Origin of the sequence: Vreelandella maris (assembly GCF_013371085.1) — a bacterium.
In the GTDB taxonomy this organism is placed as follows: Bacteria; Pseudomonadota; Gammaproteobacteria; order Pseudomonadales; family Halomonadaceae; genus Vreelandella; species Vreelandella maris.
On the sequence record NZ_JABWCV010000006.1, the window covers coordinates 114667 to 227193 of the forward strand.

Consider the following 112527-nt stretch of genomic DNA (forward strand, 5'->3'; position numbering starts at 1 on the left):
TCAACTCACCGTAGGCTTTACGTTGCCGCGCCAGGGTAAGCGTTAATGTTCGCCGTGCCCGGGTAATCCCCACATAGGCTAGCCGCCGTTCCTCTTCCACGGTGCCTACTTCAATGGCGTTGCGGTGGGGCAACAGGTCTTCCTCTAACCCCATCAAATACACATGCGGGAACTCAAGGCCTTTCGAGGCGTGCATGGTGAGTAGTTGAACTCGGTCAGAGTCATCCTCTTCTGCCTGCTGCTCCAGAATATCCCGCAGTACCAAGCGTGAAATAGCCGCTTCCACGCCGTCGGTTTCGGTATCGGTGGAGTCTGTATCGTCTTCGGGGTCGCGATTGAGCGACTTTTCCAGCTGGTCGATCAAAATCCACACGTTGGCCATACGGCGCTCGGCCACGGTAGGCGCGCTGGCGTTTTGATACAGCCACGCCTCGTAATCCATGTCCCGCAGCATGTCGCGAATAGCGGCAATCGCATCGCCTTGGTCCATGCGCTTACGTACGCCATCAATAAAGTGGGTAAAGCGACTTAAGCGCTCTGTCGCTCGGGTTGGCAGTACTTGTTCTAACCCTAACTCGTGACAGGCGGCAAACAGCGAAATTGAGCGCTCAGTAGCGTAGTTGGCAAGCTTCTCGACGGTGCCTGGGCCCACTTCACGGCGCGGCACGTTCACAATGCGCAAAAAAGCGTTATCGTCGGCGGGATTAATCAACAGGCGCAGGTAGGCCATGGCGTCTTTGATTTCGTTGCGGGAGAAAAACGACGTGCCGCCTGAGAGCTTGTAAGGGATCTGATAGTGCTGGAGCTTAAGCTCTAATAGCCGTGCCTGGAAATTGCCCCGATAAAGCACCGCAAAGTCGCGCCACTCGGCCTTCTCTTTGATCCTGCGCGTGAGCATTTCGCTGGCGACCCGCTCGGACTCCGCCTCTTCATGCCGATTCACGATGACCCGAATGGCCGCGCCATCGCCCATATCAGACCACAGTGTCTTCTCGTAAACGTGGGGGTTATTGGCGATCAGCGTATTGGCGGCGCGCAGTATCGTGGCGGTAGAGCGGTAGTTCTGCTCCAGCTTGATGACTTTCAGGCGCGGGAAATCTTCCCCCAGGGTAATCAGGTTTTCAGGGCGGGCACCGCGCCAGGCGTAGATCGATTGGTCATCGTCGCCCACCACGGTAAAGGTGGAGCGCTCCGCCATAAGGAGTTTCACCAACAGGTACTGGGAAACGTTGGTGTCCTGATACTCATCCACCAGCATGTAGTGGATTTTGCGCCGCCAGCGCTCGAGTGCTTCCAGATCGTTTTTGAGCAGTACCACCGGCAGCAGAATCAGGTCGTCGAAATCCACCGCGTTGTAGGCTTTTAAATGACGTACGTAGGCTTCATACACACGGGCGGCAAAGTGCTCATCGTCATCGGCGGCAAACGAGAGGGCATCGCTGGGTAGTACCAAGTCATTCTTCCAGGTGGAAATTTTGCTCTGCACGGCATTGATCTGCTCGGCATCCACCTGGGCGTCTTTGTTCATTAAATCGCGCAGCAGCGCCTTGGCGTCTTCCGGGTCAAATAGCGAAAAACCCGGCTTGTAGCCCAGCGTTTTCAGCTCGCCGCGGATAATATTCAGCCCCAGGGTGTGAAAAGTGGAAACCGTTAGCCCGTGGCCCTCTTTGCCGTGAAGCATCTGGCCGACGCGCTCTTTCATCTCCCGCGCAGCTTTGTTGGTAAAGGTCACCGCCGCGATTTTGCGCGCGCTCATCCCGCACTCTTGCACCAAATAGGCAATTTTGGTGGTGATCACGCTGGTTTTACCGGAACCAGCGCCCGCCAATACCAGGCAAGGGCCATCGATGTAGCGCACGGCTTCCTGCTGGCGCGGGTTTAGCCCTTTAATGCGGCTAAGAATGCTCTTGGGCGTGGCAGGCGTCATGGCGTCGGTCATCCTCTACGAGAGTTGCTAGTCGGCTTCAAGTACGGTTTCAAGTACAATCAGCCGCTTGGCGAAGGCATAATAAACAGGCAGGTGGAGATGTTTGAAGTAGCGCTTTTTGAACCGCGCATGGCGCCCAATACGGGCAATATCATGCGCTTGGTCGCCAACAATGGCTGCCGTTTACACCTGATTGAGCCGCTTGGCTTCGATCTGGAAGAGAAAAAGCTGCGCCGCGCTGGGTTGGATTACCGTGATATCGACAACGTGACCCGCCACGCGGATTTTAACGCTTTTCAGCAGGCCATGCAGGGGCGGCGCATCTGGGCGATCACCACTAAAGGCACGCGCACCTACAGCGATGCCGACTTTGCCCCGGGCGATGTACTGCTATTTGGTTCTGAAACCGCTGGGCTCTCGCCCCAGGTACACGAAGCGCTAACCGCTGAGCACAAACTGCGCCTGCCTATGCAGCCCAATAACCGTAGCCTGAACCTTTCCAACGCCGTGGCTATTGTGAGCTACGAAGCGTGGCGCCAGCAAGGTTTCACTGGCGCGCAGTCAGTCTAATCAGTTGGCAATACCGTAGCGGTCACGATAGGCCCTGATGGCTTCGGCGTAGGCAAGCATTTCGCCACCAGCGTGCTCTTCAAGGTAAGTGAGCACTTGCTCTAAAGTGACGATGCTGACGACCGGCATACCGTATTCGGCCTGAACTTCCTGAATCGCGCTCTGCTCGCCCTGGCCGCGCTCTTGGCGGTCTAGCGCAATGATGACGCCGGCGGCGTGAGCGCCACTCTGTTCGATCAGGCTCATTACCTCGCGAATGGCGGTACCGGCAGTGATGACGTCATCAATAATTAAAATACCGCCAGCGAGTTCGGCACCCACGATATTGCCGCCTTCGCCATGAGTTTTAGCCTCTTTGCGGTTGAACGCATAGGGCATGTCCCGGTCGTGATGGTCGGCCAGCGCTGCCGCCGTGACCGCTGCCAGCGGAATGCCCTTATACGCCGGGCCAAACAGCACATCAGCGTTTAAACCGCTATCGGCAATTGCCTGGGCATAAAAGCGCCCCAGCTTGGCCAGTGCGCGCCCGGTTTGAAACAGCCCAGCGTTGAAAAAATAGGGGCTAACACGGCCGGATTTAAGCGTAAACTCACCAAACTTAAGCACACCTTGCTCAATGGCAAAGGCAATGAAATCGCGCTGGTAGGGTTGTAGAGTGGTAGCCACGGCGTTCCTCACTAGGCGGTAGGTTTAAATCGGCACGAAAGCAACAATAAACGCGGGTAAATGGCAAGTTTTAGTCGCTGCCTTTACCCAAACGTCTAAACGTCGGGTATCATACAGCAGCGACGCAAAAGGGACGATTTATGAAAATTGCCAGCATCAATGTCAATGGTATTCGTGATGCCGTCGATCGTGGCTTCCTGGACTGGCTGGCTCAGCAGGATGTCGACGTGGTCTGCGTGCAGAACATCAAGGCAAAAAGTTTTGAACTGGGTGACCACATTCTGTATCCGGAAGGCTATGAAGGCTACTTCCTGGATGCCGAAGAGGATGGTTTCTCCGGTGTGGCACTCTATTGCCGCAAAATCCCCAAGGCGATTATGTATGGTCTTGGGTTTCCGCAGTGTGATCATGAAGGACGTTTTCTGCAGGCGGATTATGAACGCTTCAGTATCGTCTCCTTCCTGATGCCTGATGGAAGCGACCAGAAAGCCAAACAGGCGTTTATGGAGCAGTATCAAGAGTACCTCACCAAGATGTCGCGCAAACGCCGCGAATACATCCTCTGTGGTACTTGGCATGTTGCCCACAAAACGGTCGACTTGGCTAACTGGTCGGACAATCAACTGACCTCAGGCTTCCGCCCGGAAGAGCGCGCCTGGATGGATCAGGTGCTTGGACCCACCGGTTTTATCGACACCTTCCGCGAAATTAATCGCGATGCAGGTGAATATACCTGGTGGCCGAAGCTTGACCAAGACGTACCCCGTGAGCGCCAGGAAGGCTGGCGGATCGACTACCAGTTAGTTGGCCCCAACTTCCGCCGCCACGTGGTCGACGCGTGGATTGATTACGATGCGACCTTCTCCGAGTTCGCACCGCTGATCATTGAGTACGACCTGGCGCTCTAAGCGCTAGGCAACGAACTTTTCCCGCGTCGCCTCTCGTTCTTAGAAACAGCTCGTTCTTAGAAGCAGTGAGTGGTAATAAGCAACAAGCCGACCCTTGGGTCGGCTTGTTGCGTTGTGGCAGGCGCTAATCTTTAGCCACGAATACCCAGCGCTTCGCGCTGATGGTCGCGAAGCGCATCACCTGCTTTCTCGGCCAAATCGAGCATGCCGTTTAGCTCGGCACGGTTGAAGGCGCTGGCTTCGGCGGTGCCCTGTACTTCGATCAGCTCGCCGCTTTCGGTCATCACCACGTTCAGGTCGGTATCGGCTTTGCTGTCTTCCGGGTAGTCCAGATCCAGTACCGGCACGCCTTTATAAATGCCCACGGAAATAGCACTTACCAACTGCCTGAAAGGGTCGGCTTTGATCTTTTTCTCGCGCTGTAGATAACGGATCGCATCGATCAGCGCCACGCAGCCGCCGGTAATCGCTGCGGTACGGGTACCGCCATCCGCCTGGATCACATCGCAATCCACGGTAATGGTGAACTCACCCAGCTTCTTCAAATTGACCGCGGCGCGCAGGCTGCGGCCAATCAAACGCTGGATTTCCAGCGTGCGGCCGCCTTGCTTGCCGCGGGTCGCTTCACGGCCACTACGGGTGTGAGTGGCGCGGGGCAGCATGCCGTACTCAGCGGTGACCCAACCCTGATTCTTACCGCGCAGCCAGCGCGGTACACCGGCTTCGACGCTGGCATTACACAGCACTTTGGTATCGCCAAACTCCACCAGCACAGAGCCTTCCGCATGACGGGTGTAATCGCGGGTCAGGCGAATGTCACGGAGCTGGTCGGCTTCGCGACCGCTGGGACGCACAACATCAGGACGCTTAGCGCTGCTCACAAATAGTACCCCTCAATAAACGCACAACTGGAAAGCCCTCCATTGTACACGTCTGGGAGTGCGCTGATTGGCCTATCGGGTAGACTGTTGGCAATGCTTTTATACACCGTTGTTCTCTATCAGGATGAAACATGGCCACTTCCAGCCGCGTACACAGCATGACCGCCTTCGCCCGCACCGAGCAGGCCGCCCCGTTTGGCACCCTGCAGGTGGAAATTCGCTCGGTGAACCAGCGCTACTTAGAGCCCCATTTCCGCCTGCACGAAAGCTTGCGAGACTTAGAGCCGGTACTGCGCGAAGCGCTGCGCACCCGCTTGGCGCGTGGAAAAGTTGAATGCAGCGTAAGGTTCGAGAGCGCCGACACCGGACAAGCGCCTGCGGTGAACGCCCAGAGGTTAAAAGAGATTGCCGATGCCCTAGCCGCCATTCAGCAGCAAGTGCCCAGCGCCGTGCCGCCCACCACACTTGCGCTACTCAACCAGCCCGGCGTAATGGAAACCCAGCACCTCGACCAAGACGCCATCAAAGCCGCTGCAAAAAACCTGTTTGACCAAGCACTGGATGAGCTGATCGACTCCCGCGCCCGCGAAGGCGAAAAACTGGCTGAGATGATCATCACCCGCCTAGACGCGGTAAGCGAACAAGTGACCACCGTACGCAGCCTGCTGCCGCAGATTCTGGAGCGCCAGCGCGCCCAACTGCTAGAGCGTCTAGAAGTCGCCAAAACCGAACTCGACCCCCAACGCCTGGAAGCCGAGCTGGTGCTGGTGGCGCAAAAAGCTGATGTAGATGAAGAGCTAGACCGCCTCACTGCGCATATCGAAGAAGTGAGCCACCAGCTCGCCCAGAAAGGCCCCAAAGGCCGCCGTTTGGATTTCCTGATGCAAGAGCTTAACCGCGAAGCCAATACGCTCTCGTCTAAATCCGTTGTTGCTGAGACGACGCGTTGTGCGGTGGAGTTGAAGGTGCTGATCGAGCAGATGAGGGAGCAGATTCAGAATATTGAGTGATATTTCTGGCCAGCTCTTAACTTTTTAATCTGTCTCCATTGAGCTGCCGCCAGCAGTAGAGTGGGCTGGCGGCAAGCGGTTGATCGAGCTTTTAGATTAAAGTGAGGTCAAATAGGCTGAAGAAGGAAGCGAGTTTTGCCCAAATTATAAACAGTAATGTGCTTCGCGGTATTCTCGCTGGCTGCGAGCTGGGCAAGTCGACACAGCTTAGATATAGACCTTACCTTATGGGTTTGAGTGCTGTGTTGGCAGAGCCGTAGCTCCTTGATCGAGCAAACTCTTTCTGCGCGAGACAACAAGCCGTTTTTTAGGACTAGCTGTTCTTTTTCAGGAGAAACCAAGGCTATCAATTGTTTGATTTTGCCTATTTTCTCATGAAGGTGAGCTATTGCGTCCGCCTCAGACTGAACCCCGTAGCGTTTCCACACGGGTTCATGGTGAGAAACCCGGTTTCGAAACTCTCTAATAGTTTTTACCAAATCTCTCGAAGAGCTGAGCATACTGCTAGCCTTGGTGGTCGGCCACGCCCCACGAAAAACACTTCCCAAGTGTTGCGGCCATATTCGGTTTGGCCCGTTGAACTGGGAATCCAAAATGAATTCCCACGTTGAGAATTCTGTTTTAGCTATTATCTCATGGTGGGTCGGCGTCGCATTACTAACTCCGTAACGCCTCTTCTTATCTTTTATTACTTGCTTTGCAGCATTTGAAAAATTGTTTTTCAGCGCATTTACGGAATACGGCGGCGGTGCTCCCTGAGTAAAGGAGTTGTAGTGAAGCTTGGTTCCTTTCCACCAAAAGCTCCCTAAGTCACGAGTCAATGCGGTATTTATAGCATTTCTTAAGGTGACTTCTGCGGCAGTGAGCAAGGGGTACAAGGCAGAACAAACGTGAGTGTTCCAGAGATAGGCGCCGACAAGTTCAACATCGTCTGAATGCTGGAAGATGGGCGCGTAACTGTTTAAGCGCTCATTAGTGATAAGCTCATTTATCAAGGTCGGTCGGTAATTTATAGTTCTTGGCATCCAAAGCTTCTTTTTCAGAGTCGCAGTATGTTGACGAGGCCGTCAATAGAGCATAAAATTTACCACAAGGTTGGCGTGAGGCTCCAATGAGCTACTAGCTTACGACCTCTCGCAAAGACCTAAAGAACTCGCCCCGGCCTAGAGCCGGGGTTTTCCATTTCTAGGCTTTGAAAAAAGCTACACCTGGCTGAAAGGTGTCAGCATTGGTGACAGGCCCTTCGGAGGCTAGCCAAATCCTTCCCGCAGATCCCCGAAAGTACCGGCTTTTAAGCCGCTCACACTATAAGCAGTTTCAGGATATTGAGTGATGAGCATGAGTCGAGCGACAGCTTGGAGTGCAAGCGAGGTAGAGGCAACCGTTGCTACCTACCGGCAGATGTTGGTAGCAGAACTGAGTGGGCAAAGTTATAACAAACGCGCACTTAATCGAGCGCTGATGACACAGCTTGATGGCCGCTCGGCCAGCGCTATAGAGTTCAAGCACGCCAATATCAGCGCGGTGTTGCGAGATGCCAACTGCCCCTATGTTGATGGCTACAAGCCACGCAGCAACTATCAGCAAAGCTTGGTTGAGGCTGTCGAGGAACTGCTGCTGCGAAGCGAACTAGTTGATCGTGCGGCGCGCTTAGCCGCCGATCTCCCGGTAGTCGATACCACCGGCACTGTGGACGAGCGCATCATCGTCGAACCTCCTAGAACAACACCGCCGCAACAAGGCGTTCGGGAATTTCATGCCGACTATTCAGTGCGCCCGCCGCAAAAACGCGACTACTTGGCCATAGAAACCCGCAACCGCGAGCTGGGGCTTGCGGGTGAGCATCTGGTGATGCGTTTCGAGCAACACCGGCTGATCCAAGCTGGGTACGATAAGCTGGCGGAGCGGGTCGAGCATGTTGCGGTAACTCAGGGTGACGGGCTGGGATTCGATATCCGTTCCTTCGAGCTCGACGGTCGCGACCGGCTGATTGAGGTCAAGACCACCGCCTTTGCCAAGGAAAGTGCGTTTTTCATCACGCCTAACGAGCTTGACTGCTCGCGTGCCCATTCAGATCACTATCATCTGTTTCGGCTGTTCAATTTTCGCAAGAAACCGAAGCTCTTTTTCTTGAAAGGCGACCTACGCGAACAGCTTTGGCTGGAACCAGATAGCTACCGAGCAGGCGTGCGATGATGCCGTAAACCCAATAGCGTTTCTCCTTTCCCAGTCTTCCCGCGCTGCTGAAATCCTCGTGCGCGAGCTGGGGGGAGTACGACTTCCCCGAAGCCGGTTTTGCGTGAGGCGAGACCCATATCCAGCGGTTTGCTGAGCTCAATCCGTTCTCAAGAATTGGCAGCGGTTAAGTAGAGTTGATGGTCGGTTAGGATCAAAGCGCCTATTACACGTTAAAGGCCTCTTGCTTCATCGTTTGCTCTGCTCGGCTGAGGCCTAATCGCTGTGCAATCAATGGCCACTGCTTCACGGCATTTAAAACCTCATCGTAAATTTGCCTTGCCTCGGTTTGCGTCAGCCTGAAGAAATCTTGCACTTCAAAGGCTAGCTGGTAGTCGAGCGCGTTGTCTGTATCGGTAATATTCAGGTGAAGGCCTTGCTTTCCCACAATAGGGTTTAAATCGTAAGCAGGTGATAGCTTCCAGCCTTTATCGGTTAACAGAAAACCGTGATTACGCAAGTGGTCATCTGTGTTCGACACCGCAATGTTAAACACAACCCGTCGCCATAATTGGGCAAGGTCAGCTTTTGTTTGTGCCCCCTGATTAGAGAGAAATTCTGCGATTTCAAGATAACTAGCGCCGTGCGAATACTCACCATCATAGTACTGGAGCTGCGTCATTGCGGATGAAAAATGTAGGCGTTTGTCACCCATCCGATCAAAGCGCTTGGTCAAAAAGGTATGGTGCTGAGTCGAGAATTTTCGGATCTCGCTTGGAAACATCGCAATACCGGCCGCTAAAGCTAACTCATAACACACCATCTCCCACGCACCGACATCGCAGGTGTCATTTAAATTTGGGAATTTAGCTATCCAAAGGTGATTTTTCTCATCAGTAACACAGGCTTTTGGTCTTGCACCGCCCAAAGATGAGCCGGGAGAAATCAACATTTTCAACCACCGATAGTATTCATCACTGTCGATGTTATCGTCTTTTTCAATTTGGATGGCGGCATGCTCTAACTCGCGAAGCGCGGCCATGGGTGGGGCCGAAAATTCGGCATTGTTATCAAGAAAATGAGGGGAGTCGGGTCTTTTAAAGCGAATTCCGCCCATGCGGTAGGAATCATGTACCCCAAGCAAATAATCGAGTTCCGTTAATCGATTGCACGACCGGATACCTCTGCGATTTTCAATAACCGCCCTGCGCTGCATCAAAATACGCCCCCAGCGATCTGGCGATGAATCTAAAAATGCACGAAAGTTTTTATCGGCTTCATCATTGTGAAACTCACCGGCATGCAGAGTAAGCAAGGGATCAATTTGCAAACTGTAGGGGGATTTTAAAAAAGCGTTGTCATAGGCAAAACTAAATACACCGCCACGGCTTGAGTCACTATAAGCCAACCGACCAATTAATAGTGGTTGCTCAATGGGATACCAATCCGCATAAACCTCTACCAACTCACGGCTCATTTTGAACCTTCCAGAAGTTTGATGTTTTGCAGTTTGATACCTAATTCGTCATGTGCGGCCACTTCAGAGAAGTTACTTTCCATACCCAACACAGCCATGATTTTCAAATAGGTGCCAATTGCCACACCAGGATCCCCAGCAAACACCTTGTTCACGGTTTTATGATCAAAGCCTGTTCGTTCGCAGAGCATTTTTTTGGTCAACCCGCGTCGCTTCATTGCTAGCAACAAATCCTCACCAAAATGAGTGAGAATTTTGCGCTGCTTTGGAAACAGCACGTTGTGTAAGTTTCGCTTTGCCATACGATTACCATTAAAGGGACTATATTCCCATTTTTAAAAATATAGTGGGAATATAGTCCAACTTTAAAAATTTTCAAATCGTCGCACCTAGAAAAAGGACTATGTTCCCATCTTTTACATGATTATGGGAATATAGTCCTAGTTAGAGGAGATACAGTTCTGGTTAAGAGCTTCTTGCAATACAAACACGGAGTTGGGTATTTTTACCTGCAGTAGGGTGCGATAGTGCGATCAGCTTAATTCGGGAGACACTGTGTCTCGAATTGGAGAGGTTTGATAGAAGCGGTACATACCGACAGAGTATAAAGCTTACAGGGCTGTTAGTTCCCCGCCACTGATAGAGAATCCACCCTATGCCCACCCTGCGCCACCTCGCCTTAACCTTACTACTCACAGTGCTGGGTGCGCTTCCCATCGCTCAAGCAAACGACGCCACTTGGCAAGCACTCCAAGAAGGTGGTTTGGTAATCCTCATGCGCCACTCCCTGGCGCCTGGCATCGGCGATCCGCCGGGTTTTGAGATTTCCCGATGTGATACCCAGCGCAACCTTTCGGCCCAGGGTCGCGCCCATGCGCAAGCCGCGGGTCGTGAATTTCGTGCGCGAGATATTCCCATTATGGCCGTGTATTCATCGCGTTGGTGCCGGGCGCTGGATACCGCTGAGCTGATGGCGCTGGGGCCTGTAACGCCTACTCCCTGGCTGGATTCGTTCTTTCGTGAGCGCGGAGATCAGGCGTCCATCACCCAAACGGCTCAAGAGCAGATCACTGCCTGGCAGGGGCCGGGCAATTTGTTGCTAGTCACTCATCAGGTGAACATCACGGCGTTGGTGGGAGGCGGTGTTGGCTCGGGTGAGATGATCGTGGTGCGTCCAACGGATAATTCTTTTCGAGTAGTGGGGCGGTTGAGCGTTAGCGGTCAGTAATTTGCTTCCTGTCTGCGGGAGCCGTTATAAAGTAAAAAGATTCAGGTTAGGAATTCGTTATGAAAGCCGTTGTTTTTGAGCAATTTTCCGCCCCTCCCCGCATACAGCAGTTGCCTGACCCCACCCCTGAGCCGCATGGCGTGGTGGTGAACGTCAGGGCGACCGGCGTTTGCCGCAGTGACTGGCATGGCTGGGTGGGGCATGACACCGATATCCAGCTTCCCCATGTGCCGGGGCATGAGCTTGCTGGCGTTGTGGAAGCCGTGGGTAAAGACGTTAAAAAGTGGCGTATTGGTGACCGTGTCACGGTGCCCTTCGTTGGTGGGTGCGGTACTTGCCCTGAGTGTCACTCTGGCAATCATCAGGTGTGCGATAGTCAGTTTCAGCCCGGCTTTACCCACTGGGGCTCCTTTGCCGAGTATGTGGGCATTCACTACGCTGATGTGAATTTAGTCGCGCTGCCGGAAACACTAGATTTTGCCACGGCGGCGAGTTTGGGTTGTCGTTTCGTCACTTCATTTCGGGCAGTGGTGGATCAGGGCAAAACAGCGGCAGGCCAGTGGGTGGCGGTTCACGGATGTGGCGGTGTTGGGCTTTCTGCGGTGATGATTGCCAATGCGATTGGCGCTAACGTTGTCGCCGTCGATATTTCGGAAGAGGCGCTTAATCTGGCCCGTCAGTTAGGCGCCACTGCCACGGTGAATGCTGCCAAGGTAGCCAATGTGGTCGAAGCTGTGGCGGAAATCACCCGGGGAGGCGCTCACGTATCGCTGGATGCGCTGGGGCATCCAACGACCTGCTTTAACTCCATCAGCAATTTGCGTAAACGTGGTAAGCATATTCAGGTTGGGTTGATGTTGGCCGAGAACAGCACGCCCGCCATTCCCATGAGCAAGGTGATCGCCAACGAACTTGAGATATTGGGTAGCCATGGCATGCAGGCGCATCGCTATGACGCCATGCTGGCGATGATCGAGTCAGGAAAGCTGGCGCCGGAAAAGCTGATTGGTAAACGCATCACGCTTGAGCAGTCGATTGATGCGCTGATGAACATGGATAAGTTCGAAGGGGCTGGGGTGACGGTGGTGACCGAGTTCTGAGGAAACTGCAGAGTAGTTTAATAACAATTTCCTTCAATGAAACTGGGCAAATTATTCGCTCCTCATCGGCGCGTTGAGGTTTTACGCTGGTTCATATTGATAAGGAGTCACTTATGCCATTAGACACACCTCAGTCAGCGCGTCGCGTTATCGCACAGCATTCGGCCCAGCGTGACGATATTGGTGATCTGATTACTCGGCGGCCGCTACCGGGGCCACAGCTTGAACAGCTCGACCCGTTTCTGTTTTTGAATCACCACGGTCCGCAAACGTATCCGGCCAATAATCGTGGGTTGCCGTTTGGCCCGCACCCGCACCGGGGCTTTGAAACGGTTACCTTTATTTTGGAAGGCTCATTGGCCCACGCGGATAGCACTAAGCATCAGAGCGTGATCCATGCGGGCGGCGTGCAGTGGATGACCGCGGGCAGCGGCATTGTGCATGCGGAAATCTCGCCGCCCGAGTTTCTGCGCGAAGGTGGCCCGCTGGAAATTCTGCAGCTGTGGGTCAATCTGCCAGCGCATTTGAAAATGAGCGAGCCACGCTATGTGGGGCTGCAACAGGCGGACATACCTGCCATTGCGCTGCCCGGCGGCGGTGAGCTGAACCTGATGGCAGGTGAGTGGCAGGACCAGGCTGGCCCTATCGAAACGCTAACCGGCGTGTTTATGTCAACGCTACGGCTGCCTGCCGGTAGCCACGAACAGCTGTCCGTTGCCCCTGGGCGGCAGGTGTTCCTCTACGTGGTAGAGGGGGACGTTGAGGTGGGCGGTGAGCCGGTGCAGCCTCACCATCTGATCGAAGTAGACCGCGATGGCCATAGCGTTGCTATCGAAGCCAGCAGCGATGCGCGACTGCTGTTTGGTCACGGTGATGTAATCGACGAGACGGTCTACTCCCACGGGCCTTTCGTGATGAATACCCGCGAAGAGATCGTTCAGGCGGTCGACGACTACCAGAACGGCAAATTTGGCGGGTTGGATGCCTAGTGTTTAAAGCGGCTCGCCGCGATAGTAGTGCCATAGAAACAGCGAACCCACGCTTCGCCAGGGCGCCCAGTGTTCTACTAGCTGGCGCGCCTGTTTGGGCGTGGGTTTGTCGTCCATGCCTTTTAAGCGACCAAGCGCCACCCGCAGCGCTAGATCGTCGGCGGGGAAAATATCTGGCCGCTTGAGCGAAAACATCAGATAGATCTCCGCACTCCAGCGGCCAAAGCCACGCAGTTGAGTGATCGCAGTAATCACTTCCTCATCGCTCAGGTGCTCAAGCCCATCGGCGCTAAAGGTGCCGGCAAGTTCCGCTTCCGCGAGGCCTTTGGCGTACTCGATCTTGCGCCAGGAGAGCCCGGCATCGCGCAGTGCTTGGCCCTCCACGTCCATGACCGCTTTGGCGTGCAGCTCGGGCAGCAGCGTATTGACGCGGCCCATAATGGCGCGAGCCGCTTCGGTGGAAAGCTGCTGGCTAACGATAGTACTGAAAAACGTCGCAAAGCCTTGGTCGCGCTGGCGTGGGCCAGGAGGCCCGACCAATGGGTAGGCGCGGGCAATATCTGGGTCGGCTTGAGCTAACGCTTGCATGGCTTGTTCAATGGTTTCGGGCGTCATCATTGCCTCACGCGTTTAGTAAAAGCCTCACACTAGCAAAGCGAGCGTAGAAGTGGGAAACCGCGGCGTTTATCTTCTTTGCCCGCTAACTTTTTGAGCGCCGTGTGTTTCTACTTTCGTCTAATCCTGCGATCATTTAACGCTAACCGAGGTACCAACAAAGCGGTATCCCAAGGAGATAAGCATGCAGGACTCGACAGCATCGTCGTCTCAAGGGCTGGCGCGTAACCCGCGATTGGCCGAATTTGTGTTGGCGCTGGGTGGGTTTGGTATCGGCACCAGCGAGTTTGTCATCATGGGCTTGATGAACCGCGTGGCGGGCGATTTAGCCGTGACCGTTCCCCAGGTGGGTTACGCCATCAGTAGCTACGCCCTGGGTGTTGTTGTGGGCGCGCCGCTGATTTCAGCGCTGGCTGCGCGGGCGCCCAGAAGGCTGCTGTTGATTGTGCTGATGCTGGTATTTGCCGTGGGCAATATTGCCAGTGCCATGGCGCCGGGGTTTTGGTCATTTGTGGGCCTGCGTTTCCTGGCGGGCTTACCGCATGGGGCTTATTTTGGCATCGCGGCGCTGGTGGCGGCGGGGGCGGTGCCGGTCGACCAGCGGGCACGGGCTATTTCCCGGGTGATGATGGGCTTAACGGTGGCGATTCTGATCGGGGCGCCGCTGGGCACTTGGACCGGCAATCTGTTTGGCTGGCAAATCGCGTTTGTGGGGGTCGGGGGCATTGCGCTGCTAACGGCGCTATTGATCAGACTTTATGTGCCGATTCAGCCTGTGGATACGTTTGCGAGCCCACTGCGTGAACTCTCCGCATTATTAAAACAGCGTGTATTAGTCGCATTAGCCCTCGCCTGCATTGGCTGTGGCGGCATGTTTGCGATTTTTAGTTACGTGATGCCGACGTTGACCCAGCAGGCGGGCATGAGCGAAGCGCTGGGGCCGCTGGTGCTGGTGATTTTTGGTCTGGGTTCCATTGCCGGTAATTTAATCGGCGGGCGCATGGCGGATAAAAACCTGATGCGCGCTATTCCGCTCATCTTAGTGTGGTGTGCGGTGGTTCAGGGGCTGTTCTACTTTGCAGCCAATAACACCTGGACAGGGTTGCTGTTTGTCGGGTTGGTGGGCACCAGCATGGCGCTGGCACCGTCTTTACAAACCCGCTTGATGGATGTGGCGGAAGACGCGCAAACCATGGCGGCCTCACTCAATCATGCGGCCTTTAATGGGGCTAACGCTTTAGGGGCGTGGCTAGCGGGCCTGGCGATCAGTGCGGGATTTAGCTGGTCGAGCACCGGGTTGGTGGGCGCTGGATTGGCATTGTGCGGCTTAGTGATTTTTGCGGCTGGGCGCTGGCTGGAAAAGCGCACCTATGGGGCCGTGGCCCAGCGTGTCTAGCGTTGGCTAATTGTGCATAAACTTTGCATAGTTATCGAACAGTGATAATTAATGTGGCAAAGACGGCGAATCCTCTCTAAGGTGAAAAAGCAGCAACCCATAAGGAGATGAGTATGCACACTCAAGTATTTAAAACGACACGTTCAGTGACTCTAGGCGCAGTGGTAGCGTTGACTATCGGCTTGGCAGGCTGTGGTACCTCTACCGGCGAGCGGACTGCTAGTGGTGCTGGCGTAGGTGCGGCCGTGGGCGCTGGTGCAGCGGCAGCCACAGGCGGTAGCATGACGCAAGGCGCTGTCATTGGCGGTGGTATTGGCGCCGCCACCGGTGCAGCTACGGATGAAGACGATATCAACCTCGAATAAGGGCGGTTGATACGTTAGCGACACAGACGAAATCCGCGCATGCCCATATGAAAGTGATCGGCATGCGCGGCGTTGTAATCCGGCCCTAATATGTTGCCGAAGGTCTTGCAGGCACCATCCCGCGCGGCGCGTAAAAACTCCCCCGTTGCACCTTCATCATCCCAGTGGTTGATCAGCGAAATGCGCTGGCCATTCTCAAACTGAAACCCCACCACATCCAGCGCTTCGGCGGTGGCGTGTTCGCTGCGTCTGCCCGTTTCGCGGCCATACACGTTACGACAAGCAAAGCTGCCTACATGGTTAACCTGACTCACCCGGCTGCCTATAATTTCCTCGGCGGCAGGCTGTAACGCGTGGCGTTCATACATCACCCACGCCAGTGCCATGGGGCAGGACGCCACGAAGCTCCGATTAAATGCCACATCGCTTGATTGCATGCGCACGACATTGGAAAGCGGGCAGCTTGCCGTGGGGGTGTAATCGGCCAGCGGCGTGTAGCGCAGCTCGCCTTCGGGCACCGTATCTAACGCCGCTAAACAGCCGGCGCGGTCATTGGCCAAGCGGCTTAGCTTCAGTTGAGTGACCGGTGTGATGGGGTCGTCAACGTGTAGCGGTGCCCAGGGCGCCCAGTGGCGGGGAATCTCAATAATGCCTTTTTGCAGGGCTACGCCCAGCGCAATCAGGCCTAAAATAAATAGCGTACTGCGCATGCTTACCTCCCTGTATGTCGCTGCCAACGCTACAGTCGCAGCGATGGGTGTGCGATACTGCGCAGCCTTACTGCTCTGCTGCAGTCGCTTTACTGTTCTTTGCTACTTATTTTCGCTACTTATTTTGCCAACTGAGGGGAACGCGCTTCATGTCCCAAGGTACGCTTTTTATCGTTTCTGCTCCGTCGGGTGCTGGCAAGACTAGCTTGGTGCGCGAGCTAATTGAAAGTCTGGATGGGATTCAGGTGTCGGTCTCGCATACCACACGTGCCAAGCGCGAGGGTGAAGTGGATGGCGTGAATTATCATTTTATCGATGTGGCTGAGTTTGAAGCGATGATCGCGCGCGGCGAGTTCTTTGAGTATGCCAACGTCTTTGATAATTACTACGGTACTTCGCGGAAGGCGGTCGAGGTATTACTGGCAGCTGGGCAGGATGTTATTCTGGAGATCGATTGGCAGGGCGCCCAGCAAGTGCGTGAGCAAATGCCTGATGCGGTGTCGATTTTTATACTTCCCCCTTCACGCGAAGAGTTAGAGCGGCGCCTTGCTAGCCGTGGCACCGATGAGCATGCCGTGATTGCCCGGCGTATGCGCGATGCAATAAGCGAAATGTCCCATTACCACGAATATGATTACTTAGTAGTGAATGATGACTTCACCACGGCGCTGCAAGAGTTACAATCATTAGTCATCAGCCGACGTTTAAGCCGCCCGGTAATGTGTGAGCGCCATGCGCCACTGTTAGCTGCACTCTTGTCACAGGCGCCTACGGTCGAGTAATCTATCAGGTTCTACTACTTTCTATTGCGTTGCACTATTTTTGTCGCACCATTTTTTTCACTGGGTCGGCGCCGTTCTCTACGGTGTCGGCCCGGTTCCGTCATAACAGGAAGGCTCCCATGGCTCGCGTAACCGTTGAAGATTGTCTTGAAAATGTTGAAAACCGTTTCAAGCTGGTGATGATTTCCACCCAGCGCGCTCGTCAGCTGGCGCGTGGCTCCCGCGATGCTCTGCTGCCATGGGAAAATGACAAGCCCACGGTCATGGCGCTGCGTGAAATTGCCGCAGGCCTGGTGGATCACACGGTACTGGACGAGCCAGTTGAAGCCGCTGTGCGTCCGCGCCCAGCCATGGCGCCTACTCATATCGACGACTAACGTTGCAACGAACCGATAGAGGCGCGGTAGATGTTCACCATTGATGACCTGGCCGATCGACTCGGCGGCTATTTACCCCCGGATGAAATCCAGCAGGTCAAACGTGCCTTTTATTATGCTGAGCAGGCCCACGACGGCCAGCGGCGGCGTTCCGGCGAGCCTTACGTTACCCATCCGCTGGCGGTAGCGAATATTCTTGCCAATATGCACATGGACCATCAAAGCCTGATGGCCGCCATGCTGCATGACGTTATCGAAGATACCGGCGTTTCCAAAAAGGCCCTGGAGGCTCAGTTTGGCAAACCGGTAGCAGAACTGGTCGATGGGGTATCCAAACTTACCCAGATCACCTTTGAAGACAAAGCCGTCGCCCAGGCGGAAAATTTCCAGAAGATGGTGCTGGCGATGTCGCGGGATATCCGCGTCATTATCGTTAAGCTGGCCGACCGGCTGCATAACATGCGCACCCTGGGCGCCTTGCGCCCTGATAAAAAGCGCCGCATTGCCCGTGAAACACTGGAAATTTATGCCCGCATTGCCGGGCGGCTGGGTATCAACACTATTCGTGTTGAGCTTGAGGATCTCTCTTTTCAAGCGATCCACCCGATGCGCGCCGAGCGCATCAAGCGTGCAGTTGCCAAAGCGCGCGGGCATCGGCGCAGCGCGATGCGTGAAATCCAGTCATCGCTGCAAAAAAGCCTGGATGAAGATGGCCTGAACGGCACAGTGATTGGGCGGCAAAAACATCTACTGTCGATCTACAAGAAGATGCGCGACCAGCGTAAGCCCTTCGCCGAAATCATGGATGTGTTTGGATTTCGCATCATTACCGAAGATGTGGCCAGCTGCTACCGTATTTTAGGCGTGGTGCATAACCTCTATAAGCCGGTACCGGGGCGCTTTAAAGACTATATTGCGATTCCCAAAGCGAACGGCTACCAGAGCCTGCATACCACCTTGTTTGGCTCCCGCGGTATGCCTATTGAGGTGCAGATACGCACCCGTGAGATGGAAGCGATGGCCAATAACGGTATTGCTGCTCACTGGCTTTACAAGGCAGGGCAAACGTCACATCCGATTGCCGAAGGCAGCCACGCTCGTGCTCGCGCCTGGGTGAAAGGGTTGCTGGAAATGCAGCGCCACGCTGGCGATTCGCTAGAGTTTATCGAACACGTTAAAAACGACCTGTTCCCCGATGATATCTACGTGTTTACCCCCAAAGGCGACATCATGGAGTTGCCCCAGGGCGCGACCGTGATCGATTTCGCCTATACCGTACACACTGATATCGGCAATAACTGTATTGCTTGCCGGATTGACCGTCACTTGGCACCGCTCTCGACACGCTTAGAGAGCGGCCAGACGTTGGAAATTATTACCGCCCCTGGTGCTCGCCCGAATCTTGCCTGGCTTAACTTTGTGACCACCGCCAAGGCGCGCTCGGCGATTCGCCATGCGCTGAAACATCAGCAGCAGACCGAAGCTGTCATGCTGGGTCGACGCTTACTCAATAAAGCCCTGGCGCCGTTTGATACCAGCCTGGAAGAGCTGGATGAAAGCGCCATTAAACGCGCCTTTAAAGAGTTGGATGTCTCTTCTGAAGAGTCTCTGTTGGAATCGCTGGGGCTAGGCAATCGTATGACTCACGTGGTGGCACGGCGCTTGGTGGATGCCGCTCACGGCGATGAAACCTACGAACATCCTGCCGGTATCGAAGGCAGTAAAGCCGTCGTGATCAGCGGTAGTGAAGGCATGGTGACCAATTTTGCGCGCTGCTGCCACCCGCTACCGGGCGACCCAGTGGTGGGCCACCTTTCTACTGGCAAAGGGTTGGTGGTTCACCGCGCCGAATGTAAAAACGTTGCTGATAAAAGCGATCCCGATAAGCTCTTCGCGCTGGAATGGTCGGACACGATTGATGAGGACTTCCCGGTCGCACTGCGTATTGAAATTGAGAGCCGCCGAGGGCTGGTTGCAGAACTGGCCGGGCTGGTCACCGATGCCGATGCCAATATCGAACGTATCGGTATTGAAGAGCGCGATGCCCGCCTGTCCACCGTCAATTTGACGCTGTCAGTGAAAGGGCGCGTACATCTGGCACGCATTATTAAACGCATCCGAAATCTACCCAACGTTAGTAAAATTACCCGACTCGCCAACTAATACGCCTATAACGGCATGCTGATGGTATATCGGTAGTGTTCACTATTGGCTGAGTCGGCAGGGCCTAAATCGAATTATTTATTACCCACTGAAGGAGCGAGACATCGCATGAGCAATAAGGCTGTTATCAACACCAGCAAAGCCCCTGCTGCTATTGGCCCTTACTCCCAGGCTATTAAAGCGGGGAACACGGTGTATCTCTCAGGCCAGATTCCGCTGGACCCTACCACCATGACGATTGTCTCTGAGGATTTTGAAGCTCAGGCTCGTCAAGTCTTCACCAACCTGCAGGCGGTGTGTGAAGAAGCGGCGGGCTCGTTGAGCGATATTGTTAAATTGAATCTGTATTTGGTCGACTTGGATAACTTTGCGATTGTGAACCAAGTCATGGAAGAGTTCTTCACAGCGCCTTTCCCCGCCCGCGCCGCCGTCGGCGTGAAAGCGCTGCCCAAAGGCAGCCAGGTGGAAGCCGAAGCGGTCATGGTAATCGGCGATTAATCAGGTCGAGTTAGGCGCTGTTGACCTCTAGAAAGCCGCCTTCTTTCAGCACCTGTGCATACCCTTCGCGATAGCTGGGGAAGCGGAACTGATAACCAGTGCTAACAATGCGCTGGTTATCGCACCGTTTGCTGGCCCGACGGCGTAACGGTGACTGCATGGTTTCGCTGGCTTCAACTTTTAACTGAGTCGCCAGCCACATCATCACGTTATGCATCGTAACCGGCTCGCAGTCGCTGCCCAGGTAGATATCGGCCAGCGTTTCACCGCTCTCCTGATAGCGAATCAGGTGGGCGATAATGCCGGTGCAGTCGTCGCGGTGAATGCGATTGGAATAGATCACTGGAGTGATCGCCGCCACGCGGCCTTCAGCGACCTGATGAATTAGCCGGTCGCGGCCTGGGCCGTAAATGCCTGAGAAGCGAATGACCGTGCCGGGCAGCGGATGATTGATCAGCGCCTGTTCGGCTTCGCACATCAATGTGCCAGAGAAGCTGCTGGGGTCAGTGGGGCTCTCTTCATTGACTACTTCGCCTTCCTGCTGGCCATGTACGCTGGTTGAAGAGACGAAAAACACCCGGCGCGGCGGCGTCTTGTGCTGCTCCATCACACTTAGTACGCGCTTTAACCCTTCTGGGTAGGCGGTTTGATAGGCACTCTCTTCGAAACGGTCAGCGCTGACGGTATAAACCACATAGTCGGCGTGGGGAAGGCTTTTGGCATCGGCGTCTTCGAGCTCGTTTAAATCCAGCTTCAGCGGTTTAATACCGGTGTCTTTTAAGGCCTCGATGTTGCGCCGCATCCCAATCACTTGGTGTCCTTCCTCAAGCAACTCGCGCCCAAGGTTGATCCCAATATCGCCACAGCCGATAATCAGTACGGTTAGTTTCACCGTGCTCACTCCTCTTGATTAATATTCCCTATTAGATGCAAAGTCTCTACCAACATTGACCTTGAACTGTGTCATTGTCGGGTGAGAAAACCGTCGGCAGAGCTTGCTTGTCCTTTACCATCCCGCTGACTGCTATGATGCTAGGTTTTTCGTACAACACTATTTTCGTACAAACACTGTTTTCGTACATACCCTAGTCACAAGCTGCTACGAGAGGATGCCACTGGCACCGCTATGACTTTAACAGAACTTCGCTACATCGTAACCCTCGCCCAGGAGCGCCACTTTGGACGCGCGGCAGAACGCTGCCACGTTTCGCAGCCCACACTCTCCGTGGCGGTGAAAAAGCTAGAGGAGGAGCTTGAAACGCCGCTATTTGAGCGCTCCAAGTCCACTGTACAAGTTACCCCGCTGGGCGAAAAGATCGTTGCTCAGGCGCAGCGTGTGCTGGAACAGAGCACGCTGATTTTCGAGCTGGCCAGTAGCGGCAAAGACCAGTTGGCCAACCCGCTGCGCATTGGGGCGATTTATACGATCGGGCCCTACCTGTTTCCTCATCTGGTCCCTGCGTTGGCCAACGCGGCCCCGCAGATGCCGCTGTATATTGAAGAAGGCATGACCGGCACGCTGCGCGCCAAACTCAGAAGCGGTGAGCTGGATGTCATCATTGTGGCGCTGCCGTTTACAGAAACCGATGTAGTGACAAAGGCCATCTACGAGGAAGACTTTGAGGTATTGATGCCCGCCAATCACCCTTGGGTCTCGCGCGAAGCGATCAATAAAGAGGATTTACTCGAAGAGCGCCTACTACTGCTCGGTGAAGGTCACTGCTTCCGCGACCAGATTCTGGAAGCCTGCCCGGCGATTACCCAAAAGCTCAACAGCCCTAATAACACGCTGATTGCGGAAGGCGGCTCGCTGGAAACCATTCGCCATATGGTCGCTTCCCGGCTGGGGATTACCGTTCTACCGCAGTCGGCGCTGGGCAATAATCAGTATGAAAACGCCCTGCTGGTTAGCCGGCCGTTCGTAGCGCCAGCACCGTCGCGTACCGTGGCGATTGCCTGGCGGGCGAGCTTCCCACGCCCCAAAGCCATTGAGGCGCTGATTCAGGCGATCAGCCACTGCCAGCAGCCTACCCAGGCCGTGAAAAGCGCCCCATGAGCGATCTCTCCGCGCCCATCACCGCGCTGAAAGGCGTGGGCGAAGCGTTGTCGCTGAAACTTGGCCGGCTGGGGATTGAGCGGGTCAGCGATCTACTGTTTCACCTGCCGCTGCGCTATCAGGACCGTACGCGGCTGACGCCGATTGGCCTGCTGCGGGCAGGGCAGGAGGCGGTGATCGAAGGCGAAGTGACCGCCTGCGATGTGGTTAAAGGTCGCCGCCGCAGCCTGTTGGTACGCCTGCGTGATGCCAGCGGTATTCTGAGCCTGCGCTTTTTTCACTTTTCGCCTGCCCAGCAGCAACAGCTACGCCCTGGTGCGACGGTACGCGCCTTCGGTGAAGCGCGGGCCGGGGCAACCGGTTTAGAGATCTATCACCCCGAATACCGCCTCAGTGGTGGCAGTGAAACGCCAGTCGATGAGTATTTCACACCCATTTACCCCACCACGGAAGGCTTGAACCAACCCCGGCTGCGCGCTCTGGCTCAACAGGCACTCGGGCTTCTCGACAACGCACCCGAAGCGTTGCCCGATGTGATTCCCGAGACGCTGCTTCAGCGCTTTCAACTGCCGGGCTTGCACGCCAGCCTGCACTTGCTGCACCAACCGCCACCCGACGTGAATATAGAGCAGTTGACCAGCGGCCAACACCCGGCCACGCGGCGTTTAGCGCTGGAAGAGCTGCTTGCTCACCAGCTTAGCCTGCGCGAGGTTCGCTTGCGTATTCAGGCCGATGGCGCGCCCACGCTGCCCTCTGGGCGCAGCCTGCAGGCGCGCTTTTTGGCCCAATTACCGTTTGCGCTAACCGGCGCCCAGCGCCGCGTGCTGGAAGAGATCAGCCACGATTTAAGCCGCCCGGCGCCAATGCTACGGCTGATTCAGGGTGATGTGGGTTCGGGAAAAACCGTGGTCGCCGCCATGGCCGCGCTGAGCGCTTTGGCGGGCAATTGTCAGGCGGCGATTATGGCGCCGACTGAAATCCTCGCCGAGCAGCACTACCGCTCGTTTAAAGCCTGGTTTGAGCCGCTGGGTATTGAAGTGGCGTGGCTGGCGGGCAAGCTTAAAGGCAAAGCGCGGCTGGATGCCAAGGCAGCGATTGCCGATGGCCGTGCGCGTATGGTGGTGGGCACTCATGCACTGTTTCAGGGCGACGTGCACTTTGAGTGTTTGGGACTGGCAATTATTGATGAGCAGCACCGCTTTGGCGTGCATCAGCGCCTGGCGTTGCGCGAGAAAGGCGAAGCGGGCGGGCTTACTCCACACCAGCTGATCATGACTGCCACGCCGATTCCTCGCACTTTGGCCATGAGCGCCTACGCGGATCTCGATGTTTCGGTGATCGACGAGCTGCCTCCTGGGCGTACGCCAGTAAAAACCGTGGTAGTGCCCGATGAGCGACGCCCCGAAGTGGTGGAGCGCATTCGACTGGCCTGTAGCGAAGGTCGTCAGGCCTATTGGGTGTGCACGTTGATTGATGAGTCCGACGTGCTGCAGTGTCAGGCCGCCGAAGTTACCCGTGATGAACTAACGGAGGCGCTGCCTGAGTTGGCGGTGGGCTTGGTGCATGGACGGATGAAATCAAGCGAGAAAGCCGAGGTGATGACTGCCTTCAAAGCGGGGGAGCTGGATCTGCTAGTGGCTACCACGGTGATCGAGGTGGGGGTGGATGTACCCAATGCCAGCCTGATGATTATCGAAAACCCTGAACGCTTAGGGCTTTCTCAGCTTCACCAGCTGCGTGGCCGGGTAGGCCGCGGCAGCACGGAAAGCTTCTGTGTGCTGCTCTATCATCCGCCGCTGTCGAAAAGCTCCCGCCAGCGCTTGGCAGTGATGCGCGAAACCACCGATGGCTTCCGCATCGCCGAGAAAGACCTGGAAATCCGTGGTCCCGGCGAGGTGTTGGGCACCCGCCAAACCGGCTTGGCGCAGATGAAAATTGCCGACCTGGAGCGCGATGCCGACCTTCTGGAACGAGTGAGCACCATGGCCCAAACGCTACAGGGCAATCCTGAGATTACCGCCGTGCTGGTACGCCGTTGGTTAGGCGAAGCCGCAGGGCGCTATGGGCAGGTTTAAGCCGCTGTACGGCTGGCGGTGGGCGCTTCGCTTCCCACTAATCGATTTGCCGCCTCGCCTAGCGGGGCGAGCTGCTCTGTAATAAGACGGAGCTGGCTCTGAATAGGGCGATAAAGGGTGACGGCTTTTTCATCCGTAATAGCGGTATTCTGCCCTTCCAATTGGGCTAACAGTTCGGCGGTTTGATTCGCTAGCGCCTCTGTCGGCTGGCGTTTATTCAGCTGTTCTGCGATCTGGCCCAACAGCTCTCCAATGCGTTTTGCTACCGGCACCAGCGTGGCGTCGTCTTCATCGTCTGCCAACTGATGGCGGTGGGCGCCTAGCGCTGAAAGGTGGCTAAGCAGGGTGTTGGAGAGCACTAGAAAACGCAGCCCGTTATCCGCATCTAGCTTCCGGTAGTGCCCCGGCTCGTGGAGCATATTGGTGAGCAGGGTGGAGAGTGCCGCGTCAGCGTTATGAGCATTGCGCCGGGCTAGGCGATAGGCCAAGTCATCCTGCTTGCCTTCCTCGTACTGATGGATAATCTCTTCCAGGTAGCGGCGGTGGTTATTCAGCGCGTTGGCGGCCTCGCGGTAAAGCCTGCGTCCCTGCCAGTCGGGCAAAATAAAAAACACCGCTAAGCCTGCGATCAGCGAACCAATCAGGGTATCGAATAACCTGGGTAAGATTAGGTTATAGCCGTCGCCCACTTGGTTAAAGCTGCACAGTACCAGCAGGGTGATCGAGGCGGTGGCGACCACGTAGTGTTTTTCGCGGTTGGCGAAGAACGACACCCCAGCGGCCACGGCAATCATGCTCTGTACCAGCGGGTGCGGAAAGAGGCTGATCGACGCCCAGCCCACTACCAAGCCAAGTACCGTGCCCATTATCCGTTGGGACAAAAAACGCCGTGTGGTGGCAAAGTTAGGCCGGCAAACAAATAGGGTGGTGAGCAGAATCCAGAAACCCTGTTCGGGATCGATCCATTGCAGGACCCCGTAGCCAGTCATTAACGCAATCGAGAGCCGCACCGCATGGCGAAAGGTGGGCGAGCCAAGGGTAAAATTCAGGCGCACCCGCTTCCACGCTTCCAGCACGCTGGAGGGCGAGCGGTCATACAGTGAGCTATCGCGACGATCATCGCTGACACCCGGGTTATGGGCACTGGCGAGCTGGTTTTCCAACGTGGCCAGGTTCTCTGCTAGCGCACTTAATGGATAAAGCAGCGGGCGCCACTCGGGCTTACCTCGGTCGCGTAAATTCTCAATCGAAGCGTGTAAATCGGCCAGCGCCTCTTCGCTCTGCTGGTGGTCAAACGGCCGGTTGAGCAGCAGCGATTTCGCCAGTTGGCGGCAGGAGCGCCCCTGCTGATCCAGCAGCCTTTGGCAGCGAAACAGCACATCATGATGGAAGAACGCTTTGCTGAGCGCGCTGTAAGGATAGTGGGTAGAGCTGGCGCGCTCGTGAATATCCTGGGCAATAAAGTAAATACGCAGGTAGCGATTGAGCTTGCGATCGCCGCGCTGGCCTTCAAGCCGCCTAAAAATCATCTCTTTGGCTTGGTTGAGTGCATCGACCACTTTGCCGTTCTGGCGTGCCAGTGCTACCCGGCGGGCCTCCACGTCTACGCCCCGCACCGGTTCGAACAGCGCCGATTTCAGGATCAAAAACTCGCCCAGCGCTTTGTACACCCGCGCCATGCTTTGCTTCACCGGCTGGCGTGAAAACAGCGCGCACCACACCACCGAGATTAATCCGTACCAGACGGCCCCAGCCAACAACAGCAGTTGGCGTGCAGCCACGTCTTCATCTACCCCGCCGTGCTGCTCGATGTTGATCATCGAGTAGATCGAGAGTATCAGCGTGCCGGAGGCAATGGTGGCGTAACGCTGCCCAATGGCGCCGAGCATAATGAGGATAAACGTTGAAACGCCCAGGCCAACTACAAACAGCCACGGCCAGGGAAACAGCCACTGGACAATAAAAGACGCCGACGTAAAACACACCAGCGTGACCAGCAGGGCTTGAAAACGGCCTTGCCAGCTGTCGTCAGTTTCAGACAGCGCGCAGGCGATAATGCCCAGAAACAATGGAATAACTAGCGCTACATCGCCCATTAAACCGCTAAACAGCAGCGCACCGCTGAAGGCTATAAACACGCGCAGGCTGTAGGCGAATTTATCCAGCGTCCAAAGGCGCCGTAGCGGTAAAGAAATGGGCATAGAGGCTCTTATAAGGGATGTTAGACTTTAGTATAAATGCGTCAGGGCTAGATGTCGCTACCTCGTCTCTCAACGTTTGAGCATATAAAGTCGCTATTAAATTTTTATCAGTCGAGATGGTAGGGCTGATGCTGTTCCATTAAGGCAATAACTCACACAAGAGCGGCTATTGGCTGTTATGTTCGGCGACTCTTAGTGTTAGCGGGTGTGGCGGCGAGTTGGTTGGGCTGTGAGGCGGCATTTTTAGCGCTGGCAGGAGGGCCGGGGTAGCTGTGAACGTGCAGGTGGCGAGCAAAGACCCCAGCAGCAGCACTTTGCTGCGGGGGTCATCGCGCTACAAATACTTGAGCAGCTTCTGCAGCTTGTTCATGTCGGCGGAGTCGCCCACTAAACGCACGTTGCCACTCATCATGCCGTCAAGAAAGGCTTGCTGAGTTGGCTTTTTGAGCACTTTTAACGCGGTGGCTTGGTCTCGGAAACGCAGTTCAAGGTCTAAGTCGACGGGCAGCCCTTTACCGGTGCTGATGCCTTTCGGCGTCATCCGGTAGTGGCGGGCTATGCTTAGATCTTCCGTGGCGATTCCCCAGTCCAGGCCGCGCATGCGTTCTAACTGTTCACGAAAGCGCGGCTTGCGGCGCAGGGCACGTTTGAGCAATATGCCCAGTAGCCACAGCGTCAGCTTGAGCTTCATTAGGAAACGGCGTCCTTAAGTCCTTTGCCTGGCTTAAAGGCAACATTTTTGCTGGCCGGAATTTGTAGTGGGGCACCGGTTTGTGGGTTTTTACCGGTGCGTGCTGCGCGCTCACGTACCGTAAAGGTGCCGAAGCCGATCAGAGCGACATCTTCGCCCTTAGCAACGCTGTTAGTGATTTCATCCAAAATAACGTTCAGTACTTGGCCTGCTTTGTCTTTTGACAGGTCGGCACTTTCAGCGATGGCAGCAGCGAGTTCAGGTTTGCGCATAAGAAATCTCCCTTTAGTAAACAATCGAACTTTTGTTAAAGAATCGAGCGTAAAGCAAATGTAGGTTATTGGGCACGTCATCAGCACTAGGTTTGTTTCTCTAGCCTAGTCGTGAACGCAACGAAAATCAGCCTAGCAGCGTAGGTGCTGCTCTGGAAAGCTCCACTTTCCTTCTCACGCAGCCCCCTGTCAACGCAAAACCAATCAAACGTCCGTCTTTATTTTCGGCTAACGCACTGATATCACCACCTTCGCCTTCAATTCGCCAGCGTTCAGGTGGGGTGGTTGGCGGGTAGGCTACCACTGGCAGCAGAGGGGTTTTAACGACTATTGGCCAAGCGCCAAAGCTGACCGACGTGGGAGTGCCCGCAAGCGTTGCCGCCAATGCCTTGGCGCTCGCTTGCAACGGCTGCACGTACATTGCATTAACGCCATCGACGCAGGCCACATCGCCCAGAGCGTAAATATCGGGGTGTGAAGTGCGCAGTTGGCGGTCAACTTGTATGCCGCTCGGCGAGACGCTAAGACCCGCGGCTTCGGCAAGCGCCGTACGAGGCGTTATACCAGTTGCCATAAGTGCGAGATCGGCGCTGATAGCTTCGCCGTTATCCAACCGTAATACGATGTCGTCACCGCTGCTGGGTGCTAGTGAATCTATCGTGCAGCCTAAGCAGAGCCGGATGCCTGCCTCATTGAAGGCATCGCCCAGGGCGTTACCCAGTGGCGCGGGCAGCAGGCGGGGCAGTAGCGTAGCTTCAGGCGCTATGACGCTGACGTGATGACCTCCGGCGTGCAGATCATTTGTAAATTCACAGCCGACCAGCCCGGCGCCAACAATCGCCACCCTTGCTGGGCCTTGGCCTAACGCCTGATGAAAGCGTCGGTAGTCGTCTAAGTCATTAATGGTGAAGCAGCGTGGGGCTACGCTGGGGTCGATGCTGAACGGCATCCTGGGGGCAGCGCCGGTGGCTAATACCAGTGTGTCGTAGCTTAGTTTTTCAGAGCTAAGTTTTTCAGAGCTTAGTTTTTCATAGTTGGGCGCTTGTCCAGCGTCGAGAAGCAGTGTCCGGTTATCCACATCCAGTGCCGCCACGGGGGTGTGGGTAATGATGCGGGCGTTTAACTCATCGCCCAGCTCGGCAGCGTTTCGCTGGGCCAGTTTGTCGGGCGCTAGGCCTTTAGCGAAGCCGGTGGAGAGTAACGGTTTGCTGTAATCGTCACCGCTGTCAGCACTAATCAACGTGATTGACCGCTGGTCACCGAGACGGCGCAGTGCCCGGGCTAAGCCAATCCCGGCCATTCCCGTGCCAATAATGACCAGCGCAGCGTGGGATGAAGAGAGCTCTGGTTGTGAGGTGGGCATGCAGACACCAAAAAAGTCGCTGAAACAAAAGCCTGTTAGTGCTGCATGTTACACTAGCCGACCCGTTTATTGCCCTGGAGAACTTGGTGACGCCTGCAGCTTTTCGGCAAACTCCTCACTTTTCGCGCTGGCGGCCCGTTGATGCGGCGCGACCTGCCATGAGTACTTCCTGGTGGCAGTGGGTTGCCTCAACCGACTCATTAACCGCCCGCTTAATAGCCGCAGGAGGTGAAAAGCAGTTTCGCGTTCGACTGCTACGCCAGGGCGTAGGCTGGCCGCGAGCGGATGAGGCACGGGCGTTGGGCATTGCTCCCAAACGCTATGCATGGCTGCGTGAAGTCGCGCTGTGCTTGGATGAAACGCCGTGGGTGGTGGCGCGCTCCGTCGCCCCGCTTACTCAGTTAAAGGGCCAGCGTTTGGAAGGGTTAGGTGAACGCTCGCTAGGCAGTTGGTTATTTCGTCAGCCAGGTTTAATTCGCGGGCCGCTTGAGGCCACCTCCCATCCCCCCTTATTTGCTTGCATGAGCGGTATCGAAAGTGACTGTACCTGGGGCCGACGCTCGGTGTTTTATAACGGCGGGCTGTCGTTGTTGGTGCAGGAGTATTTTTTGCGTGCGATGGCGGATGACCTTGATCTGCCATCGCGCTAGGCTAGCGGCTGCATCTTATTTTTCGTGAGGTAAGCATGGATCGTTCACTGTTGCGGCCGAAGGGATGGGCTCGCGTGGCAGATTTTATACAGCTGATGCGTTTGGATCGACCCATTGGCACTTGGCTGTTGATGTGGCCGACGCTTTGGGCGCTGTGGATTGCCGCTGAAGGGGTACCCGGCCGTGATGTGCTGCTGATTTTTGTGGCCGGTGTTTACGTCATGCGCGCGGCTGGCTGCGTGGTGAACGATTATGCAGATCGCCATTTCGATGGCCATGTGAAACGCACTAAGCATCGCCCGCTCGCCACCGGCCGAATCAGCGAAACCGAGGCTCAATTGCTGTTTATTGGTTTGGTGGCCGCAGCGTTTATTCTGGTGCTACTGACTAATTGGTTTACGGTGCTGCTCTCGCTGGGCGGGGTATTTCTGGCAGTTATTTACCCGTTCATGAAGCGTTATACCCACTTTCCCCAGGTGGTGCTGGGGGCGGCATTCTCATGGGCAATTCCAATGGCCTTTGGCGCCGTGCTGGGCCATGTGCCGTTGGAAGCGTGGCTGCTTTTCTGTGCAAACGTGCTATGGACGGTGGCGTACGACACGCAATATGCCATGGTCGATCGCGACGATGATTTAAAAATTGGCATTAAATCGACAGCCGTGCTGTTTGGCGACGCGGATCGCCTGATAATCGGCCTACTCCAGGTAGCCACCCTGGGGTTGCTGGCATGGGTAGGCTGGCGGGTCGGGTTAGGTGGGTTCTTTTGGCTAGGGCTCGCTGCAATGGCGGCAACTTTCCTGCATCAGCAGCGCTTAATTCGTTATCAGGAGCGGGATCTTTGTTTCCAGGCGTTTCTGAATAATCACTGGTCGGGGCTGCTGATTTTTGCTGGTATTGCGCTAAGTTGGTGGCCTGCGGTGGGTCAGTAACTGCCATTGTCATGTAACTGTCATCAAGTCATGGTGTTATCGTCACTGACATGTCATTGAACTGTTTTCTTTGAACTGGCTTTTTTGCACACCGTGAGGCTCTGGTATGACCGCCAAAACCGTTCTGATTGTCGATGATGAATCGTCGATTCGCGAGATGATCGCGGTAGCGCTGGAAATGGCTGACTACCGTGTGCTCGAAGCAGATAACGCCCAGGATGCTCATGCCATGGTGGTTGACCACCAACCTGATTTATTGCTGCTTGACTGGATGATGCCTGGCACCAGCGGTATTGAACTGGCTAGGCGCTTGAAGCGCGAAGAAGCCACCGCCGAGATCCCCATTATTATGCTCACCGCAAAAGGCGAAGAGGATAATAAGATCCAAGGGCTTGAAGCCGGTGCCGATGACTATATCACCAAGCCCTTTTCGCCCCGCGAATTGGTGGCACGGTTAAAAGCAGTGCTGCGCCGCGCGACGCCGCGTGGCGTTGAAGATCCGATTGAGATTAATGGCCTGCTGCTTGATCCGGTAAGCCACCGGGTAAGCGCTCACGGCAAAGCGTTGGAAATGGGGCCGACCGAGTATCGTCTGCTGCAGTTTTTTATGACCCATCAAGAGCGCGCTTACACACGTAGCCAACTGCTTGACCAAGTATGGGGTGGTAATGTGTATGTCGAAGAGCGTACGGTCGATGTGCATATTCGCCGCTTACGAAAAGCGCTGGGCGATGTGCATCAAAACCTGATTCAAACGGTTCGGGGTACCGGATACCGTTTCTCTGCACGGGTGTAAATGTGCGCCTATGGAGCCGTGAACTGTGGCGTCTAGCGTGGCTGGCCACACTGGGTACTTGCTTAGGCTGGTTATTGGGCTCAGCAGGGCTAGGGCTTGCGGCAGGGCTTGCAGTATGTCTGTTTTATCACTTGCGGCAGCTACGCAAACTTTATTTATGGCTAACCCTACATCCTCACGATGAGCCGCCTGCCGCTCACGGTATGTGGGGTGAATTGTTTGATCGTTTATACCGCTATCAGAAAAGCCAGCGTATAACGCAAAGTCGGCTGCGCGCTACCTTGGCTCGTATTCAAGAGTCGTCTGAAGCGATGCGCGACAGTGTGGTCATGCTCGACCGCCACGGTGATCTGGAGTGGTGGAACAGCGCTGCAACGAACATGCTGGGGCTACAAACTGCCCATGATCGTGGTCAGCACATTACCAACCTACTGCGTGAGCCAAGCTTCATCCGCTACTTTAACGCGCGAGAGTATGGCGAGCCGCTAACGCTGACGTCGCCGATTGATGAGCGTCGAATCCTGCAGTATCAAATTACCCTGTACGGCGACGATGAACGGCTGGTAATGGCTCGGGATATCACGCGCTTGCACCGCCTGGAACAGATGCGGCGCGACTTTGTTGCCAACGTCTCTCACGAGCTGCGCACGCCGCTAACCGTCCTTTCCGGCTATCTGGAAACCTACAGCGATATTGCTGACCAGTTGCCTCCGCGTTTGGGTAAAAGCATCAACCAGATGCAGGAACAGACGCAGCGAATGCAAAATCTGGTCAATGATCTATTGCTGCTCTCCCGGTTGGAAATCGACCAGGGTGGGAAAGATCACCATCCGCTGTCGCTAGAGCCTTTGCTACAAAGCATTTGTGATGATGCGCTGGCGCTGTCGAATCAGCGCCATACCATTACTGTCGCGCTTGAAAGCGATGCACGCCTGCTGGGTAGTGAACAGGAAATTCGTAGCGCCATCTCTAACCTCGCCTTCAATGCCGTTCGCTATACGCCAGCAGGTAGCCACATCACCTTACGTTGGAAAGCTAGCGCGGCTGGCGGCGGCTGTATTGATGTGGAAGACAATGGTGAAGGTATCGATCCCGTCCATATTCCCCGACTAACCGAACGTTTTTACCGTGTCGATAAAGGCCGTAGCACCGCAACTGGCGGCACTGGCTTAGGCTTGGCGATCGTTAAGCACGTACTATTACGCCACGATGCGCAATTACAGATTGAATCCCACCCGGGTAAAGGGGCGCTTTTTCGCTGCTCATTTCCCGCTTCACGCCTTGTATAGGTCTCAGTAAGCGACCTCTCGCACCATACCTGTAAAGGTGTGCAATATTGGCATGTAAGGTTGGTAAGAGTTTACTCATGTGCCACTTTTATACAGCTTTTGAGCTTGGTATTTCTATTTGAACAGAGTGTTACAGCTTGCTTGGTTTTAATTAAATTATTGATTTTTAGGTTTTTAATTATATTGTTTTGGCTTTTGGCATGCCCGCTGCATTGTTAGAAATAAGGAAGACGACCGCAGGAAATGCTGGCTTTTATATAAGCCCTTCTTTCTTAACCAAGCGGTAACAAACAGCGATCGGAGGTGGAATATGATGTCCAAGGATTTACTCAAGAAAGCTGGCATTGTAGGTGTATCTTTTGGTTTGATGGCAAGCCCGTTAGCCTTTGCTCAAACAGATGAAAATTCAGCTATTGATGAAAATCAGGGGATTACAGCTGATGAGCAGCCAATGGAGCCGCAAAGTACTGACAGTTCAACGGTCAATAGTTCAGATGATGATCTAACCCAAGATGAAGGTGATGATGTTAGTGACATTGAATCTTCCTCAAGCAGCCATTCAGATAATGCAGAATTCGAAAAAGATGAGCTCGTAGAAAAAAATGACGGTACTAATTAATTAATTTTTGATATCGAAGAATGTCCTTTCAGCGGATGAAGGGGTGATTGACAGGATGTTACAAAGGTAAGGATGCTTTTCAGGTTCAAGGATGAATCACTAGGAAATCAAACGTTAGTCAGGGTTAATTCCAAGGTTGGAGTCCCGCACAAGGAGTGGAAGCTAACGTTAGTTATTACCTATAGCCTATTCTGATATCGGGCCCCGCTAGTCGGGGTCTAATTTTTTGCTGCCTGCTTTTTGTGGGTTTCTTATACTACATTTTCCTATTTTTACCTACCTACCTACCTACCTTTTTGTGGTCATGTCGTGAGCTATTCTCGCTCCATTCAATATGAGTAGACTACTACTCGATTACGTAGCACAGGCGCGATGAGGTTAGCTTTAAAAGTAATTCTGACTATTAGCTTTTGAGGACAAGTGTGCCATAAAGGCACAGACAATTTTGCGCATGTGCCATTTGTGCACATTTATTTTGCGCGCTTTTATTTTTATCAGCATAATATTGCGCGCAATAAATAATAAATAAGTTATTGTTTTAACTTAATTTTATTAAATTTAATAGAAGTTGGCATTGTAAATGCTCTATCAGGCCAGTGAGGTCACCGCAGAGAGAAGCGAGCCAGAAGGCCCTTCTTTCTTCACTTCAGCGGTATTAAGCAGTCATTTGGAGTAAATAACTATGTTTAACGTCCTTGTTAAAAAATCAGCTGTTGTAGGACTTGCATTCGGTTTGCTGGCTAGCCCAGTTGCATTTGCAAATTTTTCCATTAAAGCTAATCAAGGCCTAACGGTTGACGATGAGCCTATGCAGGTTCAATCACAACGCACAACCGAAAATGCTGATTTTAGCCCATCTGATTTGATGTACGACGAAGGTGATCGCCCTAATGTTATTAAGGCAGAATCCCATCGTACTAGTGCTCAAACAGAATATACCGCTAAAGATTTGACGCATGACGTAGGCGATGGAAACGTTTGGTAACAAAAGTTTGCAATTATGTTGAAATATATTACGATAGAGGTGTGAGCAAACACGCAGAAGCGTGTCACACCGATAGGGATGCAGGTCGATTCAAGGAATGAATCAAACGACAATCAAAACGCTGGTCAGGGTTAAATTCCAAGGCTGGAATCCCGCAAAAGGAAAGGAAGCTAGCGTTAATCATTGTCTAGATATTGTGTCCTTAGACCCCCATTATGCGGGGTCTAATTTTTTATAGGCAGCAACTTTTTTTAGTGATGGTGATGCCCATCCGCGGCTTCACTACCTTCCTGGGCGCTTTGTACCCAGACCTCAATATCCACATCACCTTGTTCAGCAAAGGTTAGCGTGATGGGAAATCGGTCACCTTCCGTTAACGGTTCGCTTAACCCAATCAGCATTAAGTGAAAGCCACCACCAGGACGCATGGTGTAGGTTTCCCCAGCCTCAATAAGAAGCTCGCCCACATGACGCATCTGCATCATGTCGCCATCCATTCGCATATCGTGCAGCTCGACATTGCTGCTTATCGGGCTGCTTGCGCCAATCAAAGTAACTGGGTCTGAAAAGGCGGTAATATCCACATAGGCGGCCCCATTGGTCGCGCCTGGAGGGGTCGGTATGGCAAAGGGGTGTGCGATACGCATCGTGTCTGTTTTTATATCGTGAGCAACCGCTACTGACGTCACCATAGAGAGAGTGCTGACTAACAACACACCCAGCCAAGCGATGGGTTTGAACATACGTTTATTCCTTATTGTTGATTGAATGCAGGAGAGCGATTTAAAACGTAAAAGTAGCAAAGTAGCCGAGCGCAGGTAATAAGCGCTACTGCGGCGCGATGCCACGGGCATCTCCATGCACGTCTCTGTAGTGATCATCCCAGAGCAGTACGGCACCTGCCACGGCGCCGGGAATAAGGAAGAGATTGGCCAGCGGAATCCAGGTGATGAGCGTGACTAACCCCCCAAAGCTTAAGCTTTGCCACCAGCGTTTCGAGAGCCGTTGGCGCATATCGGCAAACGTCACCTTATTGTTATCCATTGGGTAGTCTAGATAAGTAATGGCCATGATCCAGGCGGAGAATAACGCCCACAGCAGGGGTGCTATTAAGTTCAGCCCTGGGATCCAGCTAAGCACAAACAGACCGGCGGCACGGGGCAAAATATAGGCGAGCTTAACAAATTCGCGACCAATGGCATCAATGGCTGTTTTAGTAAGGTTGCGGTCATCAATCGGTTCACGGCCAGTCACTTGGGTTTCGACTTTAGCGGCCAAAAAACCGTAAAAAGGCGCGGCGATCAGGCTGGTCACCAGCGTGAAGGTAAAAAACACCACCACTAACAGGCTAATCACGAAAAGAGGCCAGATAAGCCAGGAGAGCCAATCAAGCCAGGTTGGCACCATGTTCATCCAATGATCTAGCCAACCACCGAAGCGGTTGAGCACGAAGCTGAACATGCTGACGTAAACAATCAGGTTGACTAAAATAGGCAGAAAAATATAGCGGCGCATACCTGACTGATACACGCAGCGTGTACCTCGGCTAAGCGCAGTGACAGCATCCAGCATGGTGGGGGAGACTCCTTGTGATTCAAACGTCCAGGCCGCTTAACAGCCTGGACGTATTGCAGGAGGAAACCCCTTTCAGGTCAAGACTTTTTTAGCACTTGCGGGTCAAGGTTATCGGGGTCGCTGTGGCGGATATCCAGCCCTTTGACAAGATAAACCACGTACTCAGCAAGATTGTCAGCGTGGTCGCCCACGCGCTCCAGGGCGCGCAATACCCACATGATGCTGAGTACGGAGGTAATCGAGCGTGAGTCTTCCATCATAAACGTCATTAGTGAACGCATTGCGCTGCTGTACTCATCGTCAACCAGCTCGTCTTCACGCACTACCTGCATCGCAAGGTCGGTGTCAAAACGGGCAAAGGCGGTGAGCGCATCGCGCAGCATTTTGCGCACATGCTCGCTGATGTGGCGCACTTCCACCAAGCCACGAATGGTGCTGGTACTTTCACTCAGCAGCAGGGCGTTACGGGCGATTTTGCTGGCCTCATCGCCGATTCGCTCAAGATCAGAGGTGGCTCGGATAACGGCGAGCACCAGGCGTAGGTCGGACGCTGCAGGCTGACGCCGCGCCAGTACCCGGGTGCATTCGTCGTCGATTTGCAGCTGCAGATCGTTGACCTGACGATCATTGTCGCGCACTTGTTCGGCTAGGCGGGTGTCGCCTTCCAGAAGCGCAAAGACGGCATCCTGCACTTGCTTCTCTACCAGACCGCCCATGGCCATCAGATGGGTTTTTAGCTCTTCCAGCTCCTGGTTGAACTGGCGAGAGATATGCTGGCTGTGAGAGTCGCTAGTAATATCCATGGAGCACTCCTGACGTTTCAGTCGCTAAGGCCTAGGTAATGCGGCCGGTGATGTAGTTTTCGGTGTGTTGCAAACGGGGGTTGGTGAAGACCTGATCGGTAGGTCCGTACTCAACCAGCTCACCTTGATGCAAAAAGGCGGTGTAGTCCGATACGCGCGCCGCTTGTTGCATATTGTGGGTGACCAGTACCAGCGTTAGCTCCGACTTTAGATTACGGATCAACTCCTCAATTTTGAGCGTTGAAATCGGGTCTAGCGCTGACGCGGGTTCATCAAGCAGCAGCACATCGGGCTGTACTGCTAAGGTGCGGGCGATGACTAGTCGCTGCTGCTGTCCACCGGAAAGCTGCCAGGCGGAGCGGTGCAGGCGGTCTTTCACTTCATCCCATAGCGCGGCGGAGGTTAATGCCCACTCAATAATATCGTCCCTTTTGCGCTTGGGAAGGCGCTGCTGCAACCGCAGGCCAAAGGCCACGTTTTCATAGATCGACATAGGGAAGGGATTGGGGGTTTGAAACACCATCCCTACTCGCCGCCGCAGCTCGGTCACGTTCGTTTGCGGGTCGTGAATGTTCTGCCCTTCCAGCGTGATTTTGCCGCTATGGGTCACTGTCTCATTGAGATCATGCAGCCGATTAATTGCCCGTAACAGCGTTGACTTACCGCATCCCGACGGGCCAATGAAGGCCGTCACACGATGTCGCGGAACACTGAGGGTTAAGTCGCGCAACGCCTCTTTCCCTGCATAGGCGAGGCTTAAGTGATCGATGCTCAGGCAGCTGTGCTCGGACGAAAAGTGCGCCACTGGTACCTGAGCGGTATTAGCTGAATGTAAAGGCGCTAGCATTCGTTTCCCCGTTGACGCCCAAGATAATGACGCAGAAATATGGCAGTTAGATTAAGCACTAGCACAATCAACACTAAAAGTAGCGCCGTGGCGTAAACCAGCGGGATCGCAGCTTGTACATCTTCGCCGTGAAAGGCGGTATCAAATAAATGATAGCCAAGGTGCATGAACTTGCGCTCTAAATGTAGGTAAGGAAACTCACCATCAATGGGCATTTGTGGCGCTAGTTTGGCAACGCCGACGAGCATCAGTGGCGCCACTTCGCCTGCCGCGCGGGCGACCGCTAAAATAACGCCTGTCAGCATGGCCGGTGCCGCCATGGGCAGTACGATGCGGGTAAGCATCTCCAGGCGAGTAGCCCCGAGCGCCACGGCGCCTTCGCGCTGGGCCTCAGGAATACGCGCGAGCCCCTCTTCGGTTGCCACAATCACGACGGGCAGGGTTAGCAGGGCGAGGGTTAACGAGGCCCACAGCAGGCCGCCGGTGCCAAACGTGGGCGAAGGCAGTGTATCGCTGAAAAACCACTCATCCAGCGATCCACCGATACCGTAAACGAATACCCCCAAGCCGAAGACGCCATACACGATGGACGGCACCCCCGCTAGATTGCGCACGCCAATGCGCACCAGGCGCGTCAGCCGCCCCTGGTGAGCAATTTCATTAAGATAAATAGCGGCCAGCACGCCAAAAGGCGTGACCATGACGGACATTAAAATCACCATTAGCACGGTGCCAAATATCGCCGGCCACACGCCACCGTCGGTATTGGCTGCCCGGGGTCCTTCGCTGAGAAACCGCCATACCCCATCGCCCCAGACATGGGTTTTCTGCGACCAGCTCATCGCATTTGGGGCTTGAGCGCTGACGATACTGGCCATCGGTTGGCGCAAGGTTTGGCCATCCACGGTGGTGAGCAGCAGCTGGCTCTCTTGACGTTGGCTAGCGGGAAGCGCCAATAAAGCCGTTAACCGTTGCCAGGCAGCGTCCCCCTCCCAGCGCTGGTCGTCTTGCTCAATGGCCACCAAGCGGCCAATAAAATCCCCCCAGGGGCTTCGCTCCAGGCGAATCAAGTCAGCTGGCTGCGCGCGTTCGGCAATCTCCTCAATCTTTACCCAGCGCCAGCGGGCGCCCTCAATGTCCTGATTGCCGGTAAAGTACAGCCGTTCATCTCCCGCTTGCTGGGGGAGCTCGACCTCGCGCACGGCATGGCCAGCAAAGGTGTCACCCGAACGCAGAGTGACCTCTTCAAGCGTCGCGGGCCAGAAGTGTCCAAGCCCACGCACTAACAATAGCGCCAGTAGAGCACCCAGCATCAGCAAGGAGAGTGCTACGCTGGCCGCGCATAGCCAAGGCCATAAGTCATTCAGCCAGTTAAAACGAGGGCGGCGAGAGGCGGTGTTGACCGTGCCAGCTTTCATGAAGTGCCTCCCATCTGCCGATAACGGCGGCGCAGGCGCTGGCGGACAACCTCGGCTAGGGTGTTAACCAGGAACGTGAAGATAAACAGCACCAGCGCGGCAAAAATCAGCAGATGATAGGTCTGGCCGCCGGGTGACGCTTCAGGAAGCTCGATGGCAATAGCCGCGGCCATGGAGCGCATACCTTCGAAAGGGCTGGCGCTAAACAGAGCGGTGTTGCCACTGGCCATCAGTACAATCATGGTTTCGCCCACTGCCCGGCCCGCGCCGATCATCACCGCCGAGAAAATACCTGGTCCCGCCGCCGCCAGTGCCACCTTCCACAGCGCCTGCCAACGGCTGGCACCCAGCGCCTGGGCGCCCTCTATCAAGGTCGAAGGCACATCGGCAAGGGCATCTTCTGCCAATGAATAGATGCTGGGGATAACGGCAAAACCCATCGCCAAGCCGACAATCAGGGCGTTACGGGTGGCGTAATCCATCCCAAAGCGCTGGTCGAGCAACTGACGCAGATCACCGCCCAGCCACAGCTGCTCCATCCACGGCGCAAGCCATAGCGCTATCGCCACCATCAGAGCGAGCCACGGTATTAGCCACAGGCCTGCCCAGGAAAGCGGCGGTAAGCGGCGGCGCAGCCGAGCTTTGACCAGTTGCCAGAGCAAGCCCGCAAGCCCGGCACTGAGCGGTAGCCAGATTATCAGTACCAAAGCGCTGGCTAGGTGTCGCTCTACCCACGGTGCCAAAATGAGCCCGGCAATAAAGCCCACCACCACGCCGGGAATGGCCTCCATCATTTCGAGCGCGGGCTTGATACGCGCACGCAAGCGCGCTGACATAAACAACGCAGAGTAGATCGCCGCCCCTAAGGCGACGGGAATCGCGAACAGCAGTGCAGCCAACGCGGCTTTAAGGGTGCCCCACGCCAGCGGAGAGAGCTTGGCCAGGGCCAAGCTCTCTCCAATCGCCAGTAGTGGCAGCGTTTCCCATATCAGAAAAACGCCGATAGCGAGAATCGCCAGCAACACCCCGACACCACCAGCGGTGATGAACCCGGTGGCCACACGATCCTGAAGCAAGCGCAATGGCTGCCGAGAAGAGGTTAACCGAGGTGGGGTCATGTCGCTATCATGACAAAACTAGGCATGGCAAAACCGGGGTGATCACAGTACTGACCAGCATGTATTGAAAGAGTGAGTCGTGAAGAGAGCTTATAGTGAAAACGGTGCATAGAATGACTTCCTATTCTAAGACGATTATGTGTCAATTAGATGACAGCGGCTTACCACCCTTGCTGCGCGTCAAGGACGCTTGGGGTTAAGGGGACAAAACCGGATGCGCGTGCAATTTGCTGGCCCTCATCGGACATGATTAGCGTCAGTAGTGTCTGCTCGGCGGGCGGTAAGGATGCCCCGGGCGGCAGGTTCACGTAGAGGTAGAGATAGCGCGACAGCGGATAATCACCGCTCTGTATCGCTGCTTCATCGGGCGGTATGGCGATGCCGTCATCGTCATAAAGGCTTACTGCGCGCACGGCCGGCGTCAGGTGGTTAAACCCGGCGTATCCCATTGCATTGGCAGACTCGCCCACTGCAGCGACGACGGCCGATGAGCCGGGGTGTTCGCTAATATCGTTGCGAAAGAGGCCGCCGCACAGCGCCCGTTCTTGAAATAGCCCGTGAGTGCCGGAGGCAAGGTTGCGACCATGTAACGCAATACTGCCAAATGACCAGTCACGGGTTGCCGGAAGTTGCTCCCAGCGCCGTATCGGCGCCTCGGCACCGCAGGCACGCGAGGTCGAGAAAATCGCATCGACCTGCTGGCGGGTGAGCGCGCGCAGCGGGTTATGGCGATGGACGACCACAATCAGCGCGTCTCGGGCAACCTTTAACTCCAGCGGCGGGTAGCCGTAGCGGTCAATGAAATTATTACGCTCTTCAGTGCTCATCGGCCGCGACATCGGCCCCAGCCGGGTGGTACCTGCCATTAGCGCGGTTGGGGCGCTGGCCGAGCCGCTGGCTTGAAATTGCAGCTTTACCTCTGGGTAGCGGGAAGTCAGTGTTTCGCCCCAGCGCAGCATGAGCCCAGCCATGGTGTCCGAACCGACGGCACCTAACGTGCCGGTTATCGGCAGTGATTGCCCCCAAGTAGGTGGCGTCACCAGCAGCAGGGCCATCATCACCCAGCAACCTAAGGTGTGCCGTAGCGATAAAAGGTAGCTTCTATGAGATGAAAGAGTATTCAAACAAGCGTCCTCTTATGGTTAACTGAATCCATTCACTTGTGTTGCGACGCAGCAACGCCTCATGGCAATGTGCCTTACTGCAACGTTTACAACAATAAACTGACTAAGCGACGAACCCATGACTCTTCTGGAAACCGATTTGGATGACGTACCGGCCCCTCAAGGGCAGCTTACTTTAAAATTACTGGCTTCCCGCCAAGATACCAATCTTTATGGTGATATACCCGGTGGTTGGCTAGTCAATCAAATGGACCAGGCAGCTGAGCTTGCAGCCTGCCGCGAAGCGGGTGGGCGAACGGCCACCGTGGCGATTGAAGCCATGGACTTTTTAAGCCCGGTGCGCGTCGGCTCAATGGTCAGTGTCTACACCCAGGTACAAGAGATCGGTCATAGCTCAATCAAAATTGATGTGGAAGTATGGGTACGCCCGCCCCATGGGCAACGGATTGAAGAGCGTCAAAAGGTAACAGAGGCGCGTTTTGTAATGGTCGCATTAGACGATAATGGGCGGATCCGAGCTGTACACAGCGAGTAGCCCCTTTCTTATCAACCCCTTCAAAGTTCCCGCCTAAAATAGCAAAAGGGCGCTCAGTGCGCCCTTTGCCATAATTGGTGCTTGCATGCCTGTATAATCAGGCACCTACGTTGTCGCGGTTCTTGAGATAGGCGTATTCACCCACGTCGCTAAACGGACGCAGTAGTTTCTGGAACGCCAAGTAAGACTCATACACGCGGCGGGACTCTTCATCGTCCTCGATTTGGCGCTGGATGGCATCCTGTGAGGAGGTGTAAAGCGCTGCCATCACGTCTTCAGGGAAGGTGCGCAGCTGAACGCCGTGCTCATCGACCAGTGCTTCCAGTGCCTGGGCATTGCGGAAGGCGAATTCGCTGATCATCGCCAGGTTAGATGCACGTGCAGCTTCGCGAATGACGTCCTGCAGGTCTTCCGGCAGCGCGTTCCAGGCATCCAGGTTGATCGTGCCTTCCAGTACCGCTGAGGGCTCGTTCCACGCCGACGTGTAGTAGTAATCAGCGACCTGGTGCAGACCGAACGCCAAATCGTTATACGGCCCCACCCAGTCAGCGGCATCCAAAGCGCCGGTTTGTAGCGAGGTGAAAATCTCTGACCCCGGCATGTTGACGGTGCTGACACCGATGCCGTTCATCGCTTCTCCAGCGAGGCCAGGAAGGCGTAATTTCAGCCCCTGCATATCGTCTAGTGAGTTGATCTCTTTTTTGAACCAGCCCGCCATTTGCGTGCCGGTGTTACCGACAGCAAAGGGTTTCAGGTTGTGTTTGGCGTAGATTTCATCCCACAGCTCTTGGCCGTCACCATGGTACAACCAGGCATTCATTTCGGTGGTGGTCATGCCGAACGGTACAGCGGTGAAAAATTGTGAAGCAGCCACTTTGCCGCGCCAGTAGTAGGACGCAGAGTGACCCATCTCAGCGGTTCCCACCGCCACGGCGTCGAATACTTCAAGCGCGGGAACCAGCTCACCCGCGCCATGGACGCGAATCTGCATACGGCCGTTTGAAAGCTGCTCGACCCGGCGGGCAAAATCATTTGCACCGGTGCCCAGAGCGGGAAAGTTTTTCGGCCACGAGGTGACCATGTCCCAGGTATAGGTCTCTTGAGCGCGTACGCTAGAGGTAGTTACGAAGGGGGCGGCAGCGACACCCGCAGCGCCTAGGCCAACGGTTTTGAGGAAGTTACGGCGTTGCATGTGAGCAAAACTCCAAAAGTCATTATCTGTTTTTATAGGACGCTAAGTGCGCCGTGTCTGCTTGTTAGTATGCTTTATAGCGAATTTAGCTCGCAAGCCTTATGACTAATCATCCGCTGCGTCTTTCATACTGTTGCCGTGGCGCACCAGCCAATAGCAACCGCCTAACGCCAAGACCGCGACCGATAGCGCACCAATTTGCCAAGGGTCGATGACTTCCATATCCAGCACCATAAACTTGCGCACCAGCGCCATAATGGCAATCAGCACGACGATTTCAACGTGAATGAAGCCTTTCCCGCTGGTCATTGTGCGGATAATGGAGTTGTTGAACTCCATGGCAATCAAGACGGTAAGAATCATGTCGAACAAGGCTTGAAACACGCGGTAGTCAAAGGGGTCGCGGCTTTGAATAAACAGCAGCTGTACCACATGAATGACCAGATAATACATGGCGACCAGCACAGCGCCGCCGATGGCGAGGGTCAGTACCATCGATACTAAGCGTTCAAAACGCTGGTAGCCGCTGAGTGCCTGCCAGCCGTTACTCACTTCTGGAAATAGGCGTTTTAAGCGCTGTTTCATAATGACCTCTACATGGCGCCTGGGCGCATTCAATGGGACGTAAGTGAACAGATCGCTATAGCGGCGTCAGCTTGGCAAAGCCAAGTACCAGCCATTTTACCCCTTCGCCTGCAAAGCTGACCTGTACACGGGCGCGGGCACCTTCGCCTTCCGCGTTAAGGATAATCCCTTCACCGAACACCGGGTGCTCAACGCCTTGGCCGACGTGCAGGCTAGGCAGATCGCCGCTGCTCTCAACGCTTTGCTGGGCAAAGGAGGTGCGCGATGCGGTCACCGGGCGGGAAATATGCCCGCGCAGGCGAACTTCTTCCAGCAGGTGTGGCGGTAGCTCGCGCAAGAAGCGGGACGGGCGTGGAAACACCTCTTTGCCGTGTAGGCGGCGTGTTTCAGCATGGGTCAGGTAGAGCTTCTGCATGGCGCGGGTAACGCCGACGTAACACAGCCTGCGCTCCTCTTCGAGCCTGCCCGGTTCCTCAAGCGACATCTTATGCGGAAACAGCCCCTCCTCGACACCGGCAATAAATACCACCGGGAACTCCAGGCCTTTGGCGGAGTGCAGCGTCATTAACTGTACGCTATCTTCAAACTCTTCAGCTTCATGGTCGCCAGCGTTAAGAGCCGCTTCTGAAAGAAATGCCTCCAGCGCCGCCATGCCTTCGCCCGCTTCGGGCGCTTCAAAAACGTCGCCCTGGGTAAAGGCGCGGGCAGCAGTGACCAGCTCTTCCAAGTTTTCGACGCGGGCTTGGCCTTTCTCGCCACGTTCACTTTTGTGATGCTCAATCAAGCCCGTATGTACTGTCACGTGATCAATAATTTCATGCAGTGCCATACCAGCAGCATCGTTATCGAGCTGCTCAATCAGGTTGGCAAAGGTTTGCACGGCATTGGCGGCGCGGCCTTTTAAAGTGCCGTCGTTAATCGCATCGTGGAGCGCCTGCCACAGCGGAATGCTCTGCTCACGTGCACGCAGGCGAACAATTTCCACCGTACGCGTGCCAATACCGCGGGTGGGCACATTAATCACCCGTTCCAGTGAGGCGTCGTCATCGCGGTTGAGCAGCAGGCGAAGATAGGCCAGGGCATTCTTGATTTCCAGGCGCTCATAAAAGCGGTGCCCGCCGTAAATACGGTAGGGCATGCCTTGGCGAATCAGCGTTTCTTCAAGTAGCCGCGACTGGGCATTGGATCGGTAGAGAATCGCGATATCCCGGCGGTTGAAGCCTTCATCGACCTTTTCTTTGATGGTGTCAACGATATAGCGGGCTTCTTCCAGGTCGTTAAACCCGGCGTAAATCGAGATCGGCTCGCCTTCGATGCCATCAGTCCACAGGTTTTTGCCCATCCGCTCGCTGTTGTGGCTGATCAGTGTATTGGCGGCTTCAAGAATCGCGCTGGTGGAACGATAGTTCTGCTCTAGACGCACGGTATGGGTTTGCGGGAATTCCTGCTCAAAGCGGCTGATATTCTCCACCTTGGCACCGCGCCAGCCGTAGATCGACTGGTCGTCATCGCCCACCGCGGTCATCGGCGTTTTCATGCCAGTGAGCAGTTTTAGCCAGGCGTATTGCAGCGTATTGGTATCCTGAAACTCATCCACCAGTACGTGACCAAAGCGCTCCTGATAGTGTTTTAACAGTGCTGGGTTATCGCGCAGTAACTCCAGGCTTCGCAGCAGCAGCTCACCGAAATCGACCAGACCGCCGCGCTCGCAGGTCAGTTGGTAGCGCTCATAGAGTTCGACCATCTGACCCATGTAGGCATCGCCATCGACATTTACCTGGTGCGGGCGCAGCCCTTCTTCTTTGCAGCCGGAGATAAACCCCTGCACCTGACGCGGCGGATAACGTTCGTCATCGATCGAGTAATCTTTCAGCAGCCGTTTAACCAGGCGCAGCTGATCGTCGGAATCGATAATCTGGAAGTGTTGCGGCAGCCGAGCATCCTGCCAGTGGGTGCGCAGCAGGCGGTGGGCAATGGAGTGAAAGGTGCCGACCCAGACATGTCGCAGCGAGAGGCTCAGCAGCGTCTCAAGGCGGGTACGCATTTCTTTAGCGGCTTTATTGGTAAAGGTAACCGCCAGCAGCGCGTAGGGAGACAACCCTTCGGCCTGCATCAGCCAGGCGATACGGTGAACCAACACGCGGGTTTTGCCGGAGCCTGCCCCTGCGAGCACCAACAGGTTACCTTGGGGGGCGCTCACTGCTTCGCGCTGTGCGGAGTTGAGCTGATCGAGAATCGCCGTGACGTCGTCCATAGTAGCCGCTGCCGGATCAAAAAATAGGCGGCTAGTCTAGCACAGCCAGCAAACTGGCTGTGTATACAGGTTAACGATTACGACTCTTCAGGAAAGCGCAGCGTATTGAGGCTCTTTTTAACCGCTTTAAGCTGTTCGGCGAGTTTTGGGCCGCGGGTTTTAGCGACCCCGACGGCGAGCACATCAATCAGCACCAGATGGGCAATGCGCGAACTAAGCGGCGTGTAGATTTCGGTGTCCTCGTGAACATCGATATACAGTGGAAGGCTGACCTCTTCAGCGAGCGGTGAGCCGCTGGGGCATAGCCCAATCACGGTGGCACCAGCTTCACGGGCGAGCCGTACGCTGGCGACCAGCGCCTTGGTGCGCCCCGTTTGAGAAATCGCCACCACTACATCGCCCTCTTTTAAGGTCACCGCCGACATATTCTGCATATGAGGGTCGGCGTAGGCAGAGGTGGAAATTTGCAGCCGGAAAAACTTGTGCTGGGCGTCAAAGGCGACTGCGCCTGAGGCGCCAAAGCCGTAGAACTCCACGCGATTAGCCATTGCTAGCGCATTAACCGCTCGGCCCAGGGCGTCGTTATCCAGCCGGTCACGCACAGAGAGCAGCGTGCCCACGGTCGAGTCAAAGATGCTGTGGGAAAACTCAGCGACCGAGTCACTATCGTTCATGGAAAACTGTGCAAACTGGCTGCCGCTGGCCAGCATTTGCGCTAGCTGTAGCTTGAAATCCTGAAAGCCATTGCACCCCAGCGCACGGCAAAAACGCACTACCGTGGGTTCGCTCACGGTGGCTTCGGTGGCCAAATCCACAATACGCATGTGGATGACCTCTTCGGGGTTGCGCAGTACAAACCGCGCCACTTTTTGCTCGGAGCGTCGGAAGTGCTCCATGCGGCGTCTCATCTCATCGAACAGGGCGCGACTCACGTTCAGCTCCTTGGCTCTTTAGCACACACTTGGCTTACTGCTAGCATTTGCCACAGTATGCCTGACTGATGGCGCAAATGGGCATGAAAAGCGTTGTTTAAGGTTAGCGTTAAAATGCCGTTAGACACTTTTTTTAAGAATGTTCATCATTTTGTCAAGTAGGTTATAGTAAGAAGTGAAGTGCCGCACTGCATCAAACAGTCGTCACGGATGCAGGTGGACGAAGGCATATTCACCTGGAGGAACGTCGATTATGAGAAACGTCGAACGCATCACCTCGGTTAAAAGCGAACTGCTCGATATCTTTATGAGTATGCAAGTAGATGAACATGCCCAGCGTCAGCGCAGCGCTGCCCAGCGTAGCCTAAGAGCGCGTCGTGGGATTGAATTGCATCGAGAATTTCAGAAGCTATCGCGGGACATCGCCCCCTTGCCTGATGAAGATCGGCAAGAGAGCGAATTGCACTGAGGTTAGCAAACAGCAGGGAAGTGACGGCTTACCTTAAATAAGACCTGTCACGAACACCGCAATAACGCCAGCGGGCGCTACATAGCGTGCGATGATGTTCCATACGCTTTTACCGGTCGCTGAAAGTTCAAGCTCGGCTTCGACACTTTTACGATCTAGGCACCAAGCGGCGAAGAGAATCGCGCCTAGCCCGGTTAGCGGCAGCATTATTTTGCTGGTCAGCGTATCCAGCAGGTCGAATACGCCCAGCCCAAACATGAGCGGCTCGCTCCAAACGTTGAACGATAGCAGTGCCGCAATGCCGAGCAACCAAGCCCCCACGCCGGCCACAACCGTTGCCATGACACGTCTGAGCGGCGTGCGCTCTTCAACGAACTCAACCACCGGCTCAAGCAGTGAAATCGCTGAGGTCAGCGCGGCAAACGTGAGCAACAAGAAGAACATCAAGCCTAGGATCAAGCCACCATCCATATTGCCAAACGCCAACGGCAGCGTGACGAAAATCAGCCCAGGGCCTGAGGCAAGATCCAGGTTGTTGGCAAACACAATCGGGAAAATGGCTAGCCCAGCGCCTAGGGCAATGACGGTGTCCATGATGATGACCGTGCGGGCGGTTTGCAGCAGGTTGATCTCTTTGCCTAAGTAAGAGCCGTAAGCCATCATGATGCCCATACCCAGTGAGAGGGTGAAGAAGGCGTGACCTAAGGCGGCCAGCACGGTTTCTGCGCTGAGCTTGCTCCAGTCCGGGTTGAACATGTACGTCAACGCTTCACCAAAGTGGCCGGTCGACATGCCGTAACCGATCAGCACAACTAGCAGCAGCGCGAGTACTGGCATTAGAATGCGTACAGCGCCTTCAAGCCCTTTGGTAACACCGCGGGCGACAATGCCAATCACCAGTAGCATAAAGATCGAATGGCCCAACAGCAGTAAGCTTGGGTTACTCAGCATGCCATTAAACAGGGCGCCAATTCCGTCGGCGTCTTGACCGCTAAAGGCACCGCTCACTGAGTTAACGGTGTAGTAGAGCGACCAGCCACCAATCACGCTGTAAAACGACAAAATCAAAAAGGCCCCAACAATGCCGCTAATGCCGACAATGGCCCATGCTTTTGGCTTGTTTGCGGTGCGGGCCAGTTCTGACATCGTGCTGGCAGGGTTCTTCTGGCCACGCCGCCCCAGTAGCCACTCGGAGACGAGAATAGGCAAGCCAATCAGCGCGATACAAAGTAAATACACAAATACGAAAGCAGCGCCGCCGCTTTCACCCACCATATACGGAAATTTCCAGATATTCCCTAGACCCACCGCTGAACCAGCGGCGGCCAGCACAAAGGTCATTCGCGATGACCACTGCGCATGCGCAAGCTTCGCCATACATCACCCATTAAGTCGATTGTTGTGTAAGTCACTACGTGTTGAGCACGCTAGTTTTCGGAAAATGGAGTCATTGCTGACGTCCTTTTCCAAAAGTAAGCGCAATTTATCTGATCAACCGCAAGCATGCCAGTTAGCTCACCTAAAAAGGTGGTCTAAAAGAGTTGGCTTTGCTTTTCACCGGCAAAGGGCTCAAGCGGGGGTAAGGGCGTCTCTTCTCCGAGTGCGTTATAAAGTAGCCGAGCCATGTGAGGAGACTCACGGTTATCTGCAGTATGCACAAATAAGAAAGGGGTTTTCCCCTGATTTATCCACAGCTTTAGACGAGCCTTCCAAGCGGTGAAGTAGTCACTGTTTATGGTTTTGTCAATATGGCCAATAAAGCGAATCACCGGATAATTTGCCGTGGAAAGCACGTGTAGTGGGAGTTTCGGCTTTTCTTGCTGAGCATGAGCCAGGCCGATATGGTCATTTGCTGGGGTTGAGAAGAGCGGACGGACGTCGAGCATCACGCGGTTGGCCGAATAAGTTATCAACAGGCGGTTAAGGGCGATTTCAGCGGCTCCCTTGTGGAAAAAGTCAGGGTGGCGTACTTCTACCGCGCAAGGCAAATGAGCAGGCCAATCGGCGAGCAACGCTTCCAGCTGAGGGAGTTCTTGAGAGCCAAAATCGCGCGGTAGTTGAACCATGGTGGGCCCAAGGCGATCGTGCAGCGGTTCAAGGGCGGCTAAAAATGCCCATGCGTCTTCTAAATGGGTAAGCCGTTGATCGTGAGTGACGCTTGCCGGTAATTTAAAACAAAAACGAAAGTGGGGTGGCGCCTGGCGTGCCCAAGCGGCGACTGTTTCCGGTTTTGGAATACCGCTATAAAACGTAGTGTTACCTTCAACGCTCGAAAACACCGCGGCATAATCGCTTAATAGCTCGGTTTTGGCATGGCGCGGATAAAGACTGCCGAGCCAGTCTTGATTGGCCCACATGGGCAAACCTAAATAAAGCGGAAGCGTCATTGATGGCGTGCCTAGGTTCATAAGTTCAAGCACTAATGTAACAGTTTAAAATACCTACTCGTTAAGGTGAGGGGGGCTTTTAGGTGTAGCAAGGTGCGGAAAAAGTGAAATTGTTAAGGCGCCGATAGCGCTACTATGTAGGTATAGCCTTTTATGGGCAGGTATAGCCGTTTATAAATAGGACAATTCCATGAGTTCAGCGTACGTTAGCAGTGATGAAATCCGCGACCAATTTTCCAGCGCGATGTCAGCGATGTATCAGCAGGAAGTGCCGCAATACGGCACCTTGTTGTCGCTGGTCGAGGCTGTTAATCGAGAGGTGCTAGCTGCTAATCCTGAGCTTAACGGTGCGCTGCAGGAGAGCGACGAGCTGGCCCGCATCAATGTGGAACGCCACGGCGCGATTCGCGTGGGCAGCGCTGACGAGCTTGCCATGCTACGGCGAATGTTCGCGGTAATGGGAATGGAGCCGGTTGGCTATTACGACCTGGCGGCGGCGGGCGTGCCGGTGCACTCCACGGCATTTCGTCCGGTCGCCGATCGTGCGCTCAAGCGTAATCCCTTTCGTGTCTTTACCTCTCTACTGCGCCTTGAGCTGATCGAAAAGGCCGAACTCCGCGAACAGGCAAGCGCCATTTTAAGCTCACGGGATATTTTTACTGCTAATGTGAAAACGCTCATTGAACGCTTTGAGCAGCAGGGTGGGCTTAGCGCCGCCGATGCCGAGCAGTTCGTTCAGGAAGCGCTGGAAACGTTCCGCTGGCATGACAACGCTACGGTTGATTTGGCGACTTATGACCGTTTGCATAATGAGCATCGCTTGATCGCCGACGTGGTCTGCTTCCGCGGCCCACACATTAATCACCTAACGCCGAGAACGTTAGATATTGATGAAGTACAACGGCGTATGCCAAGCGTGGGTATTGACCCCAAAGCAACCATTGAAGGCCCACCCCGTCGCGACTGCCCGATACTCTTGCGCCAGACCAGTTTCAAAGCGTTAGAGGAGACCATCGCTTTTGCGGATGCCGCCGAGGGCAAGCACACTGCTCGTTTTGGCGAGATCGAGCAGCGCGGTATTGCGCTAACTAAAAAAGGGCGCGAGCTTTATGATCGACTGCTGGCAACGGCGCGAGAAAGTGCGCCCAAGGGGGCGGATAATGACGCTCACCAAGCCCATTTAGCGGAAGTCTTTACCGCGTTTCCCGATGATTACGCCACGTTGCGTCGGGAAGCGTTAGCATTCTTCCATTACCACGCGGTGAAGGGCGTGCCGGTGCAGGGGCCGGTTTCGATAGAGCAGGTGGATAGCCTGATTCAGCAGGGCGCCCTGTCAGTCACACCGATGATTTATGAAGATTTCTTACCGGTGAGTGCGGCTGGCATTTTTCAGTCCAATCTGGGCGAAAGCAGCCACGATAACTACGGCAGTAGCGCCAGCCAACAGCAATTCGAGCAGGCTTTAGGGGCTACCGTCATTGATGAGATTGAGCTATACACGCAGCGCCAACAAGCATCGCTTGAACAGGCGCTGGTGCAATTGGCGAATTAGCAGCTGATAGTGGTGCGAATAAGGCGCGCTTTGGACTGGAGCAGGGGCAGGTATTCTTTGAGCAGTGTGTCTAGGTCGATACGTGCTGCGTTGGTACTAATATTGATAGCGCCCAGTAGTTTGCCGTTTGCATCAAAGGCTGGCACTGCCAACGAGCGCAAGCCGGAGTCGAGCTCCTGGTCGGCAACGGCGTAGCCTTGCTGGCGCGCTCTATCGATACACTTTTTAAGCTCACCTTTTGTTGTGAAGGTTTTATCGGTATAGCGCTGCAACGTCAGCCGCTCTAGGTAAGCGTCCAATTCGACTTCTGGTAATTGGGCGAGCAGAACGCGTCCCATGGAGGTATAGGCGGCCGGTAGACGAGTGCCAATCGACAAGGTGATCGCCATTAAACGATGACGCGCCGCTGAGCGCGCGACATAAATGACGTCATCGCCATCAAGCACACCCAGGGAAGAAGACTCTCCGCATTCGTTGGTGATCTCTTCCAGGTACTGTTGAATGGCGCTGCGGTAATTATTGGCGGACAAAAACGAGTATCCCAATTGCAGCACGCGTGGCGCTAACTCAAAGTAGCGCTGCTGTTTGCGGACATAACCGAGCGCGTGCAGCGTCAGCAAAAAACGTCGTGCTTTCGCTCGGTTCATACTAGTACGCGCGGCTACTTCGCTAAGCGTCATACGAGGATGGTTCTCGTCAAATGCTAAAATAACCTCCAGGCCGCTCGCCAGCGCAGTCACGAAGTCGCGGTCATCGGGGGTTAACATTTCATCTTGGAGTTGTTCTTCCATCAGTGTCCACTCATAGAGGTATGCAACATTATAAAAGGCCAATATAGCATATTTGTTCGAATGGCGAACAAATATGCGCTTCCATGGCCTAAATAATACAGGTCAAGCGGCTAATAAAGCGGTATGATTAATATATTTACTTATTGGCATGTCGGAATATTACCAAAGGAGGCCATTCAATGAGTCAACCAAAAGTAACAGTGCTTCACGGTCCGAACCTAAACTTGTTAGGCACTAGACAGCCAGAAATTTATGGCTACGAAACCCTAGAAGATATCAATAAAGCTTTGAGTAAAACTGCGTTTGCAGCAGGTTGGGATATAGTTTGTTTCCAGAGTAATCATGAAGGTGAAATAATTGATGCGATTCATGCTGCGCGTCTAGATGGAACGCTAGCCATCATAATTAACCCAGCTGCGTATACGCATACATCTGTTGCTATATTAGATGCGCTCAACGCATTTGAAGGCAAAGTAATTGAAGTACATCTCTCCAATGTTCATAAACGCGAGAGTTTCCGCCACCACTCCTATGTATCATTGAGAGCTGATGGCGTTATTGCGGGACTTGGAACTGGAGGGTATCAAGCTGCTTTAAATTTAATATTAAAAAATTAAAATATCTACCATAATTCTTATGTTTAATAATAACGAATTTAAAATTTTGAGCTACCTAATGATATTTTCTAATAAGCTTTTATCTAAACCAATTTTTTCGTAATAGCTACGTGCAGCTTCTATTTTAGTAAAAACATCTTCGTACCCTGTTGCTCTCCCCATTTCATCTACATAGGTGTAACCACCTTTTACACTAAACCATGTAATCATTTCATTAACATCTTGAGGTACAAAAAGAGTATGAGTTTCTCCTGGTGGCTCAAAAACAAAAGAACCTTCTTCTGCAACCCAGTCGTGTTCAAGGTAATACCATTTGCCTTTGAGTATGAGAGCCTGCACATCTCCAGAATGACGATGACGTGAAAGAACCCCACTTTTTCTAACTCTTAATAGATTAATATAGTACCCACCACTAGCATGGAGCAGTAAAGGCTTAAAAGATACAAAATTAGTAGTAGGCACCCATAAATTGTCATCATTAACCCACTCACTGAGTACATGGGGAATCATGAGGTCGGAGCTCATATAACTAGGCTGAGGAAGTTGATAAGGAATAGTGTTCATATGAAGTTCATTATTCATTTTTAACCTAACTAATCTAATGTGAAGTGAGTCGCTTAAAGCTAATTTTTTTCTAAAAATTTAATAGTTTTATCGAATATTTTTTCCATGCTTTTCTCTAAAAGTGCAAAGTGAGTCCCATCTTTTATTCCAACGTAAGTTTTTTCAGAGCTTTGAATTGAATCGTAAAATTCTCTAGACGATTTTTCGGTTGATGTTAAATCATGACTAGCTCTAATAACTAGTGACGGAATTGTTATTTTTTCAGGGCAATGTATATTTGTATTAGAAAAAATATCAGCCAAATCTGCTAGTGGTCCTGTAGGCACAAGAAATGACGAGCTTAGTGTTTTAGAGTTCAGCATTGTGTTATTAATAATTGACATTAAAGCTTTATTGTTTCGCCAAGCTGATTTATCGATAACCGGTATTTCTTCATCCCATCTCGAAATGAAGCTATTAGTGTCAACAAAAACATACCCTAATTTTTCACCATTATCATTTATAGGTATAGATTCGTATTTTGTTTTCCAATAATTTGCTGCTTTACAATCATAGCTAATAGGGGCGTAAAATACTGCTTTACTAATATTGTGAGTATTTTCAGTTAAAACTTTAGTCAGGACAACTGTTCCCCAAGAGCAAGCAACAACGCTTATCTTGTCATGAGAAGTAGTATGAAGAATATGATTTATCAGCTTTATAGAATGCTTAGAAATATCATTAGCGCGTGTATCTGATATTTTCAGTAAATCAATATCAGATTTTGACGATCCAAAGCCTAATAAATCACAAGTGAAGACGTGATAACCGCGGCTAGCCAAACGGTGGCACCATGAATATTGTTTATAGTCATTCACCCAAAGCTCAGAAGCAATCGTTGCCCCATGGATTAATAATATAGGTTGCTTTTGATGGTCAAAAGCTTTTTCACAATAAAACTCTCTGACGCATAAGTTATGTACATCATCAATTCTTAAACTATAAATTTTTTCTTTCATAGCAAGAAATCCAATTAAATAGTCTGTGAAATCATAGCTAATACCTAAAGAATGCTAGGTAAAAAAGTTATAATTGCTGGGAAGAAATAGAAAAGTAATATTGACGACATAAAGAGTATTACAACCGGCCAAGAACTTTTGTAAATGTCTGATATTAAAACACTGTCAGCAGAACCTTTTAAGGCAAATAATGTGTATCCAAAAGGTGGAGTTAAACTACCTACTGTTAAGTTGATCAAGAAGATAGTCCAAAACCATATAGGGTCGAAATCATATGCACTTACAACAGGCGCGTACAGAGGTATTGCCAATAATATAAAAGCAAATTGATCAATAAACATGCATAATATAAAAGGTATTAACATTAATACAAAAAACATCATCCAGTCACTAAGCTCTAATGTGCTAACGAAGTCAATCAAACCTGAAGTAGCACCCATAAAGGATAATAATTGGCCGAATAGTTTAGAACTTGCAACAATTATAACAATCATTAAGCTAATTTTTGTAGATGATTGTAAGCTTTCCCATAGCATTTTAAGGTGGAATGATTTGTAAATGGCGGCAGTTATTATAGCTCCTATAACGCCAGTAGCTGCCGCTTCTGATGGAGTCGCAACTCCGAGTAAAATAAGCCCCATAACCGAAAAAATAACAATAAAAAAAGGTGATACTTTAATTATTTCAATTAACTTTTCTTTTATAGAGTAGTTTTTTACAGTCTCATTGTTATCAGGTGAAAGCTCTGGGTTTCGTGCAACACGAATATATACATAGAGGAAGAGAATGAGTGAAATTAGAAGGCCAGGGATGATTCCCGCGATAAGTAACCCTGCAATTGACGTGTCACGAACTAACGAGCCTATTACGATTACGAGAAGGCTTGGAGGAATAATTGGAGCAAGAGATGCACCGCCAAGAATCGTAAAATTTGTTAAGTTAGTATCATACCCAAGTTTTTGCATTTGAGGTAATATAGAGCGACCTAACATTGCAGCTACTGCTGCAGCTGCACCTGAAAGCGCTCCAAAAATAGTCGATAAGGCGATAACTAAATAGTACATACGTCCATTAACACGGCCAATCCACTTATCAAGTGCCGATGACAAGACGTCGACTGAACCAGATCTGAATAAAATCTCACCCATAAGAACGAATAAAGGTATAGTAATAAAACTTTCTGAGGTTAAGGTTTCGTACATGCTGTTACTAAACATGCCAAAGCCTCTTTCTCCTAAAGTTACGAGCACACCTGTGACATTTGCAATTAAAAATGCAACAAAGACAGGGAGACCTGTTGCCATCAAGCCGAGTAAGAATAGAAATGAAACTGTAAGTATCCAATACCATTCCATCTTAAGCTCCTTTTCTAACTAAAGAAATTTCAATTAATTGTCTTTTGAACAATATTATTAATTGCAAAACAGATAATCCAAGCCCAAGAGGAATAAAACTAAATACTATCCATTTAGATATTCGGAATGAACCTAATGTATTAATGCCAGTTTCAAACAGACGTGAGAATTCAATAAACGTAATATACGTAACGTATGAAACAATTAAGAAAGATACCGCGTAAATTACTAATTTTATCTTGTTGGCAATGCTTGGTGCAGAAAAATCTAAAATAATAGAAACAGCAATATTGCCATCCGTTCTTGTGACTTCAGGTAGAGCTAACATTAATGATGCACAAAATAGAAATGTTACCGTATCTGTTGCCCATGACGTAGGAGCAGCAAAAAAATAGCGCATTATAATTTCAAAAGAGAAAATAACAACGATTAGCCCTAAAGCTAATGAAGCCAAGAAAAAAAAGGCTTTAGTAATAGCGTCAATAATCTTTGTAAACATAGTTATAAACCTTTGAGTGGCTGGGGCATATACCCCAGCCAAATGACGGCAGCTATTAGTAGGTCATGTCAGCTGATTTTGCCATTTCTCGTAACTGTCGAGCATCATCGCCACTTTGCTCTTCAGCTACTTTCCATACACCCTCTGCCCATAAGCGTTCATGAGCTTCTGATTCAGACTCACTAAAAGAAGTGATTTGCATACCATTATCAATCAGAAAATCAGCTTCTTCCTTCTGTACAGCATCGAAGTGAGCTACAGAATCAATTTCAATCTGCTTGCCAGCTTCAATCAGCGCATTCTGTGCATCACTATCTAAAGCATTCCAGCGATCAAGGTTCATATAAATCATCACACCAACTTGACCGAACTCAGGATCTGTCATGTAGTCTATGATCTCATGCCATTGGAGATCACTAGCGCCAGTTAAGCCCCATGCAGCTCCGTCAATAACGCCTCTTTGTAATGCCGTGTAGATATCAGTAACAGGCATATTCACTACGGCTCCGCCAAGCTCTTCAATCATAGATTGATATGAAACTGTTCCACGAATACGTCGTCCTTCTAACCCTGGCTCACCAGTAATAGGCTCACGTAAATAGAAACGAAAACCTTTAGTTCCTGTGGAAGGAGCTGAAATTAGCTTTAAACCGAGTTCTTGATAATGTTCATCAATATAATCGATTAACCCCTCTTCGCGGCGCTTAATTGGATCAACATCTATCGCGTCAAGAGAGAGCCCAATGGCCGTTGTACCTGAGTGATAAGCCGCATGAGTAAACAATAGATCAAAAGCCCCAGCTTGTACTGGTTGAAGTTGCTCAAATGCAGGAACGACGTCTGGCCCTTGCACATTGATTTGAACGCTGCCGTCAGAATACTCTTCTACCATTTCGATAAATTTAGGCCCAATCTCCCTATACCAGGCAAAATTAGAAGGGTAGCCAGCTAGCATATTAAGCTGTTGAGCTTCCACTTCTGAAGAAAAACCAGTACCTGCTGTACCTGCCACAGCTAAGGCTATCGCGCAATGTTTAATACTTTTCTTTAGTAGCTTCATTATAATGCTCCTTGTTTTTATGTTAGTGCTGCTTTTCAAGTAAACTGGCAACAAAGACAGTATTAAAATTCCCGGATTTAAATTGTTCGCTGTTAATCAGTTTACTATGGAACTTAGCTGTTGTTTTAACACCTTCAACTTTCATTTCAGATAAAGCACGTGTCATTCTAATGATGGCTTCATTACGGTCTGCTCCCCAACAAATTAGCTTACCGATCATCGAGTCGTAATATGGTGGAATTGTATAGCCACTTTCTAAGTGACTATCCATACGAATACCAAAACCACCTGGTGGACGATAATAGCTTATTGTGCCTGGGCATGGGGAAAATCCATTTTCTGGATCTTCTGCATTGAGACGGCACTCTATAGCATGACCAGAGAGCACTATGTCTTCCTGCTTGATGTTTAACACTTGGTTATCTGCTATCTTGATTTGTTCTTTTATTATATCAATGCCAGTAATCATTTCAGATACAGGGTGTTCAACCTGAACACGAGTGTTCATTTCGATAAAATAAAATTGCTTATCGATATTGTCATAAACATACTCAACCGTTCCGGCGCTTTTATACTTAACTTTTTTAGCCAGGCGTACAGCCGATTGACACAAGTCATTTCGTTGGGAGGTACTTAATGCAGGAGAAGGGGCCTCTTCAACTAGCTTCTGATTACGTCGTTGAGCAGTGCAATCGCGCTCACCAAGATGAATACAACTGTCGCCGTCAGCAAGAAGTTGAACTTCTATGTGGCGAATGTCTGTAAGATATTTCTCAATATAGACAGATGAATCGCCAAAAGCGACTTCAGCCTCAGACATGATCTCATTCAGATCCTGCTCTAAGGTATCTCTAGACTCTACCACCCTCATACCTCTGCCGCCACCACCCGCGGATGCTTTGATCAGAAGAGGGAAACCAATGCTTTCTGCTATTTCTAGAGCTTTTTTGAATTCAGTAACAGCACCATCTGAGCCAGGAATTGTAGGCACTGAAGCTGAGTCGGCTATTTTCCTAGCTTCAATTTTATCTCCCATCTTGCTTATTATGTCAGCAGAAGGGCCGATAAAAATTATGCCATTATCTTCACACTTCTTTGCAAAGTCTGCTTTTTCTGAAAGAAACCCATAACCTGGATGAATAGCATCTACACCAAACGCCAAAGCTGCGCTAATGATGGCTTCTTGATTTTGGTAGCTCGCCTGAGCAGGAGCAGGTCCAATACAAACAGCTGAATCAGCCAACTTAACTGGTAATGTATCTTTGTCAGCTTCAGAGTAGATAGCTACGCTTTTTACCCCCAGCTCTTGACAAGCTCGAATAATCCGAAGCGATATTTCGCCTCGGTTAGCAATCATTACGCTTTTAATTTTATTTAACATGAAAACTCCCATTTGAGCGAGAAGAAACTCATTCTTTCTCAATAAGCATAATGGGTTGCCCATACTCTACGGGCTGTTGGTCTTCCACATAGATTTCTTTTACACGACCATTAACTTTAGCTTCGAGATTATTCATCAACTTCATAACTTCTATGATACACACAACAGATTTTGGTTCTACTTGCTGACCAATTTCAACAAATGCAGGCGCACCGGGCTTTGGCGACATGTAAAAAGTACCAACCATCGGAGCAGTAATTAAATGTTCATTTTCAGCCACAGATACGTCAGCTGTCGGTGATGATTTACTTGCAGTTGGGGCAATAGTAGGTTTGTTTAATTCGGGTTGTTCTTGTTTACTGGGAGCAGGTGCAGTAGTTACAGGTGTCCCCGCAGCATCAGAAGATACTGAACGTTGCGTACTTTCATTACGACTAATAAAAAGCTCAAGTCCGTTATAAGATAAAGATAACTCACGTATATCGCTACTTTCCTTTACCCATTTAGTGAGTTGTTTTAAGTCATTTAAGCTAATATCAAAATCTTTCATTTTTAATTCTCCTATGTTTATTAAAACTATCTTGAAATCGAGATATTTAGGTTTTCAGTTGATAGCTTAACTTGCTTTTCATCGCCACTAGCAAGCTCTTTAATAAAAGAGACTAGCCCCCCGCTGAAGTCATCACCAGATTCACCATTGGCAATAGCCTCTTTCATCCCATCAACTTGATTGCCTGCAAACATGGCACGTAACAAAAGCTCGTCTTTTGTAGCATTTGGGTGCTGTTGAGCTAGGTCTTTCATCATAGGTTTTGGGGCTGTAGGTTTCTCATTAATTTCTGAGGAACCATTTTCAAGTATTTTTTTATAGACTTCTGAATCAACAGGACCTAATAGGCGGCCATAATAGCCCAGAACATACTTTTTAATTTCATTCGGTACTGTTCCGTAGCGTTCACCAGAAATAACGTTCATTACCGCTTGAGTTCCAACAAACTGAGCAAAAGGAGTAATCATAATAGGCCATGCCAGCTCTTTTCTAACTAGGGCAATTTCCTCTAGGAGCTCTTCATACCGATTACCCAGCCCAGCCGTCTCTAGTTGAGCATGAAAATTGGATAACATTCCTCCTGGCAACTGATGCTTATAATGTAATGGGTTATATTCAGCAGGCTTACCTTCTGGTTTTCCTTCTACTTCACAAATGTTTTTAAAATAGCTGCTAACTTCTTCAATTTTTTCATCATTAACATTTACTACGTACCCAAGTTCTCGTAATGACTTTACGATGGTTTGGGTTGCTGGCTGTCCAGCACCATTGGCTAAAGGCGCAATAGAAGTATGTAAAAGATCGCAGCCTAACTCGACAGCTTCTAAATATACTAATGGGCATAATGCAGTCAAGCAATGGCTATGAAGTTCAAGAGGACGATCGCCAATTACTTTTTTTATAGCAGGAACTAAAGTGCGAATACGTTCTGGGGTAAGCAAGCCTCCAGCATCTTTAAGCATAATTGCATCTACATCAGCTTGCTCAATCAGTTCAACTGCAGTTTTTACGAAAAGCTCATCTGTATGTACAGGACTTTCACAGAAAGAAAGAGCGCCAAAAGTATAGGCACCTAATGCTTTGGCGCGCTTTAAGCAACCAACTATATTGGAAACATCATTTAATCCATCAAATGCGCCAATAACTCGGAAGCCATTGTTATATAGTTGATCGACCCACCCATCAATTACATCATCAGGGAGAAAGTCGAATGAAGCGATATTTTTTGAACGAATTAATGCACGAAACTTAGTTTCGGGGGCTGCTTTATGTAATTCTCTTACACGTTCCCATGGATCTTCCTTGAGATAACGCACAGATACATCAAACTGGATAGGTGCCATCATATCAATGTGATGGAAACCAGCACTGTTCATTGTATCTGCAATGCCCATCATATGTTCAGTACGCATTCGCGTCGCCCATAGGCTCTGGTGTGCATCACGAAAAGTGGTATCGATAATTTTAATTTCGCGTTGACTATTCTTTGGTCGCCCCCCTTCGCCAAAAATTGAAGCAATGCTCTTATTTTCTTTATTAGACATTAGTGTAACTCCTTACAGTATATAAAAGCTTTTGTAGGCCCTAACAAAGCCCTTTAGTGCCTACGAGAATGTGTTTAGAGGCGTAGTTCGTCAAGAGAATTACAGTTCGTATTGCGAACTATTTTTTAAAGTATTGTTTTAAAAGAATTTTTATCAACAAACTTGATACCAAAGTATAATAAAAAACATCGGTATTGGTTCTTTAAGAACATTGATTAGATTACTAAGCCTCAATTTACCGCAGTTATGGATTGACGGGTGCGCATTCTTTCCATACTTTATTGTTCGTATATTGAATCAATATTCGCATTGCGAACAGCACTATAAATTTTGTTGAGGCACCCATCATGTCCGAGTTTCTCAGCTTGCATGACGCGGTAGCGCGCTACGTCCAAGACGGCGCCACCGTGGCCATGGAAGGCTTTACCCACCTGATACCGTTTGCCGCCGGTCACGAAGTGATCCGGCAAAAAAAGCGTGATCTGACGCTGATCCGCATGACCCCCGATATCATCTACGATCAAATGATTGGCGCAGGCTGCGCTAAAAAGGTGATCTTCTCCTGGGGTGGCAACCCCGGTGTGGGATCGCTACACCGTCTGCGTGATGCGGTTGAGAAAGGCTGGCCGTGCAAGATCGAGATTCTTGAACACAGCCATGCCGCCATGGCCTGCGCCTTTGAAGCCGGTGCGGCAGGTTTACCGCTCGCCGTTTTTCGCGGCTACATCGGCAGCGAGCTGCCCAGCGTCAACGACCAAATCAAATTCATCGAGTGCCCGTTTACCGGTGAGCGCTTGGCGGCCGTGCCGTCAGTGCGCCCGGATGTCTCGATCATCCACGCACAGCGGGCGGATCGTCAGGGCAATGTGCTGGTGGAAGGTATCGTCGGCGTTCAGAAAGAGGCCGTGCTTGCGGCCAAGCACAGTATTGTCACGGTGGAAGAGATCGTCGATGACTTGGGGGCTACTCCCAATGCCTGTGTGATTCCAAGCTGGGCGATCAGCGCCATTGCGGTAGCCGAGAAAGGTGCGCTGCCCTCGTACACCCACGGCTATTACGGTCGCAGCAACCGCTTCTATAAAGAGTGGGATGCCATCGCTCGCGATCGCGACACCTTCACCCAGTGGCTCGACAACAACGTTTTTAATGCCGCCGATAACGTGGGAGGCCAAGCCTAATGAGTCTGGAATACACCTCTTCTGAAATGATGTCGGTGACCGCCGCGCGGGCGCTGGAAAATGGCATGACCTGCTTTGTGGGTATCGGGCTGCCCTCGGAAGCCGCCAACCTGGCACGGCTGACGCACGCCCCCGATGTAGTGCTGATTTACGAGTCCGGCACGCTGCAGACCAAGCCCGATATTCTGCCGTTATCTATTGGGGATGGTGAGCTGTGCGAATCGGCGCTCACCACCGTGGCGGTGCCGGAGATGTTCCGCTACTGGCTCCAGGGCGGCAAAGTCGACGTGGGCTTTTTAGGTACCGCGCAAATCGACCGCTTTGCTAACCTTAACACCACGCTTATCGGCGATTACAAAGCGCCCAAGGTTCGCCTGCCGGGTGGCGGCGGTGCGCCGGAAATCGCCACCAACGCCGGTGAAGTGTTTATCACTTTGAAGCACTCCAAGCGTGCCTTTGTGAAAGATGTCGACTTCGTCACCACCCTTGGCTTTGGCCGCGACGGGAAAGGGCGCGACAACGTGCCCAATATCGGCAAGGGCCCCACCCGCGTGATTACCGACCTGTGCGTGATGAAGCCCGACCCGGGCAGCAAAGAGCTGGTCGTGGTGTCACTGCACCCCGGTGTGAGTCGCGAGGAAGTGATTGAGGCTACCGGCTGGGAAGTGCGCTTTGCCGAGCAGCTTGAAAGCACACCTGAACCCAGTGCGAATGAGCTTGAAATTCTTCGTGAGCTCAAAGCGCGCACCGAGCGGGCCCACGCGGACGCATAAAGGATCTATTTATGAGCGATGTTGTTATGCAAGACGTCTTTCTATGTCATCCCCGTCGCACCGCCGTGGGACGTTTTGGTGGCACTCTGGCCAGCGTACGCCCGGATGATTTCGCCGCGACGATTTTTAAAGCCGTACTGGCGGAAGCGCCGGATCTCGACCCTGCTGCCATTGAAGAAGTCTTTATGGGCTGCGCCAACCAGGCCGGTGAAGATAACCGCAATGTGGCGCGTATGTCGTCGCTGCTGGCGGGCATTCCTACCTCAGTGCCCGGCACGACCATGAACCGCCTTTGCGGCTCGGGTATGGACGCGGTGGGTACCGCGTTTCGCGCCATTAAAGCCGGTGAAATGGAGCTGGCGTTGGCAGGTGGTGTGGAGTCCATGTCTCGCGCGCCCTATGTAATGGGCAAGGCCGATAGCGCTTTCGCCCGCAGTCAAAAGCTTGAAGACACCACCATTGGCTGGCGCTTGGTCAACCCGCTGATGAAGAAAGCTTTTGGCATCGACTCCATGCCGGAAACGGCGGAAAACGTCGCCGAGCAGTTCAATATCTCCCGGGAAGATCAGGACGCTTTTGCCCTGCGCTCCCAGCAAAAAGCCGCTGCCGCTCAAAAAGCGGGGCGTTTTGCCCAAGAGATCACGGCCATCGAGATCCCGCGCCGTAAGCAAGAGCCGCTGATTTTTGACCAGGACGAGCACCTGCGTGAAACCACGCTGGAGAAGCTCGCGGGCCTACTCACGCCTTTCCGTGAGGGCGGCAGTGTAACCGCAGGCAATGCTTCTGGTGTCAACGACGGCGCAGCCGCCATGCTGGTGGCCAGTGAATCAGCCGTCAAACAGCACGGCCTGAAGCCGATGGCGAAAATCATCGGCATGGCCACGGCTGGCGTTGAGCCGCGCATCATGGGCTATGGGCCGGTACCGGCAGTGCAGAAACTACTCAAGCGCACTGGTATCGCCATGGATGATATCGATGTATTTGAGTTTAACGAAGCGTTCGCCGCCCAGGCGTTAGCGTGTATGCGCGACCTCGGCCTGGCCGATGACGACCCGCGCGTCAACCCGAACGGCGGTGCAATTGCCCTGGGGCATCCGCTGGGCATGTCCGGTGCCCGCCTGTTGCTGACCGCCGCCCATGAGTTGCAGAACAGCGGTAAGCGCTACGCACTGTGTACCATGTGCGTTGGCGTAGGGCAGGGTATCGCCACGCTGATCGAACGGGTTTAACGGAGGCAGACATGGCTTTTCATACCATCAACGGTCGCAGTGTGGCTTACCGCCTGCTCGGTGCAGAGGTGAATCCACTTATCATTCTGGCGCACCCTTTGGGCATGAGCCAAGCGGTATGGGATGACGTGATTCCCGCGCTGCTGCCCCGCTACCGGGTGCTGACCTGGGATCTTCCCGGCCACGGTGCCAGCCAGGCGGTCAGCGGAGAGCAGATCACGCCCGCTGATTTAGCCGCTGAGGCTCTGGCATTGGCAGAACTGGCGGGCGCTGAGCGCTTTCACTTTGCCGGTACGTCCATTGGCGGTGTCGTCGGCCAGCAGTTGATTGCTGCACATAGCGACCGCCTGCTCTCCACTACGCTGACCAACACCGGCGCAGTGATCGGCAATCCGGATCTATGGAACACCCGCGCAGGCCGCGTGCGCCAGGAAGGCCTGGTGGCGATGTCTGAAGAGATTGTGCCACGCTGGTTTGCACCAAAAGCGTTTGAGGCCAGCCCCGCGCTGAAAGCAGGCTGGTGCGTGCAAATGGGCCGTGGCGATGATGAGTCCTACGCTCAGCTGTGCGAAATGCTTGGCCGCGATACATTCACTGGAAAGCTCTCAGGTAAGAGCACCCTTCATAAGGTCAGGGTACAGCTGTTTGGCGGCAGTGAAGATATGGCCACGCCGCCTGCAACGTTGGAAGCCCTCACTGCGGAGCTCGATGGCGCTCCGCTGGAGATTTTTGACGGTGTGGGCCATGTGCCTGCGGTAGAAGCCCCTACGCTGTTCGCGCAAAAGCTCCTTGCCGTGATGGCAACGGATCTGGGCGATGTGGCCAACCACGGCGTGGCGTACGCCACTGGTCTTGAGACCCGCAAGCAGGTATTGGGAGAAGAGCATGTGGCGCGCTCGACCGCCAACGCCAATAGCCTGGATGCCCCCTTCCAGCAGATGATTACCCGTCTGGCCTGGGGTGAACTGTGGAGCAACGACGACTTAACCCGTCGCGAGCGCAGCATGATCACCACTGGCATTCTCGCCGCGCTCGGGCGCGAAGAGCTAACGCTGCACTTGAAAACCGCCAAGCGTATTGGCCTGACGGAGGCCGAGCTGCGCCAAGTGCTGATGCACGTGGCGATTTACGGCGGCGTTCCAGCGGCCAATCACGCCTTTGCTCTTGCCAAAGAGCTGGGCTGGGGCGAGTAGCGAATCAAAATAATTGATGAGAGGTAAAGGGCGATGACCCACGACAATAAACGCTTTGTGGCCCGTGACCGCAACTGGCATCCGCCTGCCTACGCGCCGGGTTATAAAACCTCGGTGGCGCGCTCGCCCCAGCAGGCGCTGGTGAGCATGCAGCAACCGACTGTTTCAGAACTGACCGGCCCGGACTTCAGCCACCTGCGCATGGGGCCCCACGATAACGACCTGCTGCTTAACTTTCGCCAGGAACCGAGCCAGGGCGGGCTGCCCCAGGGCGAGCGGATTCTCATGTTCGGCCGAGTGGTCGATCAATTCGGCAAGCCAATACCGCATACCCTGGTGGAAATGTGGCAGGCCAATGCAGGCGGCCGTTATCGCCATAAAAACGATAAGTATCTGGCACCGTTAGATCCTAACTTTGGCGGTGTGGGGCGCTGCTTGACCGATGAGCAGGGGATGTACCGCTTCCGTACCATCAAGCCCGGCCCCTACCCCTGGCCCAACGATATGAACAGCTGGCGGCCCGCGCATATTCACGTCTCAGTCACTGGGCCTTCGATCTCCACCCGACTGATCACTCAGATGTACTTTGAGGGCGACCCGCTGATTCCTCTCTGTCCCATCGTGCACACGCTGAAAGACCCGCTCGCGGTTGAGACGATGATTGGTCGACTCGATATGGCCCACAGCAAGCCGATGGATTGCCTTGCCTATCGCTTTGATGTGGTGGTACGCGGTGAGCTGCAGACCTACTTTGAAAACCAATAAGGGTGGGGATATCTCATGAATCAGCCTAACAGCCAGCCGACCAGCGACCTGATGCTGCGTGAAACCGCCTCGCAAACCGCTGGCCCCTACGTGCACATTGGTCTTGCTCTCGCTGCGGCGGGCAACCCAGTGCGGGATGAAGAGATCTGGAACGAGATGGCCAAGCCCGATGCCGAGGGTGAGCATATCGAAGTTGTCGGCATTGTCATCGACGGCAACGGCGACTTAGTACGCGATGCCTTTTTAGAAGCATGGCAGGCCGATGCTAACGGTGACTACCAATCCGATTACGACCTCAGCAAACCGTTCAATAGCTTCGGGCGCACCGCGACGACGTTCGATCACGGCAGCGAGTGGTCGCTGACGACCATCAAGCCCGGCGCGGTAAAGCATCCCAGCGGCCAATTAATGGCACCGCACATTAACCTGACGCTGTTTGCCCGCGGGGTGAATATCCACCTGCAAACGCGGCTTTACTTTGACGATGAAGCGGAAGCGAACGCCCAGTGCCCGGTGCTATCGCGCATCGAATCACCGGCGCGTCGCCAAACCTTGATCGCCAAGCGCGAAGAGGTCGATGGTAAGGTGCGCTACCGGTTGGATATCCGCCTGCAAGGTGAAGGCGAGACGGTGTTTTTCGATTTTTAATCCCGTTGTCTGCAAGTTTGTGAATAAAAACCAAAAGGCGTTGCTTATCCGTAAGCAGCGCTTTTTTTGTTTGGGTTCGACCTTGGTCGGGCATTGATCTTGTAAAAATCCAATTTTTACCTGTCATTGTACCTTTTGGAGACGGCGTGAAAGCAGCAACACTGGTGATGCGAGGCAGGAAGCTTAAAAGACCGGGCGACATAGCCTGAACATAAACGAATGTCGATTAGCCCTACGCCTCATAGTGAATTAATGTGAATACCTAAAGCGAACTACTATTCGCTATACGAACTCACAATAATCCAAAAAGTCCTGGAGGCTCCAATGAAAATGTCCCTATCCCGTTGTGTGTTGGCGGCAGCGATTGCTGGCCTTGCTGTTAGCTCTGCCCAGGCAGAGACGACGCTGCGTATGGCGCACTTTTGGCCTGGCCCTTCAGGCGTTAACCAAGATGTTTTGCAGGCGTGGGCCGATACTATTGAAGAAGAATCCAATGGTGATCTCACCATTCAAATGTTCCCCGCCGGTACCTTAGCCAAACCGGATTCCATTTATGAAGCCGCTGCCAACGGCATCGCCGATATTGGTGCCACGGCACAGGGCTACACCGCTGGCCGCTTCCCGCTGTCGCAAATTGTCGAGCTTCCAGGTGTCGCCTCAACGGCAACCCAAGGGGCGTGTGTGTTGCAAACGCTCTATGACGACGGCCATTTGGATAGCGAATACGAAGATACCCGCCCGCTGTTTATGTTTACCACGGGCCCCGGTGGTATCCACACCATCGACACCGATGTGCAAACCCCTGCTGACCTGGAAGGGCTGCGCATTCGCCGCCCCACTGCCGTAGCGGGTGAGATGCTGGAAAATATGGGTGCAAGCCCGGTGGGCATGCCAGCACCCGATATTTACACCTCTATGCAGCGAGGCGTGATTGATGGCTTAAGCTTTCCTTGGGAAGGTTTAAAAGGTTTCCGCGTTAATGAGCTAGTCAGTTATCACACCGAAGTGCCGTTCTATACGCTGATCTTTGTCGCCACCATGAACCAGCGTGCCTATGACGGCCTGACCCCTGAGCAGCAAGCGGTCATTGATAATAACTCAGGCATGAAATGGGCTGAAAACGCCGGTGCCGTGTTTGACCGCTTAGATGTTGAAGGCAAGCAAGAAGCGGTTGATGCGGGCCATACCATTCGTGAAATCGAAAACCCACTTCAGCATCCTGACTGGCAGGAACCGTTGGAAACGGGCATTGAAAACTACCTGACGCAGTTGGAAGAGCGTGGTTTGAGTCAAGCCCGCGAGGTGTATGAGGCTGCTCTGGCTGCTAGCGAGTCTTGTGGTACCCAAGAGGGGTAAGTTTTCATGCAGTCTAGTCTCTCTTTTCAACAACTCCTCTTTCGGGCCAGCCATTGGCTGGCCCTTGTTTGTCGCCTGGTGGCGGGGGTCGCACTGATCGGGCTGTTGGCGGTGACCATTGCCGATGTCAGTACTCGCTACCTTTCCCGGCTAACGGAAGGCGCCATTGCGTTGCGTGTTTCCGGCAGCGTTGAGTTGGTTAGCTATTTGATGCTGTTCGCGCTATTGGCGGCGATGGCCGCTAATGTCGAGAAAAGCCAAGTGGTGGTTGAAGCATTTTCGCACCGTTTACCCCAGTCGATAAAAAATCGTATCCAAGGTCTTTTTTTGCTTGGCTTTACGGCGCTGGGGCTGATCCTATTTGTGGGTTTGTTAGATTCTGCTGCTGCTGCCACGCAGTACGGAGAAATCACCCAAGACCTGCGCTTACCCATGGGCCCAATTTTCCAATTGGCAGCAGTGCTCAGCTTACTGCTTGGATTGCGGAGCTTTATTCATGCGCTGTTGGGCATGATCTATGCCACAGGTGAGGAGGCGCCTCATGGAGAGTGAAGCGATTGGCGCCATCGGGCTAGGGCTTTTATTGGTATTGATGATTCTGCGTGTGCCAGTTGCCCTCACGATGTTGATTGTAGGGGTGGTGGGGTTTGCGCAGATCATTAGTTGGGACGCGGCTGTCGCGCAATTAAAAACGGTGCCGGTGGAAGTGCTCTCGAACTACAGCTTCAGCGCAGTACCCATGTTTATCTTAATGGGCGTGCTGGCGGCCCATTCGGGCATGGCCGGTAAGCTGTTTGATTCAACGCGGGTCATTTGTGGTGGCTGGAAGGGCGGCCTGGCGATTGCAGCGGTGGGCTCATGCGGTATCTTCTCGGCGATTTCCGGTTCCTCATTGGCAACAGCCAGTACCATGACCCGGGTAGCGTTGCCGGAGATGGAGCGCTATGGCTACAACCGTGGCTTGGCCACCGGGGCGCTTGCTGCAGGCGGCACGCTGGGTATTATGATTCCACCCAGTATTGCGCTTCTTATCTACGCCATTCTAACTGAGCAGTCCGTGGGCGATATGTTCATGGCAGGCCTGATCCCTGGCCTCTTGGGGCTAGTGATGTACTCCCTTACCGTTACCTTGGTGATGTGGCTGCGGCCCTCCCTTGCGGTGGCCGGTGAGCCTACGGCTTGGAAAGAAAAACTTCTCTCTCTTACCGGGTTGGTTCCCTTTTTTGGCGTTTTCCTGGTGATGATTCTAGGTATCTATTTTGGCGCCTTTACACCGACGGAAGGCGCTAGTGTCGGGGCGTTCGCCACGCTGCTTTATGCCCTGGTAAAAGGAATGCGCGGTGCGCAGCTATGGGCCAGCGTACAAGAGACATTAGCGCTCTCTGCGGTGGTGTTCTTTATGCTGGTGGGGGCTGAGACGCTAGGTTACTTCATCTCGGTGTCGCGTATTTCATTTTCCATTACTGACATGCTCTACGGCATGGATCTCACGCCCATCGTCGTGGTGCTGTGCATCTTGGCGCTCTACTTTGTGTTGGGTATGTTTATGGACTCTATCGCCATGTTGGTGATCACCGTGCCGGTGGTTTATCCGATTATTCAGGCGATGGGTATCGACCCGGTATGGTTCGGTATTTTGACCGTACTGACCGTTGAGCTGGGGCTAATGACACCGCCGGTGGGGATGAATGTGTTCGTTATAAAAGCAATGGCACCGCATGTTGGGCTAGGTGAGATTTTTAAAGGGGTCGCGCCGTTCGTGGTCTCTGACTTACTACGCCTGGCGTTGCTCATCGCTTTCCCCATCTTGAGTACGATGTTTCTGCTGTAGGCTTTATTACTACAAGTTTACTACAAGGAGTTAAGGCCATGTTCACCACTCAGCTATTGTCGGCGGGCCAATCAACCGCTGCTGAGCAAACTGCCACCTTTACCCGCGCGAACCCATTAAGCGGTGAAGTGGTCACCACCGCTGCGGCGGCAAGTGTCGGTGATGCGAACACGGCAGCGGACGCCGCAGGCAGGGCGTTTGAAGCATGGTCAAAAACAGGCCCAGGGGAGCGGCGCGCCAAACTGCTTAAAGCGGCTGAGCTAATGGAAGCACGTCAGGGTGATTTCATCGATCGAATGGTGGAAGAGACCGGTGCCACGCTAGGCTGGGCAGGGTTTAACGTTACAGTGGCGGCCGATGTATTGCGTGAAGCAGCGGCGTTAACGACGCAAATCCAGGGCGATATCATCCCCTCGAACGTGCCTGGTAGTATGGCGATGGGCGTGCGTGTTCCCTGTGGCGTTGTGGTTGGCATCGCACCCTGGAATGCGCCGATTATTCTGGGTACGCGAGCCATCGCCACGCCCTTGGCCTGCGGCAATAGCGTTATTTTGAAAGCTTCCGAGCAGTGCCCAGCGACGCACCATTTGATTGGTGAAGTGCTGCAGGCCGCTGGCTTTGGCGATGGTGTCGTCAATGTGATTACCAACGCACCGGATAACGCCGCTGATGTCGTAAGCGCGTTGATTGCCCACCCTGCGGTACGCCGGATTAACTTCACCGGCTCCACCGGTGTAGGCAAAATTATTGCCGAGCAAGCGGCCAAACACTTAAAGCCTGTGCTGCTTGAGTTGGGTGGCAAGGCGCCGTTCTTGGTATTGGATGATGCGGATATCGATGCCGCCGTGGACGCGGCGATTTTTGGCGCGTTCTTTAACCAAGGCCAGATCTGCATGTCCACCGAGCGGGTGATTGTCGATAACCAAGTGGCGAATACTTTTGTAGAAAAATTTGCCGCCCGTGCTCAGGCGCTAAAAGCAGGCGACCCGCGTGATGAAAGCAACGCGCTCGGCACGTTAATCAATGCACAGTCAGGTGAAAAACTAAATAGCCTCATCGATGACGCAGTGACTCAAGGCGCCCGCTTAGCCGCGGGTGGCAAAGCCGAGGGCGTAGTAATGCAGGCTACGGTCATTGATGGCGTGACCAGTGCTATGCGGCTGTATAGCGAAGAGTCGTTTGGCCCGGTGGTGGCGGTGATTCGCGTTAACGGTGAAGAAGAGGCAGTGCGCATCGCCAACGATAGCGAGTACGGCCTTTCATCAGCGGTGTTCAGCCGAGATAGTGCACGCGCCATGAGAGTGGCAGGCCGCTTACAAACGGGTATCTGCCATATCAACGCCCCAACCGTACACGATGAACCGCAAATGCCCTTCGGCGGCGTCAAATCCAGCGGCTACGGACGCTTTGGCGGTAAAGCCGGCATCGAAGAGTTCACCGAACTACGCTGGATGACGATGCAGCTGGGGCCGCGGCACTATCCTATTTAGGGTCTGCTAAAGTGAAAGGTTGTTAGGTCATTAAATTATCAGGTGCCATGACCTTAGCCCATGAGTAAGCGCAACACGCGCATAGGTTATAGGCAAAAAGCATTTTGAGCTGGCCCTTTTTGAAAACTGGGCGGTCTTAAAGTGCCCACTTACTTCGCGCCTCTCATTTTTTAGGATTACGTTGACTTAGATGCTGGTGCAAGAACGTACTTACGTATAGTCTAAAGGTAACCGTTCTTAAGGTGCGCGGTGCGTCTGAAGGGAGGGGTGGCGCTATGTTTAATAGGGCTTGTGAGCGTTCCGCAGTATGGTGATGACAAAGGTAGTATAAACAGTGATTGGTGTTATGCTGCTTGTTATTAATTTTAATTTTTTGAGTGCGATCTGGCTTGGTTGAATGTGCGTATGGAAAGTCTAAACATATTGGCTTTTAGGATGTTGCTGCATTCAATATTAACATTTTAAAAGAGAGTCGATATATGGAACCATTAGAAATAATGAAATACAAATATTTGAAAGCGAGTTTTGGAGATACTCCAACTTATACTTTCACGATGAAGGTTAGAGATGTGGTTTCTATATATTATGTGGCAGTAAGAGGGGTAGATAAAGAAGATGGCGCGGTACAGCGTGTTTTAAATAAAAGGCGAATTAACGATATTAAAGAATTTATTTTGGGTGGTCATACATTCTTTAACTCATTTATTCTAAATTGGACTGATAAAAATTTTGAGCCAGTAGTTGAAGATGAAATAATCTCGTTGCCAATTTCAGCCTCTAGCGCTCAAGTGATTGATGGTCAACATAGGATTGCTGGATTTGAAGCAGCAATAGCAGAAGATGATAATGTTGGTGATAGAGATATTATCATCACGTTATGCATGCATCTTACTACGCAAAAAGCAGCTGAAATATTTCTCAATATTAACGCTGAGCAAAAGCCCGTACCTAAAAGCCTCATGTATGACTTATTTGGTGAGGTGATTGATGACGAGACTCACGCGGTAAATAGGTCAACAGATATAGCTAGATATTTGAACGATGATCCTGATTCTCCTCTTTATAAGTTGATAAAGTTTCCTGGCTCCCCTAGGGGCGTCGGAAGTATTGAGCTTTCAACATTTGTAGCTTCGATAAAGGAGCATTTGAAGCCAGGAGGTACATTTAGCTTATACAAACTCACCACATTGGATCATCAGAAGGTAGTAATAACTAATTTTTTTAAAAGCATAAGAGAATTCTATGCTAAACACAAAATATGGTCTTCTAAAGCCAAGAACCCATTCTTGAAAGCAGCTGGCTTTAACGGCTCAATCGACTTTCTTACGTCCTCACTCATTCAGCGATGTGCTGAAAAAAGCTCCTTCTCAGTCGATACTATGAGTAAAATAATTTCATTTGAGTCCGAAGATATATTAATTTGGGATGATTTAAAAGGTTTAGATGGTAAAACGAGTAGGAAAAAAGTAAAAGATGCTTTAGAAGCGAATCTTTTAAAATCACTACCGGCACAAGATCAATATGAGTTTTAATAGATATAGGGTTCAGTCTGCCGTAGAGCTAGATATTGGATGCAATGATTTGACTAAATGGAAATCATATCTTCATAAGTTCAAAGATTACGAAGTAACGACAACAAGGCGTGAAAAATTGCGCGTTGAATTAAAGAAAGATGCTGCTGATCTTTATTTTAAAGCGATTTTTAGTCTTTTAGATGCTATCAATGGCCTATATCATGGGCGACATTCATGGGCAGTGATAAAGGTATATTATTCTGTTTTTTTCTTACTTAGATGTTCGTTAGCTACAAAGAATGTAGCTTTTTTAAAAAACAATGGAATATATACCTTAAATTTAGAGGAAGGAGAAAAGCCTCAACGACGAGATCAAGGTACCCATTTGGGCGAGAGAGTAAGCGGCGATCATAAAACAACGACAGTTACTTTTATGTCAGTGTTTTCAGATACAGATATTTTGCTAACAAATACTGTTAATGGTAAAAATGTTTATGATTGGCTGATGGAGCTTCGAAATCAAGTCAACTATCGAGAGAGAGTTTACAGAGCCTAGTAATAAATATTTCTTCCCTAGTCTTTTCAATAAGTCGAAATTAAAAGAGCAAGTTGAAATATATATTAATGATGACATGTATGTATATTGTTTTGATGAAGATCATTGCGCGTTAGCAATTCCACTAAAGCTCGCCACTATTGTAAGACAGCAACTGTTTGAATTTATTGACTTTGAGCCTATAGAGTCAGAAAAAAAATCTGAAATAGAAAAGCTTATTTCTGAAACAAAATTAGCGCAGTCAAAGGCTTTCAAAAACCTCTACGATTTTGGAAGGAGCTAACAAATGGGTCATTGGGGACTAATTCTTGGCTAGCACTCCAAACTAGCCAATTATGCCAACTTTGTGGCTGTAGAAACTCTCAAAACATAATAGAAAATAGGCTCTAGTCTCTGCTCAATCAGCTCAGGCATAAGCAATAGCGTAACAACACCAGCGGCTACACTACGCATTTAAGTAAGCCAGACTGGATGACGGAGAGCAGCGATGGCACTGTCCACGTCAAATATACAGTATATATAAGAAAAACCACTGGCGTATGTCTGAGCATGTCCGTGTGAATGAAAGTATCATTATGCGTATAAACGGCTTAGTACTTAATACTTAGTACTTAGTACTTAGTACTTAGTACTTAGTACTTATGACTATGCTTGCTGCCGAGCCGAAAATCCCTTGGTGAAAGCGCTGTATTGCGCTTAAAAAAACGCGTGAAGTAAGCCGGTTCAGAGAAGCCTAAGCTGTCAGAGACTTGGCCAATGGTCATATTGGTATAGGTGAGCTGGCGCTTGGCTTCTAGCAGTAGGCGCTCATGCAGCAATTGCAGGGCGCTGCGACCAGCGATTTGGCGGCACAGCATATTCAAGTGTGCGCTACTCACCCCTAACTGCTCGGCTAACGCTTCAATGCTGGGCTGCTCGCGATAGTGCGCTTCGACCAGCGCTTGATAGTGTTCTATATGCTGTCGGCCTTTATCGCTTTGGCGTCACCGGCCAATATCTCGATGAGCATATACAGCGTTCACTCGAGTGGGCGCAGCAGGAAGAGGGCGTTGAAGTAATAGCGCTTGACGATGATGAGGCTAGCCGCTGGGATGGCCAGCTCGCTCCGGTCAATGAAACTATCCTGTCGGATGCAGAGCAGCAAGGCCTACCTGCGTATGCCTTTGCAGAACGAATGCAGGAGCTGATCGAGGAGTATCGTACCGAGGCTGAATAAAAAGAGCAGAGGCGATACTAAGTTCAGGGTCAGACGTTGGCCAATTCGTTACCAGTAGTATGTTCGTGATTTGACTGCAGTGTTTGCACGGGGGTCACCCCATAGACCTCCTTGTACTGTGCGGAGAAGTGGCCAGGGCTGTTGATGCCATGTTGCATGATGACGTCGGTGACGCGATGACCGCGAGGGGCATCAAGCAGCGCCTGGTGCACACTCTTCATGCGTTGCTGAGTAAAATAGGCTTTGGGTGAGAGCCCGATAAATTGCTGAAAGCCGTACTGCAGCGTGCGCTTTGATACCCCCACCATCGAGGCCATAGTATCGAGCTCGATACCCTGCTTGAGGTTCTGGTCTATATGGGTTTTGGCGCTTTTTACATAGTGTGGGAGAGGAGAAGGATTACCACTCAAGCGCTGACTATAGTTGTTCATGAACAGCTCCAGCAGGCTGTCATATAAGTACTCTTCCATCAGCTTGATTTGCTGTCGCGGGGCATTTTGCTGGTGAAGAGAGTCGGTGAGACGAGCAAAATACTTGATGGTATCCAGCAGAAAAACCGTGCCGGGATAGTGTTCGGGAAAGTAGTGGTCAAAGATGATCGGAAGATCAATGCGTTGATCGAGCCGACACGACAAGCGTTGCTCCAAATGATGGCGCGGTACTCGAACGATGATGTTATGGCAGTTCGGAGAGGTTTGAATGAGGGCGCGTTGACAGGGGGAGGTGACGGTAACACCTCCCTGAATCATACTGACCTGACGGTCAGCGTATACGATGGTTCCCTGGCCTTCGAGAGTGATACGAAACAGGTAAACGTTCGATTCTTCGACAGGGTCAATTTCGACATTGGCACCATACTGCAGTTCGATAATAGCCAATTGGTCGAAGCTGACCGCACTTAAGCGTGAGGCAAGTCGCGGGCCGTCAAATAAACGCATGCGATGTGGGCACAGGTAGTGGGTAACATGCTCACGAATGATCTCTTGTGAATCGGTGCGCAGAATAGCGTGCTTCTGCAGCAGAAACGGTGTTGTACCCATGGTTCACCTCAACAATGCACCAAGTAGGTGATGGTTTTGGGGTGTGAAGCCGAGGCAATATCGGCTGGGCCAGTAGATGGCACGCGCTATCCTTAGAGGCTCCAGGCGCTTACACTTGAATGGATATATGCTAGAATAATCCACTATTTTTTTGGATGGCGTGCTTCTTATGGTCGACAAGGATGAATTATCGTCTTCCTTTTTTCCTCTTGCCGATGAGTTTCGCTCGCGTGATTTTCCTTTTTATTGGGTCGCGAGGCTGAATGCTAAATACAGCGCTGATGTCGATACACTACTGAAACCACAAGGGCTCAGTTCGTCTAAGTGGCGCATTCTCATGATCCTACATGAACATGGGCGCCTTAGCATGTCGGATATATCAGTACACGCTGTTGCAAAATTGTCAACTATCACCAAAATTGTATATCGAATGCAAGAGTCGGGTTTGCTCAAAACAGAAGCCAGCCCGCAGGATGGTCGCGTCACTGAAGTAGAGCTTACCGAGGCGGGTGAGGCAAAGCTGGATATTGCTCGGCAAGTTACTAGCCGTCTGGTGGAAAAAGCCTTTGCCGATTTCAGTAAACAGGACATTGTTTATATCAATCAGTGCTTAAGTAGGATGTTTCATAACCTAAACGCGCTTTAGGGTCTTGAGGGACGCTGAAATGACTACCACCGCGGCAAAGTGCTTACATTTGCCCTATGGGCTATCTAATGGCCCTGCCTTATTCTGAACGACTCCTTTTGTGCAAACTTCCGCTATGCGCTTGTGCTTAAGCGACACGCGGGTAGTGAAATTGCCACGCTTGTGCAGTAGCCCATCCATTAGTCGTAAACTATACGTGTAATTAAGCAGGATATTCCCTATCCCTTGTGAAAATTACGAATAGGTGAAGCACGGAAATAGTTGCTATTTTATAGTTAATTAACTGATTTTGTTGGATATGTGGGTTTTTCTGTATCCATGTCAATTTGCTCAATTAGGTATACAAATCAACCTGAGAGGTATTGGCGACTCGGCCCATCAGTCGTAACACTCACCTGCACCGTTATTGCTATGCAGGTAAAATGATCATGTCGCATACCACAGGGGCCGTTGAACAAGCGCCCTACGCTGAAGCCTCTGCTTTCAAGCCAATCTCACTTGTAATGGGTATCGTCATTGGCTTGGGTGTTTTCTTCCTTTTGCCTGAAACGCTGGCCTTCAACGCTCGTCTAGTGGCGGGTATTGCCATGCTGATGGCCACCTGGTGGATGACCGAGGCGATACCCATTCCTGCCACGTCGCTGTTGCCGCTTGTACTGTTCCCTTTTTTCGATATTGCCTCGGTCGGTGAGACCGCCTCGCCCTATGCTCACAGCATTGTCTTTCTAGTATTGGGTGGCGTACTGCTGGGCTTGGCAACGCAACGCTGGAATTTACACCGCCGCTTCGCGCTACTGACGGTGCTCACCGTGGGTACTAAGCCGGCTCAAATCGTCTTCGGTTTGATGTTCGCTAGCTGGTTTATCACCATGTGGGTCAGCAATACCGCCACCGCAGTGATCATGGTGCCCATTGGAGGCTCGATCATTGCGCTAGTGAAGTCACTGGGTAACGGTGATGACACGCCCAAGTTTTCTGCCTCTGTGCTACTGGGCATTGCCTATGCCATCACCATTGGCTCCATGGCCACATTGATCGGCCAGCCGCCGATGGCGCTAATGCGGGCCTACATGGAAGACACTCACGGTCTTAGCATTGGCTTTGGCCACTGGATGCTGGTGGGTGTGCCGTTCTCATTCACCATGCTAATGCTGGCTTGGTTTGTGCTTAACAAACTGGTGTTCCGCTCGGAAGTCGAGAGCATCCAGGGTGGCCGGGCGATGATCGAGGCAGAGCTCAAGGGGATGGGCCGACTATCGCCTGAAGAGTCACGTGTATTGATGGTCTTTGCCGGGGCAGTGTTCTGCTGGGTATTCCTGCCTTTAATCGCGAGAATTCCTGTAGTGCAGAGCGCGCTGCCTTGGTTGGGTAACATCAACGATACTAGTGTGGCGATTCTCTCGGCGATTCTGATGTTTGTGATTCCTGCCTCTAATGGAAAAGGGGCGTTGCTGGCGTGGTCGGCTACCCGTGACGTGCCCTGGGGGGTACTGATTTTGTTTGGCGGTGGCCTAACACTCTCAGCCCAGTTCACCGCCACTGGCTTGAGTGCGTGGGTTGGCGAGAGCGTCTCGGGATTATCGGGGTTACCTCCGATTCTGATCCTAGCCATCACGGCTATCGTCATTATCCTATTGACCGAGCTAACCAGTAACACGGCGACGGCGGCTGCCTTCTTCCCGATTATGGGATCTATTGCCGTGGGACTGGGTATCGAACCTTTTCTGATGACCATCGTGGTTACCTTTGCCGTGAGCTGCGCCTTTATGTTGCCCGTGGCGACACCTTCAAATGCAGTGGCTTTCGCAACGGGGGATCTTCCAATCAAGAGCATGATCCGAGCAGGTATCTGGCTCAACGTCATCGGTTTGCTGGTGATTATGGTCGCGCTCTACACCATTGTCCCTTTGGTATTCGATGTCTCTTTCTAAAATGTGGTTGTCAACGTCATTGGCAGCGATTCGGATTTGACGCTGGTAAAGATTCGCTCTATTTTGTTCGTAATAAAAATTAGTGTTCGCAATGTGAACAAGGAGAGGTTTCCATGTCTCAGCCCTGTATTATTTGTGTCGCTATCACCGGCAGCCTGCCGCGCAAAGAGAACAATCCTGCCGTGCCGATTACGGTTGAAGAGCAAATTGAAAGTACTCAGGCGGCGTTCGAGGCGGGAGCTACCATTGCTCATTGCCACGTGCGTAATGATGACCAAGCGCCTTCATCTGACCCGGAGAAGTTTGGTCGCCTAATGGAAGGGCTTAAGAAGCACTGCCCAGGCATGATTATTCAGCTCTCAACCGGCGGGCGCTCCGGCGCCGGTGAGGCGCGCGGCGGCATGCTGTCGCTCAAGCCTGATATGGCCAGCCTCTCGGTGGGCTCCAATAACTTCCCCAATCGTGTGTACGAGAATCCGCCCCAGTTGGTGGAGTGGCTTGCCGATGAGATGCTCACGTATGGCATTAAGCCTGAAATCGAAGCGTTTGATCTATCGCATATCCATCAGGCGGTTGCACTCTCCAAGCAGGGAAAGCTGAAAGCACCGCTCTATGTGCAGTTTGTCATGGGCGTTAAGAATTCGATGCCAGCGGATAAGCCGACTTTTGATTTCTATATCGAGACACTCAAGCGGCTAGCGCCGGATGCACAGTGGTGTGGCGCAGGCATCGGCGCCAATCAATACGTACTTAACGAGTGGTCGATTGCTGCTGGTGGTCATACTCGGACGGGGCTTGAGGATAATGTTCGCCTGAATAGTAATACCCTGGCGCCCTCCAACGCCGCGCTGGTCGAGCGCACCGTAGTCCTATGCGAAAGGTATGAGCGCCCAGTGGCTACTTGGCAGCAGGCGCGTGAGATGCTTGGGTTGAACAATGTGTAAAAATGTTAGCTGCTACCCAATGGTGGGTGAAGGAACATACTCAATCACCATCGGATTGTTGTGCAGTCGTCTTTAAGGTGTCAGAGAGGGCTACTTACTTCGCGATATGTCAGTAGTCACAGGTAATTTTTCATAAAGCAGCCAGTATTATCCTTTTGTCGTAAATGTATTTTGTAGCGCGATGTGGTTGAGAACCCTAGCGGCCGCGGCAAATGGCTGTCGTATCGGGCTAACGGCTGAAGTGCTACGGCATTTCTCATTTCGTTATTTAAGGCATTTATGCTCATTTAGTGATTAGTGGTGCAGCGTTAAGCTGCACCATTTTTTATTGTAGTCATTTGATTTAGTTGAATTTTAATCTATCAGTATTTGAGAAAATATATTTTTAGTTTGTTTTGCACGGTTTAATTTAAGCTACAGCTACATATGAGCGTTAAACAGCAACGCTAATGCTGGGTTGGCGATACCCTTACGGTATGGAAAGGCACTTAAACAATATTGGTTTCTAAAATCAGATGCTACCAAACTGCAGCCTAGCTAATGATTGCCAGACGCTGGAGCCTGCATGTCAACCGTCATCCAACATATTGAGACGCTGCTGGTCGATTTACCGACTATCCGTCCTCACAAACTCTCCATGACCACCATGGCCTGCCAAACCATGGTCATTGTGCGCATGCGCCACTCCGACGGTATCGAAGGGCTCGGCGAAGGCACCACCATTGGTGGCCTGGCCTATGGCCCAGAAAGCCCGGAGAGCATTAAGCGCAATATTGATACCTATCTAGCTCCCTTGCTGATTGGCCAGCCCTCCAACAATGTCCACCAGTTGCGTGCCCGGCTTAACCGTCATGCTCGCGGCAATATGATCGCCAAATCTGCATTAGAAACGGCTCTGTTGGATGCTCAGGGCAAGCGCTTGGGATTGAGCGTCGCCGAGCTGCTGGGCGGCGTACGTCAGGATCACTTGCCCGTACTATGGACGCTAGCCAGTGGTGATACCGCCAAAGATATTGATGAGGCCATGCTGCGTTTAGAACAGCGTCGGCACTGCGACTTCAAGTTAAAAATTGGTGCTAACCCGGTGGATCAGGACGTGCGCCATGTGGCGGCTATCAAGGAAGCGCTGGGTGATCGGGCCAGCGTGCGAGTTGATGTTAATCAGGCGTGGGATGAATCCACCGCCGTTCGCGGTATTCAGGTGCTACAGGATGCTGGCATCGAGTTAATTGAGCAGCCCATTGGCGCTCGTGAACATGCCGGCTTAGTTCGCTTGGCTAACCGCTTCAATGTGCCAATGCTCGCCGATGAGGCGGTGCAAGATGCCCGCGACGGGCTTGATCTTGTGTGCGGCGGCTTCAGTGGTGCCTTTGCGCTGAAGATTGCCAAATCCGGCGGTATTTACGGGGTACTAGAGTTAGCTCACGTCGCCCAAGCGGCTGGCATTGGCTTATATGGCGGCACCCTGCTGGAGGGCACTATCGGTACGGCTGCCTCTCTACATGCCTGGGCAACGCTGCCAGCAATGGCCTGGGGCACGGAAATGTTCGGCCCGCTGCTGCTGCAAGACGACATCGTCGTTTCCCCTCTCAACTACACCGAATTTGGGGTGGAGTTACCGCAAGGGGCTGGGCTCGGCATCACTCTAGATGAAGATAAGTTGGCGCATTACTCACGCAAGTAAACGTCACGTAAGTAAAAGCCGCAGTAAATAAAGCCATCGTTTGTGATCGCCCGCGATGAAAGAGGAGAGCTATATGCTGTTTCAAGTTGAGATGACCGTTAAGTTGCCGCCGGACATGCCTGCCGAGCAGGCAGCCAAGATCAAGGCAACGGAAAAGGCGTATTCCCAAGACCTGCAGCGCCAGGGTAAGTGGCGCCACTTGTGGCGGGTAGCGGGTAGCTACTCGAACGTCAGTATTTTTGACGTGGAAGACAACGCCGAGCTGCAAGAGTTGGTCAGCAATCTGCCGCTCTTCCCCTATATGGAGATCAGCGTCAAACCGCTGTGTCGTCACCCCTCTTCAGTGCGTGATGACGACAGCTAGTTCTCCACATAACACGCCAAATCGTATGACGACAACAACACCCCATAACAAACAGAGGGTTTCACCATGACTGTAAAAATATTCGACACGCCCGAGGTTCAAGACTTCATCAAAACCGTGGCCGGCTTTGATAAAGCCGGTGGCAATGACCGCGCCAAGCAGATCGTCCATCGCCTGGTCAGCGACCTGTTCAAGCTGATCGATGACTTCGATGTCACCGAGGAAGAGTACTGGGCCGGTGTCAACCTGCTCAATGCCCTGGGTAGCCAAACCCAGTTCGGGTTGCTCTCGCCCGGTCTCGGCTTTGACCACTTCCTCGATATGCGTCAAGACGCCATCGATGCCGAAGCCAAGCGCACCGGCGGCACCCCGCGTACCATCGAAGGCCCGCTCTACGTGGCCGGTGCCCCGGAAGCGGAAGGCTTCGCCCGCATGGACGACGGCAGTGATCCCGATGCCGAGGTGATGTGGCTGACCGGTCAGGTGCGCGATGTCGACGGTACCCCGATCCCCGGCGCTAAGGTTGAAATCTGGCACTGCAACTCCAAGGGCGGCTACTCGTTCTTTGATCCCTCCCAGGATGAGTACAACATGCGCCGCACGATCTATGCGGACAGCGAAGGCCGCTACACCGCGCGCAGCATCATTCCCTCCGGCTACGGCGTGCCTGAAGGCGCCCCCACCGATGTGGTGCTCAAGTCCCTGGGCCGTCACGGCGAACGCCCGGCGCATATCCACTACTTCGTCTCCGCACCGGGCCATCAGCACCTGACCACCCAGATCAACCTGGCGGGCGACCCCTACACCTTTGACGACTTCGCCTTCGCGACACGGGAAGAGCTGGTGGTGCCCGCTGAACGGATCGAAGATCCGGCCCAGATCGCCAAGCGCGACCTGGACGGCCCGTTCTCCCATGTGGTGTTTAACGTCGAACTGGCTAAAACCGAAGCCCCTGAGCTGCAAGTGCGTCACGCCCGCCCCCGCGCCAAGGAAGACGAGCAGGATCTCGCCAGCCAGTTGGCGGGTACAGCGAAGGTTTAATAGTCTCGTTAAGTTCCTTTAAATGCCTTAAGGGCTTTAAAGCAGGGCTGCGTTCGGAAGAGATAATGACAAACCCCAAAAGATCCATATTCCACTGAATATCTTAGGTTATGGATAGCGGCCCATGAAGCGATCATCAACAAGCTTGTGTAAAATGGTGGTCGCTTCATCCATGAGAGGGGACGATTTTTCACCTCGGCGACGGCTGCAGACAACAGGTGAGGTAATTGTCTTGTCCGCCAATGCCACATAAGAAATACCGTCTCGTTGTACGCGTTTTACTTCCTCAGGTACCAGCGTAATACCGATGCCGGAGGCGACTAGGCTAAGTGCTGTCTGGACTTCGTTCGCTTCCTGTATGACCTCAACCTTTAAACCTTGTCGGCGGAAAATACCCAGTACCATATCTGCCAAGCTAGGGCGTGGTTTGGCGGGGAAAAGAATGAGTGGATAGCGTGCCAACTCTTCGCTTGTAGGCGTAGTGCCCTCTAGGGGGTGCCCACTAGGAAGGGCTGCAATAAATGGCTCATTGAAGAGTATCTCTTGCTCTACGTCTGGATCATCAATGCGAAGACGTCCAAACCCCATGTCAATACGGCCCGCTTTAAGCGCCTGCACTTGCTGTATGGTCGTAAGCTCTGTCAATGATATTTCTACATTCTTAATGTGACGCAAATCGCGCACCAGCATTGGAATCTGCCCATAAAAGATAGAGGGAACAAAGCCAATGCTAAATAGTGTTCGCTTACTACGTGCCATGTGGCGTGTTGTATCAATGGTGACGTCGACTTTCTCTAAAATTTCTAAAGCACGCTGCTGAAAAAATATACCCGATGGTGTTAAGCGAAGGCCACGCGAGTTTCTTTCAAACAGTTCGACCCCAACTTCCTGCTCAAGCTGTTTCATTTGGCGTGAAAGAGGTGGCTGGGACATATGCAAGCGTTTAGCGGCACAGGTGAGATTAAGCTCTTCAGCGACAACGCAAAAGTACCTCAGGTGGCGTAATTCCATAAGAACTCCAAGGTATGAGTAACTTCTTAACTAATGGTGGCATTTACCTTCGGTGGCTTCCAATCAGGCTGCATTGCTCAAACAACCGGGCAATCTGCTACTAGCTAGGTGAGGTGCTATAACGCTACCAGTATTTACGCACTTGAAAGCTAAATAACGTCTAAGACTTTAGTAATGCAAGGTAGTCACAAGAGGGGGAGAGCTTCCGTGTACACCTATTCGCTGAGCTTTCAGCAACGACTCGTATAGCTTGGTTAGTCGCTGACACATAGTTGCACGAGAAAGGGGCTTCAACGCATTTATAATGCCTAGTATCGAACCGCAAGGAAATTACTTGCCGCCTAACACACCCTAGCCCATGCTTTTGGCAGGACGCTATAACTTAGGGTATTGGTTAAAACGAAACGCTAGGACGTCGACAAAATGACAAAATTCTTCCAGGAATTCAGAGAGTTTGCGGTAAAAGGCAATGTGGTCGATATGGCGGTGGGCATCATCATCGGTGGGGCGTTTACGCTGATTGTGCAGAGCCTGGTGGCGGATGTGATGAACCCGCTGATTGGGTTGCTGGTAGGCGGCGTCGATTTTTCGAACCTGTTTGTGGTGTTACGCCAAGGAGTGGTCGCTGGGCCTTATGCAACGCTTGGGGATGCGCAAGCCGCTGGGGCGGTGACATTGAACGTGGGGCTGTTTATTAATGCGGTCGTCAGCTTTACGATTGTCGCTTTCGTGGTGTTCCTGTTGGTGCGCACCATCAACCGGTTAAAGCGCGAAGAGGCGGTGGCGCCTGCGAGCCCTACAGAGCAGCCTTGCCCGTATTGTTTAATGGTGGTGCCGATCAAAGCCACACGGTGTGGACACTGCACGGCGGCCTTGCCGTCCCCAGAGGCATCGGCTGAACTTTTGTCTCCCCAGCCCACTGAAACGCCGGTTGCCAAGTAATCATCTAACGCAAAAAGGTGCCTGTTCAGGCACCTTTTTGCGTGTTCTAAAGCCGCTTTTTCAATGATAGAAAAACTAGGTTAAGCGCGTTTTTTGGCCGCTTTCGTATCCGGCTTTTGACTATCGCTCGCATCGCTTGGTTGGGGCAGCGAAGGTAGCGATTTGGCCAGCATTTCGACGCTGTGGCGGTAATAGAGTTGGCTTTTGTTATGCTCGCCAAGGCTTGCATAGAGGCGGGCAAGCTCAGCACATACCACGCCATTGGGGCGTTGACGTTGGCTGGCTTCGAAGTACTCCTGCGCTTTTTCCCACTGGCCAACACGCAGCGAGAGACGACCACAGGCGAGCAGCAGTTCAGGATCATTGGGGCGTTCCTGCAGCCACTTCTCAGCTTTCGCCAGTTGGCGTCCTGCGTCCACATTCAGCAGGCCATAGCGTTTCACCAAGCGCGCGTCCCAGTGATGATCCAGCGAGTGGTTGAGCAAACGCTCGGCAATCGGCTCTTCGTTAGCCTGAATCAGCGCTTCAGTGTAGAGCACGATTAGCTCGGTGTTGCCGCGCAGGTAGTCGGGCATGTCGGCCCACAGCCCACGCACTCGCTCAATGTTGGTGGGGTTTTGCGCTTCAAACACGATCAGTTCGCGGTAGGCTTTAAATTCCAGCTGCTCACGCTCTTGCTGGGTAATCAGCTTTTGCGCAGCTAGCCTTGGAATCAAGCGCCGTAGGCCTTCCCAGTCGTTGACGCTCAAATGCACCTGTTTGAGTAGCTTGAGTACCTGCGGGTGGTTCGAGAGCTTTTTATCCAACCGGTTCAGGATCGCCAGCGCCTCTTCCGGCTGCTGACGCTCAATCATCATTTGCGCCTGCATCAAGCCCACCGCGGTATCGGCGCCGTCGGTGGTTAGCTGCGCTTGGTTGAGATGCTCTTGGGATTTCGCGTGATGCCCTTGGTAATGCGCGGCCAGGGCCGCCGAGAGGTAGTTGACCAGCGGTGTGCTAGAGTCGTCAGCGGCATTCACCAAGGTCTTTTCGGCTTTTTTCCAGCGGCCTTCGGTGAGCGCTACCAAACCACGCTGAGTGCGCTGCATGGCGCGGCGGTTGCGAGCACGGCTGTTCCAGGTGCGAAAGCGCCCCATGGGGCGAATAATGCCGCTGAGTAAGCGCAGTACAAAGTGCAGCACGACAAACGCCGCGAACAGCAGGACTAGGCCAAACCAGAAAGAGGTTTGAATAGATGAGTCGCCCACGCGGATCAGCCAGTAACCGGGTACCGACATCATCAGGTGCCCAAAGAGGGCCCCGACGGCAAGCCCGGCGACAATGAGGAGAACGAGCTTTCTCATGCATCACCTCCGCTTTGGCCACGCGTCTCATAGCGGTTCTCGATAAAGCGTGCCAGTTCCTGCTGAGAAGCGCTGATATCCGGCAGCTCCGGTTTAACCTCGGCTTGCTGTAGCTCCTCTAGACGAGTAATAACGCTTTGCGTCTCTTCGCGAGTGGTGTCGTAGTAGTCGTTTAGCAGCTGTAGCGCTTTATCGATACTCGCGTCATAAAGCTCTTTTTCTTCATTGAGCAGGGCTAGCTGAGTCTGCTCCAGTACTAAGCGCAGGCTTTGGCGCAGGTAAGACTCTTGCTCCGGGGTAATCAGTGCTTCCAGGGCTTCGTCGTGGTGGCGAACCACCACCAAGTCTTTGAGCTCTTCACCGAAACGCGCTAACTGGCGCTGGAACGTGCCGGTAGGCGGCTGCTCGATACTCGAAGTTACCGCCTGCTCTTCAATTTCTTGCGAGAGACGCAGTTCAGAAATGCGCTCCTGCTGCGCATTCAGTGCTAGGTAGAGCCCTGTACGGTCAACCTGGGGCACGGCGTCAAGCGCGGCTAGCTCATTGGCAATCGCTTCGCGAACGGGGGTCAGCGCGGGGTTATCCGCATCGACCAAACGTGCATCGGCAGTGCGCAGTAGCGCGGCGGCGCCATCAACGTCGCCTTCTAGCTGCAGGCGTTGGTTGGCTAGGCGTAGTAGATAAGCGGCTTCGGCGTGCAGCCATTCGCGCTCGTCTGTGTCCTGTTCTTGAGAGAGTTGGTCAAGCACTTGGCCTAGCGTCTCGTCGACATCACTACGGTAGCTGTCAAACTCACTGCGCAGCTCATCCATGGTGCTTTGAATTGCTTCATTGCGCTCCGCTTCACCACTGTCTAAACGCGACTCAAGGTCGCTGACCGCCTGTTGCGAAGCACTACCTTCAGCCTGTTGCGCCAGTTCGTCGAGGCGTTGTTGCTGGCTTTCAAGACGCTGCCAGCCTTGCCAAGCAACAAACGCTAAGGCAATGGCTAAGATAAGTACCAGGGCGATGGCGAGACCGCTGCCCTTTTTACCGCTATTCCCGCCGCTATTGTTTCCACCGCTACTATTTCCACGACCACTGTTTCCACCACTAACATTTCCACTACCATGGCCCGCGCTGCCAGCCTTCTCAGTAGCGGGTTTTGAAGCTGTGGAACCTGAAGAAGCGTTAGACGAGGTGTTTGAAGAGCTTGGTGCAGCCGCGCTCGGCGAAGCTGTGCTGCTGCCTTTAGCCGTGCTGGAAATCGTCGTCGGCGTGGCATCCGCAGGTTTTGCCCCCGCCTGTGAAGTGCCGGTCACGGCAGGGTTCTTTTCTGAGGCGCTGTTTGAGGTGCTATCTGAAGAGCTAGTAGCAGTTGAGCCCGTATTCTGGGATCCTTTTCCACGCCGCCGTGAACGACTATTTTTAGCCCCACTATTAGTAGACGGTGTTGCTGAGCTAGACGGGGGAGACTGCGTGCTAGGCTCAGTGGCGTCGGTAGTGGAAGCTGCTTTGTTAGTCGTCGTGGGGACGCCTTGAGAGGCATCGGCGGACGCAGGTTGTACATCGTCCTGATCGTTTACTTGTTTGCTCATCTGTCGCTAGCCCTTAGTAAGTTCCTTGATCGACATCGGCACCCTGTGGGTCGCAGGTCTCCAACGCCGCTATCAACGCAGCTGGCGTTGCTCCGGACGCCACCTTGAGGTTACAAAACCCCAGTATGCCAGCCAGTGTAGCTAAACGGCGACTGGAAACGATTAGCGGTTGGTTCAAGGCCGCCTGATTACACCATTTTGCCAGATGTTCCAGCAGTTCGCTGCTGGTGACGATCAACGCCCGATAATTACCTGAAAAAAGGCGCGCCTGCTGAGCAGGTGCAAGCGCATGCAAGGTGCGCCGATACACGGCAACGCGCGTCACCTTTGCACCCCGCTCGGCAAGCGTTTCAGCGAGCAGGGGCCGACCGCCTTCACCTGCCACCAGTAGAACACGCTGATGCGCTAATTGCTGCAGCGATGCAAGCGCCAGCAGCGCTTCGCTGGTATCTTCGCCCGCGGTGGGCGAAGGCACATGGACGCGGATTCCCAATTGATCGTAAAGCGTACTCGCGGTGGCGCTGCCAACACTATAGTAGTCAATTCCCACCGGTAGCTGGGGCCAGAAGCGATCCAGCGCCTCACTTAAGCAGGTGGCAGCAAAAGGGCTGATGACAATTATCTTATGGTACTGATCAATATCCAGCCAAATTTGCCGCATGGCGGGGTCTTCTGGCAGTGCTTCAAGCTGCATCACATTGAGTGATTCAACGCTTTCGCCCTGGTTGCGCAACGCCGCCGCTAACGCTTCGCCGCGTTCCCCTGGGCGGCAGATCAGTACCGGTTGGCTCATATTTCGCGGCCGTAAACCTCTGCCAAAATATCGCCAGCGCCTTGGTCGAGCAACTCTTCGGCAATGCGAATACCCAGCGCTTCAGGTTCATGCATCGAGCCTCGCCCTTCGGCGCGTAGCACTTCTGTGCCCTCAGGGTTGCCGACCAGGCCGCGCAGCCACAAGGTTTCATTATCCAGGTCCAGCACCGCATGGCCCGCAATAGGCACTTGGCAACCGCCTTCTAAACGCGTATTCATGGCCCGCTCTGCACGCACGCGCGTGGCGGTATCGGCATCATCCAACGGGGCCAGCAGTGCGATGAGTTCCGGGTCATGCAAACGGCACTCGATACCTAACGCGCCTTGGCCGCAGGCGGGCAAGCACACTTCCGGTGGCAGCGCTTGAGCAATGCGCTCATCCAAACCCAAGCGTTTAAGGCCCGAGGTAGCCAGAATGATGGCGTCGAATTCGCCGGCATCTAGCTTGGCCAGCCGCGTTTGCACATTGCCGCGTAGATTAAGAATTTGCAGGTCAGGGCGGGCTTCTCGTATTTGCAGGCCACGGCGTAGGCTGGCTGTACCAATACGCGCCCCTTCTGGAAGCTCATCAATGCTAGAGTAGTGGTTGGATACAAATGCGTCGGTTGGGTCGGCGCCTTCTAGAATGACCGACAAGCCCAGTCCTTCAGGGAAGTGCATCGGCACATCCTTCATGGAGTGAACGGCAATGTCGGCGCGGCCGTCCAGCATGGCGTCTTCCAGCTCTTTGACGAACAAACCCTTACCGCCAATCTTTGAAAGCGGCGTATCAAGAATTTTATCGCCCTTGGTTGAAAGTGCTACAAGCTCGACTTCCAGACCACTGTGCTCCGCCATTAAGCGGTCGCGAACGTACTCAGCCTGCCACATAGCCAGTTGGCTTTTACGCGTGGCAATGCGCAGTTTGGTGATAGATAGCACGTTATTCTCCCTAATACCGCAGACACGGCGAGTCAAACTATGATAAACCTCATCATAAAGCACCGAGCGTCACAGTAAAAATAACGGAGCCAATTATGCTCTCGCAACGTGTCTTTTCATTGCTTAGGAAATCGTATGCCCTCTGTGCTTACTAAAGGTCAGTTAGATCAGTTCTTTCTGCTCTCGCAGGATCTGTTTTGCTGCATCGACTTTCAGGGCACGCTACTTGAGGTTAATCCGGCTTTTGAGTCGCTGTTGGGATATTCAGCCGATGCGTTGGTCGGGCGTCGCTGCGGAGTGGTGGTAGATCCGCAGGATTATCCGGTGATTGAAGCGGCGCTGGTGCACATGCAAAGGGGGGAGATTATTGCCGCCTTTGAAGTCCGCGCCATCTCTGTGTCTGGGGAGGTCCATTGGATTGAAATCACCCCGACTGTCGGGGGCGATGTTATTTATATAATTGCCCGGGTCATTACGCAGCGTAAGTTGGCAGAAGCACAGTTATTGAGTAACCAGCGGTTATTTAAAATAGCCGGTGAAACGGCGCTGATAGGCGGTTGGTACGTGGACATGGCCGTAGGGCTGCCTAACTGGTCGGATGAGATTTGTCGCCTCCATGGTATGGCTCCCGGTTTTCAACCGACCGTTGAACAAGCGATTGGATTTTACGCGCCCTCCTCCCAGCCACGTATCTTGGAAGTCTTTAACGCCTGCTGCCAACAGGGAATGAGTTTTGACGAAGAGCTAGAGGTGATCACTTACCAAGGTAAGCATATCTGGGTGCGTGTCATTGGTAAGGCCGTGCGCGATGAGCGTGGGGAAATCAGTCAGGTGGAGGGCTCGACGCAAGATATTACCGAGCAAAAACAGCTGCGTGAAAATCTAACCCAGCTTGCGCAACGACTCACCATTACGCTTGACAGTATTACCGATGGTTTCTTCACCTTAAATACGGATTGGCGTTTTACCTACGTTAATAGTGAGGCGGAACGCATTTTGAAGCGTCGCAAAGGCGAGCTGCTGGGCCAGCATATTTGGCAGAGCTTTCCTGATGCAAAAGGCAGCTACTTTGACGACGAATATCAACGTGCGGCTAGCCAACAAACGGCGGTACATTTTGAAGCTTTCAATCCGCGGTTAGAGTTATGGCTGGAAGTGCATGTTTATCCTTCAGCTGAAGGGCTTACCGTCTATTTTCGCGACATTAGCGAGCGCAAAGCGAGTGAGCATCAGCTGAAGCTGCTAGAGCGTAGTGTGGAATCAAGCACCAACGGGGTGATTATTGTCGCTGCCCAAAGCAGCGATCTCCCTATGGTCTACGTCAATGCCGCCTTTGAGCGCATAACCGGTTATTCGCGCAGTGAGGCGCTGGGGCGTAATTGCCGGTTCTTGCAGGGCGAAGATACCGACCCCGCTACCGTCAAACTGCTGCAGGAAGGTATTGCTCAGCAGCACGAAGTGCACGTAGTGATCCGTAACTATCGGCGTGATGGTTCGATTTTTTGGAACGACTTGTATATTTCGCCAGTGCGCGACGAAACAGGTGACGTGACTCACTATCTGGGTGTTCAAAACGATGTATCTGAACAGCGCGAATATCAGGCCCAGCTTACCTATAACGCCAATCACGATGCGCTTACCGGGCTGCCTAATCGAGTAATGCTTGGTCAGCGCTTGGAAGAGGGGTGCGTGTTAGCACGTCGCTACCAGCGCTTTATTGCCGTTCTGTTTATCGATCTGGATGATTTTAAACCCATTAACGATACGCTCGGCCATGAGGTGGGCGACTTTATCTTAGTCGAGGTTGCCAAGCGCCTTGAAGATGAACTACGCCCTTGGGACACCGTGGCGCGCTTTGGCAGCGACGAGTTTGTTGTTTTACTGCCCGACTTAGCCCATGAAAAAGACGTGATACAGGTGGTGGAGCGCGTGCTGCAGAGGCTTTCGCCGCCTTACTGGTACCGTGGCAGCGAGCTGCGTATTACCGCCAGCATCGGCATTGCTATCAACGATGGCAATATGAAAAACCCCCGCCAACTTATCCAACAAGCAGATTTGGCCATGTACAAGGCCAAGCGACGTGGACGCAACACCTACCACTGGTATACCGAAGACTTAAATCGCAAGGTGAGTGAGCGGGTTAGTTTACGCAGCGCGCTTCAGCAAGCCATTGAGCAACAACAGTTTACGCTTTATTACCAGCCACAAGTCCATGCCCCGAGTGGCCGTGTGGTAGGCGTAGAAGCATTAATCCGCTGGCAACATCCAGAGCGCGGTAATGTTCCGCCGTCTGATTTCATCAGCTTGGCAGAAGATACCGGGCAGATCATACCTATCAGCGATTGGGTGCTAGCGACCGCTTGCCGGGATGCCCAGCAGCTTAATGCCATGGGTGTTGGCCCGATCACCATGGCGGTCAATATCTCCCCGATGCAGTTTCAACGCCCCGGTTTCCTGGCCTCTATTGAACAGGTGTTGGCACAGAGTAGCTTAGCGCCAGTTCTGCTAGAGCTTGAAATTACCGAGGGGGTTTTAATGGACAGCGCCGAACAAGCCATCCAGGTATTAGCGGATTTGTCTGCGTTGGGCGTTCATATTGCCTTAGACGATTTTGGCACCGGCTTCTCTAGCTTGAGCTACCTTAAGCGCCTGCCGATTAATAAAATTAAAATTGACCGTTCGTTTGTGCGCGATGTGATTACCGATCGCAACGATGCGGCCATTATCGATGGTATTGTCGCCATGGCGGGAAAAATGGGGTTAGGAGTGCTAGTGGAAGGGATAGAGACGCTGGAGCAGTTTGCCTACCTTGAACAGCACCACTGCCACTACTTTCAAGGCTACTACTTCGCTCGTCCTATGCCCTTAGACGCCCTCTGCGCATTTTTGGCATCACCCCCTGTGTTTGCTGCTCGCTGACCGGCGACTCTGGTACACTTTCCGCAATGACTCCCACTTTCCGTAACGACTTTTACGTTTTGTCAGCAGGATATACCTTCGATGAGCCAAGCAACGAATCAGTCTTGGGGCGGTCGCTTTAGCGAGCCCACCGATGCCTTTGTCGCACGTTTCACCGCGTCTGTGACTTTCGACCAGCGCCTGGCGAGCCAGGATATTCAGGGCTCTATCGCCCACGCCACCATGTTAGCCCGTGTAGGCGTACTCACCGATGATGAACGCGACGCCATCATTAACGGCCTAAACGAGGTTCAGGGCGAAATCGAGCGCGGCGAGTTTAACTGGTCGGTGCCGTTGGAAGACGTGCACATGAATATCGAGGCGCGGCTGACCGAAAAGATCGGTATTACCGGCAAAAAACTCCACACCGGGCGTTCGCGTAACGACCAAGTCGCCACCGATATTCGCCTGTTTATGCGCGATGAGATCGATGTGATTGAAGTGGAGCTAAAGCGCCTGCGCGAAGGCATGATCGAGTTGGCTGATCGTGAAGCCGAGACTATCATGCCCGGCTTTACCCACTTGCAAACCGCCCAGCCGGTTACCTTTGGGCACCATATTTTAGCCTGGCAAGAGATGCTGGCGCGTGACCATGAACGCCTGCTGGACTGTCGCAAGCGCGTCAATGTGATGCCGCTGGGCGCGGCCGCATTGGCTGGCACTACTTATCCAATTGACCGCCACGTGACCGCAGAGCTACTAGGCTTTGACCGACCCTCAGAGAACTCTCTGGATGCCGTTTCAGACCGCGACTTTGCGATTGAATTTACCAGCTTTGCCAGCATTCTACTGATGCACTTGTCACGCATGAGTGAGGAACTGGTGCTGTGGACCAGCGCCCAGTTCAACTTTATCGATCTACCTGACCGTTTCTGCACCGGCTCTTCGATCATGCCGCAGAAGAAGAACCCTGACGTGCCCGAGCTGGTGCGGGGCAAGACGGGCCGGGTATATGGTCACCTGATGTCGCTACTTACGCTGATGAAATCGCAGCCGTTGGCTTACAACAAAGACAACCAGGAAGATAAAGAGCCGCTGTTCGATGCGGTGGATACCGTGCGCGACTGCTTAAAAGCCTTCGCCGACATGGTGCCCGCGATTGAACCCAAAAAAGCCAGCATGTATGAAGCGGCGCGGCGCGGCTTCTCCACCGCGACGGATTTGGCTGACTACCTGGTGCGCAAAGGCGTGGCCTTCCGCGATGCTCATGAAATTGTTGGTCAGTCAGTCGCCTATGGCCTAAAAACCGAAAAAGATCTGTCTGAAATGAGCCTTGATGAGCTCAAGCAGTTCTCCGCTACCATCGAGCAGGATGTGTTCGAGGTACTTACCCTGGAAGGTTCGGTAGCTGCCCGTAACCACATTGGCGGCACCGCGCCAAACCAAGTGCGGGCTGCCGCCCAGCGAGCGCGTGAGGCACTCAGCGCACTCAAGGCGGGCGCATGAAAACGTTGGCAATCTTGACCCTTACCACACTGCTGTTAACCGGGCTGGCAGGCTGTGGGCAAAAAGGGCCGCTTTATTTGCCGGACGATGCACCTGCTGATGAGCAGTCTAGTCAGGCATCTGAATAGACCGTTGCAGGCCAGGAGAAGGGGAAAGCACTATGGATCATTTTAATTACCGCGATGGCGTGCTGTATGCCGAAGACGTGCCGCTATCACGGATTGCCGACGAGCACGGCACGCCCTGCTACGTCTACTCAAAAGCGACGTTTGAGCGTCACTTTCGCGCTTACACTGAAGCGCTGGGCGGCCATCCGCACCTGATTTGCTACGCGGTGAAGGCGAATTCCAACCTGGCAGTACTGGGCCTTTTGGCCAAGCTCGGCGCGGGATTTGATATTGTCTCTATCGGCGAACTTGAGCGCGTGCTTAAAGCCGGTGGTGACCCGGTCAAGGTGGTATTTTCCGGCGTGGCCAAGCAAGCTCACGAAATGGCCCGAGCGCTGGAAGTGGGCATTAAGTGCTTTAACGTTGAATCGCGCCCGGAGCTTGAGCGCTTGAACCGCGTTGCCGGTGAGCTGGGAAAAACAGCCCCGGTCTCGCTACGAGTGAACCCGGATGTGGACGCGGGCACCCACCCGTATATCTCTACCGGTTTGAAAGACAACAAGTTCGGCATCCCGGTGGATGAAGCGCTGGATGTTTACGAGCTAGCCGCGAGCCTGCCTAATCTGAAGGTGAAGGGGCTCGATTGTCACATTGGTTCTCAGCTTACCGAAACGGCGCCCTTTCTGGATGCCCTTGATCGCTTGCTGATGCTCATGGAGCGCCTGCGTGAACGCGGCATCGAAATCGAACATCTCGATTTAGGCGGCGGTTTGGGTGTGCCTTACCGCGATGAAAAACCGCCCCAGCCGTTCGATTACGCCAGCCAGCTGTTGGCACGGTTATCGCGCTGGGAAGGTGGCGAAGCGCTGACGCTGCTGTTTGAGCCCGGCCGTTCCATTGCCGCCAATGCCGGTGTCATGCTCACTCGGGTAGAGTTTCTCAAGCCCGGCGAAACCAAAAACTTCGCCATTGTCGATGCCGCCATGAACGACTTGATTCGCCCGGCACTGTATCAGGCGTGGCAGGCGATTGTGCCCGTCGATACCCGCGAAGTACGCGAAAGCGCCCTTTACGATGTGGTTGGCCCGGTATGCGAAACGGGTGATTTTCTGGGCAAAGAGCGCGAGCTGGCAATTGCCGAAGGCGACCTGCTGGCGGTGCGTTCGGCAGGGGCTTACGGCTTTGTCATGGCGTCGAACTATAACAGCCGCCCTCGCGCCGCCGAGTTAATGGTCGATGGCGACAACTGCCACGTGGTACGTGCACGGGAAACTGTCGCCAGCCTGTGGGCGGGTGAGGCGCTGCTGCCTGAAGGGGAGCGCTGATGCTTTTACACTTCACCAAAATGCATGGTCTAGGCAATGACTTTGTCATGGTGGATCTGGTCACTCAGCGCGCCCGGTTGGATGCAGCGCAAATCCGCGCCCTGGCGGACCGGCGCTTTGGCATAGGCTTCGACCAACTGCTAGTGGTGGAGCCGCCCCGTGATCCAGAAATGGATTTTCGCTACCGCATTTACAACGCCGACGGCAGTGAAGTGGAAAACTGTGGCAACGGCGCGCGCTGTTTTGCCCGCTTTGTACGCGACCAGCGGCTCACCCATAAGCATGAAATCCATGTGGAAACTGCAGGCGGACCCTTGGTGCTGAACGTGCAGCACGACGGCATGGTGCGTGTGGATATGGGCCGCCCGCGGTTTAGTCCTTTGGCGCTGCCGTTCGATGCTCCAGGGGACCAACCACTGCACCGCTTAGAAGTGGGCGATGAAACACTGCAGATCGGTGTGGTTTCCATGGGTAATCCTCATGCGGTGATTCAGGTCGACAATGTGGACACTGCGCCGGTCGAGCGCCTGGGGCCGTTGGTGGAAGCGCATCCTCGTTTTCCCAAGCGTGTTAACGTGGGCTTTATGCAGGTCGTCTCGCCCAGCGAAATCCGTCTGCGCGTGTATGAGCGCGGCAGTGGCGAAACGCTGGCTTGCGGTACCGGTGCTTGCGCCGCCGTGGCCAGCGGTATCCGTCAGGGGCTGCTGAAAAGTCCCGTGAAGGTTCATTTGCCCGGTGGAGAACTCAGCATTGAGTGGCCTGATCCTGAAGGGGCGCTAACGATGGTGGGACCGGCTACACGCGTCTTCGATGGCCGCGTAGCCCTTAATTAATTCGAGGAGAACGGCGATGTCACAAGCCCCCGAACCCCGCAAAACGCTCGATCCTGATCAAGTGGCGTTCTGGCTGGCGCGTCATCCCGATTTTTTCGTCGGTCGCGAGGGGCTTTTGCAGCAATTGCAGGTGCCCCACCCGCATATCGACGGGGCGGTATCGCTGCTGGAACGCTTGGTCTTTGATCTACGCAAGCGCGCTGAAAACGCGGAAGGCCGCCTGGAGCACTTGCTGGAAACCGCTCGCCATAACGAGTCCCAATACCGTCGGTTGCGCGAAACGCTGATTGCGCTGGTGGAAGCGCAAGACCGCGATGCGCTGGCACAAGCGTTGGCTACCCAGCTCAGCGAGCGCTTTGAAACGCCGGCCATGGCGCTATGGTGCCCGGCCACATTAAGCGACAGTGAGCCAACGCCGCCTCAGCCACCGCGCCATGTGTTGGATCAACACGCCAGCGCACGGCTGACAGCGCTGCTGGATGGCCGCACCAGTCGCTGCGTTAAGCTTAGCGTTAGCGATTGGAAGTGCCTGCTGCCTCACGTTAAAGCGCCGCGTAAAGCGGGCTCCTGTGCCATTTCTCGCCTATCCGCAGGCGACCCGCTTGGTTATCTATTGCTGGCAAGCCCCAGCCCGGATGCCTATCGGGCCAGCATGGACACACTCTTCACCGAGTATTTGGGCGATATTGTCGCACGGCTACTGGTTCGCCTGGGCGATCATGGCTGAGGCTCCCTTGGGTAAAGTGTCGATAGCCAAGCACAGTAATGGCTTTTTAGCCGCGCTGGCGTCCCATGCAAGCCCAGCAACGGTGGAGGCCTATCGGCATGATCTGGCCGCGTTGTGTGCCTTTACCGAGCGCCGCGAGGTGACGGACCCCGCGGCGTTAGATACCGCACTGCTGCGGGCATTCTTGGGGTCGGAGCGCAGCCGGGGCTTAGCACCAAGAAGCCTTGCCCGGCGACGGGCGGCGCTTTCCAAATTTGCTGATTATTTGGTGAAACAGGGAGTGCTGGCCGATAACCCGGTGGGGTTGTTGCGTACGCCCAAACAGCCGAGCCATTTGCCTCGTCCAGTGGATGTTGACGCCCTGGCGCGCTTTCTCGATACCCCTCACGACGGCTCGCCGCTGGGCGTGCGGGACCAGGCCATTCTTGAGCTGTTTTACTCCAGCGGCCTGCGTCTGGCAGAGCTTGCGGCCCTTGAGCTTGGCGATTTGCAAAACAGCCGGGTAAGGGTGATCGGCAAAGGCGGTAAACCACGTCAAGTGCCGGTAGGGCGGCGCGCCCAGCAAGCGCTGGTGGAGTGGCTGGGCTGTCGCTCCGCGCTCGCACCGGTGGATGAATTGGCGCTGTTTGTGGGGCAGCGTGGCACGCGGCTAGGCCATCGGGCCATTCAAAAACGCTTAGCGCAGCTGTCGTTAGCCCGTGGCTTGCCCGAACATTTGCACCCTCACCGTTTGCGCCACTCCTTTGCTAGCCACCTGCTTGAGTCGAGCCAGGATCTGCGCGCGGTGCAGGAACTGTTGGGCCACGCTAACCTGTCGACCACGCAAATTTATACCCGGCTTGACTGGCAGCACCTGGCGACAAGTTACGATGCGGCGCATCCCCGCGCTAAAAGAAGCCCCAGTCCCAGAAACGGCGAAAACAGAAACAAATAGCCCAGGAGCAAACCATGACAAAATTGAAGGCCATTACCTTCGATTTAGACGACACACTATGGGATAACCATGGGGTGATGGCGCGCACCGAAGAGGGCCACTACCGCTGGCTGTTGGAGGCGCTTGAGGCTTGGCGGGCGGCGCGCCAGGAACCAGCCCTAACATTGACCCAAGAAGGCGGCCGGGAGGACTACCTTCAGCGTCGTCAACAGTTAGCCAAAGAGGTGCCCGAACGGCGCGGTGACTTTACTTGGCTGCGAATGCGCGCCCTGGAAGCGCAGTTAGAGGCGGAAGGCCTGACCCGCAGTGCCGCTTTGTTGTGGGCGGCAGCGGCGATGAATGAGTTCCATCGCCTGCGCGTGCAAGTCACACCACACCCAGAGGCGGCCGGTTTGCTGGCGGTGTTAACCGAGCGTTATCAGCTAGCAGCTATCACTAATGGCAATATTCATTTGGCGCGTCAGCCGCTGGCCGCCTATTTTCCGGTGGCCATCGCAGCAGGCGAGTTGTTAGCACCTAAACCTGATCCCACGCCGTTTCTGACGGCGCTTGCGCGCTTGAACGTGGCCCCCGAACACGCCATGCACGTAGGCGATTCATGGCAGGAAGATGTACTACCCGCCCAGCAGCTGGGTATGCATGCCGTGTGGATTTCCGCGCTGGAAAATCAACCACTTCCCCCGCGGGTACACCGCATTGCTCATATTAAAGAGCTGCCCCGCGTGCTTGAGATGTTAGAAAAGGCGAGCTTGGAAACGCATCATTCAGGCGGTGTGTACAGCCACTGATTGAGTTTCTGGGATAGTGTATCGACGCCGTCACGCTTGAGCGAAGAGAAGAGCTGTACAGAGACCAAGTCTTCCCACTCCTTCAAGCGCGAACGTACTTTCTGCAACGAAGCGCTGGCGGGCCCTTTTTTAAGCTTGTCCGCTTTCGTCAGCAGAATATGCACTGGCATTTCGCGCTGGTCGGCATAATTGAGCATCATCTGATCGAACTCAGTGAGCGGGTGGCGAACGTCCATTAGCAGTACTAAGCCGCGTAGACTAAAGCGGTTGCGTAGGTATTCTGCTAAGTGCTTTTGCCACTCTAGCTTGACCGATTCCGGAACCTTGGCGTAGCCGTAGCCGGGTAGGTCGACCAAGCGCAGCGATTCATCGTTCATGACACTGAAGAAGTTAATCAACTGAGTGCGCCCCGGTGTACGCGACGTGCGCGCCAACGCATTTTGTTGTGTTAAGGCGTTGATAGCACTTGATTTGCCCGCGTTAGAGCGCCCGGCAAAAGCTACTTCAGCGCCGGTATCATCTGGGCACAAAGCTAAGGTAGGCGCGCTGATAATAAAACTTGCCGTCGGGTAGTTCAACCGAGGGACTGGGCTATCGTGAGGGGTAGTCATGGACTTAATCCTGAAAAACGAACATAAAAGCGGCCTACTCAACGCACTATCATCAATGTGCTCATCAATGCGCTATCATCAACGCACTATCAACCCATTATGGCTACTTCAGCGCGTAAAGTAGAACGCTTGGTAGCGACGCATAATAGAGAAATGAGAGCAGGACTGCGACGAATTACCCCTAAAGCAGACCAGGACTTGCATTCCCGGCGCTGGGGTGATTCGTTATAATGCAAGCGGTTTATATCTGCGACCTGGGGCGCTAGTGTACCATCGCCCTCTAGCCGGCAGCGACCAACGCGATACGTTGTTCGTTTTGGCGGAGCTAACCCTGGTAATTTGTGGAGCCTGGGAAGCGCCCAGGGTGCGTACCAGTCAAACATAAAACGGCATAGTGGAAGAGCAATGAGAAAGTTACTGGCAAGCCTGGCAATTACCATGGGCGCCGTTGGCGCTGCCCACGCTCAAACGGACTATCAAGCCGATGCGGACGCATCTGCTGGTCAAGAAATGTCCCAAGTCTGCGCCGCCTGTCATGGGCAGCAGGGAATTAGCCCTTCAGGCGCGTTTCCTAACCTGGCTGGGCAGCAAATGTCCTATCTGGCCAAACAGATTATGGATATCCGCGACGGTGACCGTGTGGTGCCTCAAATGGCGGGCATCGTGGATGACTACTCTGACCAAGACGCCTGGGATGCTGCGGCCTACTTTGCGGAACAAGACGCTAACTTGGGCCAAGCCAACGACGAAGACGCTGAATTATTGGCGCGCGGCGAAGAGATTTACCGTGCTGGCGATATGGCCAAGGGTATCCCCGCCTGTTCAGCCTGTCACACGCCGACCGGGGTAGGCATCGGCAGTGCCGTGTATCCTGGCCTTTCCGGGCAGCATGCTCAATATACGGTTTCTACGCTACAGGCATTTGCGTCCGGCGATCGCACCAATGACCCCAACAATATTATGGGCGATATTGCTTCCAAAATGAGTGACAGGGATATGGAAGCAGTGGCGAATTACGTATTAGGACTGAATTAAGGCTGCAAAATTTTATACCTCCTTGTGCCGTTTGGTTCCCTCATTTGTCTATGTGCTTGAAATGAGGGAACCCGCTAATATAACCACGGTCTTAGTCCTCGCTTACCCATGGAGAGATTTATACGATGTTTAAAACGACAATGTTTAAAACGCTAATGGTTACGATGGCCGGTCTAGGTTTTTCTGCGCTAGTGAGTGCCCAGGATGTGGTTGAAGGCCAGCACTATGAAGTGCTTGAGTCACCGGTAGAAACCCACGCTGAAGATGGGCAAATTGCAGTTACTGAAGTGTTCTGGTTTGGGTGCCCGCACTGTTACCGGCTACAAACACCGGTTAATGAGTGGTACGAGACGCTGGAAGACGACGTTAGCGTAGAACATATGCCAGCTACCATGGGCGGCGACTGGAATACCCACGCTACCGCTTTCTACGCGGCTGAGTCGCTGGGTATTGAAGAGGAGCTACACGCCGATTTCTTTAATGCTATCCATCAGGAAAATCAGTCGCTCACTGAGTCCGATGAGATTGCCGCTTTTTTCGCTAACTATGGTGTCAGCGAAGAAGAGGCCAAAAAAGCGCTGACCGACTTTAGTGTTCGTAGCGATGTCAATGAAGCCAACAACCGTATGCGTGAGATGAAGTTGATGGGGGTGCCCGCGCTGGTGATTGACGGACGCTACGTTGTTTCGCCGAGTTCAGCCGGTAGCCTGGAAAATATGCCGAAAATTGCTGATGCGCTGGTCGAGCAGGTGCGTGCAGAGCGCGCAGAATAACCGTGTTGCGTGAAGCGAGAGAGCGTGATGAGGCAGTACCCAGTAGCCATCGTCCGGTGCTGTTGGAAGAGGGCCATCTGCGGCTGTTAACGTTTAACCTGCAGGTGGGTATTCAGACGTCAGCGTATCATCACTATCTCACGCGCAGCTGGCAGCACTTATTGCCGCATCCGCGTCGACAGCAGCGGCTGGATATGATGGGCGAAGTGCTGAGTAAGTTCGACATAGTTGGGCTACAAGAAGTTGATGGCGGCAGCTTTCGCTCCAGCCGCGTTAACCAAGTGGAGTATCTCGCTACCAAAGCGGGATTTCCGCACCATGTTCAGCAGTTAAACCGTAACCTGGGGCGTATTGCCCAGCACAGTAATGGGTTACTGTCGCGCTTGGTACCTAGTCAGGTCGTTGAGCACCGCTTACCGGGCGCAATGCCTGGCCGAGGCGCTATTCATGCCCGCTTTGGCGAAGGCCCGGATGCCCTGCATATTTTTGTTGCTCACTTGGCGCTTAGCCACCGCGGTCGTGTGCGCCAACTCAACTATCTAAGCGATATTATTCAGCCGCTGCGCCACGTAGTGGTGATGGGCGATCTCAACTGTACGCCTGACCAACTACACGCTCACGAGCGCTTTAGTTTGTCGCTGCCCCTGCACCCGGTTAAACCCCTTTTCAGCTATCCTTCCTGGCAACCGCGCCATGCGCTGGATCATATTCTATTGTCGCAATCGCTAGAGGCCGCGGAAGTGCGCGTGCTGGATCATCTGTTCTCTGATCACCTGCCGATAGCAGTAAATCTTCCGCTGCCAGAGGCTTGCTTAGCGGCTATTCGTTCAAGCGTTTAAGAATTCACGTCTCTTGCTGATTGTGGACGCTGCATTGTCCGCGTATATGCGCTATTGTCTGGGGCGCTGACTCCCCTTAGTCGTTTTACGCGAGACACTTCCATGTCGGACACAACACAACTACCTGCCTTTATTGGTGCGCTGGACCGCGCTTCAGAGTGGTTCGGCCGTACCCTTGCGTGGCTGATCATTATTATGATGTTGATTCAGTTCGCGATTGTACTGCTTCGTTATGCCTTCAGCGTGAACAGCATCTTTATGCAAGAGCTGGTGATGTATATGCACGCTAGCGTCTTTATGCTGGCTGCTGCTTACACCTTTCGCCACGACGGTCACGTGCGGGTGGATATCTTCTATCGAGGCATGACCCCGCGCCGCCAAGCGTTAATCAATGTCGTGGGCATTATTACGCTATTGATTCCCGTGATGATCTTTATCATCGCTTCCAGCCTGGGCTACGTTGCCAACTCCTGGCGTATTCTAGAAACCTCCTCCGACTACGGTGGCATTCCGGCTGTCTATGCACTGAAAACCTTAATTCCACTGTTTGCCGTGCTGATGATCGTGCAAGGCGTGGTTGAGATCGTGCGTAATAGCTATGTGATGGCCGGACGGATAGTGCCGGCTGCTGCTGGCGGCAACCATCTTGAGGAGCGTGTTTGATGCTGGAATTCATGCCGATTATTTTATTTGCCGTCATCTGCATTGTGTTGATGTTCGGCTTTCCCGTAGCGCTTTCGCTGGCGGGCACGGCGCTGCTGTTTGCCGGTATGGGGCTGGGCCTGGAAGCCATTGGTATTGACGCCAATTTTGATAGCGGCTATCTCGCTGCCTTGCCCAACCGGCTCTACGGCATTATGACCAACCAAACGCTGTTGGCGGTGCCGCTATTTGTGTTGATGGGCGTCTTGCTGGAAAAATCCAAAGTGGCGGAAACGTTGCTGGATGCCATGGCCCTGCTGTTTGGTTCCATGCGCGGTGGTTTGGGTATTTCGGTGACGCTGGTGGGCATGTTGATGGCTGCCTCTACCGGCATTGTGGGGGCCACAGTGGTCACCATGGGGCTGATGTCGCTACCCACCATGCTAAAGCGTGGCTACAGCACGTCGCTTGCGACCGGCACTATCTGTGCCACCGGCACGTTGGGACAAATCATTCCGCCTTCCATCGCCCTGGTGCTGCTGGGTGATGTGTTGTCATCGGCGTACCAGCAAGCACAGCTGGATATGGGGATTTTCAGCCCTAAAACGGTCTCTGTGGGCGACCTGTTTATGGGCGCGTTGGTGCCTGGGTTGCTGCTAGTCGTGATGTATATGATTTATGTGGCGCTGGTGGCGTGGTTGCGACCGCACATGGCACCCGCTGCCGACCGTGAAGAGTTAATGGCCGAGCTTGGCCATACCTCAGGGATTGGCATGCTGCTGCTCAAAGGCTTGGTGCCGCCCGTTGTGCTGATTGTGGCGGTGCTGGGGTCGATCCTAAGCGGCTTTGCCACACCGACTGAAGCCTCCGCGGTAGGTGCCTTTGGCGCCCTGGTGCTAGCACTGGCTTACCGTCAGCTCGACTGGGCGACCCTGAAAGACGTGCTGCGCTCGACCACTCACGTCACCACCATGGTGTTTCTGATCCTGATCGGTGCGGCGCTGTTTTCGCTGGTCTTTCGTGCCTACGGCGGCGAGCACATGGTGACCGAGCTGTTCGAGGCGATGCCCGGCGGCGTGGTGGGCGCCACGATTATCGTCATGCTGGTTATATTCCTGCTCGGCTTTATTCTCGACTTTATCGAAATCACTTTCGTGGTGGTGCCAATTGTCGGGCCAATTCTGCTTGCCATGGGGCTTGACCCGATTTGGCTGGGCATCATGATTGCTATCAATCTGCAGACATCGTTCTTAACGCCGCCGTTTGGTTTCGCGCTGTTTTACTTGCGCGGTGTCGCGCCGCCGTCTGTGTCCACGTCGGCTATTTACCGTGGCGTTATCCCGTTTATTCTGATGCAGTTGGGTATGTTGCTCATGCTTAGCTTCTTCCCGCAGTTGGCAACCTGGCTTCCCTCGCAGTTCTAGTCAACAAGAGGTAAGTTGAAAAGCATCACTGTGATCAACGCAGCTATCAACGAATATATGTGGCAACCTAACTATAAAGCAGCAACGAGCCATTAGTGTCCTATAGCAAATAATGGTCTGTAGCAAACCGCCTAGCGTTCTACGCTAGGCGGGGTATTCCCTACTCATAATAGTAATAATAGAAAGTAAGAGGGTTATAGTATGAAAGCCAAAACACTCCCAGTCGCCATCGCGATGACGACCGCTCTCTCCGCCAGTTTGCTGGTGGTCTCTAGCTTCGATAACCACGCCCAGGCGCAAGAGGACGAGTTCCGTTGGAAAATGGTCACCTCCTGGCCCAAGAATTTCCCTGGTGTTGGCCAAGGCCCAGAGCGCCTATCGGAGCTTGTGGATGAAATGTCGGATGGCCGCCTGACCATCGAAGTCTTCGGCGCTGGCCAGCTGGTGCCGGGGTTTGAAGTGTTTGACGCCGTTTCCGACGGCACTGCTGAACTCGGCCACTCCGCTTCCTACTACTGGAAAGGAAAAGCCCCCGCCGCTCAGTTCTTTGCTGCCGTGCCGTTTGGCATGAACGCTCAGGAAATGAACGCCTGGCTAAGCTATGGCGGCGGTATGGAGTTATGGAACGAGCTTTATGACGACTTTGGCGTTGACGTCATGGTCGCCGGTGCCTCAGGCGTGCAGATGGGCGGCTGGTACAACAAAGAGATCAACTCGGTTGATGACTTAGACGGTCTGAAAATGCGTATGCCTGGCCTGGGTGGCGAAGTAATGAGCCGTATGGGTGTAGCGATTGTGAATATGCCGGGCGGCGAGATTTTTACCTCGCTGCAGTCGGGCGCGATTGACGCTACCGAGTGGATTGGCCCCTATAACGACTTGGCATTTGGCCTGCATCAGGCTGCTGACTATTACTACTACCCAGGTTGGCACGAGCCGACGGTCATGTTCGAGGCGATCGTTAACGAAGACGCTTTCGCTGAGCTGCCAGCGGATTTGCAGGCGATCCTGCGTACCGCTATTAGCGATATCAACCAAAGCGTACTGGATGAGTACACCGCACGTAACAACGATGCGTTGGAAACCCTGGTGAACGAGCACGAGGTTGAGCTGCGCCGTATTCCTGACGACGTGCTTGCTCAAGCCCGCGAGCATTCGGCTGATGTTGTCGCTGAACTGGCGGAATCGAGTGAGTTAGCCACGCGCATCTATGACTCTTATCAAGCGTTCCAGGAAAAGGTTGAGGATTACCACGCTATCTCCGAGCAGGCGTACTACAACGCCCGTAACCCGGAAGGCGACACCGCGCAATAGACTGCCGTGCTTAACGCACACGAACACAACAGCCGCCTTCGGGCGGCTGTTGTGTTCGTGTGCGTAGGTTTTAAGCAGCACAAAATGCATAGCTTGGGTATCCTAGGCAGACAGTGACGATTTTGTCGTAAAGGAGCCTCATGTCTACCCATTCCCGTCTGCGCAATGTGCTCACCATCGCTGGCTCCGACCCGTCCGGCGGAGCTGGTTTACAGGGCGATTTGAAGACTTTTTCGGCCCTCGGCGTGTATGGTACTAACGTGATCACCGCGGTGATTGCCCAGAATACCTGTGGCGTCGCCTCGGTGTATCCAGTCTCTCCTCAGGCCATTCGCGAGCAGCTTGAGCACCTGCTGGATGATGTGGCGCTGGACGCGGTCAAAATTGGCATGGTGGCCAGCCGTGAGGTTGCTGAGGTAATCGCCGACGTGCTGCGCCAGCGCCGACCGCGCTGGATCGTGCTCGACCCTGTGATGGTCGCCAAGAGCGGTGACATACTGGTCGATGATGCCGGTATTCGTGCCGTGCGTGACATCTTGGTGCCGCTTGCCGATGTTATTACCCCCAACTTGCCGGAAGCCGCGGTTCTACTTGATTCGCCATCGCCTACCAGCTTGGATGACATGGAGGCGATGTTGCCGGGACTGACCCAGCTGGGGGCGCCCTATGTGGTACTAAAAGGCGGCCATTTGCGCGGAGCGACCTGCCCTGATCTGCTGGCAACCCCCAACGGCCATGAATGGTTGCCCGCCTCGCGAATCGACACCAACAATTTGCACGGCACCGGCTGCGCGCTCTCCTCGGCGATTGCCGCCTGTCTGGCGAAACTGCCAGAGCAGTCAGGCCCTGATGCCCCGGTGGCGGCGATCGGCGATGCCAAGCGTTGGCTCCATGCAGCGCTGGAAGCGAGTGTGCGCTTAAATGTGGGTAAAGGGCGCGGACCGGTGCACCATTTTCACGCCTGGTGGTGAGGCGCTGCCATCAGAGTAATAGGTAGCTTGCGTGAATGGGTATTGCACACCATGCTGAGGAGTGTCTGCTTAACGGCTTATAAGGCTGAGTTGCTCAGCTGAGGAGCGTTTCGCCATGCCTCGTACACTTCTGTTTGCCACCGATCTTTCTGCTGATAATCGCGCCGCCTGTGCCCGTGCGCTGCGTTTAGCCTACGCTTACGGGGTTCAGCTCGACGTGCTGCACGTGTTGGACCCTTACTTACCGCGGCGTGTCTTGCTTGATGTAGAGAGCGCGGTAGTAGAGGACATTACCACCACGTTGACCGATCTACGTGAAGACTACGCTTTGGAGGCGCCGAAAACGCTGATCCAAACCGTGACAGGTTCGCCCCACGTTGAGATTGTACGTGAAGCCCATGAGCGCAACGCCGAGCTGATTGTGCTGGGCATGCATCGCAAGCGCGGGCAAAAAGACCTGTTGATGGGTACAACATTGATGCGTGTGCTGCGCAGCGCTCCTTGCCCGGTGGTGGTGGCCTCTTATCAACCCACCCAGCCCTGGCAGCATATTTTGGTGCCTATCGACTTTTCGCTCACCGCGCGGCATACCTTGAGAGAGGCGCTGATTCGCTTCCCTGATGCCTCGCTGACGCTGCTGCACGCTTGGTCGCTTCCCGGCGAGCGTGAGTTGGGTTCGCAAGCGTACTATGCCCATTGGCGTGAGCATGAAGTGCAGCGCTTGCGCGAACAGCTGACCAATGAGGTCGATAGCCTAATGCGCGAGCTAGAGGGGGTGCCAGACGTTGAGCTAGTGCTAGAGCAGGGCGCACCCTGTGATGTGCTTCAGGCCTATATGAAACGTCATTCACCCGATCTCGTCATGATCGGCAGCCGTGGGCAACCCCACCACACTAGCCAGCTCACCGAGATGCTGCTGTGTGAGCCGCACTGCGATTTGATGCTCTGCCGCGCTTGGTAGGCGACTCATCATTTATATTGCTTTTGGATAGGCTGGATATTGTGCAAAACCTTTATTGAGTGTATTGCTGTGTATAGCAATGCAGCCATGAGGAGGTTTTATGTTCACGCCCATTCCCGCCCAAACTACGCTGATGTTAGTGGGGTTAATGCTGGCTCCTTGGGTGATGGCCAGTAACGTGTCAGAAAACGGCGAGTCGTTTGAGCGCAGTGTAGTAGAGGAAGGCCAACGCTATACGTTGATTGGCAGTGGCGTATTCCGTTACATGATCTGGACGGCCTACGCGGGGGCATATTATCAGCTTGAGGGTGAAACCCAGCCTCAGCCGTTAGGCAATATTCCGCGGCGCTTGGAGCTTGCCTACTTTCATGCCATTGAAGCCAGCGACTTTGCCGAAGCGACTGAAAAAACGCTGCAAGACACTCTTACGCTGTATGAATTCACTCAGATCGAAGAACCACTTGGGCGCCTAAATCAACGCTATCGCAATGTCGTTCCCGGTGACCGCTACCTGCTTAGCTGGAACGGCGAGCAGCTGCGCCTTGCGCTCAATGGTGAGGTGCTGTTTGAAGAGGAGAGTGCCGAGTTTGCCAGCGCGATGTTTAGTATTTGGCTCGGTGAGCGCCCCCTGGACGACGACTTCCGCGATGCGCTACTAGGGCGAAACTGACGCGGTGAAGAAAAGCGAATGAGCGGCGGTTACAATACCCGTTTCTTTGCCGGGGAGAGGCGTTGTGAAGGCACTCATTCAGCGCGTAAAGCGCGCCAGCGTAGAAGTGGAAGGCGAAATTGTCGGTAGTATCGATCACGGACTGCTCGCGCTGGTAGGCGTTGAGAAGCACGATGATGCGGCGGCGGTAGAGAAGCTGTTGCATAAATTGCTGCACTACCGGGTATTCAGCGACACCGAAGGCAAAATGAATCACAACCTGCAGCAGGTGAGCGGAGGTTTGCTGCTTGTTCCTCAGTTCACCCTGGCGGCGGATACACGCAAAGGGCTACGACCCAGCTTCTCAAGCGCCGCTCCACCCGCCCAGGGTGAAGCGCTGTTTAACTTGCTGGTTGCCCAGGCGCGCACTGCCTGGCCACATGTCGCTACCGGTGAATTTGGCGCCGATATGCAGGTGGCGCTAATCAACGATGGCCCGGTAACGTTTTTACTCGAAAGCTAGCTAGCCGTCTCTTCGCTGGCGAGCAGCTCGGCTTCCATTGCTTCCAGCGCCTCTTCGGCGCTAAGCCATTGCTGTTCTGCTTCATTCAGTCGCGCTTTGATATCAGCTTGTTGACTAAGCGTCTTGGTCAGCTCGGGTTTGCGGGTGCTGTCGGTGTAGAGTTCTGGGTCTGCCAGCACTTGTTCTACCTTATCAAGTTCCTGCTGGGTCTTTTCCATGGCTTTTTCCGCTTGATCGCGCTGTTTTTTCAGCGGGCGTAGCTTTTCACGCAGCTCGGCCGCCGCTTTACGTGATGCCTTGCGCGCTTCACGGCTGTCGCCACTGGGCTGCTGGTTCTGGCGCTCGGCTTTTTCGCCGCGGGAATCCCGGCGGCTCTCTTCCAGGCGCGCTTTAAGCCAGACGCGGTAATCTTCCAAGTCACCGTCGAAAGGCTCAACGCGGTGATCCGCTACCCGCCAAAACTCATCGACCGTGGCGCGTAGCAAGTGACGGTCGTGAGACACCAGAATCACCGTGCCTTCAAAGCTTGCCAGCGCCTGAGTCAGCGCTTCGCGCATTTCTAGATCCAGGTGGTTGGTCGGCTCATCGAGCAGCAGCAGGTTGGGTTTCTGCCATGCGACCAGCGCCAGCGCCAAGCGGGCTTTCTCACCACCAGAGTAGTTGGCGACTTTGCCGAAGGCGTCGTCGCCCTTAAACCCAAAACCGCCCAGGAAGTTACGGATATCCTGATCGCTGGCGGTGGGCGAGAGGCGTTGGACATGCACAAAAGGTGTCGATGAAACGTCCAGGCTCTCAAGCTGGTGCTGAGCAAAGTAGCCAATCGCCAAATGCTCGCCAGGCACGCGCTTGCCATTAAGTAACTCAAGTTCGCCGGTGAGCGACTTAATTAGCGTCGATTTACCCGCCCCGTTGGGGCCTAACAGGCCAATGCGGCTGCCGGGCAGCAGGGTAACGTTGACCTTGTCCAACTGGATATTGTCGTCGCTTCCGTCGCCCTTTTTACCGCGATAACCTAGCTGCGCCTGATCAAGCACCAGTAGCGGGCGCGATGTTTTATCGGCAGCAGGCAAGGTGAAGTGGAAGGGAGAATCCACATGGGCCACAGCGATATCTTCCATCCGCTCCAGCATCTTGACCCGGCTTTGCGCCTGCTTTGCCTTGGTCGCCTGGGCTTTAAAGCGGGCGATAAAGCGCTCGATCTCCTCACGGCGTGCCTGCTGCTTAGCGGCTTCGGCTTGCTGCAAGGCGAGCTTTTCGGCGCGGGTGCGCTCAAACTGGGAGTAATTGCCGCGGTAAAGCTCCAGCGTTTGGTGATGCATGTGCACGATGTGATCACATACGGCATCCAAAAAGTCGCGGTCGTGGGAAATCAGCAGCAGCGTGCCAGGGTAGCGGGTCAGCCACTGCTCCAGCCACAGCAGGGCGTCCAGATCCAGGTGGTTGGTGGGCTCATCCAACAATAGTAGGTCAGAAGGCATAAACAGCGTACGGGCGAGGTTGACCCGCATCCGCCAGCCGCCGGAAAACGCCGAGAGTGGACGGGTGAGATCGGTCTGAAGGAAGCCGAGCCCCACCAGTAGCTGTGCTGCGCGAGACTCCGCGCGGTAGCCATCCAGGGTTTCAATCAAGCCGTGCAGTTCGGCTTCCCTGTGAGCCTCACCGGCTTCACGGGCAGCCAATAAGTCGGCTTCTGCCTGGCGCAGCGCCAAGTCACCATCAAGTACATACTCAATAATAGGGCGGTCAAGGGCGTCAACTTCCTGGGCCATATGCGCGATGCGCTGGCCGCCGCTCATCTCGACATCGCCCTGGTCAGGAGCAATCTCGCCCAGCAGCAGTTTGAACAGGCTCGATTTGCCGGCGCCGTTTGCCCCGATAATACCGGCCTTCACCCCGTTATTAAGGGTAACGTCTGCATTGTCGAGTAGCGTTTGCGTGCCGCGTTGCAGGGCGACTTGGCGCAGTGCGATCATGCTTTCTCCCGAAAAAAGTGGGTCATACGATGCAAAATTCTATTGCGCTTGATTCTACCCGATTGCAGCGCCTACAGCAGGCACCGTTATGGGAATTTGCGCTGGCGCTTTACGCCAAGCCTGGTGTTGAGGCTGCTTGCCTGACGCTGCAAGAGGAGGGTGAGCTGGATGTTTGTGAGCTACTATTTCATTGCTGGCTCTACTCGTGCGGTTTAGAAGCGGTCCCCCGCGCGGTCGCTCGCCAGCGCGAGCAGCGTCGCCAATGGCAGAGCAGTGTCACGGCAGTTTTGCGTGGTTTACGTCGCGATTTAAAAGACTCGGCAGCGTCTAGTGACTCTGTGGCAGCGCTGCGCGAAACCATTAAGCAGGCGGAACTAATGGCCGAGCGTGAGAACCTTCAACGTTGGCAAGAATGGGTTTTAGAAGCGCATGCTGATGAGCAGCGTGTAATGAATATCGTCGAAATGCCGCAAGATTCGGCTAAATGGCTGCGAAATCAGCTGCTTTTTAGTAAAGCTAACACCCACTCGGAGAGTAGCTTAAATACCACGTCGGCACTGTGTGAGGCGCTACAAATGCTTACTTGCCAGCTTGACCCTCATCAAGGAGCGCGCTAGCCTGAATTTAAGCTGATTTTGAAATACCTAGCGTTATTCGCTTGCTAGCACACCTTTAAGAACAGTACTTCAGTGTTTGTTAGTGAACACCAATTAGCGAATAACATTGTCGTGAATGACAGTGTCGTGTTTATAAATGCAAAACTGACCTAGGTTTTTGCGCACTTGAGTAGCGCGCTTATCACTGCAAGGGGAACACCGTATGAAGGCAAGCAAACCCGTATTTAATCGTTCTGTAACCACCAAATTAGTGACAACAGCAAGCGTGGGTGCACTGTTGATGAGCATGACAGCTGTCGCGCAAGCGGATAACTGGCGTTATGCTCATGAAGAGTACGAAGGCGACGTACAGGATGTCTTTGCCTATGCTTTTAAAGAGCATATCGAAGAGAACTCCGATCACACGGTTCAGGTTTACCGCTTTGGTGAGCTGGGCGAGTCTGACGATATTATGGAGCAGACTCAGAACGGTATTCTGCAGTTTGTGAACCAGTCACCCGGCTTTACCGGTGCATTGATTCCTGAAGCACAAATTTTCTTCATTCCTTACCTGCTGCCGACCGACGAAGAGACCGTACTGACGTTCTTCGAAGAAAGCGAAGCAATCAATGAGATGTTCCCAGAGCTTTATGCCGAACAAGGCCTTGAGCTACTGAAGATGTATCCAGAAGGTGAAATGGTCATAACGACCGACGAGCCGATCAGCTCGCCGGAAGATCTGGATAATAAGAAAATCCGTACCATGACCAACCCGCTGCTATCGGAAACCTACGACGCCTTTGGTGCGACGCCTACGCCGCTACCGTGGGGTGAAGTCTATGGTGGCCTACAGACCGGCATCATCGATGGTCAAGAGAACCCGATTTTCTGGATCGAATCCGGTGGTTTGTATGAGGTGTCTCCGCACCTGACCTTCACTGGTCATGGCTGGTTCACCACCGCAATGATGGCTAACCAGGACTTCTATGAAGGCCTGTCTGAAGAAGACCAAGCACTGGTCGATGAAGCTTCACAAGCCGCTTATGATCACACCATCGAGCATATCCAAGGCTTGGCTGAAGAGTCGTTAGCGAAGATTCAGGAAGCGTCTGATGAAGTGACCGTGACGCGTCTGGATGAAGAGCAGATTCAAGCCTTCCGTGACCGTGCTCCACAGGTTGAAGAAGCCTTCTTGGAAATGACCGGCGACAAAGGCGAAGAATTGCTTGAGCAGTTCAAAGCCGATTTGGAAGCCGTAAGCAACGAGTAATCATCCTTAAGCCGCATTTGCATGTTGGATGATTTACCCGAGGGGCAGCAAAGGCTGCCCCTTTTTTATGCTGTCGCGGTAAGCTATGGGTTATTCGGTTTGGAATTTAGCATCATTACGCTGGGTTACGTATATCTAGCGTTGAATCACCAGCGGCGGCATACCGTTACGCTAGTAGTGATTCCTTGCTGAATAGCGCGGGCAGGTTTGCAATAGGTAGGTCTGGAATAACGCTGTGTTAATTGTGCTAACGGCACTGAACTGATGCCGTTAAAGCCGTTAGAAAGGAGTCCGGCCATGACCGATGAAGAGATGGAAAAGAGTTACCGCTCCGGTTTGCCGGGGATTTTAGGCGTGATCGACACTGCAATTAGCAAAATGGAAGCCGTGATCCTGGCGATGGGCGTTTTGCTAATGGCGCTGAATACGGTCACCAACGTGGTTGCCCGTTTCGTGTTTGGCAACAGCATTATGTTTTCCGGTGAATTAAACCGAATTTTGATCATCATGATCACCTTTGCCGGGATTGGCTATGCCGCCCGACATGGCCGTCATATTCGTATGTCGGCTATTTATGATGCATTGCCGGTGGGTGGACGCAAAGTGCTGATGATTGGTATTGCACTATTCACATCGCTGGTAATGTTTTTCCTTCTTTATTATTCAATTATTTATATTGTTGACCTGTATAGCAAAGGGCGCGTGCTTCCCTCCCTGGGTTTACCGATATGGATCATTTACCTATGGGTACCGTTGGGCTTTTTGGTCACCGGGATTCAATACTTATTGACCGCTGTTAAAAACGTTACCTCCCACGATGTGTATCTCTCGACGGGCGTGGTGGATGGTTACAAAGACACGGAAACTGAAGTCTAACGCGGAACACTGCACCCTAGGGGAACAGCTATGACGACAATAATGGTTACTACCATGATTGCCCTGCTGCTGCTGGGCTTTCCAATGATGATCCCGCTGATTACCGCTGCGATAATTGGCTTCTTCATGATGTTTAACGGCTTCGGCCAGATGGATACGCTGATCCAGCAGATGATGGCGGGTATACGCCCAGCCTCACTCATTGCTGTGCCAATGTTTATTCTGGCTGCCGATATTATGACTCGCGGGCAGTCCGCTAATCGCTTAATTGATATGGTGATGTCGTTTATCGGCCATATTAAAGGCGGCTTAGCGGTGAGCACGGCGGCCTCTTGCACACTGTTTGGTGCCGTGTCCGGGTCAACGCAAGCGACCGTGGTGGCCGTTGGTTCACCATTGCGCCCGAAAATGCTTAAAGCGGGCTACTCAGACTCGTTTACGCTGGCGCTGATCATCAATGCCAGCGATATTGCCTTTCTAATTCCGCCTAGTATCGGCATGATTATCTACGGGGTTATCTCGGGTACTTCTATCGGTGAGCTATTTATCGCCGGGATTGGTCCAGGCTTGATGATTCTATGTATGTTCTCGGCTTACTGCATTATCTACGCCATTGTTAAAGACGTACCCACAGAACCAAAATCGAGCTGGAAAGAGCGCGCAAAAGCAGTACAGCAAGCGTTATGGCCGCTCGGCTTTCCGGTGATTATTGTTGGTGGTATCTATGGCGGTATCTTTAGCCCGACCGAAGCCGCCGCCGCCTGTGTGCTGTATGCCATCTTGCTTGAGTTTGTGGTCTTCCACTCGCTCAAAATGAACGACATTTACGCCATTGCCAAGTCCACCGGTTTAATCACCGCTGTGGTATTTATCTTGGTGGCAGTGGGTAATGGCTTCTCGTGGATTATCTCTTTTGCCCAGATCCCGCAAATGATTCTGGAGGCAGTGGGGATCAATGAAGCAGGCCCCACGGGCGTGTTGATTGCCATTTGTATCGCCTTTTTCGTTGCCTGTATGTTCGTTGACCCCATCG

112 protein-coding genes (2 of these 112 cut by a window edge) are annotated in these 112527 nt (G+C 53.2%); 68 read left to right on the top strand and 44 right to left on the bottom strand.

Translation table 11 applies throughout. From position 1 onward, the window contains the following. Nucleotides 1-1927: the 5' portion of a DNA helicase Rep gene (rep, locus tag HUO07_RS06860; RefSeq protein ID WP_176302954.1), read on the bottom strand. It extends 143 nt beyond the left edge of the window; the window shows 1927 of its 2070 coding nt (coding positions 1-1927); it begins with the start codon at nt 1925-1927; its stop codon lies beyond the left edge, outside the window. Nucleotides 1928-2026: 99 nt separating this feature from the next. On the opposite strand from rep, the gene HUO07_RS06865 reads away from it, so the two are divergent. Next, complete coding sequence (locus tag HUO07_RS06865) at nt 2027-2497, top strand: tRNA (cytidine(34)-2'-O)-methyltransferase (protein WP_176302955.1); 471 nt, start codon at nt 2027-2029, stop codon at nt 2495-2497. On the opposite strand, the gene pyrE is transcribed toward HUO07_RS06865, so the two are convergent. Then, the gene (gene pyrE, locus HUO07_RS06870) at nt 2498-3163 is read right to left on the bottom strand and encodes an orotate phosphoribosyltransferase (RefSeq protein ID WP_176302956.1); all 666 of its coding nucleotides are present in this window, start codon (nt 3161-3163) and stop codon (nt 2498-2500) included. Between the two features lie 140 nt (nt 3164-3303). Between pyrE and HUO07_RS06875 the strand changes: the two genes are divergently transcribed. Beyond that, the gene (locus HUO07_RS06875) at nt 3304-4071 is read left to right on the top strand and encodes an exodeoxyribonuclease III (protein WP_008959049.1); all 768 of its coding nucleotides are present in this window, start codon (nt 3304-3306) and stop codon (nt 4069-4071) included. A 131-nt stretch (nt 4072-4202) separates the two neighbouring features. Here the strand turns inward: HUO07_RS06875 and rph are convergent, their stop codons facing one another. Continuing rightward, a complete protein-coding gene (rph, locus tag HUO07_RS06880; RefSeq protein ID WP_176303061.1) occupies nt 4203-4925 on the bottom strand; it encodes a ribonuclease PH in 723 nt (240 codons plus the stop codon). 158 nt (nt 4926-5083) lie between these two features. On the opposite strand from rph, the gene HUO07_RS06885 reads away from it, so the two are divergent. Next, nucleotides 5084-5962, top strand: coding sequence for a YicC/YloC family endoribonuclease (locus tag HUO07_RS06885; protein ID WP_176302957.1), 879 nt, complete (start codon nt 5084-5086; stop codon nt 5960-5962). Nucleotides 5963-6069: 107 nt separating this feature from the next. Here the strand turns inward: HUO07_RS06885 and HUO07_RS06890 are convergent, their stop codons facing one another. Beyond that, nucleotides 6070-6987 carry an Abi family protein gene (locus tag HUO07_RS06890; protein ID WP_176302958.1) on the bottom strand — a complete coding sequence of 306 codons (918 nt, stop codon included), beginning with the start codon at nt 6985-6987 and terminating at the stop codon, nt 6070-6072. A gap of 313 nt (nt 6988-7300) precedes the next feature. On the opposite strand from HUO07_RS06890, the gene HUO07_RS06895 reads away from it, so the two are divergent. After that, nucleotides 7301-8158 (top strand): protein NO VEIN domain-containing protein, encoded by an 858-nt coding sequence (locus HUO07_RS06895; protein WP_217908809.1) that lies wholly within the window; start codon nt 7301-7303, stop codon nt 8156-8158. A gap of 205 nt (nt 8159-8363) precedes the next feature. Here the strand turns inward: HUO07_RS06895 and HUO07_RS06900 are convergent, their stop codons facing one another. Further along, nucleotides 8364-9614 carry a type II toxin-antitoxin system HipA family toxin gene (locus tag HUO07_RS06900; RefSeq protein ID WP_176302959.1) on the bottom strand — a complete coding sequence of 417 codons (1251 nt, stop codon included), beginning with the start codon at nt 9612-9614 and terminating at the stop codon, nt 8364-8366. Beyond that, nucleotides 9611-9916, bottom strand: a complete 306-nt coding sequence (locus HUO07_RS06905) for a helix-turn-helix domain-containing protein (protein ID WP_176302960.1) — start codon at nt 9914-9916, stop codon at nt 9611-9613. Before HUO07_RS06905 ends, HUO07_RS06900 begins: the two co-directional genes overlap by 4 nt. Before the next feature lie 353 nt (nt 9917-10269). On the opposite strand from HUO07_RS06905, the gene HUO07_RS06910 reads away from it, so the two are divergent. The 3 genes from HUO07_RS06910 to HUO07_RS06920 all read left to right on the top strand — a co-directional run bounded on the left by HUO07_RS06910 (nt 10270) and on the right by HUO07_RS06920 (nt 12931). Continuing rightward, complete coding sequence (locus HUO07_RS06910) at nt 10270-10842, top strand: histidine phosphatase family protein (RefSeq protein ID WP_176302961.1); 573 nt, start codon at nt 10270-10272, stop codon at nt 10840-10842. Between the two features lie 59 nt (nt 10843-10901). After that, nucleotides 10902-11942, top strand: coding sequence for a zinc-dependent alcohol dehydrogenase family protein (locus HUO07_RS06915; RefSeq protein ID WP_176302962.1), 1041 nt, complete (start codon nt 10902-10904; stop codon nt 11940-11942). A 113-nt stretch (nt 11943-12055) separates the two neighbouring features. After that, nucleotides 12056-12931 (top strand): pirin family protein, encoded by an 876-nt coding sequence (locus tag HUO07_RS06920; RefSeq protein ID WP_176302963.1) that lies wholly within the window; start codon nt 12056-12058, stop codon nt 12929-12931. 3 nt (nt 12932-12934) lie between these two features. Here the strand turns inward: HUO07_RS06920 and HUO07_RS06925 are convergent, their stop codons facing one another. Further along, the gene (locus HUO07_RS06925; protein WP_176303063.1) at nt 12935-13546 is read right to left on the bottom strand and encodes a DNA-3-methyladenine glycosylase family protein; all 612 of its coding nucleotides are present in this window, start codon (nt 13544-13546) and stop codon (nt 12935-12937) included. 184 nt (nt 13547-13730) lie between these two features. Between HUO07_RS06925 and HUO07_RS06930 the strand changes: the two genes are divergently transcribed. Then, nucleotides 13731-14942, top strand: a complete 1212-nt coding sequence (locus HUO07_RS06930) for an MFS transporter (RefSeq protein ID WP_176302964.1) — start codon at nt 13731-13733, stop codon at nt 14940-14942. 113 nt (nt 14943-15055) lie between these two features. Further along, complete coding sequence (locus tag HUO07_RS06935) at nt 15056-15307, top strand: hypothetical protein (RefSeq protein WP_101145467.1); 252 nt, start codon at nt 15056-15058, stop codon at nt 15305-15307. A 14-nt stretch (nt 15308-15321) separates the two neighbouring features. Here the strand turns inward: HUO07_RS06935 and HUO07_RS06940 are convergent, their stop codons facing one another. Beyond that, a complete protein-coding gene (locus HUO07_RS06940) occupies nt 15322-16017 on the bottom strand; it encodes an extensin-like domain-containing protein (protein WP_176302965.1) in 696 nt (231 codons plus the stop codon). Nucleotides 16018-16166: 149 nt separating this feature from the next. Between HUO07_RS06940 and gmk the strand changes: the two genes are divergently transcribed. The 4 genes from gmk (at nt 16167) to HUO07_RS06960 (ending at nt 19837) form a co-directional block, all read left to right on the top strand. Further along, on the top strand, nt 16167-16799 hold the full coding sequence (gene gmk, locus HUO07_RS06945) for a guanylate kinase (RefSeq protein ID WP_176302966.1): 633 nt from the start codon (nt 16167-16169) through the stop codon (nt 16797-16799). 119 nt (nt 16800-16918) lie between these two features. Beyond that, nucleotides 16919-17176: a DNA-directed RNA polymerase subunit omega gene (rpoZ, locus tag HUO07_RS06950; protein ID WP_007112267.1), complete on the top strand. Its 258-nt coding sequence runs from the start codon at nt 16919-16921 to the stop codon at nt 17174-17176. A gap of 30 nt (nt 17177-17206) precedes the next feature. Beyond that, entirely contained in the window at nt 17207-19339 is a 2133-nt protein-coding gene (locus HUO07_RS06955) for a RelA/SpoT family protein (RefSeq protein WP_176302967.1), read from the top strand. A 108-nt stretch (nt 19340-19447) separates the two neighbouring features. Then, on the top strand, nt 19448-19837 hold the full coding sequence (locus HUO07_RS06960) for a RidA family protein (protein ID WP_101145463.1): 390 nt from the start codon (nt 19448-19450) through the stop codon (nt 19835-19837). 10 nt (nt 19838-19847) lie between these two features. On the opposite strand, the gene HUO07_RS06965 is transcribed toward HUO07_RS06960, so the two are convergent. Continuing rightward, the gene (locus tag HUO07_RS06965; protein WP_176302968.1) at nt 19848-20729 is read right to left on the bottom strand and encodes an NAD(P)H-binding protein; all 882 of its coding nucleotides are present in this window, start codon (nt 20727-20729) and stop codon (nt 19848-19850) included. A gap of 234 nt (nt 20730-20963) precedes the next feature. On the opposite strand from HUO07_RS06965, the gene HUO07_RS06970 reads away from it, so the two are divergent. Further along, the gene (locus tag HUO07_RS06970) at nt 20964-21893 is read left to right on the top strand and encodes a hydrogen peroxide-inducible genes activator (RefSeq protein ID WP_176302969.1); all 930 of its coding nucleotides are present in this window, start codon (nt 20964-20966) and stop codon (nt 21891-21893) included. Beyond that, a complete protein-coding gene (gene recG / locus HUO07_RS06975; RefSeq protein WP_176302970.1) occupies nt 21890-23968 on the top strand; it encodes an ATP-dependent DNA helicase RecG in 2079 nt (692 codons plus the stop codon). Before HUO07_RS06970 ends, recG begins: the two co-directional genes overlap by 4 nt. Here recG and yccS read toward each other — a convergent pair. From yccS to HUO07_RS06995, 4 genes are all read right to left on the bottom strand, one after another. Further along, a complete protein-coding gene (gene yccS / locus HUO07_RS06980; RefSeq protein ID WP_176302971.1) occupies nt 23965-26169 on the bottom strand; it encodes a YccS family putative transporter in 2205 nt (734 codons plus the stop codon). The genes recG and yccS overlap by 4 nt on opposite strands. Before the next feature lie 334 nt (nt 26170-26503). After that, complete coding sequence (locus HUO07_RS06985; RefSeq protein ID WP_008957129.1) at nt 26504-26860, bottom strand: hypothetical protein; 357 nt, start codon at nt 26858-26860, stop codon at nt 26504-26506. After that, the gene (locus HUO07_RS06990; RefSeq protein WP_007112276.1) at nt 26860-27132 is read right to left on the bottom strand and encodes an HU family DNA-binding protein; all 273 of its coding nucleotides are present in this window, start codon (nt 27130-27132) and stop codon (nt 26860-26862) included. The genes HUO07_RS06985 and HUO07_RS06990 overlap by 1 nt, the downstream gene beginning before the upstream one ends. 127 nt (nt 27133-27259) lie before the next feature. After that, nucleotides 27260-28495: an NAD(P)/FAD-dependent oxidoreductase gene (locus tag HUO07_RS06995; RefSeq protein ID WP_176302972.1), complete on the bottom strand. Its 1236-nt coding sequence runs from the start codon at nt 28493-28495 to the stop codon at nt 27260-27262. A 38-nt stretch (nt 28496-28533) separates the two neighbouring features. On the opposite strand from HUO07_RS06995, the gene HUO07_RS07000 reads away from it, so the two are divergent. The 6 genes from HUO07_RS07000 to HUO07_RS07025 all read left to right on the top strand — a co-directional run bounded on the left by HUO07_RS07000 (nt 28534) and on the right by HUO07_RS07025 (nt 33763). After that, nucleotides 28534-29145 (top strand): chorismate--pyruvate lyase family protein, encoded by a 612-nt coding sequence (locus tag HUO07_RS07000; RefSeq protein WP_340162492.1) that lies wholly within the window; start codon nt 28534-28536, stop codon nt 29143-29145. Between the two features lie 35 nt (nt 29146-29180). Continuing rightward, nucleotides 29181-30074 (top strand): 4-hydroxybenzoate octaprenyltransferase, encoded by an 894-nt coding sequence (gene ubiA, locus HUO07_RS07005; protein WP_176302973.1) that lies wholly within the window; start codon nt 29181-29183, stop codon nt 30072-30074. A 106-nt stretch (nt 30075-30180) separates the two neighbouring features. After that, nucleotides 30181-30870, top strand: a complete 690-nt coding sequence (gene phoB / locus HUO07_RS07010; protein WP_008957133.1) for a phosphate regulon transcriptional regulator PhoB — start codon at nt 30181-30183, stop codon at nt 30868-30870. 2 nt (nt 30871-30872) lie between these two features. After that, on the top strand, nt 30873-32159 hold the full coding sequence (phoR, locus tag HUO07_RS07015) for a phosphate regulon sensor histidine kinase PhoR (protein ID WP_176302974.1): 1287 nt from the start codon (nt 30873-30875) through the stop codon (nt 32157-32159). 310 nt (nt 32160-32469) lie between these two features. Continuing rightward, the gene (locus tag HUO07_RS07020) at nt 32470-32778 is read left to right on the top strand and encodes a hypothetical protein (RefSeq protein ID WP_246286538.1); all 309 of its coding nucleotides are present in this window, start codon (nt 32470-32472) and stop codon (nt 32776-32778) included. A 682-nt stretch (nt 32779-33460) separates the two neighbouring features. Then, entirely contained in the window at nt 33461-33763 is a 303-nt protein-coding gene (locus HUO07_RS07025) for a hypothetical protein (protein WP_176302975.1), read from the top strand. Nucleotides 33764-34014: 251 nt separating this feature from the next. On the opposite strand, the gene HUO07_RS07030 is transcribed toward HUO07_RS07025, so the two are convergent. From HUO07_RS07030 to HUO07_RS07060, 7 genes are all read right to left on the bottom strand, one after another. Beyond that, the gene (locus HUO07_RS07030; RefSeq protein ID WP_176302976.1) at nt 34015-34506 is read right to left on the bottom strand and encodes a copper chaperone PCu(A)C; all 492 of its coding nucleotides are present in this window, start codon (nt 34504-34506) and stop codon (nt 34015-34017) included. A gap of 85 nt (nt 34507-34591) precedes the next feature. Continuing rightward, a complete protein-coding gene (gene cysZ / locus HUO07_RS07035; protein WP_176302977.1) occupies nt 34592-35335 on the bottom strand; it encodes a sulfate transporter CysZ in 744 nt (247 codons plus the stop codon). Between the two features lie 80 nt (nt 35336-35415). After that, entirely contained in the window at nt 35416-36141 is a 726-nt protein-coding gene (gene phoU, locus HUO07_RS07040; protein ID WP_008956462.1) for a phosphate signaling complex protein PhoU, read from the bottom strand. A 31-nt stretch (nt 36142-36172) separates the two neighbouring features. Next, entirely contained in the window at nt 36173-36988 is an 816-nt protein-coding gene (gene pstB, locus HUO07_RS07045) for a phosphate ABC transporter ATP-binding protein PstB (protein ID WP_176302978.1), read from the bottom strand. Further along, a complete protein-coding gene (gene pstA / locus HUO07_RS07050; RefSeq protein WP_176302979.1) occupies nt 36982-38406 on the bottom strand; it encodes a phosphate ABC transporter permease PstA in 1425 nt (474 codons plus the stop codon). The genes pstB and pstA overlap by 7 nt, the downstream gene beginning before the upstream one ends. Then, nucleotides 38403-39524, bottom strand: coding sequence for an ABC transporter permease subunit (locus tag HUO07_RS07055; protein ID WP_176302980.1), 1122 nt, complete (start codon nt 39522-39524; stop codon nt 38403-38405). The genes pstA and HUO07_RS07055 overlap by 4 nt, the downstream gene beginning before the upstream one ends. A gap of 161 nt (nt 39525-39685) precedes the next feature. Further along, on the bottom strand, nt 39686-40582 hold the full coding sequence (locus HUO07_RS07060) for a PstS family phosphate ABC transporter substrate-binding protein (RefSeq protein WP_176302981.1): 897 nt from the start codon (nt 40580-40582) through the stop codon (nt 39686-39688). 184 nt (nt 40583-40766) lie between these two features. On the opposite strand from HUO07_RS07060, the gene HUO07_RS07065 reads away from it, so the two are divergent. Next, nucleotides 40767-41183: an acyl-CoA thioesterase gene (locus HUO07_RS07065; RefSeq protein ID WP_008956467.1), complete on the top strand. Its 417-nt coding sequence runs from the start codon at nt 40767-40769 to the stop codon at nt 41181-41183. A gap of 97 nt (nt 41184-41280) precedes the next feature. Here the strand turns inward: HUO07_RS07065 and HUO07_RS07070 are convergent, their stop codons facing one another. The 4 genes from HUO07_RS07070 to hexR all read right to left on the bottom strand — a co-directional run bounded on the left by HUO07_RS07070 (nt 41281) and on the right by hexR (nt 46146). Continuing rightward, nucleotides 41281-42375, bottom strand: coding sequence for a TRAP transporter substrate-binding protein (locus tag HUO07_RS07070; protein ID WP_176302982.1), 1095 nt, complete (start codon nt 42373-42375; stop codon nt 41281-41283). 105 nt (nt 42376-42480) lie between these two features. Continuing rightward, a complete protein-coding gene (locus tag HUO07_RS07075) occupies nt 42481-42960 on the bottom strand; it encodes a phosphate-starvation-inducible PsiE family protein (RefSeq protein ID WP_008956469.1) in 480 nt (159 codons plus the stop codon). A gap of 55 nt (nt 42961-43015) precedes the next feature. Further along, nucleotides 43016-45214: a DNA helicase II gene (uvrD, locus tag HUO07_RS07080; protein ID WP_176302983.1), complete on the bottom strand. Its 2199-nt coding sequence runs from the start codon at nt 45212-45214 to the stop codon at nt 43016-43018. Nucleotides 45215-45291: 77 nt separating this feature from the next. Next, the gene (hexR, locus tag HUO07_RS07085) at nt 45292-46146 is read right to left on the bottom strand and encodes a transcriptional regulator HexR (RefSeq protein WP_101146915.1); all 855 of its coding nucleotides are present in this window, start codon (nt 46144-46146) and stop codon (nt 45292-45294) included. Between the two features lie 253 nt (nt 46147-46399). Here hexR and HUO07_RS07090 point away from each other — a divergent pair, with 253 nt between their 5' ends. After that, complete coding sequence (locus HUO07_RS07090) at nt 46400-46615, top strand: PA3496 family putative envelope integrity protein (RefSeq protein ID WP_008956472.1); 216 nt, start codon at nt 46400-46402, stop codon at nt 46613-46615. Nucleotides 46616-46648: 33 nt separating this feature from the next. Here HUO07_RS07090 and HUO07_RS07095 read toward each other — a convergent pair whose 3' ends face one another. Continuing rightward, nucleotides 46649-47992, bottom strand: a complete 1344-nt coding sequence (locus HUO07_RS07095; protein WP_176302984.1) for a sodium-dependent transporter — start codon at nt 47990-47992, stop codon at nt 46649-46651. A gap of 155 nt (nt 47993-48147) precedes the next feature. Then, the gene (locus HUO07_RS07100; protein WP_176302985.1) at nt 48148-49002 is read right to left on the bottom strand and encodes a DUF72 domain-containing protein; all 855 of its coding nucleotides are present in this window, start codon (nt 49000-49002) and stop codon (nt 48148-48150) included. 190 nt (nt 49003-49192) lie between these two features. On the opposite strand from HUO07_RS07100, the gene hglS reads away from it, so the two are divergent. Then, nucleotides 49193-50554, top strand: a complete 1362-nt coding sequence (gene hglS / locus HUO07_RS07105; RefSeq protein ID WP_176302986.1) for a 2-oxoadipate dioxygenase/decarboxylase HglS — start codon at nt 49193-49195, stop codon at nt 50552-50554. On the opposite strand, the gene HUO07_RS07110 is transcribed toward hglS, so the two are convergent. Beyond that, on the bottom strand, nt 50551-51345 hold the full coding sequence (locus tag HUO07_RS07110) for an IclR family transcriptional regulator domain-containing protein (protein ID WP_176302987.1): 795 nt from the start codon (nt 51343-51345) through the stop codon (nt 50551-50553). The genes hglS and HUO07_RS07110 overlap by 4 nt on opposite strands. Before the next feature lie 179 nt (nt 51346-51524). On the opposite strand from HUO07_RS07110, the gene aroQ reads away from it, so the two are divergent. Next, the gene (gene aroQ / locus HUO07_RS07115; protein ID WP_176302988.1) at nt 51525-51962 is read left to right on the top strand and encodes a type II 3-dehydroquinate dehydratase; all 438 of its coding nucleotides are present in this window, start codon (nt 51525-51527) and stop codon (nt 51960-51962) included. 51 nt (nt 51963-52013) lie between these two features. On the opposite strand, the gene HUO07_RS07120 is transcribed toward aroQ, so the two are convergent. The 8 genes from HUO07_RS07120 to HUO07_RS07155 are packed head-to-tail and all read right to left on the bottom strand — an operon-like array spanning nt 52014 to nt 59913. Continuing rightward, nucleotides 52014-52526: a 2,4'-dihydroxyacetophenone dioxygenase family protein gene (locus tag HUO07_RS07120; RefSeq protein ID WP_246286540.1), complete on the bottom strand. Its 513-nt coding sequence runs from the start codon at nt 52524-52526 to the stop codon at nt 52014-52016. A gap of 59 nt (nt 52527-52585) precedes the next feature. After that, on the bottom strand, nt 52586-53524 hold the full coding sequence (locus tag HUO07_RS07125; protein WP_176302990.1) for an alpha/beta hydrolase: 939 nt from the start codon (nt 53522-53524) through the stop codon (nt 52586-52588). A 44-nt stretch (nt 53525-53568) separates the two neighbouring features. Further along, nucleotides 53569-54879 carry a TRAP transporter large permease gene (locus HUO07_RS07130; RefSeq protein ID WP_176302991.1) on the bottom strand — a complete coding sequence of 437 codons (1311 nt, stop codon included), beginning with the start codon at nt 54877-54879 and terminating at the stop codon, nt 53569-53571. A 1-nt stretch (nt 54880) separates the two neighbouring features. After that, nucleotides 54881-55378 (bottom strand): TRAP transporter small permease, encoded by a 498-nt coding sequence (locus tag HUO07_RS07135; RefSeq protein ID WP_176302992.1) that lies wholly within the window; start codon nt 55376-55378, stop codon nt 54881-54883. 55 nt (nt 55379-55433) lie between these two features. Beyond that, on the bottom strand, nt 55434-56438 hold the full coding sequence (gene dctP / locus HUO07_RS07140) for a TRAP transporter substrate-binding protein DctP (protein ID WP_176302993.1): 1005 nt from the start codon (nt 56436-56438) through the stop codon (nt 55434-55436). Between the two features lie 22 nt (nt 56439-56460). Next, the gene (gene accC / locus HUO07_RS07145) at nt 56461-57819 is read right to left on the bottom strand and encodes an acetyl-CoA carboxylase biotin carboxylase subunit (protein ID WP_176302994.1); all 1359 of its coding nucleotides are present in this window, start codon (nt 57817-57819) and stop codon (nt 56461-56463) included. 28 nt (nt 57820-57847) lie between these two features. Continuing rightward, on the bottom strand, nt 57848-58369 hold the full coding sequence (gene accB, locus HUO07_RS07150) for an acetyl-CoA carboxylase biotin carboxyl carrier protein (RefSeq protein WP_176302995.1): 522 nt from the start codon (nt 58367-58369) through the stop codon (nt 57848-57850). A 26-nt stretch (nt 58370-58395) separates the two neighbouring features. Then, nucleotides 58396-59913, bottom strand: coding sequence for a pyruvate carboxylase subunit B (locus HUO07_RS07155; protein WP_176302996.1), 1518 nt, complete (start codon nt 59911-59913; stop codon nt 58396-58398). 347 nt (nt 59914-60260) lie between these two features. Here HUO07_RS07155 and HUO07_RS07160 point away from each other — a divergent pair, with 347 nt between their 5' ends. The 12 genes from HUO07_RS07160 to HUO07_RS07215 all read left to right on the top strand — a co-directional run bounded on the left by HUO07_RS07160 (nt 60261) and on the right by HUO07_RS07215 (nt 72446). Further along, a complete protein-coding gene (locus HUO07_RS07160) occupies nt 60261-61091 on the top strand; it encodes a CoA transferase subunit A (RefSeq protein ID WP_176302997.1) in 831 nt (276 codons plus the stop codon). Then, a complete protein-coding gene (locus tag HUO07_RS07165) occupies nt 61091-61864 on the top strand; it encodes a CoA-transferase subunit beta (protein WP_176302998.1) in 774 nt (257 codons plus the stop codon). Before HUO07_RS07160 ends, HUO07_RS07165 begins: the two co-directional genes overlap by 1 nt. A 26-nt stretch (nt 61865-61890) precedes the next feature. After that, complete coding sequence (gene pcaF / locus HUO07_RS07170) at nt 61891-63093, top strand: 3-oxoadipyl-CoA thiolase (protein ID WP_176303066.1); 1203 nt, start codon at nt 61891-61893, stop codon at nt 63091-63093. 11 nt (nt 63094-63104) lie between these two features. Further along, nucleotides 63105-64286, top strand: a complete 1182-nt coding sequence (locus HUO07_RS07175) for an alpha/beta fold hydrolase (protein WP_176302999.1) — start codon at nt 63105-63107, stop codon at nt 64284-64286. A 33-nt stretch (nt 64287-64319) separates the two neighbouring features. Continuing rightward, nucleotides 64320-65051 carry a protocatechuate 3,4-dioxygenase subunit beta gene (gene pcaH, locus HUO07_RS07180; protein WP_176303000.1) on the top strand — a complete coding sequence of 244 codons (732 nt, stop codon included), beginning with the start codon at nt 64320-64322 and terminating at the stop codon, nt 65049-65051. Between the two features lie 15 nt (nt 65052-65066). After that, nucleotides 65067-65699: a protocatechuate 3,4-dioxygenase subunit alpha gene (gene pcaG, locus HUO07_RS07185; RefSeq protein WP_176303001.1), complete on the top strand. Its 633-nt coding sequence runs from the start codon at nt 65067-65069 to the stop codon at nt 65697-65699. Between the two features lie 324 nt (nt 65700-66023). Further along, on the top strand, nt 66024-67055 hold the full coding sequence (locus HUO07_RS07190; RefSeq protein ID WP_035556093.1) for a TRAP transporter substrate-binding protein: 1032 nt from the start codon (nt 66024-66026) through the stop codon (nt 67053-67055). A gap of 6 nt (nt 67056-67061) precedes the next feature. Beyond that, complete coding sequence (locus tag HUO07_RS07195; RefSeq protein ID WP_176303002.1) at nt 67062-67607, top strand: TRAP transporter small permease; 546 nt, start codon at nt 67062-67064, stop codon at nt 67605-67607. Continuing rightward, nucleotides 67597-68886: a TRAP transporter large permease gene (locus HUO07_RS07200; RefSeq protein ID WP_176303003.1), complete on the top strand. Its 1290-nt coding sequence runs from the start codon at nt 67597-67599 to the stop codon at nt 68884-68886. The genes HUO07_RS07195 and HUO07_RS07200 overlap by 11 nt, the downstream gene beginning before the upstream one ends. Before the next feature lie 38 nt (nt 68887-68924). Beyond that, nucleotides 68925-70376: an aldehyde dehydrogenase gene (locus tag HUO07_RS07205; protein ID WP_176303004.1), complete on the top strand. Its 1452-nt coding sequence runs from the start codon at nt 68925-68927 to the stop codon at nt 70374-70376. 479 nt (nt 70377-70855) lie between these two features. Next, nucleotides 70856-71908 (top strand): DGQHR domain-containing protein, encoded by a 1053-nt coding sequence (locus HUO07_RS07210; protein WP_176303005.1) that lies wholly within the window; start codon nt 70856-70858, stop codon nt 71906-71908. Next, nucleotides 71898-72446, top strand: coding sequence for a hypothetical protein (locus tag HUO07_RS07215; RefSeq protein ID WP_176303006.1), 549 nt, complete (start codon nt 71898-71900; stop codon nt 72444-72446). The genes HUO07_RS07210 and HUO07_RS07215 overlap by 11 nt, the downstream gene beginning before the upstream one ends. A gap of 632 nt (nt 72447-73078) precedes the next feature. Here the strand turns inward: HUO07_RS07215 and HUO07_RS07220 are convergent. Then, nucleotides 73079-73324, bottom strand: a complete 246-nt coding sequence (locus HUO07_RS07220) for a helix-turn-helix domain-containing protein (RefSeq protein ID WP_336273428.1) — start codon at nt 73322-73324, stop codon at nt 73079-73081. Between HUO07_RS07220 and HUO07_RS07225 the strand changes: the two genes are divergently transcribed. Further along, a complete protein-coding gene (locus tag HUO07_RS07225; RefSeq protein WP_176303007.1) occupies nt 73312-73662 on the top strand; it encodes a hypothetical protein in 351 nt (116 codons plus the stop codon). The two genes, HUO07_RS07220 and HUO07_RS07225, sit on opposite strands and share 13 nt — an antisense overlap. Before the next feature lie 29 nt (nt 73663-73691). On the opposite strand, the gene HUO07_RS07230 is transcribed toward HUO07_RS07225, so the two are convergent. After that, nucleotides 73692-74702, bottom strand: coding sequence for an AraC family transcriptional regulator (locus HUO07_RS07230; RefSeq protein ID WP_176303008.1), 1011 nt, complete (start codon nt 74700-74702; stop codon nt 73692-73694). A gap of 169 nt (nt 74703-74871) precedes the next feature. Here HUO07_RS07230 and HUO07_RS07235 point away from each other — a divergent pair, with 169 nt between their 5' ends. The 6 genes from HUO07_RS07235 to catA all read left to right on the top strand — a co-directional run bounded on the left by HUO07_RS07235 (nt 74872) and on the right by catA (nt 81312). Next, nucleotides 74872-75348 carry a MarR family winged helix-turn-helix transcriptional regulator gene (locus tag HUO07_RS07235; protein ID WP_176303009.1) on the top strand — a complete coding sequence of 159 codons (477 nt, stop codon included), beginning with the start codon at nt 74872-74874 and terminating at the stop codon, nt 75346-75348. 428 nt (nt 75349-75776) lie between these two features. Next, a complete protein-coding gene (locus HUO07_RS07240; RefSeq protein WP_176303010.1) occupies nt 75777-77279 on the top strand; it encodes an SLC13 family permease in 1503 nt (500 codons plus the stop codon). 113 nt (nt 77280-77392) lie between these two features. After that, entirely contained in the window at nt 77393-78223 is an 831-nt protein-coding gene (locus tag HUO07_RS07245) for a 3-oxoadipate:acetyl-CoA acetyltransferase (protein WP_176303011.1), read from the top strand. Nucleotides 78224-78788: 565 nt separating this feature from the next. Next, a complete protein-coding gene (locus HUO07_RS07250) occupies nt 78789-79907 on the top strand; it encodes a muconate/chloromuconate family cycloisomerase (protein WP_176303012.1) in 1119 nt (372 codons plus the stop codon). Between the two features lie 73 nt (nt 79908-79980). Continuing rightward, nucleotides 79981-80271, top strand: coding sequence for a muconolactone Delta-isomerase (catC, locus tag HUO07_RS07255; RefSeq protein WP_035565030.1), 291 nt, complete (start codon nt 79981-79983; stop codon nt 80269-80271). 66 nt (nt 80272-80337) lie between these two features. Then, nucleotides 80338-81312 carry a catechol 1,2-dioxygenase gene (gene catA / locus HUO07_RS07260; protein WP_176303013.1) on the top strand — a complete coding sequence of 325 codons (975 nt, stop codon included), beginning with the start codon at nt 80338-80340 and terminating at the stop codon, nt 81310-81312. 108 nt (nt 81313-81420) lie between these two features. Here the strand turns inward: catA and HUO07_RS07265 are convergent, their stop codons facing one another. Next, nucleotides 81421-82323 (bottom strand): LysR family transcriptional regulator, encoded by a 903-nt coding sequence (locus HUO07_RS07265; RefSeq protein WP_176303014.1) that lies wholly within the window; start codon nt 82321-82323, stop codon nt 81421-81423. A gap of 423 nt (nt 82324-82746) precedes the next feature. Here HUO07_RS07265 and mscL point away from each other — a divergent pair, with 423 nt between their 5' ends. Beyond that, entirely contained in the window at nt 82747-83265 is a 519-nt protein-coding gene (mscL, locus tag HUO07_RS07270) for a large-conductance mechanosensitive channel protein MscL (RefSeq protein ID WP_176303015.1), read from the top strand. A gap of 80 nt (nt 83266-83345) precedes the next feature. Here mscL and HUO07_RS07275 read toward each other — a convergent pair whose 3' ends face one another. After that, the gene (locus tag HUO07_RS07275; protein WP_176303016.1) at nt 83346-84608 is read right to left on the bottom strand and encodes a heme biosynthesis HemY N-terminal domain-containing protein; all 1263 of its coding nucleotides are present in this window, start codon (nt 84606-84608) and stop codon (nt 83346-83348) included. Beyond that, on the bottom strand, nt 84605-85420 hold the full coding sequence (locus tag HUO07_RS21705; RefSeq protein WP_246286542.1) for a uroporphyrinogen-III C-methyltransferase: 816 nt from the start codon (nt 85418-85420) through the stop codon (nt 84605-84607). The genes HUO07_RS07275 and HUO07_RS21705 overlap by 4 nt, the downstream gene beginning before the upstream one ends. Before the next feature lie 172 nt (nt 85421-85592). Between HUO07_RS21705 and HUO07_RS21710 the strand changes: the two genes are divergently transcribed. Continuing rightward, nucleotides 85593-86129, top strand: a complete 537-nt coding sequence (locus tag HUO07_RS21710; RefSeq protein ID WP_246286544.1) for a hypothetical protein — start codon at nt 85593-85595, stop codon at nt 86127-86129. Nucleotides 86130-86198: 69 nt separating this feature from the next. On the opposite strand, the gene HUO07_RS07285 is transcribed toward HUO07_RS21710, so the two are convergent. Together HUO07_RS07285 and hemC are read right to left on the bottom strand one after the other, a co-directional pair. Beyond that, nucleotides 86199-86978: a uroporphyrinogen-III synthase gene (locus HUO07_RS07285; protein WP_176303018.1), complete on the bottom strand. Its 780-nt coding sequence runs from the start codon at nt 86976-86978 to the stop codon at nt 86199-86201. Then, nucleotides 86975-87919 carry a hydroxymethylbilane synthase gene (gene hemC / locus HUO07_RS07290; protein ID WP_176303019.1) on the bottom strand — a complete coding sequence of 315 codons (945 nt, stop codon included), beginning with the start codon at nt 87917-87919 and terminating at the stop codon, nt 86975-86977. The genes HUO07_RS07285 and hemC overlap by 4 nt, the downstream gene beginning before the upstream one ends. A gap of 135 nt (nt 87920-88054) precedes the next feature. Between hemC and HUO07_RS07295 the strand changes: the two genes are divergently transcribed. The 8 genes from HUO07_RS07295 to HUO07_RS07330 all read left to right on the top strand — a co-directional run bounded on the left by HUO07_RS07295 (nt 88055) and on the right by HUO07_RS07330 (nt 97037). Further along, on the top strand, nt 88055-90838 hold the full coding sequence (locus tag HUO07_RS07295; protein WP_176303020.1) for a bifunctional diguanylate cyclase/phosphodiesterase: 2784 nt from the start codon (nt 88055-88057) through the stop codon (nt 90836-90838). An 81-nt stretch (nt 90839-90919) separates the two neighbouring features. After that, nucleotides 90920-92323 (top strand): argininosuccinate lyase, encoded by a 1404-nt coding sequence (gene argH / locus HUO07_RS07300; protein ID WP_176303021.1) that lies wholly within the window; start codon nt 90920-90922, stop codon nt 92321-92323. Continuing rightward, entirely contained in the window at nt 92320-92451 is a 132-nt protein-coding gene (lptM, locus tag HUO07_RS07305; RefSeq protein WP_008956505.1) for an LPS translocon maturation chaperone LptM, read from the top strand. Before argH ends, lptM begins: the two co-directional genes overlap by 4 nt. A 32-nt stretch (nt 92452-92483) precedes the next feature. Continuing rightward, nucleotides 92484-93755 (top strand): diaminopimelate decarboxylase, encoded by a 1272-nt coding sequence (gene lysA, locus HUO07_RS07310; protein ID WP_176303022.1) that lies wholly within the window; start codon nt 92484-92486, stop codon nt 93753-93755. Further along, the gene (gene dapF / locus HUO07_RS07315) at nt 93755-94588 is read left to right on the top strand and encodes a diaminopimelate epimerase (protein ID WP_101146903.1); all 834 of its coding nucleotides are present in this window, start codon (nt 93755-93757) and stop codon (nt 94586-94588) included. Before lysA ends, dapF begins: the two co-directional genes overlap by 1 nt. 16 nt (nt 94589-94604) lie before the next feature. Then, nucleotides 94605-95315, top strand: a complete 711-nt coding sequence (locus HUO07_RS07320) for a DUF484 family protein (protein ID WP_101146902.1) — start codon at nt 94605-94607, stop codon at nt 95313-95315. Then, nucleotides 95308-96249: a tyrosine recombinase XerC gene (locus HUO07_RS07325; RefSeq protein ID WP_176303023.1), complete on the top strand. Its 942-nt coding sequence runs from the start codon at nt 95308-95310 to the stop codon at nt 96247-96249. Before HUO07_RS07320 ends, HUO07_RS07325 begins: the two co-directional genes overlap by 8 nt. Nucleotides 96250-96263: 14 nt before the next feature. Continuing rightward, a complete protein-coding gene (locus tag HUO07_RS07330; protein WP_176303024.1) occupies nt 96264-97037 on the top strand; it encodes an HAD family hydrolase in 774 nt (257 codons plus the stop codon). Here HUO07_RS07330 and yihA read toward each other — a convergent pair. Then, the gene (yihA, locus tag HUO07_RS07335; protein WP_008956511.1) at nt 97010-97648 is read right to left on the bottom strand and encodes a ribosome biogenesis GTP-binding protein YihA/YsxC; all 639 of its coding nucleotides are present in this window, start codon (nt 97646-97648) and stop codon (nt 97010-97012) included. The genes HUO07_RS07330 and yihA overlap by 28 nt on opposite strands. A gap of 405 nt (nt 97649-98053) precedes the next feature. On the opposite strand from yihA, the gene HUO07_RS07340 reads away from it, so the two are divergent. From HUO07_RS07340 to dtd, 10 genes are all read left to right on the top strand, one after another. Beyond that, nucleotides 98054-98683, top strand: coding sequence for a c-type cytochrome (locus HUO07_RS07340; RefSeq protein WP_176303025.1), 630 nt, complete (start codon nt 98054-98056; stop codon nt 98681-98683). Between the two features lie 140 nt (nt 98684-98823). Continuing rightward, entirely contained in the window at nt 98824-99456 is a 633-nt protein-coding gene (locus tag HUO07_RS07345; RefSeq protein ID WP_050805278.1) for a thiol:disulfide interchange protein DsbA/DsbL, read from the top strand. A 2-nt stretch (nt 99457-99458) separates the two neighbouring features. After that, nucleotides 99459-100295 (top strand): endonuclease/exonuclease/phosphatase family protein, encoded by an 837-nt coding sequence (locus tag HUO07_RS07350; RefSeq protein ID WP_176303026.1) that lies wholly within the window; start codon nt 99459-99461, stop codon nt 100293-100295. Between the two features lie 102 nt (nt 100296-100397). Next, nucleotides 100398-100958: a TRAP transporter small permease subunit gene (locus HUO07_RS07355; RefSeq protein ID WP_008956516.1), complete on the top strand. Its 561-nt coding sequence runs from the start codon at nt 100398-100400 to the stop codon at nt 100956-100958. Next, the gene (locus HUO07_RS07360; protein ID WP_176303027.1) at nt 100958-102361 is read left to right on the top strand and encodes a TRAP transporter large permease; all 1404 of its coding nucleotides are present in this window, start codon (nt 100958-100960) and stop codon (nt 102359-102361) included. Before HUO07_RS07355 ends, HUO07_RS07360 begins: the two co-directional genes overlap by 1 nt. A 201-nt stretch (nt 102362-102562) precedes the next feature. Continuing rightward, on the top strand, nt 102563-103675 hold the full coding sequence (locus HUO07_RS07365) for a TRAP transporter substrate-binding protein (RefSeq protein WP_008956518.1): 1113 nt from the start codon (nt 102563-102565) through the stop codon (nt 103673-103675). A gap of 140 nt (nt 103676-103815) precedes the next feature. After that, complete coding sequence (gene thiD / locus HUO07_RS07370) at nt 103816-104646, top strand: bifunctional hydroxymethylpyrimidine kinase/phosphomethylpyrimidine kinase (protein WP_101146897.1); 831 nt, start codon at nt 103816-103818, stop codon at nt 104644-104646. A gap of 115 nt (nt 104647-104761) precedes the next feature. After that, the gene (locus HUO07_RS07375) at nt 104762-105607 is read left to right on the top strand and encodes a universal stress protein (protein ID WP_176303028.1); all 846 of its coding nucleotides are present in this window, start codon (nt 104762-104764) and stop codon (nt 105605-105607) included. A gap of 100 nt (nt 105608-105707) precedes the next feature. After that, complete coding sequence (locus HUO07_RS07380) at nt 105708-106277, top strand: chalcone isomerase family protein (RefSeq protein WP_176303029.1); 570 nt, start codon at nt 105708-105710, stop codon at nt 106275-106277. 64 nt (nt 106278-106341) lie between these two features. Then, complete coding sequence (gene dtd / locus HUO07_RS07385) at nt 106342-106779, top strand: D-aminoacyl-tRNA deacylase (RefSeq protein WP_176303030.1); 438 nt, start codon at nt 106342-106344, stop codon at nt 106777-106779. Here dtd and HUO07_RS07390 read toward each other — a convergent pair. After that, nucleotides 106776-108752 (bottom strand): ATP-binding cassette domain-containing protein, encoded by a 1977-nt coding sequence (locus HUO07_RS07390; protein ID WP_176303031.1) that lies wholly within the window; start codon nt 108750-108752, stop codon nt 106776-106778. The two genes, dtd and HUO07_RS07390, sit on opposite strands and share 4 nt — an antisense overlap. Before the next feature lie 29 nt (nt 108753-108781). On the opposite strand from HUO07_RS07390, the gene HUO07_RS07395 reads away from it, so the two are divergent. The 4 genes from HUO07_RS07395 to HUO07_RS07410 all read left to right on the top strand — a co-directional run. Continuing rightward, nucleotides 108782-109369 (top strand): TIGR02444 family protein, encoded by a 588-nt coding sequence (locus tag HUO07_RS07395; RefSeq protein WP_176303032.1) that lies wholly within the window; start codon nt 108782-108784, stop codon nt 109367-109369. 202 nt (nt 109370-109571) lie between these two features. Then, nucleotides 109572-110618 (top strand): TRAP transporter substrate-binding protein, encoded by a 1047-nt coding sequence (locus HUO07_RS07400; RefSeq protein WP_176303033.1) that lies wholly within the window; start codon nt 109572-109574, stop codon nt 110616-110618. 297 nt (nt 110619-110915) lie between these two features. After that, nucleotides 110916-111494, top strand: a complete 579-nt coding sequence (locus tag HUO07_RS07405; protein WP_176303034.1) for a TRAP transporter small permease — start codon at nt 110916-110918, stop codon at nt 111492-111494. A gap of 30 nt (nt 111495-111524) precedes the next feature. Beyond that, nucleotides 111525-112527: the 5' portion of a TRAP transporter large permease gene (locus HUO07_RS07410; protein ID WP_176303035.1), read on the top strand. 281 nt of this gene lie beyond the right edge of the window; 1003 of the gene's 1284 nt are visible here — the first part of the coding sequence; its start codon is at nt 111525-111527; its stop codon lies beyond the right edge, outside the window.

Excerpts from the sequence above, each read along its gene's own strand:
- HUO07_RS06865 (WP_176302955.1), top strand. The coding sequence starts at position 2,027 with ATGTTTGAAGTAGCGCTTTTTGAACCGCGCATGGCGCCCAATACGGGC.
- HUO07_RS06875 (WP_008959049.1), top strand. The coding sequence starts at position 3,304 with ATGAAAATTGCCAGCATCAATGTCAATGGTATTCGTGATGCCGTCGAT.
- HUO07_RS06885 (WP_176302957.1), top strand. The coding sequence starts at position 5,084 with ATGGCCACTTCCAGCCGCGTACACAGCATGACCGCCTTCGCCCGCACC.
- HUO07_RS06890 (WP_176302958.1), bottom strand. The coding sequence starts at position 6,987 with ATGCCAAGAACTATAAATTACCGACCGACCTTGATAAATGAGCTTATC.
- HUO07_RS06895 (WP_217908809.1), top strand. The coding sequence starts at position 7,301 with ATGAGTCGAGCGACAGCTTGGAGTGCAAGCGAGGTAGAGGCAACCGTT.
- HUO07_RS06900 (WP_176302959.1), bottom strand. The coding sequence starts at position 9,614 with ATGAGCCGTGAGTTGGTAGAGGTTTATGCGGATTGGTATCCCATTGAG.
- HUO07_RS06905 (WP_176302960.1), bottom strand. The coding sequence starts at position 9,916 with ATGGCAAAGCGAAACTTACACAACGTGCTGTTTCCAAAGCAGCGCAAA.
- HUO07_RS06910 (WP_176302961.1), top strand. The coding sequence starts at position 10,270 with ATGCCCACCCTGCGCCACCTCGCCTTAACCTTACTACTCACAGTGCTG.
- HUO07_RS06915 (WP_176302962.1), top strand. The coding sequence starts at position 10,902 with ATGAAAGCCGTTGTTTTTGAGCAATTTTCCGCCCCTCCCCGCATACAG.
- HUO07_RS06920 (WP_176302963.1), top strand. The coding sequence starts at position 12,056 with ATGCCATTAGACACACCTCAGTCAGCGCGTCGCGTTATCGCACAGCAT.
- HUO07_RS06925 (WP_176303063.1), bottom strand. The coding sequence starts at position 13,546 with ATGACGCCCGAAACCATTGAACAAGCCATGCAAGCGTTAGCTCAAGCC.
- HUO07_RS06930 (WP_176302964.1), top strand. The coding sequence starts at position 13,731 with ATGCAGGACTCGACAGCATCGTCGTCTCAAGGGCTGGCGCGTAACCCG.
- HUO07_RS06935 (WP_101145467.1), top strand. The coding sequence starts at position 15,056 with ATGCACACTCAAGTATTTAAAACGACACGTTCAGTGACTCTAGGCGCA.
- HUO07_RS06940 (WP_176302965.1), bottom strand. The coding sequence starts at position 16,017 with ATGCGCAGTACGCTATTTATTTTAGGCCTGATTGCGCTGGGCGTAGCC.
- gmk (WP_176302966.1), top strand. The coding sequence starts at position 16,167 with ATGTCCCAAGGTACGCTTTTTATCGTTTCTGCTCCGTCGGGTGCTGGC.
- rpoZ (WP_007112267.1), top strand. The coding sequence starts at position 16,919 with ATGGCTCGCGTAACCGTTGAAGATTGTCTTGAAAATGTTGAAAACCGT.
- HUO07_RS06955 (WP_176302967.1), top strand. The coding sequence starts at position 17,207 with ATGTTCACCATTGATGACCTGGCCGATCGACTCGGCGGCTATTTACCC.
- HUO07_RS06960 (WP_101145463.1), top strand. The coding sequence starts at position 19,448 with ATGAGCAATAAGGCTGTTATCAACACCAGCAAAGCCCCTGCTGCTATT.
- HUO07_RS06970 (WP_176302969.1), top strand. The coding sequence starts at position 20,964 with ATGACTTTAACAGAACTTCGCTACATCGTAACCCTCGCCCAGGAGCGC.
- recG (WP_176302970.1), top strand. The coding sequence starts at position 21,890 with ATGAGCGATCTCTCCGCGCCCATCACCGCGCTGAAAGGCGTGGGCGAA.
- yccS (WP_176302971.1), bottom strand. The coding sequence starts at position 26,169 with ATGCCCATTTCTTTACCGCTACGGCGCCTTTGGACGCTGGATAAATTC.
- HUO07_RS06985 (WP_008957129.1), bottom strand. The coding sequence starts at position 26,860 with ATGAAGCTCAAGCTGACGCTGTGGCTACTGGGCATATTGCTCAAACGT.
- HUO07_RS06990 (WP_007112276.1), bottom strand. The coding sequence starts at position 27,132 with ATGCGCAAACCTGAACTCGCTGCTGCCATCGCTGAAAGTGCCGACCTG.
- HUO07_RS06995 (WP_176302972.1), bottom strand. The coding sequence starts at position 28,495 with ATGCCCACCTCACAACCAGAGCTCTCTTCATCCCACGCTGCGCTGGTC.
- ubiA (WP_176302973.1), top strand. The coding sequence starts at position 29,181 with ATGGATCGTTCACTGTTGCGGCCGAAGGGATGGGCTCGCGTGGCAGAT.
- phoB (WP_008957133.1), top strand. The coding sequence starts at position 30,181 with ATGACCGCCAAAACCGTTCTGATTGTCGATGATGAATCGTCGATTCGC.
- HUO07_RS07020 (WP_246286538.1), top strand. The coding sequence starts at position 32,470 with ATGATGTCCAAGGATTTACTCAAGAAAGCTGGCATTGTAGGTGTATCT.
- HUO07_RS07025 (WP_176302975.1), top strand. The coding sequence starts at position 33,461 with ATGTTTAACGTCCTTGTTAAAAAATCAGCTGTTGTAGGACTTGCATTC.
- HUO07_RS07030 (WP_176302976.1), bottom strand. The coding sequence starts at position 34,506 with ATGTTCAAACCCATCGCTTGGCTGGGTGTGTTGTTAGTCAGCACTCTC.
- cysZ (WP_176302977.1), bottom strand. The coding sequence starts at position 35,335 with ATGCTGGATGCTGTCACTGCGCTTAGCCGAGGTACACGCTGCGTGTAT.
- phoU (WP_008956462.1), bottom strand. The coding sequence starts at position 36,141 with ATGGATATTACTAGCGACTCTCACAGCCAGCATATCTCTCGCCAGTTC.
- pstB (WP_176302978.1), bottom strand. The coding sequence starts at position 36,988 with ATGCTAGCGCCTTTACATTCAGCTAATACCGCTCAGGTACCAGTGGCG.
- pstA (WP_176302979.1), bottom strand. The coding sequence starts at position 38,406 with ATGAAAGCTGGCACGGTCAACACCGCCTCTCGCCGCCCTCGTTTTAAC.
- HUO07_RS07055 (WP_176302980.1), bottom strand. The coding sequence starts at position 39,524 with ATGACCCCACCTCGGTTAACCTCTTCTCGGCAGCCATTGCGCTTGCTT.
- HUO07_RS07060 (WP_176302981.1), bottom strand. The coding sequence starts at position 40,582 with ATGATGGCCCTGCTGCTGGTGACGCCACCTACTTGGGGGCAATCACTG.
- HUO07_RS07065 (WP_008956467.1), top strand. The coding sequence starts at position 40,767 with ATGACTCTTCTGGAAACCGATTTGGATGACGTACCGGCCCCTCAAGGG.
- HUO07_RS07070 (WP_176302982.1), bottom strand. The coding sequence starts at position 42,375 with ATGCAACGCCGTAACTTCCTCAAAACCGTTGGCCTAGGCGCTGCGGGT.
- HUO07_RS07075 (WP_008956469.1), bottom strand. The coding sequence starts at position 42,960 with ATGAAACAGCGCTTAAAACGCCTATTTCCAGAAGTGAGTAACGGCTGG.
- uvrD (WP_176302983.1), bottom strand. The coding sequence starts at position 45,214 with ATGGACGACGTCACGGCGATTCTCGATCAGCTCAACTCCGCACAGCGC.
- HUO07_RS07090 (WP_008956472.1), top strand. The coding sequence starts at position 46,400 with ATGAGAAACGTCGAACGCATCACCTCGGTTAAAAGCGAACTGCTCGAT.
- HUO07_RS07095 (WP_176302984.1), bottom strand. The coding sequence starts at position 47,992 with ATGGCGAAGCTTGCGCATGCGCAGTGGTCATCGCGAATGACCTTTGTG.
- HUO07_RS07100 (WP_176302985.1), bottom strand. The coding sequence starts at position 49,002 with ATGACGCTTCCGCTTTATTTAGGTTTGCCCATGTGGGCCAATCAAGAC.
- hglS (WP_176302986.1), top strand. The coding sequence starts at position 49,193 with ATGAGTTCAGCGTACGTTAGCAGTGATGAAATCCGCGACCAATTTTCC.
- HUO07_RS07110 (WP_176302987.1), bottom strand. The coding sequence starts at position 51,345 with ATGGAAGAACAACTCCAAGATGAAATGTTAACCCCCGATGACCGCGAC.
- aroQ (WP_176302988.1), top strand. The coding sequence starts at position 51,525 with ATGAGTCAACCAAAAGTAACAGTGCTTCACGGTCCGAACCTAAACTTG.
- HUO07_RS07120 (WP_246286540.1), bottom strand. The coding sequence starts at position 52,526 with ATGAACACTATTCCTTATCAACTTCCTCAGCCTAGTTATATGAGCTCC.
- HUO07_RS07125 (WP_176302990.1), bottom strand. The coding sequence starts at position 53,524 with ATGAAAGAAAAAATTTATAGTTTAAGAATTGATGATGTACATAACTTA.
- HUO07_RS07130 (WP_176302991.1), bottom strand. The coding sequence starts at position 54,879 with ATGGAATGGTATTGGATACTTACAGTTTCATTTCTATTCTTACTCGGC.
- HUO07_RS07135 (WP_176302992.1), bottom strand. The coding sequence starts at position 55,378 with ATGTTTACAAAGATTATTGACGCTATTACTAAAGCCTTTTTTTTCTTG.
- dctP (WP_176302993.1), bottom strand. The coding sequence starts at position 56,438 with ATGAAGCTACTAAAGAAAAGTATTAAACATTGCGCGATAGCCTTAGCT.
- accC (WP_176302994.1), bottom strand. The coding sequence starts at position 57,819 with ATGTTAAATAAAATTAAAAGCGTAATGATTGCTAACCGAGGCGAAATA.
- accB (WP_176302995.1), bottom strand. The coding sequence starts at position 58,369 with ATGAAAGATTTTGATATTAGCTTAAATGACTTAAAACAACTCACTAAA.
- HUO07_RS07155 (WP_176302996.1), bottom strand. The coding sequence starts at position 59,913 with ATGTCTAATAAAGAAAATAAGAGCATTGCTTCAATTTTTGGCGAAGGG.
- HUO07_RS07160 (WP_176302997.1), top strand. The coding sequence starts at position 60,261 with ATGTCCGAGTTTCTCAGCTTGCATGACGCGGTAGCGCGCTACGTCCAA.
- HUO07_RS07165 (WP_176302998.1), top strand. The coding sequence starts at position 61,091 with ATGAGTCTGGAATACACCTCTTCTGAAATGATGTCGGTGACCGCCGCG.
- pcaF (WP_176303066.1), top strand. The coding sequence starts at position 61,891 with ATGCAAGACGTCTTTCTATGTCATCCCCGTCGCACCGCCGTGGGACGT.
- HUO07_RS07175 (WP_176302999.1), top strand. The coding sequence starts at position 63,105 with ATGGCTTTTCATACCATCAACGGTCGCAGTGTGGCTTACCGCCTGCTC.
- pcaH (WP_176303000.1), top strand. The coding sequence starts at position 64,320 with ATGACCCACGACAATAAACGCTTTGTGGCCCGTGACCGCAACTGGCAT.
- pcaG (WP_176303001.1), top strand. The coding sequence starts at position 65,067 with ATGAATCAGCCTAACAGCCAGCCGACCAGCGACCTGATGCTGCGTGAA.
- HUO07_RS07190 (WP_035556093.1), top strand. The coding sequence starts at position 66,024 with ATGAAAATGTCCCTATCCCGTTGTGTGTTGGCGGCAGCGATTGCTGGC.
- HUO07_RS07195 (WP_176303002.1), top strand. The coding sequence starts at position 67,062 with ATGCAGTCTAGTCTCTCTTTTCAACAACTCCTCTTTCGGGCCAGCCAT.
- HUO07_RS07200 (WP_176303003.1), top strand. The coding sequence starts at position 67,597 with ATGGAGAGTGAAGCGATTGGCGCCATCGGGCTAGGGCTTTTATTGGTA.
- HUO07_RS07205 (WP_176303004.1), top strand. The coding sequence starts at position 68,925 with ATGTTCACCACTCAGCTATTGTCGGCGGGCCAATCAACCGCTGCTGAG.
- HUO07_RS07210 (WP_176303005.1), top strand. The coding sequence starts at position 70,856 with ATGGAACCATTAGAAATAATGAAATACAAATATTTGAAAGCGAGTTTT.
- HUO07_RS07215 (WP_176303006.1), top strand. The coding sequence starts at position 71,898 with ATGAGTTTTAATAGATATAGGGTTCAGTCTGCCGTAGAGCTAGATATT.
- HUO07_RS07230 (WP_176303008.1), bottom strand. The coding sequence starts at position 74,702 with ATGGGTACAACACCGTTTCTGCTGCAGAAGCACGCTATTCTGCGCACC.
- HUO07_RS07235 (WP_176303009.1), top strand. The coding sequence starts at position 74,872 with ATGGTCGACAAGGATGAATTATCGTCTTCCTTTTTTCCTCTTGCCGAT.
- HUO07_RS07240 (WP_176303010.1), top strand. The coding sequence starts at position 75,777 with ATGTCGCATACCACAGGGGCCGTTGAACAAGCGCCCTACGCTGAAGCC.
- HUO07_RS07245 (WP_176303011.1), top strand. The coding sequence starts at position 77,393 with ATGTCTCAGCCCTGTATTATTTGTGTCGCTATCACCGGCAGCCTGCCG.
- HUO07_RS07250 (WP_176303012.1), top strand. The coding sequence starts at position 78,789 with ATGTCAACCGTCATCCAACATATTGAGACGCTGCTGGTCGATTTACCG.
- catC (WP_035565030.1), top strand. The coding sequence starts at position 79,981 with ATGCTGTTTCAAGTTGAGATGACCGTTAAGTTGCCGCCGGACATGCCT.
- catA (WP_176303013.1), top strand. The coding sequence starts at position 80,338 with ATGACTGTAAAAATATTCGACACGCCCGAGGTTCAAGACTTCATCAAA.
- HUO07_RS07265 (WP_176303014.1), bottom strand. The coding sequence starts at position 82,323 with ATGGAATTACGCCACCTGAGGTACTTTTGCGTTGTCGCTGAAGAGCTT.
- mscL (WP_176303015.1), top strand. The coding sequence starts at position 82,747 with ATGACAAAATTCTTCCAGGAATTCAGAGAGTTTGCGGTAAAAGGCAAT.
- HUO07_RS07275 (WP_176303016.1), bottom strand. The coding sequence starts at position 84,608 with ATGAGAAAGCTCGTTCTCCTCATTGTCGCCGGGCTTGCCGTCGGGGCC.
- HUO07_RS21705 (WP_246286542.1), bottom strand. The coding sequence starts at position 85,420 with ATGGATGAGCTGCGCAGTGAGTTTGACAGCTACCGTAGTGATGTCGAC.
- HUO07_RS21710 (WP_246286544.1), top strand. The coding sequence starts at position 85,593 with ATGGCTAAGATAAGTACCAGGGCGATGGCGAGACCGCTGCCCTTTTTA.
- HUO07_RS07285 (WP_176303018.1), bottom strand. The coding sequence starts at position 86,978 with ATGAGCCAACCGGTACTGATCTGCCGCCCAGGGGAACGCGGCGAAGCG.
- HUO07_RS07295 (WP_176303020.1), top strand. The coding sequence starts at position 88,055 with ATGCCCTCTGTGCTTACTAAAGGTCAGTTAGATCAGTTCTTTCTGCTC.
- argH (WP_176303021.1), top strand. The coding sequence starts at position 90,920 with ATGAGCCAAGCAACGAATCAGTCTTGGGGCGGTCGCTTTAGCGAGCCC.
- lptM (WP_008956505.1), top strand. The coding sequence starts at position 92,320 with ATGAAAACGTTGGCAATCTTGACCCTTACCACACTGCTGTTAACCGGG.
- lysA (WP_176303022.1), top strand. The coding sequence starts at position 92,484 with ATGGATCATTTTAATTACCGCGATGGCGTGCTGTATGCCGAAGACGTG.
- dapF (WP_101146903.1), top strand. The coding sequence starts at position 93,755 with ATGCTTTTACACTTCACCAAAATGCATGGTCTAGGCAATGACTTTGTC.
- HUO07_RS07320 (WP_101146902.1), top strand. The coding sequence starts at position 94,605 with ATGTCACAAGCCCCCGAACCCCGCAAAACGCTCGATCCTGATCAAGTG.
- HUO07_RS07325 (WP_176303023.1), top strand. The coding sequence starts at position 95,308 with ATGGCTGAGGCTCCCTTGGGTAAAGTGTCGATAGCCAAGCACAGTAAT.
- HUO07_RS07330 (WP_176303024.1), top strand. The coding sequence starts at position 96,264 with ATGACAAAATTGAAGGCCATTACCTTCGATTTAGACGACACACTATGG.
- yihA (WP_008956511.1), bottom strand. The coding sequence starts at position 97,648 with ATGACTACCCCTCACGATAGCCCAGTCCCTCGGTTGAACTACCCGACG.
- HUO07_RS07340 (WP_176303025.1), top strand. The coding sequence starts at position 98,054 with ATGAGAAAGTTACTGGCAAGCCTGGCAATTACCATGGGCGCCGTTGGC.
- HUO07_RS07345 (WP_050805278.1), top strand. The coding sequence starts at position 98,824 with ATGTTTAAAACGCTAATGGTTACGATGGCCGGTCTAGGTTTTTCTGCG.
- HUO07_RS07355 (WP_008956516.1), top strand. The coding sequence starts at position 100,398 with ATGTCGGACACAACACAACTACCTGCCTTTATTGGTGCGCTGGACCGC.
- HUO07_RS07360 (WP_176303027.1), top strand. The coding sequence starts at position 100,958 with ATGCTGGAATTCATGCCGATTATTTTATTTGCCGTCATCTGCATTGTG.
- HUO07_RS07365 (WP_008956518.1), top strand. The coding sequence starts at position 102,563 with ATGAAAGCCAAAACACTCCCAGTCGCCATCGCGATGACGACCGCTCTC.
- thiD (WP_101146897.1), top strand. The coding sequence starts at position 103,816 with ATGTCTACCCATTCCCGTCTGCGCAATGTGCTCACCATCGCTGGCTCC.
- HUO07_RS07375 (WP_176303028.1), top strand. The coding sequence starts at position 104,762 with ATGCCTCGTACACTTCTGTTTGCCACCGATCTTTCTGCTGATAATCGC.
- HUO07_RS07380 (WP_176303029.1), top strand. The coding sequence starts at position 105,708 with ATGTTCACGCCCATTCCCGCCCAAACTACGCTGATGTTAGTGGGGTTA.
- HUO07_RS07390 (WP_176303031.1), bottom strand. The coding sequence starts at position 108,752 with ATGATCGCACTGCGCCAAGTCGCCCTGCAACGCGGCACGCAAACGCTA.
- HUO07_RS07395 (WP_176303032.1), top strand. The coding sequence starts at position 108,782 with ATGCAAAATTCTATTGCGCTTGATTCTACCCGATTGCAGCGCCTACAG.
- HUO07_RS07400 (WP_176303033.1), top strand. The coding sequence starts at position 109,572 with ATGAAGGCAAGCAAACCCGTATTTAATCGTTCTGTAACCACCAAATTA.
- HUO07_RS07405 (WP_176303034.1), top strand. The coding sequence starts at position 110,916 with ATGACCGATGAAGAGATGGAAAAGAGTTACCGCTCCGGTTTGCCGGGG.